At 49.7% G+C, this 115,343-nt stretch carries 102 protein-coding genes, 15 tRNA genes, 6 rRNA genes and 4 pseudogenes (2 of these 127 running past the window's edge); 101 read left to right on the top strand and 26 right to left on the bottom strand.

Annotation, left to right across the window (positions count from 1 at the left end; genetic code table 11):
• From tsaD to LA360_RS14395, 31 genes and pseudogenes are all read left to right on the top strand, one after another.
• Positions 1-910: the 3' portion of a tRNA (adenosine(37)-N6)-threonylcarbamoyltransferase complex transferase subunit TsaD gene (tsaD, locus tag LA360_RS14540; protein ID WP_057571745.1), read on the top strand. 125 nt of this gene lie to the left of the window's left edge; the window shows 910 of its 1,035 coding nt (coding positions 126-1,035); the start codon falls outside the window, past its left edge; it ends in the stop codon at positions 908-910.
• 72 nt (positions 911-982) lie between these two features.
• On the top strand, positions 983-1,726 hold the full coding sequence (gene ispD / locus LA360_RS14535; protein ID WP_022202122.1) for a 2-C-methyl-D-erythritol 4-phosphate cytidylyltransferase: 744 nt from the start codon (positions 983-985) through the stop codon (positions 1,724-1,726).
• A 176-nt stretch (positions 1,727-1,902) separates the two neighbouring features.
• Positions 1,903-2,040: pseudogene (locus LA360_RS31395) on the top strand (Tm-1-like ATP-binding domain-containing protein); the annotation flags it as partial.
• Positions 2,041-2,195: 155 nt separating this feature from the next.
• A pseudogene (locus LA360_RS14530) lies at positions 2,196-2,806 on the top strand (class II aldolase/adducin family protein).
• Between the two features lie 22 nt (positions 2,807-2,828).
• Entirely contained in the window at positions 2,829-3,554 is a 726-nt protein-coding gene (locus LA360_RS14525; protein WP_112482115.1) for a GntR family transcriptional regulator, read from the top strand.
• Positions 3,555-3,673: 119 nt separating this feature from the next.
• A complete protein-coding gene (locus LA360_RS14520) occupies positions 3,674-4,951 on the top strand; it encodes a RuBisCO large subunit C-terminal-like domain-containing protein (protein ID WP_112482113.1) in 1,278 nt (425 codons plus the stop codon).
• Between the two features lie 60 nt (positions 4,952-5,011).
• Positions 5,012-5,242: a hypothetical protein gene (locus LA360_RS14515; RefSeq protein ID WP_022202124.1), complete on the top strand. Its 231-nt coding sequence runs from the start codon at positions 5,012-5,014 to the stop codon at positions 5,240-5,242.
• Between the two features lie 259 nt (positions 5,243-5,501).
• Positions 5,502-5,587 (top strand) — tRNA-Ser (locus LA360_RS14510).
• 64 nt (positions 5,588-5,651) lie between these two features.
• A tRNA-Ser gene (locus LA360_RS14505) sits at positions 5,652-5,740 on the top strand.
• Positions 5,741-5,927: 187 nt separating this feature from the next.
• A 16S ribosomal RNA gene (locus LA360_RS14500) occupies positions 5,928-7,459 on the top strand.
• Positions 7,460-7,522: 63 nt separating this feature from the next.
• Positions 7,523-7,640: ribosomal RNA gene (gene rrf, locus LA360_RS14495) — 5S ribosomal RNA — on the top strand.
• 98 nt (positions 7,641-7,738) lie between these two features.
• A tRNA-Ile gene (locus LA360_RS14490) sits at positions 7,739-7,812 on the top strand.
• Positions 7,813-8,331: 519 nt separating this feature from the next.
• Positions 8,332-11,221: ribosomal RNA gene (locus LA360_RS14485) — 23S ribosomal RNA — on the top strand.
• Together the 16S, 23S and 5S rRNA genes with 5 tRNA genes alongside form the textbook arrangement of a ribosomal RNA operon.
• 120 nt (positions 11,222-11,341) lie before the next feature.
• Positions 11,342-11,416, top strand: a tRNA-Pro gene (locus LA360_RS14480).
• Positions 11,417-11,443: 27 nt separating this feature from the next.
• Positions 11,444-11,515 (top strand) — tRNA-Gly (locus tag LA360_RS14475).
• 320 nt (positions 11,516-11,835) lie between these two features.
• Positions 11,836-12,609 carry a hypothetical protein gene (locus tag LA360_RS14470; RefSeq protein WP_022203001.1) on the top strand — a complete coding sequence of 258 codons (774 nt, stop codon included), beginning with the start codon at positions 11,836-11,838 and terminating at the stop codon, positions 12,607-12,609.
• 71 nt (positions 12,610-12,680) lie between these two features.
• The gene (locus LA360_RS14465; protein WP_022203002.1) at positions 12,681-13,256 is read left to right on the top strand and encodes a TetR/AcrR family transcriptional regulator; all 576 of its coding nucleotides are present in this window, start codon (positions 12,681-12,683) and stop codon (positions 13,254-13,256) included.
• Positions 13,257-13,337: 81 nt separating this feature from the next.
• On the top strand, positions 13,338-13,679 hold the full coding sequence (locus tag LA360_RS14460; RefSeq protein WP_002586581.1) for a DUF1330 domain-containing protein: 342 nt from the start codon (positions 13,338-13,340) through the stop codon (positions 13,677-13,679).
• Positions 13,676-14,536, top strand: coding sequence for an MBL fold metallo-hydrolase (locus LA360_RS14455; protein WP_022203003.1), 861 nt, complete (start codon positions 13,676-13,678; stop codon positions 14,534-14,536). The genes LA360_RS14460 and LA360_RS14455 overlap by 4 nt, the downstream gene beginning before the upstream one ends.
• Positions 14,537-14,912: 376 nt before the next feature.
• Positions 14,913-16,444 (top strand): 16S ribosomal RNA (locus LA360_RS14450).
• Between the two features lie 65 nt (positions 16,445-16,509).
• Positions 16,510-16,627: ribosomal RNA gene (gene rrf, locus LA360_RS14445) — 5S ribosomal RNA — on the top strand.
• A 6-nt stretch (positions 16,628-16,633) separates the two neighbouring features.
• Positions 16,634-16,706 (top strand) — tRNA-Ala (locus LA360_RS14440).
• A gap of 269 nt (positions 16,707-16,975) precedes the next feature.
• Positions 16,976-19,865 (top strand): 23S ribosomal RNA (locus LA360_RS14435).
• Positions 19,866-20,016: 151 nt separating this feature from the next.
• Positions 20,017-20,089 (top strand) — tRNA-Asn (locus tag LA360_RS14430).
• A gap of 37 nt (positions 20,090-20,126) precedes the next feature.
• Positions 20,127-20,198 (top strand) — tRNA-Glu (locus LA360_RS14425).
• 19 nt (positions 20,199-20,217) lie between these two features.
• Positions 20,218-20,290: transfer RNA gene (locus LA360_RS14420), tRNA-Thr, on the top strand.
• 42 nt (positions 20,291-20,332) lie between these two features.
• A tRNA-Ile gene (locus LA360_RS14415) sits at positions 20,333-20,406 on the top strand.
• Between the two features lie 45 nt (positions 20,407-20,451).
• Positions 20,452-20,525: transfer RNA gene (locus LA360_RS14410), tRNA-Asp, on the top strand.
• 36 nt (positions 20,526-20,561) lie between these two features.
• Positions 20,562-20,634: transfer RNA gene (locus LA360_RS14405), tRNA-Val, on the top strand.
• A gap of 41 nt (positions 20,635-20,675) precedes the next feature.
• Positions 20,676-20,759 (top strand) — tRNA-Leu (locus LA360_RS14400).
• 12 nt (positions 20,760-20,771) lie between these two features.
• Positions 20,772-20,851, top strand: a tRNA-Leu gene (locus LA360_RS14395).
• Positions 20,852-20,999: 148 nt separating this feature from the next.
• Here the strand turns inward: LA360_RS14395 and LA360_RS14390 are convergent.
• From LA360_RS14390 to LA360_RS14380, 3 genes are all read right to left on the bottom strand, one after another.
• Positions 21,000-21,341, bottom strand: coding sequence for a sporulation initiation factor Spo0A C-terminal domain-containing protein (locus tag LA360_RS14390; RefSeq protein ID WP_022203509.1), 342 nt, complete (start codon positions 21,339-21,341; stop codon positions 21,000-21,002).
• A gap of 368 nt (positions 21,342-21,709) precedes the next feature.
• On the bottom strand, positions 21,710-22,591 hold the full coding sequence (locus LA360_RS14385; RefSeq protein ID WP_022203510.1) for an aldose 1-epimerase family protein: 882 nt from the start codon (positions 22,589-22,591) through the stop codon (positions 21,710-21,712).
• Positions 22,592-22,594: 3 nt separating this feature from the next.
• A complete protein-coding gene (locus tag LA360_RS14380) occupies positions 22,595-23,665 on the bottom strand; it encodes a LacI family DNA-binding transcriptional regulator (protein WP_022203511.1) in 1,071 nt (356 codons plus the stop codon).
• Positions 23,666-24,102: 437 nt separating this feature from the next.
• Here LA360_RS14380 and LA360_RS14375 point away from each other — a divergent pair, with 437 nt between their 5' ends.
• The 27 genes from LA360_RS14375 to LA360_RS14245 all read left to right on the top strand — a co-directional run bounded on the left by LA360_RS14375 (position 24,103) and on the right by LA360_RS14245 (position 51,376).
• Complete coding sequence (locus tag LA360_RS14375) at positions 24,103-25,266, top strand: ABC transporter substrate-binding protein (RefSeq protein WP_022203512.1); 1,164 nt, start codon at positions 24,103-24,105, stop codon at positions 25,264-25,266.
• 20 nt (positions 25,267-25,286) lie between these two features.
• Positions 25,287-26,120 carry an ABC transporter permease gene (locus LA360_RS14370; RefSeq protein WP_002587496.1) on the top strand — a complete coding sequence of 278 codons (834 nt, stop codon included), beginning with the start codon at positions 25,287-25,289 and terminating at the stop codon, positions 26,118-26,120.
• Positions 26,121-26,135: 15 nt separating this feature from the next.
• Positions 26,136-26,921: an ABC transporter permease gene (locus LA360_RS14365; RefSeq protein ID WP_002587497.1), complete on the top strand. Its 786-nt coding sequence runs from the start codon at positions 26,136-26,138 to the stop codon at positions 26,919-26,921.
• Positions 26,909-27,670, top strand: coding sequence for an ABC transporter ATP-binding protein (locus tag LA360_RS14360; RefSeq protein ID WP_002587498.1), 762 nt, complete (start codon positions 26,909-26,911; stop codon positions 27,668-27,670). The genes LA360_RS14365 and LA360_RS14360 overlap by 13 nt, the downstream gene beginning before the upstream one ends.
• 73 nt (positions 27,671-27,743) lie before the next feature.
• Positions 27,744-28,502 carry an ABC transporter ATP-binding protein gene (locus tag LA360_RS14355; RefSeq protein WP_057571994.1) on the top strand — a complete coding sequence of 253 codons (759 nt, stop codon included), beginning with the start codon at positions 27,744-27,746 and terminating at the stop codon, positions 28,500-28,502.
• A 4-nt stretch (positions 28,503-28,506) separates the two neighbouring features.
• On the top strand, positions 28,507-29,304 hold the full coding sequence (locus LA360_RS14350) for an SDR family NAD(P)-dependent oxidoreductase (protein ID WP_057571995.1): 798 nt from the start codon (positions 28,507-28,509) through the stop codon (positions 29,302-29,304).
• Positions 29,305-29,308: 4 nt separating this feature from the next.
• Complete coding sequence (locus tag LA360_RS14345) at positions 29,309-30,325, top strand: zinc-dependent alcohol dehydrogenase (RefSeq protein WP_022203516.1); 1,017 nt, start codon at positions 29,309-29,311, stop codon at positions 30,323-30,325.
• Positions 30,326-30,338: 13 nt separating this feature from the next.
• Positions 30,339-31,193, top strand: a complete 855-nt coding sequence (locus LA360_RS14340; protein ID WP_022203517.1) for a class II fructose-bisphosphate aldolase — start codon at positions 30,339-30,341, stop codon at positions 31,191-31,193.
• Positions 31,194-31,233: 40 nt separating this feature from the next.
• On the top strand, positions 31,234-32,151 hold the full coding sequence (locus tag LA360_RS14335) for a class II fructose-bisphosphate aldolase (protein WP_022203518.1): 918 nt from the start codon (positions 31,234-31,236) through the stop codon (positions 32,149-32,151).
• A gap of 24 nt (positions 32,152-32,175) precedes the next feature.
• Positions 32,176-33,369: a diphosphate--fructose-6-phosphate 1-phosphotransferase gene (locus LA360_RS14330; RefSeq protein WP_022203519.1), complete on the top strand. Its 1,194-nt coding sequence runs from the start codon at positions 32,176-32,178 to the stop codon at positions 33,367-33,369.
• A complete protein-coding gene (locus LA360_RS14325) occupies positions 33,366-34,205 on the top strand; it encodes a triose-phosphate isomerase family protein (protein WP_022203520.1) in 840 nt (279 codons plus the stop codon). The genes LA360_RS14330 and LA360_RS14325 overlap by 4 nt, the downstream gene beginning before the upstream one ends.
• 52 nt (positions 34,206-34,257) lie before the next feature.
• The gene (locus LA360_RS14320) at positions 34,258-35,760 is read left to right on the top strand and encodes a lactate racemase domain-containing protein (RefSeq protein ID WP_022203521.1); all 1,503 of its coding nucleotides are present in this window, start codon (positions 34,258-34,260) and stop codon (positions 35,758-35,760) included.
• Between the two features lie 163 nt (positions 35,761-35,923).
• Positions 35,924-37,000, top strand: a complete 1,077-nt coding sequence (locus LA360_RS14315; protein WP_022203522.1) for an ABC transporter permease — start codon at positions 35,924-35,926, stop codon at positions 36,998-37,000.
• Positions 37,000-37,782: an ABC transporter ATP-binding protein gene (locus tag LA360_RS14310; RefSeq protein WP_112482111.1), complete on the top strand. Its 783-nt coding sequence runs from the start codon at positions 37,000-37,002 to the stop codon at positions 37,780-37,782. The genes LA360_RS14315 and LA360_RS14310 overlap by 1 nt, the downstream gene beginning before the upstream one ends.
• 85 nt (positions 37,783-37,867) lie before the next feature.
• Positions 37,868-39,106, top strand: a complete 1,239-nt coding sequence (locus LA360_RS14305) for an ABC transporter substrate-binding protein (protein ID WP_003526484.1) — start codon at positions 37,868-37,870, stop codon at positions 39,104-39,106.
• Positions 39,107-39,537: 431 nt separating this feature from the next.
• Entirely contained in the window at positions 39,538-41,238 is a 1,701-nt protein-coding gene (locus LA360_RS14300; RefSeq protein WP_022203525.1) for an ABC transporter substrate-binding protein, read from the top strand.
• A gap of 39 nt (positions 41,239-41,277) precedes the next feature.
• A complete protein-coding gene (locus LA360_RS14295; protein ID WP_022203526.1) occupies positions 41,278-42,258 on the top strand; it encodes an ABC transporter permease in 981 nt (326 codons plus the stop codon).
• A complete protein-coding gene (locus LA360_RS14290) occupies positions 42,255-43,091 on the top strand; it encodes an ABC transporter permease (protein WP_112482109.1) in 837 nt (278 codons plus the stop codon). The genes LA360_RS14295 and LA360_RS14290 overlap by 4 nt, the downstream gene beginning before the upstream one ends.
• Positions 43,092-43,138: 47 nt before the next feature.
• A complete protein-coding gene (locus LA360_RS14285) occupies positions 43,139-44,071 on the top strand; it encodes an ATP-binding cassette domain-containing protein (RefSeq protein WP_002594846.1) in 933 nt (310 codons plus the stop codon).
• Positions 44,068-44,694, top strand: coding sequence for an ABC transporter ATP-binding protein (locus tag LA360_RS14280; RefSeq protein WP_002587514.1), 627 nt, complete (start codon positions 44,068-44,070; stop codon positions 44,692-44,694). Before LA360_RS14285 ends, LA360_RS14280 begins: the two co-directional genes overlap by 4 nt.
• 16 nt (positions 44,695-44,710) lie before the next feature.
• Positions 44,711-45,454, top strand: a complete 744-nt coding sequence (gene larB, locus LA360_RS14275; RefSeq protein ID WP_022203529.1) for a nickel pincer cofactor biosynthesis protein LarB — start codon at positions 44,711-44,713, stop codon at positions 45,452-45,454.
• 1 nt (position 45,455) lies between these two features.
• Positions 45,456-46,778, top strand: coding sequence for a nickel pincer cofactor biosynthesis protein LarC (gene larC / locus LA360_RS14270; protein WP_112482107.1), 1,323 nt, complete (start codon positions 45,456-45,458; stop codon positions 46,776-46,778).
• A 33-nt stretch (positions 46,779-46,811) separates the two neighbouring features.
• Entirely contained in the window at positions 46,812-47,672 is an 861-nt protein-coding gene (gene larE, locus LA360_RS14265; protein WP_057572006.1) for an ATP-dependent sacrificial sulfur transferase LarE, read from the top strand.
• Between the two features lie 403 nt (positions 47,673-48,075).
• A complete protein-coding gene (locus LA360_RS14260) occupies positions 48,076-49,134 on the top strand; it encodes an inorganic phosphate transporter (RefSeq protein ID WP_002587518.1) in 1,059 nt (352 codons plus the stop codon).
• 17 nt (positions 49,135-49,151) lie between these two features.
• A complete protein-coding gene (locus LA360_RS14255; protein ID WP_002587519.1) occupies positions 49,152-49,775 on the top strand; it encodes a DUF47 domain-containing protein in 624 nt (207 codons plus the stop codon).
• A gap of 219 nt (positions 49,776-49,994) precedes the next feature.
• On the top strand, positions 49,995-50,810 hold the full coding sequence (locus tag LA360_RS14250; protein ID WP_057572007.1) for an NPCBM/NEW2 domain-containing protein: 816 nt from the start codon (positions 49,995-49,997) through the stop codon (positions 50,808-50,810).
• Positions 50,811-51,130: 320 nt separating this feature from the next.
• Positions 51,131-51,376 carry a helix-turn-helix domain-containing protein gene (locus tag LA360_RS14245; protein ID WP_002587521.1) on the top strand — a complete coding sequence of 82 codons (246 nt, stop codon included), beginning with the start codon at positions 51,131-51,133 and terminating at the stop codon, positions 51,374-51,376.
• A 230-nt stretch (positions 51,377-51,606) separates the two neighbouring features.
• Here the strand turns inward: LA360_RS14245 and LA360_RS14240 are convergent, their stop codons facing one another.
• Entirely contained in the window at positions 51,607-52,005 is a 399-nt protein-coding gene (locus LA360_RS14240) for a hypothetical protein (RefSeq protein ID WP_022203533.1), read from the bottom strand.
• Between the two features lie 155 nt (positions 52,006-52,160).
• Here LA360_RS14240 and LA360_RS14235 point away from each other — a divergent pair, with 155 nt between their 5' ends.
• Positions 52,161-52,394 carry a helix-turn-helix domain-containing protein gene (locus tag LA360_RS14235; RefSeq protein ID WP_112482105.1) on the top strand — a complete coding sequence of 78 codons (234 nt, stop codon included), beginning with the start codon at positions 52,161-52,163 and terminating at the stop codon, positions 52,392-52,394.
• A gap of 511 nt (positions 52,395-52,905) precedes the next feature.
• Here LA360_RS14235 and LA360_RS14230 read toward each other — a convergent pair.
• On the bottom strand, positions 52,906-53,820 hold the full coding sequence (locus tag LA360_RS14230) for a helix-turn-helix transcriptional regulator (RefSeq protein ID WP_057572008.1): 915 nt from the start codon (positions 53,818-53,820) through the stop codon (positions 52,906-52,908).
• Between the two features lie 367 nt (positions 53,821-54,187).
• Between LA360_RS14230 and LA360_RS14225 the strand changes: the two genes are divergently transcribed.
• From LA360_RS14225 to LA360_RS14190, 9 genes are all read left to right on the top strand, one after another.
• Complete coding sequence (locus LA360_RS14225) at positions 54,188-55,231, top strand: TRAP transporter substrate-binding protein (protein WP_112482103.1); 1,044 nt, start codon at positions 54,188-54,190, stop codon at positions 55,229-55,231.
• A 45-nt stretch (positions 55,232-55,276) separates the two neighbouring features.
• Positions 55,277-55,753, top strand: a complete 477-nt coding sequence (locus LA360_RS14220; protein WP_002587526.1) for a TRAP transporter small permease — start codon at positions 55,277-55,279, stop codon at positions 55,751-55,753.
• A 2-nt stretch (positions 55,754-55,755) separates the two neighbouring features.
• Positions 55,756-57,072: a TRAP transporter large permease gene (locus LA360_RS14215; protein WP_057572010.1), complete on the top strand. Its 1,317-nt coding sequence runs from the start codon at positions 55,756-55,758 to the stop codon at positions 57,070-57,072.
• 54 nt (positions 57,073-57,126) lie between these two features.
• On the top strand, positions 57,127-57,522 hold the full coding sequence (locus LA360_RS14210; RefSeq protein WP_022203538.1) for an alpha-glucosidase domain-containing protein: 396 nt from the start codon (positions 57,127-57,129) through the stop codon (positions 57,520-57,522).
• Complete coding sequence (locus LA360_RS29730) at positions 57,519-57,863, top strand: TIM-barrel domain-containing protein (protein WP_278335977.1); 345 nt, start codon at positions 57,519-57,521, stop codon at positions 57,861-57,863. The genes LA360_RS14210 and LA360_RS29730 overlap by 4 nt, the downstream gene beginning before the upstream one ends.
• A complete protein-coding gene (locus LA360_RS29725) occupies positions 57,860-58,231 on the top strand; it encodes a TIM-barrel domain-containing protein (RefSeq protein ID WP_263870232.1) in 372 nt (123 codons plus the stop codon). Before LA360_RS29730 ends, LA360_RS29725 begins: the two co-directional genes overlap by 4 nt.
• Positions 58,221-58,667: a DUF5110 domain-containing protein gene (locus tag LA360_RS14200; RefSeq protein WP_225537544.1), complete on the top strand. Its 447-nt coding sequence runs from the start codon at positions 58,221-58,223 to the stop codon at positions 58,665-58,667. Before LA360_RS29725 ends, LA360_RS14200 begins: the two co-directional genes overlap by 11 nt.
• 59 nt (positions 58,668-58,726) lie before the next feature.
• Positions 58,727-61,237 carry a glycoside hydrolase family 31 protein gene (locus tag LA360_RS14195; RefSeq protein WP_112482101.1) on the top strand — a complete coding sequence of 837 codons (2,511 nt, stop codon included), beginning with the start codon at positions 58,727-58,729 and terminating at the stop codon, positions 61,235-61,237.
• A gap of 418 nt (positions 61,238-61,655) precedes the next feature.
• The gene (locus tag LA360_RS14190) at positions 61,656-61,817 is read left to right on the top strand and encodes a hypothetical protein (protein ID WP_166431290.1); all 162 of its coding nucleotides are present in this window, start codon (positions 61,656-61,658) and stop codon (positions 61,815-61,817) included.
• Positions 61,818-62,226: 409 nt separating this feature from the next.
• Here LA360_RS14190 and LA360_RS14185 read toward each other — a convergent pair.
• Positions 62,227-62,300, bottom strand: a tRNA-Pro gene (locus LA360_RS14185).
• Between the two features lie 78 nt (positions 62,301-62,378).
• Between LA360_RS14185 and LA360_RS14180 the strand changes: the two genes are divergently transcribed.
• The 8 genes from LA360_RS14180 to LA360_RS14145 all read left to right on the top strand — a co-directional run bounded on the left by LA360_RS14180 (position 62,379) and on the right by LA360_RS14145 (position 72,990).
• Positions 62,379-63,179, top strand: coding sequence for an HAD hydrolase family protein (locus LA360_RS14180; protein ID WP_057572013.1), 801 nt, complete (start codon positions 62,379-62,381; stop codon positions 63,177-63,179).
• Between the two features lie 103 nt (positions 63,180-63,282).
• Complete coding sequence (lpdA, locus tag LA360_RS14175) at positions 63,283-64,707, top strand: dihydrolipoyl dehydrogenase (protein ID WP_057572014.1); 1,425 nt, start codon at positions 63,283-63,285, stop codon at positions 64,705-64,707.
• 41 nt (positions 64,708-64,748) lie between these two features.
• Positions 64,749-66,578 carry an aminopeptidase P family protein gene (locus tag LA360_RS14170; RefSeq protein ID WP_112482099.1) on the top strand — a complete coding sequence of 610 codons (1,830 nt, stop codon included), beginning with the start codon at positions 64,749-64,751 and terminating at the stop codon, positions 66,576-66,578.
• Positions 66,579-67,024: 446 nt separating this feature from the next.
• Positions 67,025-68,824 carry a 23S rRNA (uracil(1939)-C(5))-methyltransferase RlmD gene (rlmD, locus tag LA360_RS14165; RefSeq protein WP_112482097.1) on the top strand — a complete coding sequence of 600 codons (1,800 nt, stop codon included), beginning with the start codon at positions 67,025-67,027 and terminating at the stop codon, positions 68,822-68,824.
• A gap of 10 nt (positions 68,825-68,834) precedes the next feature.
• On the top strand, positions 68,835-69,080 hold the full coding sequence (locus LA360_RS14160; protein ID WP_112482258.1) for a DUF6061 family protein: 246 nt from the start codon (positions 68,835-68,837) through the stop codon (positions 69,078-69,080).
• A gap of 160 nt (positions 69,081-69,240) precedes the next feature.
• Entirely contained in the window at positions 69,241-69,498 is a 258-nt protein-coding gene (locus tag LA360_RS14155; protein WP_112482096.1) for a helix-turn-helix domain-containing protein, read from the top strand.
• Complete coding sequence (locus tag LA360_RS14150; RefSeq protein ID WP_112482094.1) at positions 69,491-71,512, top strand: type I restriction-modification system subunit M; 2,022 nt, start codon at positions 69,491-69,493, stop codon at positions 71,510-71,512. Before LA360_RS14155 ends, LA360_RS14150 begins: the two co-directional genes overlap by 8 nt.
• The gene (locus tag LA360_RS14145; protein ID WP_112482092.1) at positions 71,506-72,990 is read left to right on the top strand and encodes a restriction endonuclease subunit S domain-containing protein; all 1,485 of its coding nucleotides are present in this window, start codon (positions 71,506-71,508) and stop codon (positions 72,988-72,990) included. The genes LA360_RS14150 and LA360_RS14145 overlap by 7 nt, the downstream gene beginning before the upstream one ends.
• Positions 72,991-73,068: 78 nt before the next feature.
• Here the strand turns inward: LA360_RS14145 and LA360_RS14140 are convergent, their stop codons facing one another.
• The 4 genes from LA360_RS14140 to tnpA form a co-directional block, all read right to left on the bottom strand.
• Positions 73,069-73,614: an SLOG family protein gene (locus LA360_RS14140; protein WP_225537543.1), complete on the bottom strand. Its 546-nt coding sequence runs from the start codon at positions 73,612-73,614 to the stop codon at positions 73,069-73,071.
• Positions 73,615-73,799: 185 nt separating this feature from the next.
• The gene (gene tnpC, locus LA360_RS14135; RefSeq protein WP_112482090.1) at positions 73,800-75,335 is read right to left on the bottom strand and encodes an IS66 family transposase; all 1,536 of its coding nucleotides are present in this window, start codon (positions 75,333-75,335) and stop codon (positions 73,800-73,802) included.
• Between the two features lie 64 nt (positions 75,336-75,399).
• Positions 75,400-75,753, bottom strand: a complete 354-nt coding sequence (tnpB, locus tag LA360_RS14130) for an IS66 family insertion sequence element accessory protein TnpB (RefSeq protein ID WP_166433513.1) — start codon at positions 75,751-75,753, stop codon at positions 75,400-75,402.
• A gap of 14 nt (positions 75,754-75,767) precedes the next feature.
• On the bottom strand, positions 75,768-76,163 hold the full coding sequence (tnpA, locus tag LA360_RS14125; RefSeq protein WP_057571583.1) for an IS66 family insertion sequence element accessory protein TnpA: 396 nt from the start codon (positions 76,161-76,163) through the stop codon (positions 75,768-75,770).
• Between the two features lie 30 nt (positions 76,164-76,193).
• Between tnpA and LA360_RS14120 the strand changes: the two genes are divergently transcribed.
• Entirely contained in the window at positions 76,194-76,472 is a 279-nt protein-coding gene (locus LA360_RS14120) for a helix-turn-helix domain-containing protein (protein ID WP_318653991.1), read from the top strand.
• Positions 76,473-76,866: 394 nt separating this feature from the next.
• Here the strand turns inward: LA360_RS14120 and LA360_RS14115 are convergent, their stop codons facing one another.
• Together LA360_RS14115 and LA360_RS14110 are read right to left on the bottom strand one after the other, a co-directional pair.
• The gene (locus LA360_RS14115; protein WP_112482088.1) at positions 76,867-77,778 is read right to left on the bottom strand and encodes a recombination protein NinG; all 912 of its coding nucleotides are present in this window, start codon (positions 77,776-77,778) and stop codon (positions 76,867-76,869) included.
• Between the two features lie 31 nt (positions 77,779-77,809).
• Positions 77,810-78,661, bottom strand: a complete 852-nt coding sequence (locus LA360_RS14110) for a sigma-70 family RNA polymerase sigma factor (RefSeq protein WP_112482086.1) — start codon at positions 78,659-78,661, stop codon at positions 77,810-77,812.
• Positions 78,662-78,878: 217 nt separating this feature from the next.
• Between LA360_RS14110 and LA360_RS14105 the strand changes: the two genes are divergently transcribed.
• From LA360_RS14105 to LA360_RS14065, 9 genes are all read left to right on the top strand, one after another.
• Entirely contained in the window at positions 78,879-79,499 is a 621-nt protein-coding gene (locus LA360_RS14105) for a CHC2 zinc finger domain-containing protein (protein ID WP_112482085.1), read from the top strand.
• Positions 79,477-80,856 (top strand): DNA primase family protein, encoded by a 1,380-nt coding sequence (locus LA360_RS14100; protein WP_112482083.1) that lies wholly within the window; start codon positions 79,477-79,479, stop codon positions 80,854-80,856. The genes LA360_RS14105 and LA360_RS14100 overlap by 23 nt, the downstream gene beginning before the upstream one ends.
• 444 nt (positions 80,857-81,300) lie before the next feature.
• Positions 81,301-81,468, top strand: coding sequence for an LLM class flavin-dependent oxidoreductase (locus LA360_RS14095; protein ID WP_330411277.1), 168 nt, complete (start codon positions 81,301-81,303; stop codon positions 81,466-81,468).
• The gene (gene mobV, locus LA360_RS14090) at positions 81,465-82,445 is read left to right on the top strand and encodes a MobV family relaxase (protein ID WP_112482081.1); all 981 of its coding nucleotides are present in this window, start codon (positions 81,465-81,467) and stop codon (positions 82,443-82,445) included. Before LA360_RS14095 ends, mobV begins: the two co-directional genes overlap by 4 nt.
• Positions 82,435-82,611, top strand: a complete 177-nt coding sequence (locus tag LA360_RS14085; protein WP_166433705.1) for a hypothetical protein — start codon at positions 82,435-82,437, stop codon at positions 82,609-82,611. Before mobV ends, LA360_RS14085 begins: the two co-directional genes overlap by 11 nt.
• A 104-nt stretch (positions 82,612-82,715) precedes the next feature.
• Positions 82,716-84,395: a recombinase family protein gene (locus tag LA360_RS14080; RefSeq protein ID WP_112482079.1), complete on the top strand. Its 1,680-nt coding sequence runs from the start codon at positions 82,716-82,718 to the stop codon at positions 84,393-84,395.
• A gap of 319 nt (positions 84,396-84,714) precedes the next feature.
• Positions 84,715-86,745 carry an ATP-binding protein gene (locus tag LA360_RS14075; protein ID WP_112482077.1) on the top strand — a complete coding sequence of 677 codons (2,031 nt, stop codon included), beginning with the start codon at positions 84,715-84,717 and terminating at the stop codon, positions 86,743-86,745.
• Between the two features lie 269 nt (positions 86,746-87,014).
• Entirely contained in the window at positions 87,015-88,220 is a 1,206-nt protein-coding gene (locus LA360_RS14070; protein WP_173876956.1) for an IS256 family transposase, read from the top strand.
• A gap of 45 nt (positions 88,221-88,265) precedes the next feature.
• Positions 88,266-88,478, top strand: a complete 213-nt coding sequence (locus LA360_RS14065; RefSeq protein WP_002583243.1) for a hypothetical protein — start codon at positions 88,266-88,268, stop codon at positions 88,476-88,478.
• On the opposite strand, the gene LA360_RS14060 is transcribed toward LA360_RS14065, so the two are convergent.
• The 4 genes from LA360_RS14060 to LA360_RS14045 all read right to left on the bottom strand — a co-directional run bounded on the left by LA360_RS14060 (position 88,475) and on the right by LA360_RS14045 (position 91,731).
• Positions 88,475-88,750, bottom strand: coding sequence for a hypothetical protein (locus LA360_RS14060; RefSeq protein WP_002583244.1), 276 nt, complete (start codon positions 88,748-88,750; stop codon positions 88,475-88,477). The genes LA360_RS14065 and LA360_RS14060 overlap by 4 nt on opposite strands.
• Before the next feature lie 239 nt (positions 88,751-88,989).
• Positions 88,990-90,396, bottom strand: a complete 1,407-nt coding sequence (locus tag LA360_RS14055; RefSeq protein WP_225537770.1) for an IS1380 family transposase — start codon at positions 90,394-90,396, stop codon at positions 88,990-88,992.
• A 361-nt stretch (positions 90,397-90,757) separates the two neighbouring features.
• A complete protein-coding gene (locus LA360_RS14050) occupies positions 90,758-91,405 on the bottom strand; it encodes a GDSL-type esterase/lipase family protein (RefSeq protein WP_057573227.1) in 648 nt (215 codons plus the stop codon).
• Between the two features lie 131 nt (positions 91,406-91,536).
• Complete coding sequence (locus LA360_RS14045; protein ID WP_242858029.1) at positions 91,537-91,731, bottom strand: beta/alpha barrel domain-containing protein; 195 nt, start codon at positions 91,729-91,731, stop codon at positions 91,537-91,539.
• Between the two features lie 904 nt (positions 91,732-92,635).
• Here LA360_RS14045 and LA360_RS14040 point away from each other — a divergent pair.
• The 3 genes from LA360_RS14040 (at position 92,636) to LA360_RS14030 (ending at position 95,932) form a co-directional block, all read left to right on the top strand.
• Entirely contained in the window at positions 92,636-93,943 is a 1,308-nt protein-coding gene (locus tag LA360_RS14040) for an ABC transporter substrate-binding protein (RefSeq protein ID WP_112482076.1), read from the top strand.
• A gap of 140 nt (positions 93,944-94,083) precedes the next feature.
• Positions 94,084-95,034, top strand: coding sequence for a carbohydrate ABC transporter permease (locus LA360_RS14035; protein ID WP_002584883.1), 951 nt, complete (start codon positions 94,084-94,086; stop codon positions 95,032-95,034).
• Between the two features lie 13 nt (positions 95,035-95,047).
• Complete coding sequence (locus tag LA360_RS14030; RefSeq protein ID WP_112482075.1) at positions 95,048-95,932, top strand: carbohydrate ABC transporter permease; 885 nt, start codon at positions 95,048-95,050, stop codon at positions 95,930-95,932.
• A 538-nt stretch (positions 95,933-96,470) separates the two neighbouring features.
• Here the strand turns inward: LA360_RS14030 and LA360_RS14025 are convergent.
• From LA360_RS14025 to LA360_RS32140, 4 genes and pseudogenes are all read right to left on the bottom strand, one after another.
• Positions 96,471-97,646 (bottom strand): IS91 family transposase, encoded by a 1,176-nt coding sequence (locus LA360_RS14025; RefSeq protein ID WP_027641388.1) that lies wholly within the window; start codon positions 97,644-97,646, stop codon positions 96,471-96,473.
• Complete coding sequence (locus LA360_RS14020; protein ID WP_027641389.1) at positions 97,643-98,491, bottom strand: tyrosine-type recombinase/integrase; 849 nt, start codon at positions 98,489-98,491, stop codon at positions 97,643-97,645. Before LA360_RS14020 ends, LA360_RS14025 begins: the two co-directional genes overlap by 4 nt.
• Before the next feature lie 938 nt (positions 98,492-99,429).
• The gene (locus LA360_RS31385) at positions 99,430-99,516 is read right to left on the bottom strand and encodes a desulfoferrodoxin family protein (protein ID WP_334291917.1); all 87 of its coding nucleotides are present in this window, start codon (positions 99,514-99,516) and stop codon (positions 99,430-99,432) included.
• A gap of 265 nt (positions 99,517-99,781) precedes the next feature.
• Positions 99,782-99,883, bottom strand: a pseudogene (locus tag LA360_RS32140) (transposase); the annotation flags it as partial.
• Positions 99,884-99,955: 72 nt separating this feature from the next.
• Between LA360_RS32140 and LA360_RS14010 the strand changes: the two are divergent.
• From LA360_RS14010 to LA360_RS13995, 4 genes and pseudogenes are all read left to right on the top strand, one after another.
• Entirely contained in the window at positions 99,956-100,369 is a 414-nt protein-coding gene (locus LA360_RS14010; RefSeq protein ID WP_225537542.1) for a transposase, read from the top strand.
• On the top strand, positions 100,275-100,577 hold the full coding sequence (locus LA360_RS31375) for an IS3 family transposase (RefSeq protein WP_225537541.1): 303 nt from the start codon (positions 100,275-100,277) through the stop codon (positions 100,575-100,577). Before LA360_RS14010 ends, LA360_RS31375 begins: the two co-directional genes overlap by 95 nt.
• Positions 100,553-101,107, top strand: a pseudogene (locus LA360_RS14000) (IS3 family transposase); the annotation flags it as partial. The gene LA360_RS31375 and the pseudogene LA360_RS14000, both read left to right, overlap by 25 nt.
• Positions 101,108-101,153: 46 nt before the next feature.
• The gene (locus tag LA360_RS13995) at positions 101,154-101,393 is read left to right on the top strand and encodes an IS66 family transposase (RefSeq protein WP_112482074.1); all 240 of its coding nucleotides are present in this window, start codon (positions 101,154-101,156) and stop codon (positions 101,391-101,393) included.
• 538 nt (positions 101,394-101,931) lie between these two features.
• Here LA360_RS13995 and LA360_RS13990 read toward each other — a convergent pair.
• From LA360_RS13990 to LA360_RS13970, 5 genes are all read right to left on the bottom strand, one after another.
• Positions 101,932-102,129 (bottom strand): helix-turn-helix domain-containing protein, encoded by a 198-nt coding sequence (locus tag LA360_RS13990; protein ID WP_225537540.1) that lies wholly within the window; start codon positions 102,127-102,129, stop codon positions 101,932-101,934.
• Positions 102,130-102,133: 4 nt separating this feature from the next.
• Entirely contained in the window at positions 102,134-102,325 is a 192-nt protein-coding gene (locus LA360_RS31370) for a helix-turn-helix domain-containing protein (protein WP_242997694.1), read from the bottom strand.
• A 318-nt stretch (positions 102,326-102,643) separates the two neighbouring features.
• Complete coding sequence (locus LA360_RS13980; RefSeq protein WP_112482073.1) at positions 102,644-104,182, bottom strand: FGGY-family carbohydrate kinase; 1,539 nt, start codon at positions 104,180-104,182, stop codon at positions 102,644-102,646.
• A gap of 48 nt (positions 104,183-104,230) precedes the next feature.
• Positions 104,231-105,784 (bottom strand): Na+/H+ antiporter NhaC family protein, encoded by a 1,554-nt coding sequence (locus LA360_RS13975; RefSeq protein ID WP_112482072.1) that lies wholly within the window; start codon positions 105,782-105,784, stop codon positions 104,231-104,233.
• Between the two features lie 15 nt (positions 105,785-105,799).
• Entirely contained in the window at positions 105,800-107,344 is a 1,545-nt protein-coding gene (locus tag LA360_RS13970; RefSeq protein ID WP_089775830.1) for an amidohydrolase, read from the bottom strand.
• Positions 107,345-107,667: 323 nt separating this feature from the next.
• Between LA360_RS13970 and LA360_RS13965 the strand changes: the two genes are divergently transcribed.
• The 3 genes from LA360_RS13965 to LA360_RS13955 all read left to right on the top strand — a co-directional run bounded on the left by LA360_RS13965 (position 107,668) and on the right by LA360_RS13955 (position 110,167).
• Positions 107,668-108,489: a Cof-type HAD-IIB family hydrolase gene (locus LA360_RS13965; protein ID WP_089775832.1), complete on the top strand. Its 822-nt coding sequence runs from the start codon at positions 107,668-107,670 to the stop codon at positions 108,487-108,489.
• A 258-nt stretch (positions 108,490-108,747) separates the two neighbouring features.
• Entirely contained in the window at positions 108,748-109,542 is a 795-nt protein-coding gene (gene frlD / locus LA360_RS13960) for a fructoselysine 6-kinase (protein ID WP_089775834.1), read from the top strand.
• Between the two features lie 4 nt (positions 109,543-109,546).
• Positions 109,547-110,167: an SGNH/GDSL hydrolase family protein gene (locus tag LA360_RS13955; RefSeq protein WP_089775836.1), complete on the top strand. Its 621-nt coding sequence runs from the start codon at positions 109,547-109,549 to the stop codon at positions 110,165-110,167.
• Positions 110,168-110,273: 106 nt separating this feature from the next.
• Here LA360_RS13955 and LA360_RS13950 read toward each other — a convergent pair whose 3' ends face one another.
• Positions 110,274-110,927 carry a transposase gene (locus LA360_RS13950; RefSeq protein ID WP_318653990.1) on the bottom strand — a complete coding sequence of 218 codons (654 nt, stop codon included), beginning with the start codon at positions 110,925-110,927 and terminating at the stop codon, positions 110,274-110,276.
• A 381-nt stretch (positions 110,928-111,308) separates the two neighbouring features.
• Between LA360_RS13950 and frlC the strand changes: the two genes are divergently transcribed.
• From frlC to LA360_RS13925, 5 genes are all read left to right on the top strand, one after another.
• Positions 111,309-112,169, top strand: a complete 861-nt coding sequence (frlC, locus tag LA360_RS13945; RefSeq protein ID WP_225537539.1) for a fructoselysine 3-epimerase — start codon at positions 111,309-111,311, stop codon at positions 112,167-112,169.
• A gap of 40 nt (positions 112,170-112,209) precedes the next feature.
• Positions 112,210-113,058 (top strand): amidohydrolase family protein, encoded by an 849-nt coding sequence (locus tag LA360_RS13940; RefSeq protein WP_089775839.1) that lies wholly within the window; start codon positions 112,210-112,212, stop codon positions 113,056-113,058.
• 13 nt (positions 113,059-113,071) lie between these two features.
• Positions 113,072-113,500 carry a secondary thiamine-phosphate synthase enzyme YjbQ gene (locus LA360_RS13935; RefSeq protein ID WP_065548478.1) on the top strand — a complete coding sequence of 143 codons (429 nt, stop codon included), beginning with the start codon at positions 113,072-113,074 and terminating at the stop codon, positions 113,498-113,500.
• 91 nt (positions 113,501-113,591) lie between these two features.
• Positions 113,592-114,950 (top strand): amino acid permease, encoded by a 1,359-nt coding sequence (locus tag LA360_RS13930; protein ID WP_112482071.1) that lies wholly within the window; start codon positions 113,592-113,594, stop codon positions 114,948-114,950.
• A 117-nt stretch (positions 114,951-115,067) separates the two neighbouring features.
• Positions 115,068-115,343: the 5' portion of a GntR family transcriptional regulator gene (locus tag LA360_RS13925; RefSeq protein WP_065548476.1), read on the top strand. The gene runs 447 nt beyond the window's last position; only the first 276 of its 723 coding nucleotides appear in the window; the start codon lies at positions 115,068-115,070; its stop codon lies off the right edge, out of view.

Genomic DNA, 115,343 nt, shown 5'->3' with positions numbered 1-115,343 from the left:
CACCCATACGGTTTATGGGGGCGTGGTTCCGGAGATTGCGTCCCGGGAGCATATAAAGGCGGTCAATTATGTGATTGAGAGAGCCCTGGCAGAAGCACAGGTGGCTCTTGAGGATATCACGGCAATCGGTGTGACCTACGGACCCGGTCTGGTAGGCGCTCTTTTGGTGGGGGTGGCAGAGGCAAAGGCCATTGCTTATGCGGCAGGGAAGCCTCTTATTGGAGTACATCATATAGAAGGGCATGTTTCCGCCAATTTTATTGAGAACCAGGATTTGGAACCGCCCTTTGTGTGCCTGATTGTGTCGGGAGGCCATACGCATTTGGTGATTGTAAAGGACTACGGGGAATTTGAGATTATCGGCAGAACCAGGGACGATGCGGCCGGAGAGGCATTTGACAAGGTGGCAAGGTCTGTGGGCCTGGGATATCCCGGCGGGCCTAAGATTGATAAGACTGCAAAGGAGGGGAATCCCCACGCCATCCAGTTCCCCAGGGGCAGGGTGGAGGGGGCTCCCTATGATTTCAGTTTCAGCGGGCTGAAGTCAGCTGTGCTGAACCACATTAACCACGCCCGCATGACAGGGGAAGAAATCCATGTACCTGACCTGGTGGCCTCATTCCAGAATTCCGTGGTGGAGTCTCTGGTAAGCCGCGCCATACTGGCAGCCCATGAATTTGGATATAAGAAGCTGGCCATAGCCGGCGGCGTTGCCTCCAACTCTGCGCTGAGAAAGGCTGTGGCAGAGGCCTGTGAGAAGGATGGGCTTCAGTTCTATTATCCGTCTCCTATTTTCTGCACGGACAATGCAGCCATGATCGGGACGGCTGCCTACTATGAGTATTTAAAGGGGAATATATCCGGATGGGATTTGAATGCCATTCCCAATTTGAAGCTGGGTGAACGCTAAAGGGCGTACAGATGGCGGGGATGAATGAGCAAACGCGCTCCGGTCCGGGAAGGACTGGGGAGGAGGTCTGCAATGGAAAAGAAATATTGTACGGCTGTGGTCCTGGCAGCAGGGAAAGGCAGCCGCATGGGCGGGAAAACGGCAAAGCAGTACATGGAAATCGGCGGTAAGCCGCTGGTAGCCTATGCGCTGGAGGTGTTTGAAGCATCTCCTGTGATAGATGAAATCATACTCATGACAGATGCAGGACATATGGAATATGTGAGGACAGAGATCGTGGAGGCGTATGGACTGAAGAAGGTGAGCGCCATAGGAGCTGGGGGCGGCGAGAGGTACGAGAGCGTATGGAAGGCGCTCTGCACCCTGATGGACCGGGAAGAAGAGGAGAGGGAATCCGCGGGCAGGGACAGACAGGATGGATACGTGTTTATCCATGACGGGGCCCGCCCCTTTGTTACCGGCGAAATCATTGAGCGGGCATACAGGGCTGTGTGCAGTTATAATGCCTGCGTGGTGGGTATGCCTGTCAAGGATACCATCAAGCTGGTGAACCAGGAGGGGATGATTGAGTCCAGCCCGGACCGCAGCATGGTGTGGCAGGCACAGACGCCTCAGGTATTTTCCGTGCCCCTGATTGTGGAGGCGTTTGCCCGCCAGATGAAGGCGGACTGCACCGGCATAACCGATGACGCCATGGTGGTGGAGGCGCAGATGGGGGTGAAGGCGCATATGGTAATGGGTAGTTATGCCAATATTAAGATTACGACGCCTGAGGACCTTTTTATGGCTGAAGTGCTAAGAAATTCCGTTGTGTAGCTGTGAATATCCGGTTTAGGGGATACAGGATGAAATATAGTCTTGTATCTCCTTTTTATATCATACCGATTTAAATGCATTTTCATGCAGTCTATATACAATTCACAAATAAATCCAATAAATTATATACAAAAATAAAACGATAAATAAGAATATACTATTTAATATTGACAAGCAAATTTAGGAATCCCAATGTGGAAAACATTACAATACCGGGAAACTTGGATACAAAGGATTGGGGCATTAAAGCCGCCCACTATATGGTGGATGAGCTTAAAGAGCGTGGTGCGATAGGTGATGAAATACAATATTAAGGCAGGGAGGCGTTCTGGAAAATGTCAGAAGATGTTAAAAAAATTGCAGAGGAACTTGTCATAGCCTGCAAAAGAGCATATACTAGTATAACTCGATTTAAATAAGCTTACAATTTAAGCATTGGTAGTAATCTGATTTCTTGGCTTACGTGTCCGTGCTTTGGGCGCACGTTTCCCTTGGTTTTCAGGATAATAATGTAAACTTATTAAAATCGAGTTATACTAGAGGTATACAAACTGGAAGCGGCGGCAATGTGAGTGCCAGAGTGCCTGGGAGAGATTTGATGATTGTGAAGGCAAGTGGCAGTCTTTTATCGACAGTACGCCGGAAGGTTTTGTAATCACGGATTTCGATGGAAATCTAGTAGAAGGGGAAGGAAAACCTACAAGAGAGGCTTTACTTCACGGCTTGCTATATAGAATTTGTCCCAAGGTGAATGCTGTTGTACATACACACTCACCGTATTCGATTGCATGGGCGTCCACGGGAAAGGCATTAAAGAGAACTACATGGCACGCCCGGCTCAAGATGAGCGCGGATTTACCAACGTTAGATGTCCCGGCGGCGATGGTAAAGAAAGAGTATTTCCCAATGGTGGAAGAAATATATAGAGAGAACTCAGATTTGCCCGGATTTTTACTTGTGGATCATGGCTTAGTGGCAGTCGGAAAAGATGCAATTAATGCAGAGCATACAGCAGAATTAATTGAAGAAACCGCGCAAGTGGCGATTTTAAAAGTGACCGTTTCGAAGCTTGGCTTGTAAATATTACTTAGGTGAGAGCTATATGAAATCTAATATGCGTATTACAATGAATGATCTGGACAGGGGAATGCTTCAACATAACAAGCTTCCGGACTTGGCCTTGGACAAGCTGATGGAATGGATTATGAGCGGTAAGCTGTCAATGGGAGACAAGCTGAATACCGAGGAATTGGCGTCTCAGCTGGGAGTAAGCAGGATGCCGATTCGGGAAGCTTTGGCCAATCTTGAAAAGAAAGGGCTTGCTGAGTCTGTTCCATATGCAGGGACAAGGCTTGTGACATTGACAAAGGATGATGTACGGCAGATATACATAGCGAGAACGGCATTGGAGCCGGTAGCCGCAAAGTATGCCTGTGAGAAGATTACAGATAAAGACATCCAGAACCTGAAAGAGATTCACGCAGAATATATTCGTATTGTCAGGCAGGATGAGCTTGATGCAATTGATGTGTATCAGCAGAATAGATTATATCATTTTTCAATCTATAAAATCAGCCAGCTGGACAGAATCTGTGCGATGATAGAATCGCTGTGGGATAATCTATCATTCTTTAAGTTGATCTACGGTCAGAAACTCTTGGAAAGCCGGGAATCCAGGGAAAGGATGATTGAGGAGCATCAGAGTTATTTGGATGCTTTGAAACATCGGGACAGCGAGCGAATCAGTCATTTATTAGCTCAGAATCTGAAGAAGAGAACGGAGAATATTCCTTATTCTTTGGATGTGTATTTTCATGAGAACGCGTAAATCGTGATATAAGTATATAGCAGAAACAGAGAGTGATAACAGAGCCTAGGTATCGAAACAGGATGCCTGGCTCTTTTGCTTTACCAGGCATATGGACGTTGTGGATTAAAGGAGAAAAGATGGATTCTTTACTTTATACATTATCGGAGACAGTGCACAAACAAAATTATGTAATAGCAACTTATTATACAAGGTTGCCGAGGGAAGTGGACATCCTGAAGAAGGCGGCAACCCTGGCAGTGGGGCAGACCATTGGAACATGGATTCCGATTCCTGGAATTACGGAGGAGATTCGCGAAAAGTATATGGGGAAGGTGGTGAACGTATTTGATGTGCCCTCACTGGAGTTGGCTACTCAGATTACCGAAGACCAGAGAGAATATCTGATTCAGATTGCCTATCCTTCTGTGAATTTTGGCACAGACCAGCCACTGCTGATTACGGCCCTTTTAGGTAATGATGCATCCACCTCAGCCCAGGCAAAACTTTTGGATATTGAGTTTTCCGAGGAGTTTGCCCGTAAATTCAGGGGACCACAGTATGGGATTAAAGGAATACAGAATTTTGCCGGAATAAATGACCGGCCGATTTTGCTGAATATGATAAAACCGTGTACAGGACTGACCCCAAAAGAAGGGGCAAGGATATTTTATGAGACTGCACTTGGCGGTGCGGACTTTATTAAAGATGATGAGCTATTCGGAAATCCTGTTTACAGCAAGCCGGAAGAACGCGTAAGAGCATATAGAGAAGCGGCCGAGGCAGCCTATGAAAAGACAGGGGAACGGGTGAAATATTTTGTTAACATAACCAGTGGTGCGGGTGAAATCATTGACAATGTAAAACGTGCAGAGGAAGCCGGTGCGGATGGACTTATGATTAATTTTGCGGCTATGGGATACAGTGTGCTTAAGTATGTGGCAGAGCATACGGCTCTCCCCATACTGGGCCATTCGGCGGGCACAGGAATGTGTTTTGAAGGAACCATGAATGGAATGGCATCGCCCCTTGCTGTAGGAAAGCTTGCGCGTCTTGCCGGAGCTGATATTGTAATGATTAATACACCTTATGGGGGGTATCCGCTTCTTCATCAAAAGTATATGCAGACAGTGGCCCAACTCACGCTTCCTTTCTATGATATTAAGACCTCCATGCCGTCCATAGGAGGGGGAGTTCATCCTGGGATGGTGGAAAAATATATCAGAGAAGTGGGAAAAGATGTGGTCCTGGCGGCGGGGGGAGCGGTTCAGGGGCATCCTTGTGGTGCGGCGGCAGGGGCTCGGGCTATGCGCCAGGCTATCGACATTGTGATGAGTGGACAAGCATTTGAAAAGGCGGCAGCGGAAAAGGATGAGTTACGTGTTGCTTTAACGCAATGGAATTACATAAAATCATAATTGGATATTATATATTTTATCCTCAGATGTTATACTATGTCCGAAAAAGGAGGTATCAATATGGTACGTGAAATTATGCTGTATACATCCAATGACTTAAGGGATTTTATGCATCTGGCATGTGCATCTCCTCTAGATATTGGAGTACATACAATGGATAATCAGATTGCTGATGGAAAATCCGTGTTAGGACTGATGGCTATAGATTATAAAAAACCAGTCAAGGTGGTTTCGGAGGATAGAAAATTTCTGAAACAGTTAGATCGTTGGGTTGTGGATAAGGATATATAGAAGTATTCCAGGAATTGATATGTCCAAATAAATGGTAATGCAGGCTGGGACTTCCTGATTTATGAAATCTCAGCCCGCGAAAAAAATGCTGCGGAAAAAAGTCAAAAAAAGTGTTGACATCTGTCGAATCACATGATAAACTAATCGAGTTGTCGCTGAAAACGCCAACGAAACACAAAATTCAGAAATAAGAATTTTGAAAAAATAAAAAAATACTTGACAAAACGTCGAAACTTCTGTAAAATGGAAAAGCGCGTTCGGAGAGGTATCGAAGTGGTCATAACGAGGCGGTCTTGAAAACCGTTTGTCCGCAAGGGCGCGTGGGTTCGAATCCCACCCTCTCCGCTGCAGACGAGTTTTAATGATTTGCCTGCGAATATAAATTGAATATGAATCAAGATTCAACCAAGCAGAAGTACCCAAGAGGTTGAAGGGGCTCCCCTGGAAAGGGAGTAGGTCGTTAGTAGCGGCGCGAGGGTTCAAATCCCTCCTTCTGCGGTCGGAAGCATTGCTTCCATCGTACCTTTAAAATTGAAGACTGAATAATACACAAACCCTGAAAATTCTAAAAACAAAAGGTCTGGTTTAGGCCTTTGAATTTGAGAAAATTCAGAACAAAACCAAGTAATGAAGGTTAAAGATAACTAGCCAAGCTAAGTAGTCTGAAAACCTTGAATCAACTTTTGAACATGAGAGTTTGATCCTGGCTCAGGATGAACGCTGGCGGCGTGCCTAACACATGCAAGTCGAACGAAGCAATTAAGATGAAGTTTTCGGATGGAATCTTGATTGACTGAGTGGCGGACGGGTGAGTAACGCGTGGATAACCTGCCTCACACTGGGGGATAACAGTTAGAAATGACTGCTAATACCGCATAAGCGCACAGTGCCGCATGGCAGTGTGTGAAAAACTCCGGTGGTGTGAGATGGATCCGCGTCTGATTAGCCAGTTGGCGGGGTAACGGCCCACCAAAGCGACGATCAGTAGCCGACCTGAGAGGGTGACCGGCCACATTGGGACTGAGACACGGCCCAAACTCCTACGGGAGGCAGCAGTGGGGAATATTGCACAATGGGCGAAAGCCTGATGCAGCGACGCCGCGTGAGTGAAGAAGTATTTCGGTATGTAAAGCTCTATCAGCAGGGAAGAAAATGACGGTACCTGACTAAGAAGCCCCGGCTAACTACGTGCCAGCAGCCGCGGTAATACGTAGGGGGCAAGCGTTATCCGGATTTACTGGGTGTAAAGGGAGCGTAGACGGCGAAGCAAGTCTGAAGTGAAAACCCAGGGCTCAACCCTGGGACTGCTTTGGAAACTGTTTTGCTAGAGTGTCGGAGAGGTAAGTGGAATTCCTAGTGTAGCGGTGAAATGCGTAGATATTAGGAGGAACACCAGTGGCGAAGGCGGCTTACTGGACGATAACTGACGTTGAGGCTCGAAAGCGTGGGGAGCAAACAGGATTAGATACCCTGGTAGTCCACGCCGTAAACGATGAATGCTAGGTGTTGGGGGGCAAAGCCCTTCGGTGCCGCCGCAAACGCAGTAAGCATTCCACCTGGGGAGTACGTTCGCAAGAATGAAACTCAAAGGAATTGACGGGGACCCGCACAAGCGGTGGAGCATGTGGTTTAATTCGAAGCAACGCGAAGAACCTTACCAAGTCTTGACATCCCCCTGACGGGCCGGTAACGCGGCCTTTCCTTCGGGACAGGGGAGACAGGTGGTGCATGGTTGTCGTCAGCTCGTGTCGTGAGATGTTGGGTTAAGTCCCGCAACGAGCGCAACCCTTATCCTTAGTAGCCAGCAGGTAGAGCCGGGCACTCTAGGGAGACTGCCAGGGATAACCTGGAGGAAGGTGGGGATGACGTCAAATCATCATGCCCCTTATGATTTGGGCTACACACGTGCTACAATGGCGTAAACAAAGGGAAGCGAGACAGTGATGTGGAGCAAATCCCAAAAATAACGTCCCAGTTCGGACTGTAGTCTGCAACCCGACTACACGAAGCTGGAATCGCTAGTAATCGCGAATCAGAATGTCGCGGTGAATACGTTCCCGGGTCTTGTACACACCGCCCGTCACACCATGGGAGTCAGCAACGCCCGAAGTCAGTGACCCAACCGAAAGGAGGGAGCTGCCGAAGGCGGGGCAGGTAACTGGGGTGAAGTCGTAACAAGGTAGCCGTATCGGAAGGTGCGGCTGGATCACCTCCTTTCTAAGGAAGAAGAAGTAGGGGTTTATGTATTATTGAGTCCTTGATTCAAGGTGCTTAAAATTTTCCGGTGGCGATGCGCTTAGGGGAAACACCCGTACCCATCCCGAACACGATGGTTAAGACCTAAGCGGCCGATGGTACTATGCTGGAGACGGCATGGGAGAGCAGGTGGCTGCCGGATTTTAAAAGAAGTTTTGCAGTGAACAGTGGCTTCGCTATCACTGAGAACATATACAGCAAGGTAATGATGTGACAGCTTGGCTTTTGCAGAATTAACCGGGGCTTATAGCTCAGCCGGTTAGAGCGCACGCCTGATAAGCGTGAGGTCGGTGGTTCGAGTCCACTTAAGCCCATGTAGTAAACTGAATAAGAGATTGCCTTATAAGGGTAGCCCTGTATGATTATCATATCGTTCTTCTGGAAGAATGGCTGTTGCAAAGACAGAAGGGTCAGGAGTTCGAATCTCTCCATCTCCATTTGCTGAAGTGACTGTGAGGAAGAAGGCTGGTCCTGAAACCTTGAAAGTGACGGAAGCATGCCATACGTGTCACGTATGCACCTCAAGAACTTCGTTCTTTCGGTCGCGTGCAGGCACGCTGCAAAACCGAATATTCAGACTTGTTTATGGAAGCAAGCTTCCAACACAAGTCCAAACATTCGATTCTGCATACGTACCTTGAAAACCGCATATTGAATAAAAATGAATTGAATATTCAAAATCAGAATATCAAGACATCCGAGGCCATACAAGAGATTGTATGGAAGAAACAAACTTGTAAATGCGAAAGCGTTTATAAACAAACCTAGAACCAAAGCGTCCAACGCTATGGACGTGAGAGGAACCGCGGCAACCCGCCGCGGGGAATCATTTTGGTTAAGCTATAAAGAGCGCAGGGTGGATGCCTTGGCACTAAGAGCCGATGAAAGACGTGATAAGCTGCGAAAAGCTTCGGGGAGGAGCAAATATCCTTTGATCCGGAGATATCTGAATGGGGAAACCCGGCTGAGCAAACCTCAGTCACTGCATGGTGAATCCATAGCCATGCAGGGGGAACCCGGTGAACTGAAACATCTAAGTAGCCGGAGGAAGAGAAAGAAACATCGATTCCCAAAGTAGCGGCGAGCGAAATGGGAAGAGCCCAAACCAGCGTGCGTGCATGCTGGGGTTAAGGACTGCGTACGTGAACCGAATTGTTAGTGGAACTGTCTGGGAAGTCAGGCCGGAGAGGGTGAAAGCCCCGTACACGAAAGCAATAGGAAGCAGCAGGATCCAGAGTACCACGAGACACGAGAAACCTTGTGGGAAGTAGGAGGGACCACCCTCCAAGGCTAAATACTCCTTAGTGACCGATAGCGCATAGTACTGTGAAGGAAAGGTGAAAAGGACCCCGGGAGGGGAGTGAAAAAGAACCTGAAACCCTGTGTTTACAAGCTGTGGAAGCACGTTAAGGTGCGACCGCGTACTTTTTGTAGAACGGTCCGGCGAGTTGCCGGTACTGGCAAGGTTAAGAGCTTAAGGCTCGGAGCCGAAGGGAAACCAAGTCTCAAATGGGCGTCAAGTCAGTACAGGCAGACCCGAAACCGGGTGACCTATCCATGTCCAGGTTGAAGCGGAAGTAAAATTCCGTGGAGGACCGGATCCACATCCGTTGAAAAGGGTGGGAATGAGGTGTGGATAGGGGAGAAATTCCAATCGAACCCGGAGATAGCTGGTTCTCCTCGAAATAGCTTTAGGGCTAGCCTCATATTAGTTTAGCGGAGGTAGAGCACTGAATTCCTAAGGGGGCGTCAAAGCTTACCAAGGGATATCAAACTCCGAATGCCGCGTAAATGATGTATGGGAGTCAGACTGCACGAGATAAGTTGGGCAGTCAAAAGGGAAAGAGCCCAGACCTACAGCTAAGGTCCCAAAGTGTGTGTTAAGTGGAAAAGGATGTGGGATTTCAAAGACAACTAGGATGTTGGCTCAGAAGCAGCCACACATTCAAAGAGTGCGTAATAGCTCACTAGTCGAGAGGTCCTGCGCCGAAAATGTCCGGGGCTGAAACACAACACCGAAGCTTAGGAATGTCGTAAGACATTGGTAGAGGAGCATTCTCAGGACGGAGAAGCGGTACCGGTAAGGAGCCGTGGAGTGCTGAGAAGAGAGAATGCCGGAATGAGTAGCGAGATGGAGGTGGGAATCCTCCAGGCCGAATATCCAAGGTTTCCAGAGTAAAGCTGATCTGCTCTGGGTAAGTCGGGGCCTAAGGCGAGGCTGAGAGGCGTAGCCGATGGACAACAGGTTGAAATTCCTGTACCGTGTATCATCAGAACTGTGGGGACACAGAAGGACAGCACATCCCGGGAATGGGAATACCGGGGCAAGCGTGGTAGGAGTACGGCTGGAAAAACCGCCGTGCAATCCGAATACGTGACGCGGAGCGAACAAAAGTAGCGAAGTGTGTGATTCCGGCTGTCAAGAAAAGCCGCTATCGTGTGATACATGCCCGTACCGTAAACCGACACAGGTAGATGAGGAGAGAATCCTAAGGCCGGCGGGAGAAGCATTGTTAAGGAACTCGGCAAAATGACCCCGTAACTTCGGGAGAAGGGGTGCCGCAGAGATGTGGCCGCAGAGAATAGGCTCAAGCAACTGTTTAGCAAAAACACAGGTCTATGCAAAACCGTAAGGTGAGGTATATGGGCTGACGCCTGCCCGGTGCTGGAAGGTTAAGAGGAGAGGTCAGCGCAAGCGAAGCTTTGAATTTAAGCCCCAGTAAACGGCGGCCGTAACTATAACGGTCCTAAGGTAGCGAAATTCCTTGTCGGGTAAGTTCCGACCCGCACGAAAGGCGTAATGATTTGAGCGCTGTCTCAACAATGCACCCGGTGAAATTGAAATACCAGTGAAGATGCTGGTTACCTGCGCCAGGACGGAAAGACCCCATGGAGCTTTACTCCAGTTTGATACTGGGATTCGGTATTGCATGTACAGGATAGGTGGGAGGCTGAGAAGCATGGACGCCAGTCTGTGTGGAGCCAATGTTGGGATACCACCCTTGCGATATTGGGTTTCTAACCTGCGCCCGTGAGCCGGGCGGGGGACAATGTCAGGCGGGGAGTTTGACTGGGGCGGTCGCCTCCGAAAGGGTATCGGAGGCGCTCAAAGGTTCCCTCAGGATGGTTGGAAACCATCCAGAGAGTGCAAAGGCATAAGGGAGCTTGACTGCGAGACCGACGGGTCGGGCAGGTACGAAAGTAGGACTTAGTGATCCGGTGGTATGAAAGTGGGATTGCCATCGCTCAACGGATAAAAGCTACCCTGGGGATAACAGGCTTATCACTCCCAAGAGTTCACATCGACGGAGTGGTTTGGCACCTCGATGTCGGCTCATCGCATCCTGGGGCTGTAGCAGGTCCCAAGGGTTGGGCTGTTCGCCCATTAAAGCGGTACGCGAGCTGGGTTCAGAACGTCGTGAGACAGTTCGGTCCCTATCCGGCGCGGGCGCAGGATATCTGAGAGGAGCTGTCCTTAGTACGAGAGGACCGGGATGGACAGACCGCTGGTGTATCTGTTGGCCTACCAAGGCCATGGCAGGGTAGCCAAGTCTGGACGGGATAAACGCTGAAGGCATCTAAGCGTGAAGCCCCCCTCAAGATGAGATATCCCATCGCGAAAGCGAGTAAGACCCCTTGAAGACGACGAGGTAGATAGGTTAGAGGTGGAAGTGCAGTAATGTACGTAGCTGACTAATACTAATCGGTCGAGGGCTTATCCAAAAAGGTTAAGGGAAAAAGTTGGTTTGTGAAGCAATCGGAATTCAATATGCGGTTTTGAGGGTACGTAAAAGTACTTGAAATTTTATATCATCTGTGATATATTTATGTACACGGTGATGACGGGGTGTGGCTCAGCTTGGCTAGAGCGCCTGGTTTGGGACCAGGAGGTCGCAGGTTCGAATCCTGTCACCCCGACTTTAAAAATAAAATAATAACATTTACGCGCGAGTGGCTCAGGGGTGGAGCACCACCTTGCCAAGGTGGGGGCCGCGGGTTCGAATCCCGTCTCGCGCTTTTTTGTTGTTTAACCGGAGCTTTGTATTTATTTTTTTACAAGGTGCTCCGGTTTTTTTGTTTTTGTATTTACCATCTTAAAGTATGATTTTAGTTCATTCTAGTATAACTCGATTTAAATAAGCTTACAATTTAAGCATTGGTAGTAATCTGATTTCTTGGCTTACGTGTCCGTGCTTTGGGCGCACGTTTCCCTTGGTTTTCAGGATAATAATGTAAACTTATTAAAATCGAGTTATACTAGGTTCTTGTCCCTGGAAAAGAGAAGTATATTGGAAGTATAAGACTAAGGGAGGGAAGCTGATATGAGAGTAACTGAAATGAGAGTAACTGAAATGAGAGTAACTAATAAGAGAGCAGCTGATAGGAAAAGGTGCTGGAAGATGGTAATTGCGGTGTTATTTGCCACTGCGGCTGTGAGCATGAGTGCGTTGGCAGGCCAGTGGAGGCAGGATGATACCGGCTGGTGGTACCAGAATGAGAATGGCACGTATTTAAAAAGCGAATGGTCCTGGATAGATGGAAAATGTTACTATTTTAATGAGGACGGTTACTGCCTCCAGAGCGTTCAGACACCGGATGGATACAGCGTTGACGCACAGGGGGCATGGATTGAGGGCGGCGTGGTACAGACTCAGGAACAGATTCGGGTGCAGGAACAGAGCCAGGACAGCAGCGCAATAAAGCAGATTGACAATGTGGTTGTCACTGTTCCCGGTGGGTTTGTATTTCATTCCTCTGATGAGAGGGGAATCTATATGACCAGTGTGGACGGCAGCAGCCTTATCTGTATCATGTCGGAATCACTGGCGGACTTTGGAGGATATGCAGAACTGGTATATACATACCAGGAAAGAGTACTGGATACAGCTGTGGAAGCGGAGTTGGGGGCACCCCAGTCCAAGAAAGCCAGTCATCTTGCCAGCGGCTCTTGGTACTGTTATCACTATATGGATGCATCTTCCCTGGGCATACCGGGATTTTTGAAGGTTTATGCCAGAATCAGTGGAGGCAGAGTGCAGATGGTCATATTCGGCGGCGTTATTTCGCCCCTGGATACGGATGGAATAATGAACAGCTTGGCCTTTTTGTGACAGGCGGTCTTGACAGAAGGAAGAGATTACTGTATAATGCAAGTGTAAACTTGCTTTTGCGGGAGGGTGATATGGACCAGACAGGACAGAATATTATAGATGCAGCTATGGAATTGGTAGTGGAGAGAGGATATACAGCTACCACTACAAAGGATATTGCCAAACGTGCCGGAGTGAACGAGTGTACCATCTTTAGAAAATTTAAGGGAAAGAAGGAAATTGTGCTTCAGGCCATGGAACAGAAAAGATGGCATCCGGATTTGGAACCGGAAGACTTTAAGAATGAGACGGGGAATCTGACAGAGGATCTATGCCAATTTGCCCGCATTTACATGAAAAAGGTCACGCCGGAGTTTGTCAAGCTCTCTCTGGGACTGCGTACGCCGGAGCTGGCGGAAGATACAAGGGAAGGAATCTTAGCCATTCCTCTGGTCTTTAAAACCGGTGTTATGGAATATCTCAGAAAAATGTATGATAAGGGAAAGCTTATATCGGATGATTACGAGAACATGGCGATGATGTTTTTATCCTTAAATTTTGGATTTGTATTTTTTAAGGCCTCCTTTGGCGGCGGTTTGACTGAGATGGAGGCAGATGAGTATATTGTAAAAATGGTAGATGCATTTATCCATGGAGTGGCCAAGTAAACATAAAAATATATGGTACCATGCGGTGCCATTTATTTTTATCAGATATGCAAGTGTTCACTTGCAAAGAAGGGAGAAAAAGTGAGCTGCTACTTTATTATTTCTGTATCCCTGGAGCCAGGAAAAGACCGGGCAGATTATGACGATTACATAAAACTGGTCAGGCCTATAGTGGAGAAACACGGAGGGAGGTATGTGGTGAGAAGCGAAGGGATTGAATATATGGGGAAAGACTGGCGTCCGGACCGCTTTATTATGATATGGTTTCCGGACAGGGAGAGCATAGACCGGTGTTTTTCTTCAGAGGAATACAGAAGGATCATGAGTAAAAGGGAAAATACAGTGGATAGCCAGGCTGTCATTATCACGGCCGGTGAAATGTATGGGGATGACAGGGATAAAAGAGAGGGGAAAATGGGATGAAAATATATGACAGAGTTCATCAGCTGCTCATTCAGTTTAATGTTACACCTGAAATCGCGAGGTATGTATATGTGTATATTATAATGGGAAAGGAGGGCTGTTACCTGGTAGATACGGGAGTAAAAGGATGTGATAAAAAAATTGGGGAATATATACATAAATTTGGAAAAAACAGAGAAAATATAAATGCTGTACTGTTGACCCATTCCCATCCGGATCATATTGGAGCCCTAAAATCCATAAAGGAAAGGTATTCCTGCTGCGTATATGCCAGCAGGGGGGAGAGGGATTGGATTGAAGATATAGACCTGCAATATGAGAAGCGGCCCATACCTGGCTTTTATGGTCTGGTGGATGGTTCTGTTCCGGTGGACAATATCCTGTCAGACGGGGACCTGCTGTATCTGGAACCCGGAATTACCATTCAGGTAATAGGAGCACCCGGTCATTCCAGGGAATCACTGTGCTTTTATTACAGGGAGGAGAAAATCCTTTTTACCGGAGATGCCATTCCGGATCCGTCGGATGCTCTGATTTATGAAAACTCTCATGCCAGCGAAGCAACATTAAGGCGTCTGGAAGGACTGGAGGAGGTTGACCTGTATTGTCCTGCGTGGGATAAGGTCTACGACAGAAGGACAGGAATGCACATGATTCATGGCGGGCGTTCAAGAATCTCTAAAATCAGGGAGTGTACAGAGGCGTACAGGGGGCGAATGCAGAAAGAAAGTCCTCAAAAGCTATTTGAATCCATATGCGAGGAAAGCAGTATGGCTGAATATAAGAAGAATCCCATGTTTATGCGTTCTGTCATATCGGATTTAAGCCGGTTAAACCAGGAAAATCATAGGGATTGAGAGGGCCTGGATATGGAAAAACGCAAAAAATGAAAAAAGTTGAGAATATCTGTTGACATTTGCTGAAGCATCTGGTAAGATATCTCTTGCGCTGCGGTGAGTACCAAAAGCGCAAGAGAGTAAGAAAGAAAAAAATGAAAAAAGTTGTTGACAAACACAAGCGACTGTGATAGGATATAAAAGTTGCTGCTGAACAAGACGACAACAAAGAACCTTGATAATTGAAGATTAGACAGTATGTAAAACCCTGAAAATTCTAAAAACAAAAGGTCTGGTTTAGACCTTAGGATTTGAGAAAATTCAGAACAAAACCAAGTAATGAAGGTTAAAGATAACTAGCCAAGCTAAGTAGTCTGAAAACCTGGAATCAACTTTTGAACATGAGAGTTTGATCCTGGCTCAGGATGAACGCTGGCGGCGTGCCTAACACATGCAAGTCGAACGAAGCAATTAAGATGAAGTTTTCGGATGGAATCTTGATTGACTGAGTGGCGGACGGGTGAGTAACGCGTGGATAACCTGCCTCACACTGGGGGATAACAGTTAGAAATGACTGCTAATACCGCATAAGCGCACAGTGCCGCATGGCAGTGTGTGAAAAACTCCGGTGGTGTGAGATGGATCCGCGTCTGATTAGCCAGTTGGCGGGGTAACGGCCCACCAAAGCGACGATCAGTAGCCGACCTGAGAGGGTGACCGGCCACATTGGGACTGAGACACGGCCCAAACTCCTACGGGAGGCAGCAGTGGGGAATATTGCACAATGGGCGAAAGCCTGATGCAGCGACGCCGCGTGAGTGAAGAAGTATTTCGGTATGTAAAGCTCTATCAGCAGGGAAGAAAATGACGGTACCTGACTAAGAAGCCCCGGCTAACTACGTGCCAGCAGCCGCGGTAATACGTAGGGGGCAAGCGTTATCCGGATTTACTGGGTGTAAAGGGAGCGTAGACGGCGAAGCAAGTCTGAAGTGAAAACCCAGGGCTCAACCCTGGGACTGCTTTGGAAACTGTTTTGCTAGAGTGTCGGAGAGGTAAGTGGAATTCCTAGTGTAGCGGTGAAATGCGTAGATATTAGGAGGAACACCAGTGGCGAAGGCGGCTTACTGGACGATAACTGACGTTGAGGCTCGAAAGCGTGGGGAGCAAACAGGATTAGATACCCTGGTAGTCCACGCCGTAAACGATGAATGCTAGGTGTTGGGGGGCAAAGCCCTTCGGTGCCGCCGCAAACGCAGTAAGCATTCCACCTGGGGAGTACGTTCGCAAGAATGAAACTCAAAGGAATTGACGGGGACCCGCACAAGCGGTGGAGCATGTGGTTTAATTCGAAGCAACGCGAAGAACCTTACCAAGTCTTGACATCCCCCTGACGGGCCGGTAACGCGGCCTTTCCTTCGGGACAGGGGAGACAGGTGGTGCATGGTTGTCGTCAGCTCGTGTCGTGAGATGTTGGGTTAAGTCCCGCAACGAGCGCAACCCTTATCCTTAGTAGCCAGCAGGTAGAGCCGGGCACTCTAGGGAGACTGCCAGGGATAACCTGGAGGAAGGTGGGGATGACGTCAAATCATCATGCCCCTTATGATTTGGGCTACACACGTGCTACAATGGCGTAAACAAAGGGAAGCGAGACAGTGATGTGGAGCAAATCCCAAAAATAACGTCCCAGTTCGGACTGTAGTCTGCAACCCGACTACACGAAGCTGGAATCGCTAGTAATCGCGAATCAGAATGTCGCGGTGAATACGTTCCCGGGTCTTGTACACACCGCCCGTCACACCATGGGAGTCAGCAACGCCCGAAGTCAGTGACCCAACCGAAAGGAGGGAGCTGCCGAAGGCGGGGCAGGTAACTGGGGTGAAGTCGTAACAAGGTAGCCGTATCGGAAGGTGCGGCTGGATCACCTCCTTTCTAAGGAAGAAGAAGTAAGGGTTTTAGATACTGTCTAGTGTTCAATGAAAAGGACACAAAGAAATTCTGGTGCCGATGCGCTTAGGGGAAACACCCGTACCCATCCCGAACACGATGGTTAAGACTTAAGCGGCCGATGGTACTATGCTGGAGACGGCATGGGAGAGCAGGTGGGTGCCAGATTTCCATGGGGGTGTAGCTCAGTTGGGAGAGCACCTGCCTTGCAAGCAGGGGGTCAAGAGTTCGAATCTCTCCATCTCCATTTGCTGAAGTGACTGTGAGGAAGAAGGCTAAACCGGAAACCTCGGAAGTGACGGAAGCATGCCATACGTACCTTGAAAACCGCATATTGAATAAAAATGAATTGAATATTCAAAATCAGAATATCAAGACATCCGAGGCCATACAAGAGATTGTATGGAAGAAACAAACTTGTAAATGCGAAAGCGTTTATAAACAAACCTAGAACCAAAGCGTCCAACGCTATGGACGTGAGAGGAACCGCAGCAACCCGCCGCGGGGAATCATTTTGGTTAAGCTATAAAGAGCGCAGGGTGGATGCCTTGGCACTAAGAGCCGATGAAAGACGTGATAAGCTGCGAAAAGCTTCGGGGAGGAGCAAATATCCTTTGATCCGGAGATATCTGAATGGGGAAACCCGGCTGAGCAAACCTCAGTCACTGCATGGTGAATCCATAGCCATGCAGGGGGAACCCGGTGAACTGAAACATCTAAGTAGCCGGAGGAAGAGAAAGAAACATCGATTCCCAAAGTAGCGGCGAGCGAAATGGGAAGAGCCCAAACCAGCGTGCGTGCATGCTGGGGTTAAGGACTGCGTACGTGAACCGAATTGTTAGTGGAACTGTCTGGGAAGTCAGGCCGGAGAGGGTGAAAGCCCCGTACACGAAAGCAATAGGAAGCAGCAGGATCCAGAGTACCACGAGACACGAGAAACCTTGTGGGAAGTAGGAGGGACCACCCTCCAAGGCTAAATACTCCTTAGTGACCGATAGCGCATAGTACTGTGAAGGAAAGGTGAAAAGGACCCCGGGAGGGGAGTGAAAAAGAACCTGAAACCCTGTGTTTACAAGCTGTGGAAGCACGTTAAGGTGCGACCGCGTACTTTTTGTAGAACGGTCCGGCGAGTTGCCGGTACTGGCAAGGTTAAGAGCTTAAGGCTCGGAGCCGAAGGGAAACCAAGTCTCAAATGGGCGTCAAGTCAGTACAGGCAGACCCGAAACCGGGTGACCTATCCATGTCCAGGTTGAAGCGGAAGTAAAATTCCGTGGAGGACCGGATCCACATCCGTTGAAAAGGGTGGGAATGAGGTGTGGATAGGGGAGAAATTCCAATCGAACCCGGAGATAGCTGGTTCTCCTCGAAATAGCTTTAGGGCTAGCCTCATATTAGTTTAGCGGAGGTAGAGCACTGAATTCCTAAGGGGGCGTCAAAGCTTACCAAGGGATATCAAACTCCGAATGCCGCGTAAATGATGTATGGGAGTCAGACTGCACGAGATAAGTTGGGCAGTCAAAAGGGAAAGAGCCCAGACCTACAGCTAAGGTCCCAAAGTGTGTGTTAAGTGGAAAAGGATGTGGGATTTCAAAGACAACTAGGATGTTGGCTCAGAAGCAGCCACACATTCAAAGAGTGCGTAATAGCTCACTAGTCGAGAGGTCCTGCGCCGAAAATGTCCGGGGCTGAAACACAACACCGAAGCTTAGGAATGTCGTAAGACATTGGTAGAGGAGCATTCTCAGGACGGAGAAGCGGTACCGGTAAGGAGCCGTGGAGTGCTGAGAAGAGAGAATGCCGGAATGAGTAGCGAGATGGAGGTGGGAATCCTCCAGGCCGAATATCCAAGGTTTCCAGAGTAAAGCTGATCTGCTCTGGGTAAGTCGGGGCCTAAGGCGAGGCTGAGAGGCGTAGCCGATGGACAACAGGTTGAAATTCCTGTACCGTGTATCATCAGAACTGTGGGGACACAGAAGGACAGCACATCCCGGGAATGGGAATACCGGGGCAAGCGTGGTAGGAGTACGGCTGGAAAAACCGCCGTGCAATCCGAATACGTGACGCGGAGCGAACAAAAGTAGCGAAGTGTGTGATTCCGGCTGTCAAGAAAAGCCGCTATCGTGTGATACATGCCCGTACCGTAAACCGACACAGGTAGATGAGGAGAGAATCCTAAGGCCGGCGGGAGAAGCATTGTTAAGGAACTCGGCAAAATGACCCCGTAACTTCGGGAGAAGGGGTGCCGCAGAGATGTGGCCGCAGAGAATAGGCTCAAGCAACTGTTTAGCAAAAACACAGGTCTATGCAAAACCGTAAGGTGAGGTATATGGGCTGACGCCTGCCCGGTGCTGGAAGGTTAAGAGGAGAGGTCAGCGCAAGCGAAGCTTTGAATTTAAGCCCCAGTAAACGGCGGCCGTAACTATAACGGTCCTAAGGTAGCGAAATTCCTTGTCGGGTAAGTTCCGACCCGCACGAAAGGCGTAATGATTTGAGCGCTGTCTCAACAATGCACCCGGTGAAATTGAAATACCAGTGAAGATGCTGGTTACCTGCGCCAGGACGGAAAGACCCCATGGAGCTTTACTCCAGTTTGATACTGGGATTCGGTATTGCATGTACAGGATAGGTGGGAGGCTGAGAAGCATGGACGCCAGTCTGTGTGGAGCCAATGTTGGGATACCACCCTTGCGATATTGGGTTTCTAACCTGCGCCCGTGAGCCGGGCGGGGGACAATGTCAGGCGGGGAGTTTGACTGGGGCGGTCGCCTCCGAAAGGGTATCGGAGGCGCTCAAAGGTTCCCTCAGGATGGTTGGAAACCATCCAGAGAGTGCAAAGGCATAAGGGAGCTTGACTGCGAGACCGACGGGTCGGGCAGGTACGAAAGTAGGACTTAGTGATCCGGTGGTATGAAAGTGGGATTGCCATCGCTCAACGGATAAAAGCTACCCTGGGGATAACAGGCTTATCACTCCCAAGAGTTCACATCGACGGAGTGGTTTGGCACCTCGATGTCGGCTCATCGCATCCTGGGGCTGTAGCAGGTCCCAAGGGTTGGGCTGTTCGCCCATTAAAGCGGTACGCGAGCTGGGTTCAGAACGTCGTGAGACAGTTCGGTCCCTATCCGGCGCGGGCGCAGGATATCTGAGAGGAGCTGTCCTTAGTACGAGAGGACCGGGATGGACAGACCGCTGGTGTATCTGTTGGCCTACCAAGGCCATGGCAGGGTAGCCAAGTCTGGACGGGATAAACGCTGAAGGCATCTAAGCGTGAAGCCCCCCTCAAGATGAGATATCCCATCGCGAAAGCGAGTAAGACCCCTTGAAGACGACGAGGTAGATAGGTTAGAGGTGGAAGTGCAGTAATGTACGTAGCTGACTAATACTAATCGGTCGAGGGCTTATCCAAAAAGGTTAAGGGAAAAAGTTGGTTTGTGAAGCAATCGGAATTCAATATGCGGTTTTGAGGGTACGTAAAATGTTATAATTGTGCTTGAAATTTTGGCAAAGTTATTGTATAATGATTTGGTCATCGCAAAGTACAATAAGCGTATCATTATTCCTCGATAGCTCAGTCGGTAGAGCACGCGGCTGTTAACCGCGCTGTCGTAGGTTCAAGTCCTACTCGGGGAGTTTTAGTGGAAGTCCATGGCGACCACTACCTTATTCAGGCCCCATGGTCAAGCGGTTAAGACATCGCCCTTTCACGGCGGTAACACGAGTTCGAATCTCGTTGGGGTCATTTGACCAGTTTATGATATGCCGATGTGGCTCAATTGGCAGAGCAGCTGATTTGTAATCAGCAGGTTATCGGTTCGAGTCCGATCATCGGCTTTTACTGTACAACAGTAAACAATGTTAGAGATTATATAGTTCGGACCTTTAGCTCAGTTGGTTAGAGCAACCGGCTCATAACCGGTCGGTCCTGGGTTCGAGTCCCCGAAGGTCCACTCTTCCTAACTAAAGCAGAATGAGAACTATATCATCTAAATAATGGCCCGGTGGCTCAGCTGGTTAGAGCGCCGCCCTGTCACGGCGGAGGTCGACGGTTCGAACCCGTTCCGGGTCGTTTGCATTTTATAATGCGATACAACATATGCAATTTGGGGTCTTAGCTCAGCTGGGAGAGCATCTGCCTTACAAGCAGAGGGTCACAGGTTCGAGCCCTGTAGGCCCCATTTGTTTTATATCTGCATATGGCTGTGTCATGTAGCAATCTGCGGGTGTGGTGGAATAGGCAGACACAAGGGACTTAAAATCCCTCGGTAGCGATACCGTGCCGGTTCAAGTCCGGCCACCCGCATTTTTTATATTTGCGGCTGTGGTGGAATTGGCAGACACGATGGGTTTAGGTCCCATTGGGAAACCGTGCAGGTTCGAGTCCTGTTAGCCGCATACGTAAGAGTCCTGTATCTGCAGGGCTTTTTTTGTTTCCAATAAAAACACCATAGATGGGAAGCTGCCGGTAATGGTATATGAGCGCAGCAAACAGACCCGATGGTTACCGGGCCTGTATTCTCTTCTCCCTTATGATTTTGTAAAATCAGTCGTAATAGTGTTCTACAACATAATGCGAGAGCGCATCTATGAAGGCGCCGTTTCGGGGCTTCTGTTCCAACTCGAAGCCGAAGACCTGATTCAGAAGCTGCCGGTCTCCATGCAGCCATATGGTGCTGATAATGGTGCGTATATTGCGCTCCACACAGCCAATGGACGTATGATATTCCGCGGATATTTCCACGTAGAGTCCTTTGGAGATGTAGATAAGCAGCTCCGGATTGGCAATAGCGCGGATGACACCATATACTGTGTAGCGGAACCCCACGTAGGAGTTGTTGACTCCGAGGCGCCGGAGCAGGTTGCAGGTTTCTCTTTCGTATTTCATGATGATTCCTCCCGATATCGTTTGACTCCTGTAAAGTTAAACCGGGGATGGGGGGTTTATCAAGTTGGACAGGACGACAAAAAACGATAAATTATGTCGCTAAATGTCGAAGGATTGGCCGGGGAAATTCGCGTGTAAAATAGTAGGGGATAAAGGGAGGTATTGGATATAACTGAGTATAGCAAAAGTAAAGGGTTAAATCTATCTCTTCTGGCAGAGGCGGATCCGCGCGTATGACGGCATACGCGGGTACTGTGTCAAAAATAAGTTGAGACCGGAAGAAACTTAAGGTTAAAAAACGGCTCTGCATTCAGGAAAATAGAATGCGGGGCCGGTTTCATATTATCACTATTTTATTGCTCAGAAAATCATTCCAGTATTCGTATGGTCATGACATAGCTGCAGCTGTCCCCAGGACAGAGACGCTGTATGTGATGCCTATGTGAGAGCTGGTCGTCCTCATTCTCATAGATGCCGGAGCCGTTCCAGGGCTCTACGCAGAGGTAAGGGGCCGGTTCCGGGCACAAGGTCCAGAAGGCAACGGTTTCAAAGCCGGGGAATCCCGCCTCCACGCCGCGTCCGGTGGATGGATTGAGGATGGATACGGCCCGGGAATTCAGCCTGTCAAAGAATACAGCATCATGTTTAAACATTTCCCGGCTCAGGGACAGGATGCTGCCCTTTAGCGTGGTACCTGTCTTGGAGGGGGCAAAGTGGAGCTGGTCCAAATCATAGGGTATGCTGACAGTGTTTTCCTCCTTTTCAAATACCAGCTGGTAATCTTCAAAGGCATAGCCCTCCTCCATGGGACAGTTAAATCCCGGATGTGCGCCAATGGCGTACCACATGTCGCGCTGGTCCCTGTTTTCCACCTGGTATTTCATGAACAGCATGCCGTCCTTCAGCTCATATGCCAGGGAGAGGCGGAAGGCGTAGGGATATGCTTTGTGTGTGTCCGGCGTGTCACCCATGGAGAACACTGCCTTTGATGAGGTCTCCTGTGACACGTCAAAGTCCCTTTCACGGCAGAAGCCGTGTTTTTCGATGGCGTATATGCGGTCCTCCAGTATGGTCCTGTCATTCCGGCAGTTGCCCACCACGGGAAACAGGAGAGGGGAACACTTTTTCCAGTATTTTGGGTCGCGCTGCCAGATGTATTCACGGCCGGAAGCGTCCCTCAGGGAAATAAGCTGGGCGCCTGTGGAGTCAATGACAGCAGTTATCCTGGAATCCTTAATTGTAATCAGCATGGTTTATTCCTCTTTTCTTGATATTGTTTGTTCGTGTTCTGCGGCGGACGTTTTTTCGGAGCAGGGGGCGCAGCTTTCCCGGTTTGCCAGATAGAAGGGAAGGTTTATTTTGATGGGAAGCTTGTGGCCTTCCTCAATCCGGTCAATGAGGATTTTGGCTGTCATCTGTCCCATTTCTTCCACCGGTATGTGGATGGTGGTGAGCATGGGGGAGAGATACTGGGCCGTGTCTATGTCGTCGATGCTGATGACGGAAAGGTCGTCCGGAATCGCCAGACCGGCTTCCTTGATGGCCCTCATAGCGCCTATGGCCGTGTTGTCATTGCAGCAGAACACGGCGGACACATCCGTTTTGCGGGACAGAAGCTCCTTGGCCCCTTTATATCCTCCCTCGGAGGACAGGGGGACGTTGACGATATAGGATTTAGCCGGACGCAGATTGTGGGCGCTTAGGGCAGCGCAGTAGCCGGTGTACCTGTCCTCAAACTGTGTTTCCCCTATGAAGCCGATTCTTGTATGTCCCAGGCCGATGAGAGTATTCATGGCAGCCAGGCTGGCCTGATACCCGTCGCAGATTACCTGGTCGTACTTGGCCTCTAACAGGTTGAGACCTGTGTAGGCCACGCAGTTAAAATATTTCTTTAAAAAGCTTAGTGTCTGTTTGTCACACCGGCCCAGAACCACTACGCCGTCCACATGGTTATCCGTTATGAGACGGAATGTATTGGGGTGGTGTATGTCGATGGCGGTAAAGGAGTATTTTAATACGTAGTTGTGCTTGAAGGCTTCCTTTTCAATACTGCGGGCCAGCGTGGAGAAAAAAAGGTCTGAGTTGGAATCTTCGGCCCTGGCGTAAAGGCAGGCAATGGAGCGGGTGGGAGCGTCAACGGCTTTAGCCGCCCCTGTTTTCAGGCTGCGGGCCGTGGCGTTTGGGGTATAGCCGGTGCGCCGGACAATCTCCCAGATGCGGTCCTGGACCTCCTTGCTGGCAACATTGGTGCTGTTTTTGTTTATGACCCGGGAGACAGTGGAGATGGATACCCCTGCTTCCCGGGCGATTTCTTTTAATGTCATGTCTAGCCTCCTCTTCTGGGGCATTTCAAGCAAATGACTCATTTATTTGCTTTAAGTATACAAAAAATGAATATGGATTACTATAAAATAATACACAAACGTTTGCGTAAAAAATATCGGAGAAAATGGAGGGAAAGGGGGGATAATCAAAGTATATCAATGGTTTTTCAAGGGAGTTTGGTACGCAAACGTTTGGTTTGAATTGCCTTGCCTTGAAATGGTCATATTGCTATAATGACTTTGCAAGTTGGGTAATAAATAGTCAAAAATAAATAATGTATCGTGAATACATAATGTTTGAATGGTTTAAATGTTAACTATTTAACAGAAAGAAAGAAAAAAATATACAACTTTTATAAAGGGTAAAGGCGGCTGTTTATTACGCAAAACATGTAGCAAAAATGAGAGAACCATTTGGGGACAGGAGGTCAAACGTTATGAGAAAATCATTAGTAAAGACATTGGCAGTCACGATGGCAGCAGTTATGTGTGCCGGACTGGTATCAGGCTGCGGGGCAGGTTCGGATTCCAAGAAGGCGGATACACAGGCTCAGGCATCGGGAGCAGGTGACGGCAAAACAGCGGACAAGAGCTATGAGCTTACGGTGTCTGGCATTGGAGGCAGCCTTAATTATCTTCCTATCTACATAGCGGAGCAGGAAGGATGGTATAAGGAAAAGGGACTGGATATTGAGGAAGTGCTGTTCACCAACGGCCCGGTGCAGATGGAATCCCTTTCATCTGACGGATGGGATATCGGCTGTACCGGCGTGGGCGGCGTGTTCGCAGGTGTTCTGGGATACGATGCGCTGGTCCTTGGATCCGGCAATACGGATGACGGAACACAGTATGTATTTGCCAGGAATGATTCGGATATCGTGAAAGCCGGCCAGGGACATAACAACCTGAGTGATGAAATTTACGGGGACGCGGACAGCTGGAAGGGAAAATCCATCCTGTGCAACACGGGAAGCGTTACCCAGTATGTGCTGATTAAGGTACTGGAAGGCTTTGGACTTACGGTTGACGACGTGAACTTCATCGCCATGGACCCGGCAACGGCTTACAGCGCATTTCTGGCCGGCGAAGGCGACGTGTGCGTACTGACAGGATCTGGCGGCACCTTCAAGATGCTGGCCGAATCCGATAAGTATACGCCTGTGGCCAGCGGTCCCATGGCTGACTCCGGTCTGATGTGCAGCTTTGTGGCAAATAAGAACAGCTACGCGGATCCGGATAAATACGAGGCCATGAAGGTATTCATGGAGGTGTACTTTAAGACCATGGACTGGATGAAGGAGAACAAGGAAAAGGCCATTGACTACTGTGTGGACATGAATGATGAGAACGGAAGCTCCATGGACAGGGAGACAACCGCAAAATATCTGGAGGCCGATACATATTACACCCTTTATGAGGCATGCGGCATGCTGAATGACAAGGAAGAGGGTTCCGACAATACGGTTCTGGACCAGAGACTTCTGGACGTACTTGATTTCTTCATCAGCGTGGGCAACTACAAGGAAGGCGACCAGGAGAGATTCGTGGGACATACGGATGGAAAGCTGTTAAATGAGGTACTGACCGAAACCGCAAATTAAAAAGGAGTTGAGATACCGATATGGCAACTGGAAATGAGAAATTAGAGGCTGGCCTTTTGGAGTGGAAAAAGCAGAAATCAAAGGAAGGCCTGAATTACGCCCTGTTAAGCGCGGCAGGCATCATTACGCTGCTGGCCGTGTGGCAGCTGGTAGTAAGTGTGGGTCTTGTCAATGAAAGGATGCTTCCCGCGCCCACTCAGATTTTTGAGACCCTGATGTATAAGTTTGCGAATAAGGCCCCGGACGGCAACGTCCTTTGGGTGAATATACTGGCCAGTCTCCAGGTTGCCTTATCCGGTTTCCTGGCGGCCATCATCATCGGCGTTCCCCTGGGACTGGTCATGGGCTGGTGGACCTATGCGGACCGTTTTATCCGCCCCATCTTTGAACTGGTGAGGCCGGTTCCCCCCATTGCCTGGATACCCCTGGTAGTGGTGTGGATGGGAATTGGCCTGAAGGCAAAGGCGCTCATCATCTTTTTTACCGCCTTTGTGCCCTGTGTCATCAATTCCTACACAGGCATAAAGCTGACCAGCAAGACGCTGATCAATGTGTCCAGGACCTTTGGGGCCTCCAATGCGGAGATATTCTGGAAAGTGGGGGTACCTTCCTCCCTTCCCATGGTATTTGCCGGAATCCGCGTGGCATTGGGAAATTCCTGGTCCACCCTGGTGGCGGCGGAGATGCTGGCAGCCAGCGCCGGACTGGGATACATGATTCAGATTGGCCGTACCGTGGCCCGTCCGGATATTGTAATCGTGGGTATGGTGGTGATTGGCGCCATCGGAGCCATTCTTTCAGGATTTTTGTCCAGGGCAGAAAAATATTTCCTGCGCTGGAAGGTAAACAGGTAGGAGGGAGTAAGGAATATGGATGTAGCAAGCAAACAGCAGAAAACATTGAGAAACGTCCTGTACTACGGCCTGCCTGTATTGGCAATCCTGATGATTGCCGTGGGCTGGGTCTTGTTCTCGGACAGCCGCCCGGAGCTGATGCCTGCTCCGGCTGACGTATGGGCGCGTTTTGTGAAAACATTTACCAAACCCATTGCAAAGACCTCCCTGGCAGGACACGCATGGGCCAGCTTAAGGCGTGTACTCATGGCACTGCTTATCGCGTGGGCCTTTGGTATTTCCTTTGGCATTCTCATTGGATGGAATAAGAAATGCAAGGCATTTTTTGGCAGCATATTTGAGGTCATCCGCCCCATTCCGCCCATTGCCTGGATTCCCATTGTAATCATGTGGTTCGGCATCGGTGAATTTCCAAAGGTACTGCTGGTGTTTATCGGAACCTTTGTGCCGTTAGTCATCAACACCTCCACGGGAATTGAGATGGTGGATAAAATTAATTTGGATGTAGGCCATGTATTTGGCGGAAATAACAGGCAGATACTGACGGATATCGTTATCCCCACTGCCCTGCCCTCCATCTTTGCGGGAATCCGCACCTCGGTCAGCTCAGGCTGGACAACGGTACTGGCGGCCGAGATGCTAGGCGCCCGGAAAGGACTGGGAGCACTGGTGACCAGAGGCTGGCAGGGAAGCGATATGGCCCTGGTACTTGTCTCTGTCATAACCATTGCAATTATTGGCGCCCTTTTGTCACTGGGGCTTCAAAAACTTGAGAAGGTGGTGTGCCCGTGGAACAACTAAACAAACGAATGGAAATAAATGGGATATCCAAGACGTTTTTCAGCGACAAGGGATATTTTACAGCCATAAAAGATGTGAGCTTTGATGTGAACGACGGCGAATTTCTGGTAATCCTGGGGCCGGGGCGCTGCGGCAAGACCGTTCTGCTCAATATCATCGCGGGGCTGGAGCAGCAGACCGGGGGAACGGTTGTGTACAACGGCAGAGAGTGGAAGGGCGTAAACCCGGAAATCAGCATGGTGTTCCAGAAGCTGGCCCTGATGCCCTTTAAGACGGTTATGGAAAATGTGGAGCTGGGCCTTAAATTCCGCGGAATGTCCAAGGGACAGCGCAGGGAGCTTGCACAGCATTACATAGAGCTGGTGGGCCTTAAGGGATTTGAGAAATCCTATCCCACCCAGCTGTCAGGCGGCATGAAGCAGAGGGTGGGAATCGCCAGGGCGTATGCGGCGGACCCCAAGCTGTTAATCATGGACGAGCCCTTTGGACAGTTGGATGCCCAGACCCGGTACCAGATGCAGGAGGAAATCTTAAGAATCTGGGAAAAGGAAAAGCGTACCGTCATATTCGTCACCAACAATATAGAGGAAGCCTGCTATCTGGGAGACAGAATTATCCTTCTCAGCGACTGCCCGGCCACTGTAAAGGAGGTATATCCCATCAGTATACCGAGGCCAAGGGATATGGTAAGCGAGGAATTCCTGAAGCTGCGTACGGTTATTTCCGACAACACTGATTTAGCAATTTAATGGTAACAGTTCAGACGGCGGGTAAACCGGGAAAGAGGATGGGCCGTCTGAACGGTTGGATAGGAGGACAAGAATGCCTGAGAGAGAGGATACCCGGCCCATAAAAGTCGAGGTCAGGAATCTTACAAAGCGATTCGGCGACCTGCTGGTGCTGGATAATATGTCATTTAACATCCGCAAAGGCGAGTTCGTGTGTGTAGTGGGGCCTACAGGCTGCGGAAAGACCACGTTTTTAAACTGCCTTACCAGGATTCATATGCCCAGTGAGGGCGACCTGTATATAGACGGAGTCCCTGCGGACCCACGCAAGCATAACATTTCCTTTGTGTTTCAGGAGCCAAGCGCCCTTCCGTGGCTGACCGTGGAGGATAACCTGGCCTATGGACTTAAGATTAAGAGAATCCCCAAGGCTGAAATCGACCGCAGGGTGGCTCAGATACTGGACCTGATGGGACTTTGGGAGTTCAGGAAGGCGTATCCGGGTGAGCTGTCCGTATCAGCGGAGCAGAGAATCATCATCGGACGTTCCTTTGCCATGCAGCCGGACCTGCTGCTGATGGATGAGCCCTATGGACAGATGGATGTGAAGATGCGATTTTATCTGGAGGATGAGGTCATACGCCTGTGGAAGGAGCTGGGGAGCACGGTGGTATTCATCACCCACAATATAGAGGAAGCCGTGTATCTGGCGGAGCGCGTGCTGATTCTCAGCAACAAACCGGCTAAAATAAAGGAGGAGGTACGGATTGACCTGCCAAGACCCAGGAATATCACATCCTCACGGTTTATTGAGTACCGAAACTATATAACAGACAAGATTAAATGGTGGTAGAGATATGGAATCAGGACGGTTAAATGGAAAGACAGCCATCGTGACAGGCGGAGCCAGAGGAATCGGGTTTGGAATTGCTTCCAGATATGCGGATGAAGGAGCCAGGGTGGTCATAGCAGACGTGCTGGAGGAAGAGGGCAGAAAGGCTGCCATGGACATCGGCCCCACGGCAGAGTTTTATCAGATTAATCTGCGGGACAGAGGGCAGATATTCGCCATGGCGGATTATGTACATGAAACATACGGGCATATTGATATACTGGTAAACTGTGCGGGCGTGGCCCGTCCCTGTCCCACCCTTAAGCTGGCGGAGGAAGTGCTGGACGAGGTAATCGACATCAACATGAAGGCTCCGCTGTTCTGCTGCCAGGCAGTGGGAGCTTATATGAGACGGGACGGGGGAGGGAGCATTGTCAATATCTCCTCCGGAAACACCAGGATGATTAATGTGGGCCGGGTGCCCTACGGCATCACAAAGGGAGCTGTGAATCTGCTGACAGAGCAGCTGGGAGCAGAGTGGGCCCTGTATAACATCAAGGTAAATGCCATTGCTCCGGGCTGGATTCGGACGGAGATGGTGGAAAAGCCCCTTAAATCAGGAATACTGGATGAGGAGGCCATATTGTCCGTGTCGCCCGTCGGACGTTTCGGAAAGACAGAGGAAATTGCCAGTCTGGCCAGTTTCCTTGCCTGTAAAGAATCGGACTACATTGTGGGCCAGGTGATATTTGCCGACGGAGGCTGGTCCCTGGGCATCATGCCCCATGCACTTGACTATATCAGAGAGAATGAGGAGGATTGAAAACATGCAGGTATTATGTCTGCCGGAGCCAGGAAACCTGGTGATAAAGGATTTGCCCATGCCGGAGCTGAAAGAAGGACAGGCAATCATAAAAATGGAAATGTGCGGTATCTGCGGTTCGGACGTGACTGCTTACAGGGGGGTGAACCCCACCATGCGCTATCCCATTAACGGGCTGGGCCATGAGGGCGTGGGAGTCATTCAGGAAATCGGGGAGAATGACAAAGGGTTAAAGCCGGGCGACCGGGTGGCCCTGGAACCCTATGTGCCCTGTAATAAGTGCCATATGTGCGCGGCGGGGCGCTTCAATAACTGCGCGGACCTGCATGTGTGCGGCGTACATAAGGACGGCATGATGTCCGAGTATTTCCTTCATCCGGTGCAGCTTTTATATAAGCTTCCCGATGAATTGACCTTTACCCATGCAGCCCTGGTGGAACCCTTAACCATCGGCCTTCACGGGGCCGCCAGGGCCAGGGTATCAAAGGGGGAGCACTGCGCCGTGTTCGGAGCCGGCATCATCGGCCTTATGGCTGCATTTGCCTGCATCAATTACGGCGCGACCCCCATACTGGTGGATGTGCTGCAAAAGCGTCTGGATTACGCAAAGGAGCTGGGGGTACCATGCACCTTTAATTCCGGGGATGGAAATGTGGAGGAGTATCTGCGGGAGGTGACAGGCGGCAAGCTGCCTGAGGCCATGATTGATTGTACAGGAGCTCCGGTCATTCTGGAGAACATGCATAATTACGTGTGCCATGGAGGAAGGACTGCCCTGGTGGGATGGCCTCATGACCCGGTGCGGATTAACACGGTACGCCTGATGCAGAAGGAAATTGACGTGTGCCCGTCCAGGAATTCCAACGGAAAGTTTCCGGAGGCAATCAGTCTGGTAAACGAGGGCAGGGTACCCACGGACGCAATTATAACAAAAATGATTGAACTGGACCAGGTGGAGGATACCATAAAGGACATGATTCAGTCCCCGTCCGATTATCTGAAAGTCATCGTGAACATCTGAGAAGGAGAATAGCATGCTGACAACCACTTATGAAATGCTTCAGAATGCCTATAAAGGACATTATGCGGTTCCCGCTATCAATACCCAGGGAGGAACCTATGACATCATACGGGCCGTGTGCATGGCCGCGGAGGAGCTTCGCTCCCCGGTCATATTGGCCCACTATGTGAATACAGGGGCTTATTCAGGCCATGACTGGTTTTATGAGACGGCAAAATGGATGGCCGCCAAGGTATCTGTGCCGGTTGCAATCCATCTGGACCATGGAGACAGCTTTGAGCGCTGTATGGAGATGCTGAAGCTGGGATTTACCTCTATTATGTTTGACGGTTCCGCCCTGCCAGTGGAGGAAAATGCAGCTGCCACAGAGGCGGTGGCCAGGGTGTGCAGGTCCTTTGGCGTGCCCCTGGAGGCGGAAATCGGAGAGCTGTGCCGTCTGGATGACAAGGGAAATAAGATGGGTGCATCCAACATCGCGGACCCGGATGTGGTGAGACAGTATCTTAAGCTCTGCCATCCCGATTCACTGGCCATCGGCATCGGTAATGCCCACGGGTTTTACAACGGGCCTGTGGATATCCGGGCGGAGGTGCTGGAGGAGTGCAGGAAATTTACGGATATCCCCTTTGTTCTTCACGGATGCACGGGTATGGATGAGGAACTGGTGAAGCGTTCCATTGACAGCGGAGTGGCCAAGATTAATTTTGGTACCCAGGTGCGCTGCCAGTATGTGAACTATCTGAAAGAGGGGCTGGCTGAGGGTAAGGACCAGGGCCACGCCTGGAAATTATCACAGTATGCGGAACTGCGGCTGCGCGAAGACATTAAAGATATTATCCGGCTGGCAGGATCCCAGGAAAGGGCGTGACCCTGTCCAGTGATAAAACGCCGGAAAAGGAAGGTAAAATATGACATTGATTCCTTTAAGACCTCTCATGGAGGCTTCTGTTAAACATGGATTTGCCCAGGGCGCTTTCAACGTCAACGCGGTGGCCCAGGCAAAGGCCGCCATCGGGGTCCATGAGATGTTCCGCTCCGCTGCCATATTGCAGGGAGCTGACCTGGCAAACGGCTTCATGGGGGGAAGATGCGACTTTATGAACGCAACCCTGGAGGATAAGAAAAAGGGCGCCAAAAATATTGCCAGGGCCGTAAAGAAATATGGGGAGGACAGCCCTATCCCCATTGTCCTTCATCTGGACCACGGGCGGGATTTTGATTCCTGCGCGGCTGCCATTGCAGGGGGATACACCTCTGTGATGATTGACGGGTCGTCCCTTGCCTTTGATGAAAATGTGGAGCTGACCCGGGAAGTGGTGAAATACGCACATGCAAGAGGCGTCAGCGTGGAAGGGGAGCTGGGAGTGCTGGCCGGAGTGGAGGACCATGTGTTTTCAGAGGGTTCCACTTATACCAATCCCCTGAAGGCGGTTGAATTTTTCCGCAAGACCGGTGTGGACGCACTGGCCATATCCTATGGAATCATGCACGGGGCCTCCAAGGGAAAGGATGTAAAGCTGCGCAAGGAGATTGCGGTGGCCATAAGGGAGTTCCTGAACCACGAGGGGATTTTCGGGGCCCTGGTATCCCATGGATCGTCCACGGTTCCGGAATATATTGTGAATGAAATTAACGGGCTGGGAGGTACGCTGACCGGCGCCATACCGGATGAGGATACGCCAGCCATAACAGACTGTATTGAGCGGGGCGTGAAGGAAGTGGTGGGCACCCTCATCGTACAGTTTGGCTCCTACGGCAAAGCGCCTCTGGTGGAACAGGTTTCCCTGGAGGAGATGGCTGAGCGCTATAAGAAAATGCAGATATAATAAATGAGAAAGGTGGTAAAGGCAATGTCGGCAAATGTTCTGGTGGTCCATGGAGGCGGCCCCACGGCTGTTATCAATGCTTCCCTGTACGGCGTGGTGGAGGAAGCCAAGAAATCCGGCAGCATAGGGAAGGTGTACGGGGCAATTGGCGGAAGCGGAGGAATCCTGAAGGAGAATTTTCTGGATTTGATGCAGGTTCCGGAGGAGAAGCTGAGCCTTTTGCTTCAGACGCCGGCCACCGCAATCGGCTCCTCCCGGTATGCCCTGGAACAGGAGGACTATGATGCCATGGCGGGAATCTTCAGGAAGCATGGGATCCGGTATGTGCTCCTGAACGGCGGAAACGGGACCATGGACACCTGCGGCCGTATCTTTGAGGCATGCAGGGGAGAGGACATCTATGTGGTGGGAATTCCCAAGACCATTGACAACGACATTGCCATAACAGACCATACACCGGGATATGGAAGCGCGGCCAGGTTTATCGCCGCTTCCACGGCAGAGGTGGGCGCGGATGTCAGGGCCCTGCCCATCCATGTGTGCGTCATGGAAGCCATGGGCCGCAACGCCGGATGGATAACGGCTGCATCCGCCCTGGCCAGGAAGAAGCCGGGGGATGCGCCCCATCTGATTTATCTGCCGGAGCGTCCCTTCCATGAGGAGGAATTCCTGGAGGATGTGAAACGCCTTTACGAAGAAAAGGGAGGCGTGGTGGTGGTTGCCAGCGAGGGGCTTAAGAATGAAAAAGGGGAACCCATTGTGCCACCTGTTTTTAAGGCGGGGAGAGCCGCCTATTATGGGGATGTCAGCGCTTATCTGGCGAATTTGGTCATACAGAAGCTGGGAATTAAGGCCAGGAGCGAGAAGCCCGGCCTTTGCGGAAGGGCGTCCATAGCCTGGCAGTCTCCTGTGGACCGGGAAGAGGCAGTTCTGGCCGGCAGGGAAGCGCTGCGTACAGCCATGGCCGGCGGGAGCGGCGTCATGATTGGACTTATACGGGATGAAAATGAGGATGGCGGGTATCATGTCCATACCTCAGCCATACCCATCAAAGAGGTGATGCTCCATGAGCGGGTTTTGCCGGATGAATACATAAATGACAGGGGCAATGATGTAACCGGCGCGTTTCTGGAATGGTGCAGGCCGCTGATTGGACCCGAACTGAGGGATTTTGTGGATTTTAAAGAAGAGTATGAAAAGATGGGAGTGGGAAAATGAAACACATATTTCTGAACCTGAAACGGTTCGATATACCCAGGGAGTACGGAGGGGTCAACGGTGTGGCGCCCATGGAGGAATGGGGGAGCTACATTGTGCAGAATACCCAGGAAAAGCTGAAGGCGTACGGCGCAGAAGATGTGGAGTTCGTCATGTATTTCCCGGAAGCCCATTTGATTCCGGCGGTAAAAGCCCTGTGTGAGGACAGCCCGGTTAAGATTGGCTGCCAGGGAGTGTACAGGGACGATACGGCTGAAAACGGCAATTTCGGCGCATTTACCACCAACCGCACTGCCAACGCAGCTAAAGCAATGGGATGCAGTTCCGTTATCATCGGCCACTGCGAGGAGCGAAAGGATAAGGCCGGAATTCTAAAGGAGGCCGGAGTCACGGATGAAGGCGCAGTGGGAAGGCTGCTGAATCAGGAAATCAAGGCGGCAATCCAGGCCGGCCTTACCGTGATCTACTGTATCGGGGAAACGGCCGGGGAGCAGGAACAATGGCAGGAAGTGCTGAAATCGCAGCTGGAGACAGGGCTTAAGGATGTGGATAAGGAGAAGGTGGTCATTGCCTATGAACCCATATGGGCCATCGGACCAGGCAAGACACCGCCGGATGAAGCATATATCACGAAGATTGGTTCCTATATTAAGGAAATGACCGGAGGAATGGATGTGGTCTATGGAGGCGGCCTTAAAACGGACAACGCCAGGATGCTGGCTTCGGTTCCGGTCATGGACGGCGGCCTGATTGCCCTCACCAGGTTCCAGGGAGAAATTGGATTCTATCCGGAGGAATATCTGGAGATCGTGCGCACCTATCTGGAACAGGACTGAAGCGTTTGGAACACAATTGAAAATCACAGGAAAATCACAGGAGGATTATCATATGAAGTTATCATTTGAATATGGCGCGGGGCTTATGGCGGCAGAGCTTCCGGACAACACCGATGTGTTCATACCCGGCGAGACTGTGGCAGACCCGCCCTGTATCCCGGAGGACCGGCTGGTGGAAAAGACCCTGGAATCCATACGCAATCCCATGGGAATGGAGCCGCTGTCCAGGCTGGCCCATAAGGGATCCAAGGTGACCATTATTTTCCCGGATAGGGTAAAAGGAGGGGAACAGCCCACTTCCCACAGGAAAATATCTATTAAATTGATACTGAAGGAGCTGTACGACGCGGGAGTGGAGAAGAAGGACATCCTTTTAATCTGTTCCAACGGACTTCACCGTAAGAACACGGAGGCGGAAATCTACAACATTCTTGGGGATGAGCTGTTCCACGAGTTCTGGCACTCACACCAGATTATCAACCATGACAGCGAGGATTATGAGCATCTGGTGGACCTGGGCACCACGGACCGCGGCGACCCGGTGCTCATGAACAAATATGTGTATGACAGCGACGTGGCAATCCTCATCGGGCACACCCAGGGCAATCCCTACGGCGGCTACTCCGGGGGATATAAGCACTGCGCCACAGGCATCACCCATTGGCGTTCCATTGCCTCCCACCATGTGCCTGAGGTCATGCACCGGAAGGATTTTACTCCGGTCAGCGGAAAGTCGCTTATGAGGACGAAATTTGATGAGATTGGCCAGTATATGGAAAAGTGCATGGGAAAGAAGTTTTTCTGCTGCGACGCCGTGCTGGACACCAAGTCCCGCCAGATAGAGATTAACAGCGGATATGCCAAAGTCATGCAGCCCCATTCCTGGATTACGGCGGATAAGAGGACCTATGTGCCGTGGGCCGAAAAGAAGTATGATGTGATGATATTCGGTATGCCCCAGTTCTTCCACTACGGCGAGGGCATGGGCACCAATCCCATTATGCTGATGCAGGCCATCTCGGCCCAGGTCATCCGGCATAAGCGCATTATGAGCGATAACTGTGTGATTATCTGTTCCTCCCTGTGCAGCGGTTATTTCCACGATGAGCTGTGGCCTTACACCAGGGAAATGTATGATATGTTCCAGCATGATTTTATGAACACCCTGCCGGACATGAACCGGTACGGCGAATACTTTGCAACCAATGAGGAATATATCAGAAAATACCGTTACTGCAATGCGTTCCACCCATTTCACGGCTTCTCCATGATTAGCTGCGGCCATATAGCGGAAATGAATACCTCCGCCATCTATCTGTGCGGCGCCCAGGAACCGGGCTATGCCAGAGGGATGGGCCTTAAAACCAGGGCCACCATTGAGGAAGCACTGGCTGACGCAAAGAAAAAGTTTGTTGGACAAAATCCCAATATCCTGGCCCTTCCCCAGACCTTTAAGCTGGGCGCGGTCCATCTGATGATGAAGGATGAGGCGTATGAAGGCAAGGGGCAGGAGGACTGCGGGTGCGCGTGCCATATGCATGGGCAGATGGTATAAACGTTACAGGAAAACCGAATAAAGAGGCATTGTTATAGAATTAAGCTATAAACACGGCTTCCATCTTAGTTATTTTAAATTGTACAGTCCGTTCAATTTCGATTAGAATAGAAGCGCGATATTTGAATACTTTAGTATCCATCACATGCAGAGGAGAAGGACTATGTCAACTAATATGGAGGAAAAGCCTGTCCCTGACAGCGGACAGATAAACCCGCTGGGACATCTGACGAGACAGCAGCTAAAAGAACTGGAGCAAAAGGAAAAAACACGCGGGCAGAAAATCCTGGATTTTGTTATTATGGTGCTTCCGGTTATCTGCGGTTTCATCGCTATTATCGAGTACTGGGAGGTTCCCAACGGAAGTCCCAACAGCCATCCCTACACCTATGTATGGGTAGTGGCAGCCTTTATGACCGCATACGCTCTCTATGCCCTTGAAGCCGGGATTAAAAACCGGAGGGGGGATAAACGGACAGTGGAGGACCTGCGCTACCGCGCGCCTTTGGTCTCTGCTTTTTTTCTCCTGCTTACCGTTTATGATTACCTGACCCTGAAAACAGGCATCCTGTCCCAGCCCTTTGTTCCGTGTATGAACAGCATATTGAACATTGCATGGGAGGACCGGGCTTATCTGCTTGAATGTACGCTTCACACTCTGCGCCTGCTGTTTTTGGGATATTTTATCGGTATTGTCCTGGGACTGGTTACGGGAATTACCTGCGGTTACTCCGAAAAGGCCCGGTACTGGATAAATCCCATTATCAAATTTCTGGGGCCCATCCCCACCGCAACATGGATTCCCATTATCATGGTTGTGGCAGCCTCCCTGTTCAGGGGTGCCGTGTTTATCATCGCTCTTGGCTCATGGTTTGCAGTTACCGTGGCATCCATGTCCGGCATCCAAAATGTGGACAAGGATTTCTTCGAGGCCGCAAGGACCCTGGGGGCAAGTGAGCGGCAGCTTGTATTCCGGGTGGCGATCCCTCATGCAATGCCCTCTATTTTACAGGGCTGCACCCAAGCCATGAGTTCCTCCTGTGTTGCAATCATGATTGCGGAGATGATGGGGGTAAAAGCAGGACTTGGCTGGTACATGAATTGGGCTAAATCCTGGGCGGCCTATGACAAAATGTTTGCTGCGCTGTTTGTCATCTGCTTTATTTTCACTATTGTGACAAAGGTGCTGGATTTGATTAAACGCCGCGTCCTCAGATGGCAGAACGGAGTAGTGAAATAATGGCAGAAAATACAATTATCCTTCGGTTAGACAATGTATCAAAAAGTTTCGCAAAGGTGGAGCACGATGAGGTTACCCATGCGTTAAACGAAGTGAATCTTTCCATGAAAAGCGGTGAATTTATCAGTCTCGTGGGGCCGTCTGGATGCGGGAAATCCACCATACTCCGCCTTGTGGCCGGACTGATTCCCCCGACCACCGGCCATCTGACCGTAAATGGGACACAGATTACAGGGCCGTCGCCGGAGCGGGGAATGATGTTTCAGAAACCAACCCTTTTTCCATGGCTGACAGTGGAAAAAAATATTTCCTTCAGCTTAAAGCTGCAGGGAAAATTGAAGGGGAATGAGAAGAAGGTAGAGAGGATGCTTAAAATCATAGGCCTTGAATCCTTCCGGAACGACTACCCGGGCCAGCTTTCCGGCGGTATGGCACAGCGCGTTTCGCTGGTGCGCTCTCTGATTAACGAGCCGGATATACTGCTGTTAGACGAGCCTCTGGGAGCGCTTGACGCATTTACACGCATGAATATGCAGGATGAAATCCTAAAGGTGTGGCAGGAGAAAAAGCAGCTTGCGATCATGGTTACTCATGATGTGGATGAAGCCATTTACATGGGAACCAGGGTGATTGTCATGGACGCGCACCCGGGGAGGGTTGTCTCTGATATTAGGATAGACCAGGCATACCCCAGAGAGCGCTCATCACAGACCTTTGTGGCCTGCCGGAATGAAATCCTCAATCGCCTGCACTTTGGCGGAAGAAACAGCGGTCAGCGGTAAAACGGACAGACCCCTGTAAAGTGAAAAGCGCAGACTCTATGGTCTGTGTATATAAATAACCATTAAAAGCAAAAAGGAGAACAGTATGATGAAAAAAACAAATGCGAAACGCGTTCTGGCAGCAGCGCTTGCGGGAATGATGGCCTTATCCCTGAGCGCCTGCGGGGAACAGGGGGGAGGCTCACCCACGGAGAGCGCGTCCACAGCGGCTGTATCGGCGGAGACGAAAGCGGAGGCAGAGTCAGCGGCAGAGTCACAGGATTCCGGGAAAAACGGCGAGGAGGCAACCGGAGACGCCGGCCGCCCGGAGGCTGTGTCCCAGGAGGATTGGGAGGCTATGCAGAAGGAGCCTGCCTTTGGAACAACATTAAATTATCTGTTTAACGGGGGAGCCTGCGTGTCTGCGGTATACCTTGCCGAGGCGCTGGGCTATTATGAGGATTACGGTATTAACGCGGAATACATTGAAGGCGAGTCTGTTGTTATCACGGTTGGTACAGGGAAGTGCCTGTGGGGAACAGACCATATCGCAACCATGCTTGTGCCGGTGACAAACGGCGTGGATATGACCTTCGTAGCCGGAGCCCACATGGGCTGCAAATCCATCTACGTATTCAACGACAGCGAAATCAAGACAGCTGAGGATTTAAAGGGAAAGACCATTGCCATCCATGACGGCATCGGAAACTCCGACCAGAACATTATCTACCGTATGCTGGACGGGGAGGGGATAGACCCTACCTCTGAGGTGGAGTATCTTGATATCGCAGACAGCGCGGCCAGCGTTGCTGCCATGGAGAGCGGCGAGATTGACGCTTCCATTTTCTCGGATTATTTTGTAATCGCCAACTACAGAGATAAGATGCGCAAGGTATGCTCCATTACCCCCAGCGATGAGTTCGAGGGAGAGGTGTGCTGTGTAACCGCCATGAACAATGATTTTCTTGCCAAGAACCCGGTTCATGCAAAATACATAGTTATGGCGATTAAACGTGCAGGGCAATTTGCCCGTCTCCACTCTGAGGATGCCGTGCAGTTAATGTTTGACACCAATAAGATGACAGGCGAGTTTGAAAATCAGCTTGAGTTCTGGGATTCCCTGGATTTCGGCCTGTCTGACGCAATCACAGAGGAAGCGCTTGGCAATATTGCAGCCGATTACATCCGCCTTGGAGTTATCCAGAAGAAGGAAATGACAGCCGACGATGTCATGAAGCTTGCATGGACAAACGCGTGCCCGGATGCGGAGGTCCCGGGACTGACCGTGGGAGACCCGAAAGACGTGGATGGACGTACCGTAGAGGTTCAGCAGAAGGGTGAATAAATAAGAGACAGATAAGAAAGGTGCATAGTTACACTAAAAAGTTCCCAGGGAGGTGTTGGCTCCCTGGGAACTTTTCCCCTTTGTGGGGATGGTTCAGGCTGACTGTTTAATATATGGGCAAACGTTTGGCAAGAAAAGCGTTGACCTTTTGCGGACTTTTGCGTATAATTTTCCTAACGGTTGACAGAAGTCAACATTCAGAATGAACCAAGTAAATTCGATGAAGTAAGATTAAATCATCTAAGAAGTAAGGGATACCAGGAAGGTAGGATGTATTCTCAAGGAATACGCTTATTCTGGTATTTTTTTATGCTTTTTGCGACGGGAAATGGATTGGATTTATGGAATCAGGGCTTGAATCAGGGATTATAGATATAAGCGTATGAAGTCCGGGCACATGGGAAGGGCATAAAAAGGAAATGGAGAGGGAAATGAGACGAGGAATGAGAAATGGAATGAAATATGCCGTGGCAGCTATGCTGGCCGTGTCCATGGTTGTGACGGGCTGCGCGGGCAGCAGCGTTAAGGACAGCGGGACATCTGCGGCCGCGGACAGTACTGGAAACAGTGCGGGAGACAGTACCGGAAACAGCGGGGAAAATAGCGCCCGGGAGAAGGCAGGCAATGGGACAAGGGACGATGTGGTGGTTGTTATGGGGCCAACCTCAGAGCCGGAGGCCGGATTTGATCCTGCCTACGGATGGGGGGCAGGCGAACATGTCCATGAGCCGCTGATTCAGAGTACGCTGACCGTGACCACAGCCGGCCTGAAAATAGGATATGACCTGGCAACCGATATGGAGGTGAGCCAGGACGGCCTTACCTGGACCGTGAATATACGGGATGATGTTAAGTTTACAGACGGAGAGAAGCTGACTGCCAGGGATGTGGCATTTACATACAACACACTCCGGGACACCAGCTCTGTCAATGATTTTACCATGTTAGAGAGTGCAGAGGCGCCGGATGATTCCACCGTGGTATTTCACATGAACCGGCCCTATTCCATCTGGCCCTATACCATGGCAATCGTGGGAATCGTACCGGAACATGCCTACGGGGCGGATTACGGGTCACATCCCATTGGTTCCGGCAGATATATCATGAAACAGTGGGATAAGGGACAGCAGGTCATATTTGAGGCGAACCCGGATTATTACGGGACAGAGCCGAAAATGAAGAAGGTGACCATACTTTTCATGGAAGAGGACGCGGCTTACGCGGCTGTTATGTCCGGTCAGGTGGACCTGGCCTATACGGCCGCGTCCTATTCGGACCAGACGCTTCCCGGATATGAGCTCCTTTCCTTTGAGACAGTGGATAACCGGGGCTTCAACCTTCCGGCTGTAAAGGCCGGCACCGTATCTGACGGCAAAACCGTTGTTGGAAATAATTTTACGTCGGATGTACAGGTGAGAAGAGCTGTGAATATTGCGATTGACAGGGATGAAATGATTGAACATGTGCTGAACGGTTACGGAAGTCCGGCATACAGCGTGTGTGATAAGATGCCCTGGTACAATGAGTCTGCAAAGACAGAGTATGACCCGGAAAAGGCAGCAGAGCTTCTGGAGGAAGCCGGATGGAAGGCAGGTTCAGACGGAATAAGGGAAAAGGATGGCGTCAGGGCCGGATTTACACTGATGTACCCGGCCAGCGATTCTGTACGCCAGGCCCTGGCGGCGGATACTGCCAACCAGCTTAAGGAAGTGGGAATTGATGTAAAGATAGAGGGCGTTGGCTGGGATGACGCCTATGACCGCGCCCAGACAGAGCCGCTTATGTGGGGCTGGGGCGCCCATACGCCTATGGAGCTCTACAATATTTACCATACTATGAAGGATACCGGCCTGGCGGAGTATTCTCCCTATGCCAATGACAGCGTGGACCGGTACATGGACGAGGCCCTGGCCAGCGGGAATTTGGAGGATTCTTACGAGCTGTGGAAGAAGGCCCAGTGGGACGGGACCGAGGGAGTGACCCAGGACGGGGATATACCGTGGATTTGGCTGGTTAATATAGACCATCTGTACTGGTCCGGGGACGGACTTAAGGTGGCGGAGCAGAAAATCCATCCCCATGGCCACGGATGGTCCATTGTGAATAATGTGGACCAGTGGAGCTGGGAATAAAAGAAGACATAGTTGTATGTATGCAGGAAGGATAAAATCATGAGTTGGAAACAGGCGGGTGTTAGTTTCATACGGATGGCGGTCCTGCTGGTGCTGGTGAGTATGGCGGCGTTTTTCCTGGTGTCGGTCTCTCCGCTGGACCCCCTTACCACCAATGTGGGGCAGGCGGCCCTTGGCAGCATGAGCAGCGAGCAGATTGCCAGGCTCCAGGAATACTGGGGAGTCAACACGCCGCCTGTAACCCGTTATCTGGCCTGGGCCGGTGATTTCCTTAAGGGGGATATGGGTATCTCCCTTTTGTACCGCAGGCCTGTGGCCCAGGTAATCGGGGAGAAGCTGGCCAATTCCCTTTGGATTATGGCGGCGGCATGGATTTTGTCCGGATTCATTGGGTTCCTTATGGGAATCATAGCCGGGGCAAAAAAGGGAAAGGCAGCGGACCGTATTATTTCTTCCTATGCCCTGGCAACTGCCAGTACGCCGGCCTTTTGGGTGGCCCTGGTACTGTTGGTGGTATTCGCGGTCTGGCTTAAGCTGCTCCCCATAGGACTTTCCGTTCCAATCGGGGTGGAGGCGTGGGCTGTGACCATGAAGGACCGCCTGATTCATGGCATACTGCCTGGGGCTGCATTGTCCATTACAGGCATCTCCAACATTGCCCTCCACACAAGGGAGAAGATGGCAGAGGTCATGGAAAGTGATTATGTACTGTTTGCCAGGGCCAGGGGGGAGTCGGAATGGTCCATTATCCGCAGGCATGGAATCCGCAACATCCTTCTTCCTGCCATGACGCTCCAGTTTGCCTCTGTCAGCGAGATATTCGGAGGCTCCGTGCTGGTGGAGCAGGTATTTTCCTATCCGGGCCTGGGACAGGCTGCTGTGACGGCCGGACTGGGCGGGGATGTGCCGCTTTTGATGGGAATTACAATCATCAGCGCGGCCATTGTATTTTTAGGGAACTTTACCGCCAACCTCTTGTATGGAACGGTGGATCCCAGAATCAGGAGGAGCAGGGGATGAACGCACAAAGACACAGATGGAACCGCCGCAAGGCCATGGCGGTGCTGCTGGCGGTATCGGTCATCCTGCTGGCGGCCATTGCCATTGCCGGCCAGGTGTTAAAGGAGCGGGCACTGGCCACGGATTTCACCAGAAAGAATCTGCCGCCCAGCCTGGCCTATCCCTTTGGAACGGACTGGATGGGACGGGATATGTTCATCCGCAGCCTTACAGGCTTATCCATCAGCATACGCATCGGGTTTTTGACAGCATGCTTCAGCGCGGTGGCGGCCTTCATCATGGGAACCATGGCCGCCTGTCTGGGCAGGGTCACGGACGCTGTCATAGGGGGAATCATTGATCTGGTCATGGGAATACCCCATATCCTGCTGCTGATTCTCATTTCCTTTGCAGTGGGAAAGGGATTCTGGGGTGTACTGATTGGCATTTCACTGACCCACTGGACATCCCTGGCCAGGCTTCTGCGGGGGGAGGTCATGCAGCTTCGTGAGAGCCAGTATATACAGGTTGCCAAGAAGCTGGGAAAGGGAAGGCTTTATATTGCCCTCAAACATATGACGCCTCATCTTCTGCCCCAGCTGTTTGTGGGCATGGTTCTGCTGTTTCCCCATGCAATCCTTCATGAGGCCAGCATAACCTTCCTGGGCTTCGGACTGCCGCCGGAGCAGCCCGCAGTGGGCGTTATCCTGTCTGAGAGCATGAAATACCTGGTCATGGGAAAATGGTGGCTGGCCCTGTTTCCGGGGCTGTTGCTGGTATTTGTGGTGGTCCTGTTCCATTTTATCGGGGATACGCTGAGCCGTCTGCTGGACCCGGCCCAGGCCCATCTGTAGAATCTCTGCCTGCACTGTTGCAGGGGTTTGTTCTGTAGGAGGTTGTCATGGAAGAAAAACAAGTCATATTGTCGGTGGAACACCTGATGATTTCATTTTCCCAGTATGTGGGGGGATGGCGCCAGAGGGAACTTCCCGTGATTCGGGACCTGAACATAAAGGTACGGGAACATGAGGTGGTGGCCGTAGCCGGTTCCAGCGGTTCGGGAAAGAGCCTTCTTGCCCATGCGGTCATGGGACTTCTGCCGCAGAATGCCGCCTGTCAGGGGACGGTTTTCTTTGAGGGGGAAATTCTGAACCAGAAGCGGAAGGAACAGCTCCGGGGAAGCCGGATGGTACTGGTACCCCAGAGCGTGTCCTATCTGGATCCGCTGATGAAGGTGGGGGAGCAGGTACGAAGGGGACAAAAGGATAAGGAGAGTGTGAAGCGCTGCCGTGAGTCTCTGGGGCGCTACGGGCTGGGAGAGGATACGGAGGGACTGTATCCTTTTGAACTGTCCGGGGGAATGACCAGAAGGGTTCTGATTTCAACCGCAGTGATGGAGCATCCCAGACTAGTCATTGCAGACGAACCCACTCCGGGGCTTCATATCAGAGCGGCCAGGCGTGTGCTCAACCATTTCCGGGAGATAGCGGACGAGGGGGCAGGGGTTCTTCTCATCACCCATGATTTGGAGCTGGCTCTGGAGGTGGCTGACAGAATCGTGGTATTTTATGCGGGTACCAATGTGGAGGAAGCCCTGGCAGCGGATTTTGAGGATGAACAGAGGCTTCGTCATCCCTATACCAGAGCTCTTTTCCGGGCCATGCCCCGACACGGGTTTAAGGCAGCGTCCGGAACCCAGCCCTATGCGGCGGATATGCCCGCGGGATGTCCCTATGGGCCCCGCTGCCCGGATATGGACGAGGGCTGTCTTCAGGAAATTTCCTATCGCAGTTTTCGCGGCGGCATGGTAAAATGCAGGAAGGCGGGAGTATGAGACTGGAAGCAATGAATATTTCGTTTCAATACGACAATGGGAACCGGAAAATACTGAACAATGTCAGCATGAGTCTGGAGAGCGGGGAACGTGTGGGGCTGAAGGCTCCCAGCGGTTTTGGAAAGACTACTTTTTGCAAGATACTGGCTGGTTATGAGAAGCCAGACCATGGGACTGTGGCTTTAGACGGAAAAAGTATTTCTTCCTGGGGCGGTTACAATCCGGTGCAGATGATATGGCAGCATCCGGAACTGTCGGTAAATCCCCGTCTTAAGATGCGGGAGGTGCTGAGGGAAGGGGATGCTGTGGAGGAACGGGTGGTCCGCGGCCTGGGAATCGAACCGGACTGGCTGAACCGGTATCCGGGAGAGCTGTCCGGAGGGGAGCTGCAGCGGTTCTGTATAGCCAGGGCCCTGGGTAAGCGCACCCGGTTCATTCTGGCAGATGAGATAAGCGCCATGCTGGACCTTATCACCCAGAGCCAAATCTGGGGATTCCTTTTGGAGGAAGTGAAGACGCGGGAGCTGGGTCTGCTGGTGGTCAGCCATTCAGAGGAGCTGCTGGAACGTGTTTGCGGCAGGGTGGCTGATTTGAGAACGGATAGCTTAACCGTATGGATTTGAGAGAGGAGAACGAAAGATGGATGTCAGGGAATTACTGGAACAGGTAAAGTCCGGCAGTGTTGAGATAGAGGATGCGCAGATGCGGCTTAAGAACCTGCCATATGAGGATTTGGGATATGCCAAGCTGGACCATCACAGGAAGCTGCGCTCCGGTTTTGGGGAAACCGTATTCTGCCAGGGAAAACCGGATGCGTATTTGCTGGAAATTTATAAGAAATTTTATGAGAGAGACGGGGAGGTCCTGGGAACCAGGGCTTCTGAGAGCCAGGCTGAGCTGGTGAGAACAGCGGTGCCGGAGGTGGTGTATGATCCCATATCACGGATACTCAAGGTGGAGAAGCCGGGTAAAGAGCGCAGGGGGTGTGTGGCAGTGTGCACGGGAGGCACGGCGGACATACCGGTGGCCGAGGAAGCAGCCCAGACCGCTGAATATTTCGGATGCAGGGCAGACCGGATATTTGATGTGGGAGTTGCCGGAATCCACAGGCTTCTGGCCCAGAGGGAACGCCTGGACAAGGCTAACTGCATTGTGGCGGTGGCCGGAATGGAAGGCGCCCTGGGCACGGTGATAGCAGGCCTGGTGGAATGCCCTGTGGTGGCAGTCCCCACCTCTGTGGGATACGGCGCCAGCTTCCATGGGTTATCGGCTCTTCTTACAATGCTTAATTCCTGTGCCAACGGGATATCGGTGGTTAATATTGACAATGGATACGGGGCCGGCTACCTGGCGGCCCAAATAAACAGAATGGCGGTGAGATAAAATGGGAAAGATTTTATATCTGGAGTGTAATTCGGGTATCAGCGGGGACATGACGGTAGGAGCCCTGCTTGACCTGGGAGCGGACAGGCAGGTGCTGGAGAATGCGCTGGAGAGTCTGGGAGTGGATGGATACCATCTGCATTTTGGCCGGAAGGTGGTGTGCGGTCTGGATGTCTTTGATTTTGATGTGCATTTGGAGGCGGATGGGCATGGACACAGCCACGAGCATACGCATCGGCAGGAAGATGCGTATGAGCGCGTAGACAGCTGTGGGCATTCAGAGGTACATGAGCATTGTCATGGGCATAAGCACGAGCACAGCCATGAGCATGAGGACGGCCATTCCCACTCCCATACTCACCGGAACCTCCACGACATTTATCATATCATAGACCATCTGGATTCCAATGAAAGGGTGAAGGAAATGGCCCGGACCATGTTCCGCATTGTGGCGGAGGCGGAATCCAAGGCCCATGGGCTTCCTGTTGAGCAGGTTCATTTTCATGAAGTGGGAGCCATTGATTCCATTGTGGACATTATCAGCGTGGCAGTCTGTATGGACAATCTGGGCGTGGAGGATGTGGTGGTTTCCGCATTGTCTGAAGGCCACGGCCATGTCCGCTGCCAGCACGGTGTACTGCCGGTTCCTGTACCGGCTACGGCTAATATTGCTTCCTCCTATGGACTTAAGCTGCATTTTACAGACAATGACGGGGAAATGGTTACGCCTACCGGGGCAGCCATTGCCGCCGCGCTGCGGACAAAGGACCGGCTTCCGGCTTCCTGCCGTCTGCTTAAGATAGGAATGGGGGCGGGGAACAAGGTCTTTAAACAGGCGAATGTGCTCCGGGCCATGCTGCTGGAGAATTCACAGGATGAGGACCGTACCATGTGGGTGTTGGAGACGAACCTGGATGACTGTACAGGGGAAATGCTGGGCCTTACCATGGAGATGCTCCTTGATGCCGGGGCCGCGGATGTGTGGTATACCCCTATTCACATGAAGAAAAACCGTCCTGCCTATATGATGTCCGTGCTTTGCCGTGAGTCATCCATAGAGGCCATGGAGGAAATCATACTGACCCAGACCACCACCATCGGAATCCGCCGTTATCCAACGGAGAGGACTGTTCTTGAGCGGAGTGAAATCCAGGTGGAAACCAGTTACGGGCCGGCGGATGTGAAGGTGTGCGCTTACAAAGGCAGAAAGTTCTTCTATCCTGAATATGAAAGCATCCGGCGTATCTGTATGGAACAGGGCGCGGATTTTCAGACCGCGTATCATCAGGTACGTAGGAAGGCAGAGGAAAGCCGGCAGGATTAATGGATACAGATAATGTCAGATTAGGAGATTTGTATGAATACGGTAAATAACAGCTACAGTGATGAAAGGCCATCTCTGTATCATATGAAAAAGTGTCTGGAGGCCAGGATGGAGCAGCTGGCCAAAGAGGATATATGCCTTGCGTTTTCCGGCGGAGTGGATTCAAGCCTGCTTTTAAAGACAGCAGCAGACGCAGCCGCCCATACGGGAAGAAACGTATACGCCGTGACGTTTGACAGCCGCCTGCATCCTTCCTGCGACCTGGAGATAGCCAGGCGCGTGGCAGGGGAGCTGGGGGGAATCCATGAAGTCATTACCGTGGACGAGCTGGAGCAGGAGGCAATCAAAAATAACCCGGTAAACCGCTGCTATCTGTGTAAGCGCCATCTGTTTTCCAAGCTGGCAGAACTGGCACAGGCCAGGGGAATCCGGTATATTCTGGACGGCACCAATGAGGACGATATGCATGTATACCGCCCCGGAATCCAGGCGCTTAAGGAGCTGGGAATCATTAGTCCCCTGGCAGAGCTGCGCATAACCAAGGCCCAGGTAAAGGCCCTGGCATCAGAGTACGGAATATCGGTGGCATCCCGCCCGTCCACTCCCTGTATGGCTACCCGCCTGCCTTACGGCGCTGTCCTGGATTATGAGGTGCTGGGAAGAATCGGAGCGGGAGAAGCTTATGTCAGAACCATGGTTCCTGGCAATGTACGTCTCAGGCTTCACGGAGATATCGCGCGCCTGGAACTGGACCCGGAAGCCTTTGATGTATTTATGAAATGCCGGAAGGAAATCGTCAGCCGTCTCAAGGAAATGGGGTTTGTATATATAACCCTGGATGCAGAAGGATTCCGTTCCGGAAGCATGGATGTGGGGCTGACCGGACTGAGCTGACCGGCTCAGGAGGGATGGACTGGGAAAATCGGACCGGACCTGTCTGTCTTGTGAGGAACAGACTGGAAAAGGCGGCCCGCAGCTCCAAGAATAAACAGGAAACCCGGATGAGAGATAAAACATTATCAATAATTGGAGTATATTTTCTCTGAAAATATATTTAAAGAAACTGCAAACATTTTTGCACGGTCTGCATTGCCTGCATTATCTATATATGGATAATGGAGGCATTTTCCATTTTACCCCATAGCATTTCTGTTATCCAAAGACGAATATTTTCCTCTGTTTCTTAACGAAATTGAACTTTACTACCATAAAAAACCGTGCTAGAATTAAAATCATGGGTTTGTAAAGTTTACGTAAAGATAAAGTAAATAATTAAGAGAGTAGGTAAAAAAGAATTATGGACATGTCGTTTTCCTTTTTCCTGCGGCAGCTGGTGACAAATCCGGCATTGTTGATAACAGTTCTTCTGACCCTTGGGGTCATCTGTGTCAATGGTATCACGGATGCGCCAAATGCCATTGCCACATGCGTGTCAACCAGGTCCCTGGATGTGAATCTGGCCATTGCAATGGCGGCAGTATGCAACTGCGCAGGGGTGGTTGTGATGACCATGGTGAATTCCACGGTTGCCATGACCATTACCAATATGGTCAATTTTGGGGAAGATACTTCGATTGCTCTGGTTGCCCTGTGTGCCGCGCTTTTTTCCATTGTGGTATGGTCATCCTTTGCTGTTTCCATTGGATGTCCTACCAGTGAGAGCCATGCGCTGATAGCGGGCCTTACCGGAGCTGCCGTGGCTATCCGCGGAGGATTTTCTGCCATTAACTCGGCAGAGTGGATAAAGGTGGTTTATGGTCTGATTTTTTCCGTTGTATTGGGATTTTTAAGCGGCTACCTTTCCTGCAAGCTGGTGGCCTGGACCTGCCGGGATATGGACCGCCGGAAAACCACCGGATTCTTCCGGTATGCCCAGATTGGCGGAGCCGCCGCCATGGCATTCATGCATGGTGCCCAGGACGGACAGAAATTCATGGGAGTCATGCTGCTGGGTATCTGTATGGTGAACGGGTCCAGCAATACCCAGGGAGTACGGTTTCCACTGTGGATGCTTTTGCTGGGATCGGCCGCCATGGCCCTGGGAACTTCCATTGGAGGAAAGAAAATCATCAAATCCGTGGGTATGGATATGGTAAGGCTGGAGAAATACCAGGGCTTTTCCGCGGATATGGCGGGAGCTGCCTGTCTTCTCGGATTTTCCATTTTCGGTATTCCTGTCAGTACCACACATACTAAAACCACAGCCATCATGGGCGTGGGAGCGGTGAAACGTCTGTCGGCCATTAACTTCAGCGTGGTTAAGGATATGGTGATGACCTGGGTCATGACATTCCCTGGCTGCGGTATCATTGGATTCCTGATGGCGAAGCTGTTTATGATGTTGTTCCATGGATAAGCAAAGGAGAAGATAAGATGTCTAAGAAAAGTGATAGTTATTATTTTCAGAATTTCATTGAGTGCGTTGAGTGCGGGTGCCAGGCAGCTAAAATGCTGGAGGGCAATCTGAACCATTTTGATACAGGGCTTTTACAGGACAAGCTGGACGAGCTGCACCGGATTGAACATGACGCGGATAAGAAAAAGCATGAGATGATGGCGGTGTTAGTCAAGGCATTTATCACCCCTATTGAGCGGGAGGATATCATTCTTTTGAGCCAGAGTATTGACGAGGTGACGGACAAGATTGAGGATGTGCTGATTCGTATTTACATAAACAATGTTCAGCAAATCCGCCCCGAGGCCCTTGCCTTCATAAAAGTCATCATCCGCTGCTGTGAGGCGCTTAAGGAGGTCATGGAGGAATTTGCGGACTTCAGAAAATCCAAGACCCTTCACGGTCTGATTATCGAGATTAACGCTCTGGAGGAGGAAGGCGACAGTCTGTTCATTGATTCCATGCGCAGTCTCCACGCCGAGGTGACGGACCCTATTGAAATCATTGCCTGGAGGGAGATTTACGTATACCTGGAGAAATGCTGCGATGCCTGCGAGCATGTGGCGGATGTGGTGGAAAGCGTGATTATGAAGAATACCTGATGTCCGGCTGCAGCCGCAAACGCCTGGGAGATAGGACCGGCAGGCCACATGGTGTTAACGGACAGGCTTAAATCCTGGAAGAATTTAATCTTTACAGTTTAATTACAGTTTGTACACACAGTTGCATAAAAATAAAGAATGAATTATAATGTAACAAGTGCAGGATGAATAGTATCTGTCTGTATAAGGCAGCTAAGGGAGAATGAAAGGAGATTCAGAATGAAGAGACGTTTGGCGGTTATATTGGCAGCAGTGGCTCTGAGTGTGGTTATGTCGGTTCCGGCCTATGCAGGTACATGGAAATATGTGAATGATCAGTGGAAGTATCAGAGAGGCGCCAATAAGTTTGCCTACAAGGAATGGATTCAGGATAACGGCAACTGGTACTATATGGATAACAACGGCGTCATGACCACGGGATGGCAGCAGATTGACGGCCAGTGGTATTACATGGACCAGGCAGGTGTCATGCAGAGGGGATGGTTTAAGGATAACGACAAATGGTACTTCCTGCTTCCCAACGGAGCCATGGCCACGAATACAGTGATTGACGGACGCCAGATTGGCGCGGACGGCATATGGATTGCAGCGGAGAGTGAGGTGGAACCGGCCAATATTACAGACCTGTCCACACCATATCTGGTGCAGAATCTGTTGGACGGCCTTTCTACTAAGGGATACAATATCATTACCTCCGGCAAAACATCCACCGGCGAGCGCTGGAATAATGCCATCCGTCTGAAAGGCAAAGGAAGCTATGTGAAGTATGCTGCCAACGGACAGTACCGGCTCTTATCCGGCGTTATAGCTCCATCTTCCCAGTTCAGCAGCGGAATCATGGCTAAAGTAACCGTATATGGTGACAATGATACCGTACTCTATACGTCACAGGATATTCATTACAATGAAAAGCTGATTCACTTTGGCGTGGATGTGACCGGACAGAATGCGATTCGCGTTGAGGTTTCTCTGGTTACGGATAATGAGTGGGATGATCCCATTATACTGATGGATGGTCTGTCACTGTATAAGTAGGCAGAGGCGGATGTCCGGGAAACGGAAAAACCAAACATAATGAATAGATTAGAAAACAGGCTGAGGACCGCGCCTTTTGGCGCGGGGGGACTCAGCCTGTTATTTTTTTCATGGGAGTACTCTGCTTCTCATTTTCAATCTTTACCTCCATCCCGGGAAGCGGTGCGCGGCCTTCAGGGCAGCCGCTGGTGCTTCCGCTTTGAGATTCTGATCCCGGAAGCTCTCCATTGGACTGATACTGGTCCCATTATATCATAAATTTTGAATAAGATTAATGGCAAAAAGGACTAAAATCAGTCCGGATATTCAGGGGTGGCAGAATGGACATAATTAAGAATGATGAGAGTGCTAATATAGGGGCGAATATCCGCAGAATCCGGAAGGAAAAGGGGATTGGACAGACAGAACTGATTCAGAAGATTGACCTGGCAGAGTGGGATTTTGAGGTGAATCTCACCAGGGAGGCCCTGGTAAAAATTGAGCGGGGCATCCAGCATATCAAGGTGTCCCAGCTAAAGGCCATCAAGGTTATTTTGGAAACGACCTATGATGAGCTGTTAAAGTAGACGGCGGTATGGAGTTAGGCCATACTATCCCGCTGTAGAAATTCCTGAGAATACAGACGCCGCCATATGGTACGGACAGCCGCCTCTTTTTCTGTAGCCTGTCCACTGTCATGAGGTGAACCGGGAACGCTGCCGGATGGCTGGATATGAAGGTTATCAGCATCCTGTGCAGTGCTTTGGGGCGGATATGGAGCGGATGCTTCCCGGGCACAGGATGAGCGGGAAGCATTTCATGATACAATCCTGCAGCAGTCATAGGTCAGGGCCAGAACCGAATCACCGGCGTCTGAATCCAGGAATATATGTACGGCCATCATGAGTGCCATGTACATACCCTTACAGTTCTCCGTAATGTCCAGACCGCCGCTGTTGCGAAAGAGGACGTCGATGGTCCCGTTGTCCCGCTCAATCTGCAGCAGGGAAGAGGTCATCTGGGCATATTCTTTGAAGATGGGGAGAAGTGTATGGTCAAACCATACATTGTACCGCTCGTATTGGGCCAGCTGTGCGGTTTCACGGATGTTTCTGACCGCCTCCCTGGCCATCTCCAGTTCCTTATCCGACATGCAATCCAGTAATCCGTAGATATCTTTGGCGTTGCCGGTGTCTGTAAAGTCATATTGTTCCATAGGGTCACCTCATTGAATTTTTTAATAGTGGACTGGTTTTGGTCCCATTATATCATAAAATCTCCATAATATGAAGAGTGAAATGGACTGGAATGGGTTCAAAAATGGGGACATGAAATGAGGGTTTATGGAATCATGCGTACAGGGGAATGGTAATGGATGTGATAAAAGATGATAAAGGAACCAATATTGGCACCAACATACGTAGAATCAGGCTGAAGTCTAAAATCAGCCAGACGGATCTGGTCCGTATCCTGCAGATGATGGGGGTAGACATTACGAGGGAGGCATTGGTGAAGATTGAGAAAGGGACGCAGCATGTAAAGGTCTCTCAGCTGAAAGCCATCAAAACAGCGCTGGGAACGTCCTATGAAGAACTGCTGGAATAATGAGTGAGGAGGACCGTACACTGAACGCGTGGTATACGTCCCTCTAAGGGTTTCGGTATTATGGGATGGTAAATTATGGAATGGGTTAAGCTGTGATAAAGTACGCAGAGGTCAAAGGACATCCACATGACATCAACAGGGAATTAACAAGATATCCACAAAGTTATCCACATTATCCACCGAAAACACTGGATATTTCATGAGAATAGTCTGAAAATAACTGATTTGTTACTGTGTATAACTGAAATGTAGGACAGGATGATTAGGATAAGATACGATGGTCTTTCTGTTTATGCCAGAGGGAATATGGCAGGGGATTGTGCGGCAGAAGTATTGTGAAGCAAAAGATTTTTTGCAAAAGTAATGTATCTGTTAGAAAAATTTATAGTGGTACTAAGGACTCTCATGATGTAATGTCATGGGAGTCTTTTTGTACAATGACAGGAGTTGTCCATAATGGATGTTATAGCTACAGACTGCCGCCGAAGGGACTGAAGGAATTGGTTCTAACCTATGAATTATAAGTATTAAGGCTCCTTTTTTCAATGGAATTAAGCTGCGTGCGATACTGGGTGGGAGTCATTCCGTATAGATTTCTAAAGGACTTCAGGAAACTGTTATAGCTGGCAAAGCCGCTGTTTGTACAGGCATCCAGTACGCTGTGTCCGGCGGCAATATCACGGCGGAAGTGCTGCATTCGCAGGTTGTTGATATATCCGTGAATGCTCTCCATAGTGTATTCCTTGAAAGCTCTGGAGAGATGCTCCCGGCTGATGAAGATATTTTCAGCGAGAGACGCCACCGTAAGGGTGGACTCGGTGTAATGCTTCTGGATGTATTCAACAGCCCGGGAAATCAGCGCGCTGGTTAAGCTGGGGGATTTGGTATGCTGCTCCTCCACGAGTTGGTTGATAAAAAGCTGGAGTTCCATCAGCTCACAGTTTAACACCGTTTTCTGATAAGCTTTTTTGATCCAGGGAATCTGGGCCATGCGCTCCAAATGCCCCCGCAGGTCCAAGGCGGATACAGCGTCCGCGCTCAAAATAACGATATTCTTCTGCCAATCCGGATTGATTAATCCGGATGCGTGAATGGCATAATCCCAGATTTCCGCGCCAATCTGGACAACCAGTCGGTTAGATACGATGTCTGTAACCGTATAACGTCCGGAGTGATAAATTTCCGCGGGAAAAAAGACCATCTCTCCAGGATGGAGGGTGTAAAGGCTCCCCTGAAAGGCGTAGAGCACGTTGCTTCCGGAGATCGGCAGAACGATTTCGTGGTACGGGTGTGAGTGGACCACAGACTGCTTGTTGTTCTGGTTTGTGTACCAGGTTACAACCACTCCATAGTCCTCAAGACCGATGCGGGCCATCTCCTGTGTCAGAATGGAATCAGTGCAGTGTGTAATCTTCTGAACAATCATGTAGTTTCCCCCTTCTTTGCTTAAATCAAAAAACCATCTTCTTCTTTTTCCAAAAGTATATTCTTTAATATCACATTTTGCAAGTTTTTAATCACAAAAGAATGGGACTTTTATGATATAAAACTGATAAAATTTGCTTATATAAACAAAAAATATATCAATTATTGATGAAATTCATAATATTTTAATCGTATATTTGTGCAAAAATGCCTTAATTTTTGAAACGGAGACCGGCAATGAAAAACAATAGCATGCAATTTAAAGCGCGGATGATATTCCATAGCTGCATAAAAAGCAACAGTTGACAGCCGCAAAGCAGGCGTTGGCTGATTGATAAATGAAACCATTTTAAAGGAGGAAGTAAGTTATGAGATTACGTAATTGCGCAATGATGGCATTGGCCGTAGCAGGAGCAATGATGCTGACGGCATGTGGAGGCGGATCAGGCACTGCTGCTTCGCAGGCGGCAGGAGGAAACGGCGGGGCATCGGCTTCTGAGCAGACCTTTAATCTGAAGCTGAGCCATGGACTGGCTGAGGATCATGCGGTGCACATCCAGATGACTGCATGGGCTGAGGCAGTGAAGGAGAAGTCCAACGGAACAATCAACATTCAGATCCTTCCCAATGGTCAATTGGGATCTGAAGCGGACAATGTTTCTTCCATTCAGGCAGGTGCGCTGGATATGGCAAAGGTTTCCGCGTCAACCCTTGGTAATTTCAACGAGGCATGGAACGCTCTGTCTGTTCCGTATGTATTCAACGATAAGGATCATTACTATAAGGTTATGGATGGCGAGATAGCCGGGGAACTCTACAACATTACCGAGGGCGACGGCTTTATTGGACTGACCTGGCTGGATTCCGGTTCCCGTTCCTTCTATACCGCCAACACACCCATTCGAGTACCGGCTGATTTAAAGGGATTGAAAATCCGCACCATGGACAGCCAGATAGCCATCGACATGATGAACGCGCTGGGCGGCTCCGCAACGGTCATGAGCTACTCTGAGATTTATACTGGCCTGCAGCAGGGAGTAATCGACGGCGCTGAGAATAACATCACCGCTCTCCGCGATCACAGCGATGTTACAAAATACTACTGCTATGATGAGCATACCCGTATTCCTGACGTCATTGTAATCTCCACCAAGGTTTGGAATCAGATGAGCGACAGCCAGAAGAACATCATGAAGGAGACTGCGGCGGCCGCAACAGACGAGTACAAGACCCGCTGGGCGGATTTTGAGAACGAGGTTAAGACTGGGGCGGAAGGAAACGGCATTACCTTTGTAGAGGATGTGGACACCGCGGCATTCCAGGAGGCATGCCAGTCTATTTATGACGGCTTAAAGACCAGCAACGCGGAGGTATATGCAATCGTTGAGAAGATTCAGGCTGCCGGCAGGTAGGAACCGGCCGGATGCTGTTGCTTACTTCATGAAGGAGATGAGATTTTGAAAAAGTTTAATGATTTTCTGGATACCGTAATGCGCTTTATCATGGCCGCTGCCATGTTTGCTCTTCTGGCAGGCGGTACATGGCAGATTTTTACCCGCTGGATTTTGAAAAATCCGTCTACATTTACGGATGAATTTCTCCGCTACGTGCTGATCTGGGCATCCATGCTTGGTTCTGCCTACTGCTTTTACAAGGATGAGCATCTGGCGCTGGATTTGGTAAAGGATCGTGTGAAAGGATCGGTGCGCTCTGTCCTTATGATTTTCATTGAGGCGGCGATTCTGTTCTTTGTGTGCTATGTTTTTATTTACGGCGGAATGCAGCTTGCAGGCAATGCAACCAACAAGTCCTCCGTGATGCGTATCCCGTTTAGGCTGCTGTACGCATGCCTTCCGATCTCAGGCATTTTCATTGTGATTGCCCGTGTAATCAAGTATATACAGCTTTTTACTGACAGCAAAGGAGGGAAATAAGCATGGTTGTTCAGGCTGCGTTAATGCTGTTTGGTTCATTTTTTGTTATGCTGTTTGCAGGCGTTCCGATTTCGGCGGGAATTGGTATCGCTTCCATTATTACTGCAATCATGAGCGGTATGGACGGGAATATCTTCGCGTTGACAGCGGCACAGAGATGCTTCTCCGGCTGCGATTCCTTCTCCCTTCTGGCTCTGCCGTTCTTTTCATTGGGCGGCAACGTTATGAACAAGGGAGGGATTGCAAAGCGGCTGGTCCGTCTTGCAAGACTGCTGGTAGGATGGGTACCCGGATATCTGGCAGCTACAAATGTACTGGCGAATATGTTTTTCGGCGCCGTATCCGGTTCTTCCGTAGCGGCAACCTCCGCGATGGGTTCCATCATGAGCCCGCTGGAGCTGGACGAGGGATATGATCCCAATTATTCCGCGGCTGTAAACATCTGTTCGGCGCCGACAGGAATCCTGATACCGCCGTCTGGTCCGTTAATTCTGTATTCCATCACCGCAGGCGGCGTTTCCGTGGCAGCCTTGTTCATGGGCGGCTATCTGACCGGAGCTCTGCTTGGCATTGCAGTCGCGGGGCTGGCAATCTTTTTGGCGGTGAGGAAGGGCTACAAGGCATCCGCTGTGAAGGAGGAGGATCCGGCATGGAAGATCGTGCTGGAGGCAGTTCCGTCCCTGTTGGCTGTTATTATCGTAATGGGCGGCATTTTGACCGGTATTTTCACGGCAACGGAGGCAGGCGTGGTCATGTGCCTGTACTGCACGCTGCTGGCAATCATCTACCGTGAGATGAGTATAAAAACCTTTTATGACCTGCTTGCAGACACGATGAAGAGTTCCGCGACAATTCTGTTTCTGATTGCGGCATCCTCAATCATGTCCTACGTGATGTCCTATTCTGGTATTCCGGCGGCTATCAGCGAGGGGCTGATGAGTGTTTCCAATAATCGGTATATGATTATTTTAATCATGAATGTGTTCCTGCTGGTGATGGGTATGTTTCTGGATTTGACTCCGGCCGTGCTGATCTTCACTCCAATCTTCCTTACAATCGCCACCAGCGTTGGAATGAGTCCGGTGCATTTCGGACTTATGCTGATTATGAACCTTGGTATCGGCTCCGTAACACCACCGGTAGGTTCCTGCCTGTTCGTGGGCTGCGGTGTCGGCCGCGTAAAGATTGAGGGGGTTACTAAATATATTGCTCCGATTTTTACGGCAATGGTAATCTCCCTGTTCCTGGTAAGCTTTATCCCTGCTATCCCGCTGCTTGTGCCGTATCTGTGCGGTCTTGTGCCAAGCATGTGGTGGTAATAATGGTAAAAAGCGGAAAAAACCCATCGATAACCCTAAGAATGGAGACAGAGTATGGATATTTGCACACAATTTTCAGGAATTGAAAGGACAGACAGCGCATGGCTGGTACATACAAACTGCGCCGATATCAAGATTATATTCGTTACCGATGAGATTGTGAGGGTCCGTACCTCATTTGACAAGGAATTTACGGAGGAATCCTATGTTTTGATGATAACGGCATGGGAGGACCGCCTGGACCCGCTGTTTGAGGGGGAGAGAACTCGTGTGGAGCCGGTAATCCCCGGGGTGGAAGAAACAGATAATGAGATTACCTTCGATACCGGAAAAATCCGCCTTGTACTTATGAAGGATCCCATTGGATTTGAGCTGTATGACACGGAAGGAACCCTGCTTTACAGTGATCTGCACGGAAATCCCGTTCGCTGGACTCCAACCGCCGCGTGACCCATTATTCCTTTATGGAGGAGGAAGGCTTTCCGATTGACGGCTTCCATCTTTCCTCCGGATATACCAGCGTTGGAAACAAGCGCTGCGTGTTCACATGGAATACGACCCGCTTTAAGGATCCATCTGCATATTTCCATGCAATGCAGGACAAGGGGGCGGAGAATGTTCCCGATATCAAGCCTGGGATTCTCCTGTGCCACCCGTGGTTTGAGGAGTTCAAAAGCCAGGATGTGTTTGTGAAGGACAGCAAGAATCCGGAGCAGTACGCGGTGGGAAGCTGGTGGGGCGGTCCCGGGGCGTTCTGGGATTTTACAAAGCCTGCGGCTCGTGAGGCATGAAAAAATATGTGACCGGAAGCCTGGTTGCTGTGGGAACCAACTCAATCTGGAATGACAACTGTGAGTATGACAGCCTGCTGGATAAGGATGTTATTGCGGACTTTGACGGCAAAGGCGGTACCATTGCCCAACTGAAGCCAATCATGAGCACGCTGATGTGCAAGCTGAGCAACGATGCGGTGAAGGAGCATGACGCGGATATGCGGCCCTATTCCGTATGCCGAAGCGGAAGCAGCGGCATCCAGCGTTATGCGCAGACCTGGTGCGGCGACAACTATACCAGTTGGAAGAGCTTAAAGTACAACATTCCGGCCATCACCGGAATGGGTCTCTCCGGGCAGCCGAATGAAGGCAGCTATGGCGGATAATCAACTGATGAACATGGAACGCGACTGTGTGGAGGAACTCCGTCTGATTATTGCCTCGGCAAGGGAAGGCTCTCAATTTGTGCTGTACGATGATGACGGAAGAACCAACGATTTTGAAAAAGGAATTTTCCGCAAAACCACTGTCAGCGTCAGCGGGACCGATGTGGTGAAGGTTGATTTTACCGCTGAGGGTGACTACCGGGATACAGTAAAGAGCGTTACAGTAGAAATCATCCGCAAGGACAGGAGCCCATTCTGGGCAGCTCTTGGCGGGCAACGGCTGGAGCACTACTTAAACCGCAGGAAGTTTGAAGCGGCGGACAGCGGCTGGTATTACAGCCAGACGAAGAAGGCCGTTCTGGTAAAATATGCAAATCCGAAGAAGGATGCTCAGTTGGTTGTATCCTTTGAAGATTTTGATTTGATTGGGATGTAACTATCGACGCAGCCGTCTGAGTTCGGGCGGCTGCAGTTTTATGATTATGGAGGAACGCGATGCTTTTACGTGAACTGAAATCAATAGAAAAGACTGGTTCCGGCTATATTCTGCACGGGGATGCGGCAGATGTATTGCTGATTTTTATGACGGATGACGTGATTCGGGTACGGGTGAGCTTCCGGCGGGATTTTAAGGAAGAATCCTATACGCTGGTGACTACCGCCTGGGAGGATCGGATGGACGAACTTTTAAAGGACGAGCGCACACGCATCGAGCCCCTGGATATTCCCTGCGAGGAGAAGAACGGAAAGCTTGTATTTACAACAGGCACCTGCGTCCTGGAAATCAGCAAAACCCCCTTTTTCCTGACGTTAAAGACCCTGGACGGGGCTGTCGTTTATCAGGATCTGAAGGAGAGGGCGTTTGAGGAGGATCATCTGGGACGGTTGGCCCACTATTCCAAAATGGATCCGGTTAACGACCACTTTTACGGCTTTGGCGAAAAGACGGGCTGTCTGGACAAGAAAGGGAGAAGACTCAGGATGTCACCCAAGGACGCGATTGGCCACGATCCGGAGTTTGGGGATCCCATGTACAAGCATATACCGTTTTATATCCGGATCAACGAGAAAACAGCCTATGCCATCGGCTTGTTTTATCATAATTCCTACGACAGCGTATTTGATATGGGGCAGGAGGTTTCCGGCTATTGGGATCGGTATTGCTATTATCAGACGGATGGGGGAGATATTGACCTGTTCCTGCTCAAGGGTCCTGAGCTTTCGGCGGTTTTAGACCGCTATACGATGCTGACGGGGCGCTGCGCGCTGCCCACCAAACAGTCTCTGGGGTATTGTGCCTCGACTATGTATTACGCAGAACTGGAGGACAACTGTGATCAGGAAATCTATCGGGTAATCGATAAGCATGAGAAGGAGGGCATCCTGATCGATAACTTTTGGCTGGCATCCGGCTATTCCAGCGGCGAGGAGGACAACCTCCGCTATATCTTTAACTGGAATTACAGGAGATTTCCAAATCCTGAGGATTTCTTTGAGCGTATGAATGCCAGAGGAATCAATGTGATTCCCAATCTGAAACCGGGTATTCTGAAAAATCATCCTTATATGAACCTGTTTGAGGAGAACGGCGTGTTTATTAAAAACCCGGGCGGTGACGGGGATTATTATGGAAGATGGTGGGGCGGAGAAGGCAGGTTTTTAGACTTCACGAACCCGAAGGCCCGTGAAACCTGGAAGATGCTTTTGGAAGACCGGATTCTGAGAATGGGAACAAAGACCGTATGGAATGACAATTGTGAGATGGACGGCGTGGAGGATCGGGACGCATACTGTGATTTTGAAGGCGCCGGAGGGACAATGGCGGAGCTCAAGATTCTGCATTCCAATTTGATGGCATTTCTTGGAAAGCAGGCGATTGCCCACGTTTATCCGGGAGAGCGGCCCTACATAATCAACCGTGCGGGATATGCAGGCATCCAGAGATACGCGCAGGTATGGGGAGGAGATAACCTGACAGACTGGCGTACAGTGAAGTTCAACATCGCCACGATCGTGGGCATGGGACTTTCCGGCTGTGCCAACATGGGCTGTGACATTGGCGGGTTCGCGGGATCTGTGCCGGAGGCGGAGCTTTTGCTTCGTTGGATTCAAAACGGTATTTTCCAGCCGCGCTTCTGCTTAAATTCGGCAAATAACGACAACACGGTGACACAGCCCTGGATGTATGAGGAGAATCGGGAATATGTGAAGGCGGCTTACGCCCAGCGATACCGGATGCTTCCGTATCTGTACAGCCTGATGTATGAGGCAAACCAGAACGGCATGCCGGCTATGCGCCCGCTGTTTTTAGAGTTCCCGGAAGATAAGAAGTGTTACAGCGATAATAATTTCATCTTTATGTTCGGAAAGAGCGTGCTGGTTGCCAATGTGGTGGAGCCGGAGGCAAGGACAAGAACTATCTATCTGCCGTCAGGATGCAGATGGTTCGACATGAATGACAACCTGAAGGAGTATTCGGGCGGTCAGACTATCGAGCTTCCGGTAAATCTGGGCAGCATTCCCATGTTCCTCAGGGGAAGTGCGGTTTATGTGACCAGCGAGGATGTTAAGCATATTATGTCGGACAGGATGCGTCATGCGGATTTCCTGATCAGCGCGGATACGGACACCAGCTTTGTATTCTATGACGATGACGGACACACGGAGGACTATAAGAAGGGTGTTTACGCGAAAACCGCAGTTAATGTAACTGCCGGTAATCAGACGATAATTCACTTTGATACCAGGGGAACCTACGAATGCCCATTGGAGCGAGTTACAATCCGGCTTGTCAGCAAGCAAAAAGGTGCATTCTGGGTAACGGTTGACGGCGAGCGCATCCCGCGTTATCTTGTAAGGGACGGCTGGGAGGAAGCCGGAACCGGATGGTATTACAATCTTTCCGACAGAACCATCTGGGTGAAGTATGAGATACCGGAGAAAAAATCGTATGATGTCATTGTTTCAACGGAGAAATTCGACCTGATTGGAATGGTTGAGGAATAAAGAAAAGTGAAAGGTAACATTATGAATATTTATATGGGAAGCCAGTCCTGATGGGTCAGGTAGCACTAAGGACAAGAGAATTGATCCGAAAAATATGCCAGGCAAATGATGTGCCTTATCACCATCAGTGACCTATCTGACACATATTCCAAAGGCCTTCCATGGTGCTGTTCGTGTTTATATGTCCGCAACGTTAGTTCGTCTGATAAGATGGAGCCAGATGATGCGGAGGTATTATCCGATGTTCTTTCTGATGGGAGTTATTTGTGTGCCGCTATACCGCAGAATTTGAAGAAAAAAAGTGTCCGAGAGCCCCAAAAATGTCGGACCCTATATATTTAACAGACATAAAATTAAAGATACAAGAGTAGCCCCCCACCCCACGGCCGGTGAGTGTATACACGGTTCCTGATAAGTGATGATGAAAGCAGAAAACAATTTGGGCATATTGCATTACGCCCTGGAAAATGGTATTATTGACCTGTCATACGTACAAGAGAAAGTAAAAATGAACAAAGAAAAGAGTACCTGGCAAAGCGCGTATTTCTCCGATGACAAACGAAATCAGGAATTTGCTTAAACGAGTAAAGGACATTGGAGGTTCAATGGGGATATGAGTCAGAGTTTTTTTAAATGAGAACGGGAGAGTGCATGCGCCAATGATATCCTCCTGTTCAAAGAACAAATGTAGACAAGTAGGAAACAGTGAAAAGGGGATTTACGCATTCCGCAGGACGGTAAACTCTAAAAAGCGGTGTAAGGGGGTATCGGCTACAGCAGCACTTCTCGGACATACGGAAGATGTGAATGAACGGTATTATACATACGATATTAGCGGGATTGAGGAAAAGACTGAAATCATATCGCGTATTAATGCTGAAATGCCCAATCTGGGTAACAGGTAATCAATATATTGCAGAAAGGTAATCAAAAAAACAAAGGTTCCTGACACCGATAAGCATCAGGAACCTATGAATTAAAAGAAAAAATCGGAGTAACAGGATTTGAACCTGCGACCTCTCGGCCCCCAGCCGAGCGCGCTACCAAGCTACGCCATACTCCGTTCTCGAACCTCACTTATTATATCAGATAATTTTCATTTTGAAAAGACCTAATTTTAATTTATTCGGAGAATTTAAAAATGACACAGAAACCAAGTAAGAAAAAGCGGATTGTCAGCTTTGATTTAGATATGACACTGCTGGACCATAAGACATGGAAAATTCCGGACAGCGCTATGAAAGCCCTGGAGCTGCTGCGGAAAGACTCGGTCATTGTCATAGGAAGCGGCAGGAACATGGACCATGATATGAGTGTGGTATACCGGGATATGATTATGCCGGACGCAGTGATACACATGAACGGAACGCGGGTCGTGGCTGAGGGCAATGTCCTCTTTGAACATCTGATGGACAAGGGCCGGCTGAGGGCATTGCTGGAATATGGGGATACCCACGGAATTTCCCTGGGCGTCAGCCAGGAGGGAAAGGATTATTATATACACCCGGAGGGCGTAGTCCGCATGGACCGGCTTCGCTGGGGTGTTTCGGAACGCAATTTCATGGATGGATGGGAACTGATGGATATACCGGTGAGGACATTGGTGTACATAGGCGGTCCGGAAGGCGCCAGAGAGCTGGAGGACCATTTTCCTGAATTCAAATTTCCCATGTTCTCGGGGAACATGGGGGCGGATGTGGTGGAACGGGAGGCCTCCAAGGCAGAGGGACTGAAACGGCTGTGCCAGTACTATGACATAGGCCTGGAGCGGACAGTCGCCTTTGGAGACAGCATGAATGACTATGAGATTGTACGTGAGGCAGGCATCGGTGTTGCCATGGGAAATTCCGTGGAGGAGCTGAAGACCGTGGCGGATTATGTTACAGATGATATTGACCGGGACGGGATATGGAAGGCCTGCAGGCATTTGAGTTTGATTTAGGTTCGCCTTCTTTGAAGAAATGCTTGGAAGAAATTATTTAAAACATAATGTAATCAAGATAATTTAAAAGAATAATTTATTAAGAACATAAGGGAGAACGGGTATGGCAAGAGAATTTGACGTAGTGATTATAGGAGCCGGGCCAGGGGGCTATACGGCAGCGCTTAAAGCAGCGGAATTTGGCCTCAAGGTTGTGGTGATAGAGGCAAAGAAGATTGGAGGTACATGCGTAAACCGGGGATGCATTCCCACCAAGGCGCTGCTGCATGCCTCCGATATGTTTCATATGATGCAGAGCTGCGATGAATTTGGCGTGTCTACTGATTTCATTTCCTTTGATTTTGGGAAAATGCAGAAGTATAAGAAAAAAGCAGTGGTTAAATACCGGGATGGCATTCAATATGGCTTTGAAAAGCTGAATGTGGAAATTGTTTACGGAACAGCGGTGCTTCGCAGGGACAGGACCGTGGAGGTGGAGCTAAAGGAAGGCGGCCGGGAATTCTTCCGCGGAAACGCAGTCATCATAGCCACAGGCGCGGTGTCCTACATGAGCCGGATTCCCGGCGCGGACCTGGCAGGCGTATGGAACAGCGACAGGCTGCTGGCAGCGGAGAGCTGGAATTTTGACAGGCTGACAATCATGGGCGGAGGCGTTATCGCGGTGGAGTTTGCCACCATGTTCAACAACCTGTGTTCCCATGTGACCATTGTGGAGAAGCAGAAGCATCTGATGGCGCCCATGGATGATGTAATGTCTGCGGAGCTGGAAAAGGAGCTGCGCCAAAAGGGCATTGACGTGTACTGTGATGCCACGGTTACTGAGATACTGGAGGAAGAGGGCGGACTCAGCTGCGTCATCACTCCCAACGGGGAGGGAGAGCCCGTTAAAATGAGAGCAGGCCAGATACTCATGGCCATCGGGCGCCGGCCAAATGTGGAAAAGCTTTTGGGCAGGGACATTTCTCTTGAGATGGAAGGCGGGAAGATTGCCGTAAACAGCAATTTTGAGACAAGCGTGCGGGGAATCTACGCCATTGGTGACGTGTCCGCCAGAACACAGCTGGCCCACGTGGCAGCGGCCCAGGGCACATATGTGGTGGAGAGGATAGCCGGAAGACCCCACAGCATTAAGCTGGAGGTAGTGCCCAATGGCATGTATGTGTCCCTTCCAATCGTGCCAAACTGTATCTATACGGATCCGGAGATTGCCACCGTCGGCATCACGGAGGAAATTGCCAGGGAAAAAGGGCTGAAGGTGCGCTGCGGGCATTTCTCCATGAGAGAAAATGGAAAATCCATCATAACCGGCGGGGAAAATGGATTTATCCGTCTGGTATTTGAAGCGTATTCCAACACCATTGTGGGGGCGCAGATGATGTGTCCCAGGGCCACGGATATGATTGGAGAAATAGCCACGGCCATAGCCAACGGACTGAGCGCAGAGGAAATGTCCTTTGCCATGCGGGCGCAGCCTACTTACAATGAAGGCATTGGGGCGGCTATAGAGGATGCCATGAGGAAGAAATAGGTGCGGGGGAGACAGAAAGAAATGGAAGGAAGGATAATAGTATGATTGTGATTCAGAGCAGGCTGAACGCATTGCGGAAATTGATGAAAGAGCGGGGAATGGATGCGTATATGATACCCACGGCTGATTTCCATGAATCCGAATATGTGGGAGAGCATTTCAAATGCAGGGAATATATGACCGGATTTACCGGATCGGCAGGTACGGCCCTGGTTACAATGGACGAAGCATGCCTTTGGGTAGACGGACGCTACTATGTGCAGGCAGTTGCCCAGCTAAAGGATTCCACGATGACCATGATGAAAATGGGACAGGAGGGCGTTCCCTCCCTGGGAGCGTACCTGGACGACAAAATGCCTGAGGGCGGCTGCCTGGGATTTGACGGCAGGGTAGTAAATGCGGCCGAAGGGCTTGCCCTGGAGGAACTGTTAAAGGAGCGGGGCGCGCGTATTTCCTACGGGGAAGACCTGGCAGGCATGATTTGGGAAGAACGGCCTGAGCTGTCGGCGGAGCCTGCATGGGTTCTGGATGAGAGATATGCGGGAAAGAGCGCATTGGAAAAGATCGCGGATGTGAGGGCGGCTATGAAAAAGGCCCATGCATCGGTCCATGTGCTTACCTCCCTGGATGATATAGCATGGCTGTTAAATATCAGAGGCAACGACATCCTGTACAATCCGGTGGTGCTGTCGTACGCGCTGTTGACCATGGACCAACTGTACCTGTTTGTCAACAGCAGTGTGCTGGTGGGAAAAGCTTATCCGTATCTGGAGGATGCGGAGGACATAAGCGTGAGGGAGTATCTGGAACGGATGGGTGTCACGGTGATGCCTTATGACGGAGTATATGACATGGTGGAGGAGCTTAAGGGCGAAAAGGTCCTGCTGGAGAAATGCAGGGTCAACTATGCCGTTTACCGCTTGATTAACGGAGCCAATAAGGTAATCGACAGAATGAATCCCACTGCTTCCATGAAGGCGGTTAAAAATGATGTGGAGATAGAAAATGAAAAGCGGGCCCATATCAAGGACGGCGTGGCCATGACCAAGTTTATCTACTGGCTGAAGAAGAATATGGGGCGCATTCCCATGGATGAAATCAGTGTGTCGGATTATCTGGAGAAGCTGCGCATGGACCAGGAGGGGTGTATAGGCCTGAGCTTTGCAACCATATCCGCATATGGTGCACATGGAGCCATGTGCCATTATTCCGCCACACCGGAGAGCAATATCTCTCTGGAGCCCAGGGGACTGTACCTTATTGATTCCGGAGGTCAGTATTATGAAGGGACCACCGACATTACCAGGACCATTGCCATGGGGCCGGTGACAGATGAGGAAAAGGAACATTTTACTTTGGTGCTTATGAGTATGCTGCGCTTGGGAGACGTTAAGTTCCTCCATGGCTGCCGCGGACTCAGCCTAGATTATGCGGCCAGAGAGCCGCTGTGGAGACGGGGACTTAACTATGAACATGGCACCGGACACGGGGTGAGCTATCTGTCCAGCGTACATGAGCGCCCCAATGGCATCCGCTTCAAAATGGTCCCGGAGCGCCAGGATAATGCGGTGATGGAAGCGGGTATGATTACATCGGATGAACCTGGCGTGTATATTGAGGGAAGCCACGGAATCAGAACGGAGAATCTGGTTTTGTGTGTTGAGGACGAAAAGAATGAATATGGCCAGTTCCTGCGGTTTGAGTACCTGACGTATGTTCCTGTTGATTTGGAGGTAATTGACAGGGGGATTATGTCCGACCGGGATGTGGAACTGCTGAACCGGTACCATGAACAGGTGTATGAGAAGATTAGTCCATATTTGGATGAGGATGAGAGAGTGTGGCTGGCGGAGGTTACGAGAGCGGTTTGATGATGGCCGGATACGGAGAAAAGGGCCGGACAGACTGAAATAGATAATGGGTGTAAAATGGCTGGGTAATCCCGCGGCATTGCAGAATGCAGAGCAGTGCTGCGGGAGATGCCGGGCCTTTTTTGCGGGAAAGGGTGAGGTGTTTGGTGGTGGGATTTTTTGAGGGTTTGTGTGGGGGATGGGGGTAGTATCCGGCAGCATGAACACTTTTACGAGATAGGACCCTTATAATGGGGAGGGTAAAAGGTTATGTTGACTTGTTAGCTGACAGCAGGTATGTGATTTATTCAGTTTATATGGTTATACATTAGGGGAAATATATGGTAGAATGGCCATATGGATTTTGATTTTGAGGGAGGTTAGGTATTTTTGAATGAAGTTGAAGTGACTTGGAAATGGTTATAGGCGTAGAAAATTATGGACGAATATAGGAGATAGATAGAAAGATGGCTGAAAGGATGGAGAGAGGGATGGCTGGAAAAATAGCTGGAAAGACGGCTAAAAGAATGGATACAGGTTCGGGAAAAGAAAGCAGGAAAGCCGTAGATGGAGATAAAGACAGAGCAAAGGATAGTAAACATAAGGTGAGGGACGGAGAAGGTAAGACTGGTGTGGGTAAGAGCGGGAAACGGTTTGCAGAAGATGGGGATGCTTTGTCCAAACAGCGCAGTGGAGAAAAACGCAGGGATGGCAGTTTGCCAAGAGAGCGCAAAGGGACGGATGGATTGTCTGCACCAAAAAAACAAGATGGAAGGGGATTAAGTGCTGGATATCGGAGAGAGGATTCCAAAAGAGGCGGTTCATATGGGGGACGGGGAACCAGAAGGAGCAACAGTATCTGCCCGGTGCTGAATCTGTGCGGAGGCTGCCAGCTGCTGGATATGGAGTATGCTAAGCAGCTTGATTTCAAACAGAAGCAGGTAGAGGAACTGCTAAAAGGGCTCTGTCCTGTTAAGCCTATTATTGGTATGAAGGATCCATTTCATTACCGCAATAAGGTTCATGCTGTATTTGACAGAGATAAAAAAGGAAATATCATTTCCGGAATATATGAAGAAAATACACACCATGTAGTTCCTGTGGAGAAGTGCCTTATAGAGAACCAGAAGGCGGATGAAATCATCGGTACTATACGCGGAATGCTCAAATCTTTTAAAATTCGGACCTATGATGAGGATACGGGCTTTGGACTTCTCAGACATGTCTTAATCCGCAAGGGTTTTTCCACAGGGGAAATTATGGTAGTGCTGGTTACGGCATCTCCAGTGTTTCCGTCTAAGAATAACTTTGTTAAGGCTTTGCGGGAGAAACATCCGGAGATTACCACCATCGTCCAGAATATTAACGGAAGAGGGACAAGCATGGTTCTGGGTGATAAGGAGCATGTGTTATATGGCAAGGGATATATTGTGGACGAACTGTGCGGATGCCGGTTCCGTATATCGTCAAAGTCATTTTACCAGGTGAATTCCGTGCAGACAGAAATTCTTTATGAAAAGGCATTGTCACTGTCCGGTCTTACCGGGCGGGAACTGGTGGTGGATGCGTACTGCGGTATCGGAACCATTGGAATCATAGCAAGTAAGGCTGCCGGGAAGGTTATTGGAGTGGAACTGAATCAGGATGCGGTCAGGGATGCTGTTAATAATGCGAAGATGAATGGAATAGATAATATTCGTTTTTATTGTAATGACGCCGGCCGTTTTCTGGTGAATATGGCTGAACAGGGTGAGAAAGCAGATGTGGTTATCATGGATCCTCCCAGAAGCGGAAGTACGGAGGAGTTTATGGACGCCGTAGGAAAGCTGGGAGCCGGAAAGGTGGTGTATGTGTCGTGTAATCCGGAAACGCTGGCCAGGGATGTGAGGTATATGAAGAAGCTGGGGTATCGGGCGGTGGAGGCTTGGCCGGTGGATATGTTTCCGGGGACGGTGCATGTGGAGACAGTAGTACTTTTGTCCAAACTCAACACCAAGCAGCATATCGAGGTGGAGCTGAATCTGGACGAGTTGGATTTGACATCGGCGGAGAGCAAAGCTACCTATGAGGAAATCAAGACGTATGTACTGGAGCATACTGGCCTGAAAGTCAGCCACCTTTATATCGCCCAGGTCAAACAGAAGTATGGCATTATCGAGCGGGAAAACTATAATAAACCGAAGTCTGTGAATTCCAGACAGCCGAAATGCCCATCGGAGAAGGAAGCCGCCATTACAGAGGCGCTAAAGCATTTTGGAATGATTTGAGGTGACGAATTTGGAGCACTTGATTTCTTGTGAGTTCAATATCGACACTGCTTGTGTAGAGCTTAAATTTGCTGATAGCAGCATTATTTCTATTGACTGCACCGCAGTCGAAAACGAGATTTCAAGCAATATGTATCAGCGTTCTGAATTAGATTACTTGGTTTTCAATGATCCGGTTGCCTATGCTGACTTAATTCTCAATGGGACCCCGGAAGTTTACTTGAAAACCGTCACAGAGGATAAGCCTCTGGACTAACTAAAATCCGCCAGTACCGATAATCTTAAAGTTTCGGTGCTGGCGGATTTTGTTTTTTACCTCTATTTATGGCTGTTCCTTTTTTATGCACCTGTAAATAATTACAGCTGTACATATTTGCCGGTTGCGCTATAATTATATTACAGAGGAGGGCTATAGTATGAGCGAGCCTTTTGACTATGGACATTTTGATATCGTTTTGGCTGAGTATTTACAGGAGAAAAAAGTCAGCAAAAATCGTTTGGCTGAGGAAGCAAACCTACAACGGACACAACTGAACGCTTATTGTAAGAATGACATCAAGAGACCAGACCTCGATGTTTTAGCTCGTATTTGTTATGCTCTTAACTGTGATTTGGCGGACATAATCCGTTATGTACGCCCTTCCCATGAGAACGGAGGAAGCAGTAATGGCTGACACAAAGGTAATTGTCATTCCAGATGGTAAAATCTGCGACTATATTGACAGCAAGTTCAGAAACGATACTCCCGAAGAGTATGTTCGTCAGACAATAGAAAAACGTCTTGTGAACGAACACAAATATCTCACATCGCAGATCAAAATTGAGTTCACTCTTCAAGTCGGCTCAAGAAAACCTCGGGCAGACATTGTAATCTGGGACAAAGATGCTCCAGAGCAAACACAGGGCACAATTAAGATTATTATTGAGTGCAAAAAGGAAACCGTCGATGCCAGAAACGCCAAGGATGGAATAGCACAATTGCAGTCCTATATGTCTGTATGCCCGAACTGCGAATGGGGTATGTGGACAAATAGCATTCAAAAGTTTGTCTTCCGTAAATATACAGATGGTGCTGGGAATATTTGCTTTATGGAATACAACGATATTCCTTCTGCGGATGGCAATTTAGATGAGGTAAACAGACCTAGCCGGAAAAATCTGCGCAATGCTTCGGATGATAATCTGCTGTTTGTGTTCAAAACCTGTCATAATCACATTTATGTGAATGATGGTATGCAGAAACAACCTGCATTTTTTGAGTTGCTAAAAGTCATTTTTTGCAAGATCGAGGACGAGCGAAATATACCAAAGCCTCTGGAATTTTTTACAACGTCTGAGGAGCGTTCAAATCCGGATGGGCAACTGACTGTACAGAAACGCATTTCCCAAATCTTTCAGCGCGTAAAGAAGCGTCATGGTAAGATTTTTGACGCAAATGATGAGATCAAGCTGACGCCTCGCAGCTTAGCGTATATTGTCAGCGAATTGCAGCGGTACAGCCTGCTCAGCACGAATATTGACATCAAGGGAAAAGCATATGAAGAAATTGTAGGAGCCAATCTCCGCGGCGACAGGGGCGAGTTTTTTACGCCCAGAAATGTTATGAAGATGGTTGTGGAGATGATAAATCCTCGTATTGACGAGCGTGTCCTGGATAGCTCCTGTGGTACTGGCGGTTTTCTTGTACAGGCAATGACACATGTTATTGCCCAGCTTGAAGCAGAGTTTTCTGCCAGCATGGGAATTCCTAAAAAAGATTGGGATGGCGACACCGTAAAAGTATTTCAAGATCGGATTTCCGAGATGGCTTCGACCAGTTTCTTTGGTTTTGATATTAATCCTGATTTAGTCAAGGCAACCAAGATGAACATGGTCATGAACAATGATGGTAGCGGAAATATTCTGCAAACAAATTCCCTCCTGCCTCCGCACGAATGGACAGATGAGTTCAAGACACGGCTTGCGGAGGCACTACATATCAAGAAGTCAGAAATTCGCAACCATGAAAGTATCGCGTTCTTTGATGTAATTGTAACAAATCCCCCATTCGGCAGTAAAATTCCTATCAAGGACAAAAATATCCTTGAACAGTTTGAACTTGCCCACATTTGGGAAAACGACAAGAAAACCGGCACTTGGAGGATGACTGAGCGTTTGCAATCATCTGTCCCGCCTGAAATTCTATTCATTGAGAGATGCTCACAGTTTCTCGTTCCAGGTGGGCGCATGGGAATAGTTTTGCCGGATTCCATCCTTGGATCACCGGGATTGGGGTACATTCGTGAATGGCTGATTCAGAATCATAGGATTATTGCCAGCGTTGATCTCCATGTAGATACTTTTCAGCCTCATAACGGCACACAAACATCGGTTCTATTTCTTCAAAAGAAAACAGCAGCACAAAAGGGCAAAGAAGCGGCTACAGGACAAATGGCCGACTATAATATCTTTATGGCAATGGTTGAAAGGGTAGGACATGATAAGAGAGGCAATCCCATTTTCAAGCGTGATGTAGAAGGTAATGAAATCCTTGCCCCGGATACGGATAACATCATGGTTCTCGGTGAAACCGGGGAGGGTGATCGCACTGTCTCTCACGAGCGCAAGAGCAAGGTGCCTGACGATCAGACCACTGCCGTACCAGCAATCTTTGACGACTGGAAGCGAAGGGAGGGCATTGCATGGTAGCAGGTAACTTGGCCCACAAAATGAATACCGCGCCTGAAATAGAAGTTCATCTTCCGGAAAGCCCTATAAAGTGGTGTTCGGTCTCCCTCTCCGATATGATTTCCCGTGGGAAGCGGCTGGAGGCTAGCGTATTTGATGTGGAGGCAAAACAAGCGCGGGAGAGTGTTTATAAAGGGAAATATGGAACTGTTATTCTCTATGGTGATAGCGGCTTGATTGAAACTGCCTATTATCCTGGCTGGATGCAGCGGAGCCGGCTCAAGAGGATATGGTGTGATAAGCCATATGGAGAGGGGTTCTATCTTCCTTCACAGATGACCGATCTCTATCCTGTTCCAGAAAAACATATATCTCGGTTGGCAGATTGTAATATGGATGAACTCCGCTTAAAGGAAAACACTTTATTGCTGACGCGCAGCGGTACAATAGGCAACATCTCATATGTATCAAAAACCTTGGCCGGTTGTGTTTTTTCTGATGACGTAATTCGTGTTACCTTCAAAAAAGAATATGACTTGGGATACGTTTATACCTATCTCAAATCAAAGGTGGGCAGTTTAATTTTACAAACCAATGGCTATGGTTCAGTAATTACCCATGTTGAGCCGGACCACTTATCAGAAATCCCGGTTCCCGATGCTCCTGTGGGGTTGCGGCAGCGTATCCATAATTTGATTGCACGCTCCTATGCTTTGCGGGACGAGTCCAATGAAATGATTGATAAGGCTACAAGCCTGATGATAGCAGAACTTCACCTGCCAGCTATACATGAATTTCAAAAGGTAGCCGCCCCTGTGAGCACATTCGATATAAAACTAAGCAATATGAATCTGCGGCTTGATGCTTCCTACCATGTTCCGGCGGTAGATGCGATTATTGCCCACCTCAAAGAGAACGCCGCCGAAGTAACAACCGTAGGCGACAGCCGGATAAGTAGATCAGTCATTCTCCCAGGCAGGTTTAAGCGTGTTTATGTAGACGAAGGGCATGGCCGAGGCTTTATCGGCGGAAAGCAACTTGGGGAATTGGATCCTTCCAATAAAAAGTATTTATCGTTGGCCCATCATGGGGAGCGGATAGATGAGCAGTTGGAATTGCACGAAAACATGACATTAATTACAAGAAGTGGAACTATCGGAAAAACAGCTTTAGTACCTAAACACTGGGAACATTGGGTAGCAAGTGAGCACATCATTCGTGTAACCCCCGCCAATTCCCAAATAGCCGGATATCTGAATATTTTTCTTGCTTCCGATTATGGGCATCAACTAATTACTCGTTTCACATATGGCTCTGTGGTTGATGAGATTGATGATGATCATGTTCGGCAAATTCCTATCCCACTGTTGCGTAATCAAGAGATGCAGCAACAAATCAACTCCCTAGCACTTGAATCGAACGTCAGGAGATATGAGGCCTACAAGCTGGAGCAAGAAGCCCTTCGCATTATGAACGTGGAGGTTATTTTTGCCAAATAGATGTCAGCTTGTAAGACCCATTCGACTGACATATGACAGCTCCATGGACTTATGAAGGCAAAATCGATGAGCAGTTTTCTATTCGGTATCACTGGTATATTGCCGCTCCAGCCTTTCTGGAGTAGCTGGGTTGAGAATAGTAATCTTCCTCCCCAGCTTCCTGGCATACCTCACTGTCATAGCCGTCCCGCCCCGCCACTCGCCGTTGTAGACGGCCAGCAGATAGGCAGAATGCTCAACCAGATAGCGATTGCGTTTCAACATACATTCTTTATTGTACTTCCGGCTTACATACACAATTGAATCCGCCTGCTTCAAAATAGAATAATAAAGTTCCCGCGCCGAAGCCGACCACTGATCCGCCTGTCCCTCGTAGGGAAGGACACAGTGGAGCTTTAGCGCGGGATTTTCTTTTTTCAAGGCAAAAACGGCCAGCGCTGCCCAAGTGTCGGACCCCTCCGCCATGCCAGAAAGAAAGTCGGTATACCCAGCGCCCACCAGTGTGGCAATTTGTTCTGAGAGCATTCTTTTTAGAGTAACACATCTAGCATCTGTTTCATCATAGCCCCAGGGAAATTTCTTCGGGCGGTGGCCTGTGAACGCACAGCACCTTTCAATCATCATGATCTGCCTCCGATTTTTAATTTTAGTATGGGGGTTATATCCCCTTAATAAGGGAGATTATAACCCCCATACTAGTTGGTGTCAATCGGGGGTGAGTGTGTGATCGTCTTTGATAAATTGTAAGCGTCAAATAAGATGGTGGATAGAAAAATAACCACTAACCCTCTATACTAAAAGGGCAGTGGTTATCGGCAACGTTCCTGTACCATGGGATCCCATGGCAGATAGTCATCCAGATATTCCGGATTTTCGAGAAATCTACTCCCCGGCATATCTGCCAGGATATACTTGATGTATTTCATTGCATCCAGGCCGTTGGCTTTGGCTGTTTCTACCAGGGTGTAGATTCCCGCACTTGCGGCAGCACCCTTCGGACTTCCGGCAAACAGCCAGTTCTTCCGGCCGATCACAAAGGGGCGGATACAGTTCTCCGCAAGGGAATTGCTGATGGAGCAGTTTCCATCCCCAAGATAGTTGAAGAACTCCTGCCGGTTGTTCAGGGCATACTGGAAAGCGGTATGGAGCTTCGACTTTGGCAATTCCCCGGCAGAGCTTATCTCTGCCCACGACCAGAAAGCCTCGAGAAGCGGCTTCTCGCGGTCAAGTCGTTCTTTTTTCTTTTGTTCCGGGGGAAGGCCGTCCAGTTCCTTTTCTATCTCAAACAGTTTATTCAGACGAATGACTGCTTCCGCAGGTTTTGAGGCTTCCGGGCCATGGATGTCTTTTGGCAGCGCGTCCACAAAAGCGCGGCGCAGATGTGTGTAACACAGACATCTCGTAACCCCTTTCACCCCATTATACCCGGAATAAGCATCCGTATGGATATATCCGGTATAGCCTTTTAAAAATGTTTCCGGATATTTCCCACCCCTCCCCGGCTGGTACTCAAAATACCGGACCGGCCGTTTGCTGTCCCTGGTGCTGCAGTACACCCACATATAGGAATCCGAAGTGTTCTTCCTCCCTGGTTCCTTCAGCACCTGCACATGGGTCTCGTCGATATGCAGATATCCCTGCTTTAGAAGTTCCCGTCTGAGATGGGAGACCACATGGGAAAGCCAGTCCCGGCAGACGGCCAGGAGCCAGTTTGACATCGTTGCCCTGCTTAAAGACAGCCCCATGGCTTCCCATTCCTTTTCCTGACGGTATAAGGGGATGCCCAGTTCAAACTTCTGATGGACAAGCCATGCGATCGTGGAAGCAGATGCAAGGGAGTGCATGACCGGAGGATGGGGCACCGGGGATTTCTCCATATAAGGCGTCCCGTTTTTGCGGCATGCCCTGCATTCATAGGTTTCCCGGTAATGGTCAACCACTTTGAGGCTGGCAGGGATGAACTGTACCTCGGTACGCACAAACTCCTCACCAACTTTAACCATGGTACCTCCGCATCTCTCACAGATCTGTTCACTTTCATCGATCGTGTGGAGCACTTTGCTGCGGGGAATGTCTTTTATCAGTTTTTCCCGCTGGCCGGCACATTTCCTTTTACGCAGATATTTTTCGACCTCCACCAGATCCGGCTCATGGGCATCCGGCTCAGCACAGGATTCCATTTCATTAAAAAGAGACATCTGTCCCTCTATTTCAAGGGCAGACGTCTTCTCTGATTTTGTTCCATAAAGTTTACGGGTAAGGAAATCAACCTGCTCCCTAAGGAGCCGGACCTGCTGTTCCAGTTCTTTGATCTGCTTTTGGTACTCCTGCGCTGTATCCTGCATGGGCTGAAAACCTTCCTGTTCTGATAAATTCATTATACCATAAAACAGCAGGATTTTCCAGCATTTATAAGGAATTCCCGGGGTTTTCAGGCTTCGGGGGAACCCAGCTGCGGACCGCTTTTGGCTGCTCCGGGTTCAGGCCCTCCAGCAGCCAGCGGAGCTGCTGGTGGGAGATCTGTCTGGCTTCTTCGCCCGTCCGCGGCCATTGGAGGCGGCCGTTTTCGTAGCGCTTATAGAACAGGCAGAAGCCGTCCCCTTCATAATGGACTGCCTTGATCCGGTCCGCCCGTTTCCCGCAGAAAAGGAACAGGGAATTGCTGTAAGGGTCAAGCTGAAAGCTGTACTGGATGATATCCACCAGACCGTCCAGCTGTTTTCTCATATCTGTGTACCCGGTGCGCAGATAGATCTTTTCCACCCGGGAGAGGTCACCTAACATGATCTCACCGCTTTCAGAATGGTCTCCAGCAACTCGCGGGGCGTATCTTCAAAGAGGTCAACAGTCACCGTACCGGCACGGAGTACTGCTGCAGGAGCGGCACAGGGATCCTGCCTGCCGTGAAGGGATACCTCCGTAAATTCCGGAGCCGCATCCGGAATCAACGCAGTCTGCTCCATGACCGGCCTGCATCCATGACTCTTTCGGGGCAGTTCTTCAAGCGCCAGTTTCCGGATCTTTGCGATCCAGTAGTAATAGCTTTTTAGGGAGATATGATGTTGTTCGCACCATGCCTGGTTTGTTAGACCGGAGGCTCTGCATTGCCGGATCACGTCCAGCCAGTACTGAAGTTTTACCTGTTTATCCGGAGTTAAAGCGGAAATGTCCATTGGTATTCTCCTTTATCTGGATTTAGAGTTTTGGGAGGGAACTCTAAAAACTCTAACCCCAAGTTTACAAGAGAACGCCAAATATTTCACTACACGTTCTTATTTGACGCTTACGATAAATTGTGGGGTGTCATGAAGGAAAAGGGAGTCTCCACATATCTGCTGCGAGAGAAGTGCGGTATCGACAGTAAAACCATCCGTCGGCTACGGGCAAACGACAATATGGAGACAAAGACGCTAAATAAACTGTGCGCGGTACTTGATTGTCGCCTGGAGGATATTGCTGAATATCTTCCAGACGAGCAGTAACAGCTCTACGGTTCTATGTGTACAGAACCGTAGAGCTGTTAGTATTTTCGGGGCGAGGTGTTCAGACTGCGTTTTAGCAGTATTTGTACCCCAGGCTCCGAAAATGTAGGGGGAATCCAAGGGGGGATACTTCCTCTCTTGGCACACGACTTTCCCTCGGAAAGTCTAGTGTGTTATACCTTTGCTTCCGGCTGACGCCGGGAAGGGGCTGACTGCGGCATCTGCGACTTGGGCAGATGGGCAGCGGGCAGACACTTTTCGGCGGCAGTAGGACAGGCGGATTTTGTACGGACACGGACGAAATCGGGATTTGCTCACAGGGCAAAATCCGCCTGCCCGGAAAAGGAAGCAGAGGTATATAAGCTCCCGTCCCGCCGCAGCGACAGTTCCCTCTTTAGTCTGCTTCCCCTTTGGATTTCTCACGGCTTTTGTAGACGTTATACTGGTTCTTGCACCGTGGGCTGCAAAAAGCGGCGTTGGACCGGCTGCCCAGGAACACCTTCTGACAATGCTTGCACAGGCGCAGGGGCTGGTCATTGTCCACCAGCATGAAGCTGAACATCATCTGGATACCCAGCAGCAGGGAGTGAAAGTCCCAATAAATAGTGGGCTTATCCAGCAGCTCGATGTGGTAACTGGGGGCGATCCCGCCGAACGCAGCCATGGACTTGCGATACAGCCCCCGTGCGTCCTCGTCGATGGAATCATAGTCATTGTAGTACAAAATAGCAGTGGTCAGCGTAAAGGCCCAGTCCTTGAACTGCTGGGCAACCCAGTCATAGGGTTCCGCATATTCCCGCTGGAAGCTCATGTTCTTCGCCATCGGCTCGTCCATAAAGGTCATGGTCAGGGCAACCATCGTCCGGTCACCGGACACATTCCAGGAGGATTCAATGCCTTTTTTCACCAGGTCCAACTGGTCAAAGGGGTAAAACAGGGACAGATATTTTTCTGTTGCCATGGATTCTTCCTTGATGAAGTGGTTTTTCGGCAGGTACACCGCCTCATAGTCCATAAAGGACGGTGTGGTGGGCAGAGCGGTCATCAGCCCCAGCAGGCCGTACCGGGTGACAAATTCCATCACCGCCTTTTCCACTTCTGCTTCTGGCTTGCGTCCCATCATCAGCATCCCCACATTCAGCGCGTCCAGCACAATGTTCGGGACCTCTTTCAGCGGATTGTAGACATCCGGTTTTGCACTCTTGCCGGGGGTGATGTACCGTTTGCCATCTTCCGCTGTTTTCAGCTCATAATGATCGTACCGCACCCAATGGGAACGGGATTGTTCAAACAAATTTTTCATCATACACGCCCTTTCTCCTTAATCGTCCCAATTATCAGGGGCGGTTTTTCTTTTTTCTGCGTTTGGTCTTGTTCTCCCGCCGGATCACGGCATCCTTGCCCTGTTTCCTTGCAATTTTCGAGTATTCCTCCAAAAACAGTCGCTCCCGCAAGGTCAAACCGCTACCATGCTCCTGCTTGCCGCACAGATGGTCATACATCTGGCGCTGCAATTTCTTGTGTATGGTTTTCCGCAGCTTGCGAATGTTACGGTCAGACTGCCCACGAACAGCGGCAAGCCGGGTGGTGCTGTACAGCCGCAAAGAGAGAAAATAAAGGACTTCCTTGTGTTCCTCACTCAGTTCCTCCACCATGCGGGAAATAAAGGCGTCGGCGGTCAGATTCTGCATCTCATAGGGGCAGTCAAACAGGATGTCCAGAAAGTTCCCGGCCATCAGCTGCCGGTATGCGGGGTTGTTCATCCATCGGGGAATGAGCTTCGGTTCCGGCACCGCCTGATATTCCAGCGGCACATCACCACGAAGGTTTTCATGGTCCCGTTCCCGGCGTTCCCGGTTCTGATCCAGCTTGTCCCATTCTCCTACGACAACTCGGAAATCCTCCTCGGTGCGGGCTGCTTCCTCCAACCGCCGAACCGCTTCCGCCCGGATTTCCCGCTTTAGGCGCTTTTCGCTGACCGGGGCGGCTTCTTCTTCCTCGTTCTCCAGTTCCGCTTCATAGTCGATAGGATGCTCGTCCTGCTCCAGCTCATTTTCCAGTTCGGCCAGACGTTCTTCCACAAGCGCCTGTTCCAGCGTTTCCTCCGCCGCACCAGTGCCCGTCCCATCGTCCCATACGGTGAAGCCACCCTCGGTATCCAGAAGCTCGTCATCAGACAGATACGCCATGACCTCACCTCTTTCAAAAATATTTTGTGATTTTTCAAAAATGGTTCCGTTTTACACCCCGGATTTCTCCTATTAGTGAAAGGGTAATCTGAAAGCCGATTACTTTTTCTGGAACCATATAAACATTATACAGCGACTGCGCCGGAAGCGCAAGAAAGAGAGGCTCTATGGTAAAAAACGGCATCCAGGATTTTCTTTCGGAAGGGAGTGAGCAGTAATGACATGGTTTGAGCTGATAAAACAAGTTGTCCGTGTTCCAGAAGCAGCGGCCTATTATGGGCTGCAAATCAGCCGAAACGGCATGGCCTGTTGTCCCTTCCACGATGACCGGCACCCCAGCATGAAGCTGAACGAGAGGTACTTTTACTGTTTTGGCTGTGGGGCTACCGGCGACGTGATCGACCTTGTGGCAAAGTTGTTTGGCCTGAGCAGCTACGAGGCGGCTAAAAAGCTGGCTCATGACTTCGGGATTGACCCGGACAAGCCACCAGCGGCAATCGCCCTGCCCAGACCAAAACGTCCTCTGCTGAAAGCATACCGGCAGGAGGAAGTGCGCTGCCTGCGGGTGCTGTGTGATTATCTGCATCTTCTGGAACGCTGGAAGGTACAGCACGCACCTAAGAGACCGAAAGATAATCTGGATGATCGGTTTGTAGAAGCCTGCCAGATGCTGGACTGTGTGGAGTATCTGGCAGATTTGCTCATTGCCGCCGAGCTGGAACAGCGAGTGAAAATCGTAGAAATACTAAACAAGGATGGCCTGATCGCCGGTTTGGAGGAACGGTTAAAGAGATTGGAAAAGGAGGAAGTTACACATGAAGAAAAACAAGCAGCCTGACGGAATGCCCGTCTGGTTTGATGGAAAAAGCATCAACGAAGCCCTGTTTTGTGATGAGTTCTTGCAGACGCACAAGATCATCTTCACAAACGGGGCTTTTTTCACGCCAGAAGGCCGTGTGACCGATGAACTGCCCCTGCGGGGAGAGATTTTTGAGGAGCTGAAATGCTGTGCGGTCAGCAACATTCCCCGCAAAATCAGCAACATTGTGGAACTGATGAAACTGGCGGCGCTGGAGGAGGATTTTCCTCCGGAACCGGACCGGGTTCATCTTTCCAACGGGACACTCTTTCTGGACGGGACCTTTGTGGAGGGAAAGCCAAAAATTGTCCGCAACCGTTTCCCTGTGGCCTACAACTCCAATGCCCCGAAACCTGTTCTCTGGCTGAAATTTCTGGATGGCCTGCTCTACCCGGAGGACATCCCCACCTTGCAGGAATATATCGGCTACTGCCTGATTCCCAGTAATAAGGGACAGCGGATGATGGTGATTAAAGGCAACGGCGGCGAGGGCAAGTCACAGATAGGCGCTGTGTTGGGAGCTTTATTCGGCTCCAATATGAAGGACGGGAGCATTGGGAAAATATCGGAGAACCGGTTTGCCCGTGCGGATTTGGAGCATATCCTCCTGTGCGTGGATGACGATATGCGAATGGAAGCCTTGCGACAGACCAACTATGTAAAGTCCATCGTGACCGCCCAGGGCAAAATGGATTTGGAGCGCAAGGGCAAGCAGAGCTATCAGGGATGGATGTGCGCCCGGCTGCTGGCCTTCTCCAACGGAGATTTGCAGGCGCTGTTCGACCGGAGCGACGGATTTTACCGCCGCCAGCTGGTACTGACCACGAAAGAAAAACCGGCTGGCCGTGTGGATGATCCCGACCTTGCCGAGAAGATGAAAGCCGAGGTGGAGGGCATCCTGCTGTGGGCTTTTGAGGGGTTGCAGCGGCTGGTGGCCAATAACTTCAAGTTCACCGAGAGCCAGCGTACCAGAGAAAACCGGGAGGCCGTCAAACGAGATAACAACAATATCTTTGATTTTCTGGATTCAGACGGGTATATTCGCCGGAAAGCCGATATGTCGGCCAGCTCCAAAGAGTTGTACGAGGCATACCAGATTTACTGCACCGAAAACAACCTGTCCGCCCTGAAACCCCGCAGCTTCAGCGAAGCCCTGATTGCCTGCCAGAGCCGCTACAACCTAGAATACTGCAACAATGTGACCAATGCCGCCGGACGGCGAGTGCGCGGCTTTCTGGGTATCGAGGTGCTGGTGAGAAACAATATGTCGGTGTTTTCAGGCGATTCGATGCGTACGTACGTACCGGAAGATGTACCGGAGGAATGGCGGCGCTGATACTGTGTACGTACGTACGCTTTGATTGACCCTTGTTCCCCCTTTTATAGCGATTCAGCGGTTGTATATCAAAAATCACTGGCAAAATTGGGGGGGTAAATTAAGGCAAGTGAGAATCGGAAAGTATTTGACGGTTGGAAGAAATCATTTTGCGAAACCGTGCTTCTCGAACCAGCGAACTGGGTGCATGGAATTATGGGAAAATGCACGGTTTCGAGCCAAGTCACACGGAACGGGAAAGTCGGAAGGTGCAGGTAATGGACAGGACATCGCACCGGCAATTCTGAACAGATTTGGTAACAAGAGAATTTTTCACGATACGGCGAAGCGGCTATGCCTGAGGGCGTACCGGCTTCGCTTTTTTATCAAGTAAATTTAGGAGGATTTTTGATTATGACGGTACGCAGCGAGATTAAGGCGCAGATCGTCCGGGCGGGATACACCATGCAAGAGGTAGTTGACCTGCTCCATGAGGAATACGACTGGTCGGACAGTGTTTCCAACCTGTCGGCCAAGCTCCAGCGGGAATCTATTCGCTACAAGGAGGTCGTGGAGCTGGCCGACGTGCTGGGCTATGACCTGATCTGGCAGAAACGGAGTGACAGAGTATGAGCAAGCCGCAGTATGCCATTCTCCGCTTTGCCAAGTACAAAGGGCCAGAGATCAGGAACATTGAAGCCCACAACGAGCGAACCAAAGAGAAATACGCCAGCAACCCCGATGTGGACATCAGCAGGAGCAAGTACAATTTCCATCTGATCGAGCCGGAACAGAAATATCGTGCGGAGGCTGAGCGGCAGATCAAAGAAGCCGGTTGCCGTACCCGGTCAGACAGTGTTCGAGTCGTGGAAGCTCTGGTAGCTGCCACACCGGAGTTCTTTCAGGGAAAGAAAAAATCTGAGATCAGAGCCTATTTTCAAGAGGCGCTGACATTTATCCAGCAAAACCAAGCCCCTAAAACAATCATATCCGCCGTGGTGCATATGGACGAGAAAACGCCCCATATGCACCTTTCTTTTGTCCCGCTGACTGTGGATGGCAGGCTCAGCGCCAAGGAGATCGTGGGAAATAAGAAAAAGCTGACCCAGTGGCAGGACAAATTCTGGGAACACATGGTGCGAAAATATCCCGACCTGGAGCGTGGGGAAAGTGCCAGCCAGACTGGACGTGACCACATCCCGCCCAGAGTGTTCAAAGAGATGACCCGACTGACCAAGCAAAAAGCCAAGCTGGAGGAGCTGCTGTCCGGCATTGGAGCCTTTAACGCAAAAAGCAGAGCTGCCGAGATTGCAGCTCTGCTGGATAAGTATATCCCTGCGGTGGAGCAAATGCACAGCACCATGAAGAAGTATCAGGTGGCATTTACGGAAACCACCGTGGAGAACAAAAAGCTGAAACAGAAGAACACTCAACTGGAGCATTCCCTAGAGAAAGCAACCCAAGAAAGCACTTTGAAGCAGCTGGCCGATGCCAAGCTGCGGCGGGACTATGCTGACGCCGTTGCTGTGCTGGATCGCATTCCAAAAGAAGTGCTGGCGGAGTATATGCACAAACCGGACAGACGGAGGATAAATGCCTATGATAGATGAGTGGAACGGCTTCGCCGTTTTACTGGCAAATATGATTGAAAAATATGCCGGGGAGCTGGACTTAGATTCTTTGCCTGATCCGGTGTTCCCCGAGAATAAAATCTCAAACCACAACACAGGTAAAAATGTTTACAAAGAAAATATTGAAACGCCAAAAGCAGCATGATACAATAATCGTGAGATAAGTGTCCAAACATATTTTTCAAGGGAAGAAATGCTTCCCTTGGAAATACATAAGGAACTGTTGAGCAGTATAAGCGAGGAAGGACCATGGTAAAAGAAAAGATAAAAGTTTATACCTATACACGAGTGTCTACCGCCATGCAGATTGACGGCTACTCGCTGGATGCCCAGAAATCCCGCATGAAAGCCTTTGCAGAATTCAATGATTATGAGATTGCTCACGAATATGAGGATGCTGGAAAATCCGGTAAATCGATTGAAGGCCGTACGCAATTTAACCAGATGATGGAGGACATCAAAACCGGCAAGGACGGCGTTTCCTTTGTTCTGGTATTCAAGCTGTCCCGTTTTGGTAGAAATGCGGCGGATGTCCTTTCCACCTTACAGGTCATGCAGGATTTTGGCGTCAACCTGATTTGCGTGGAGGATGGCATTGATTCCTCTAAAGATGCGGGAAAGCTGATGATTTCCGTCCTATCGGCAGTGGCGGAAATTGAGCGTGAAAACATCCGTGTCCAAACCATGGAAGGTCGTATCCAAAAGGCCAGAGAGGGCAAGTGGAACGGCGGCTTTGCCCCCTACGGCTATAAACTGGTGGATGGCAAGCTGAAAATCAACGAGGAGGAAGCTCCGGCGATTCGCACCATCTATGAGCAGTATGTTACAACCGATTCCGGCGCAAATGGGATCGCAAAATATCTTGAAAATCACGGGATCAGCAAAGTCCAGCGGCAGAACGGGAAAAATCCTCTTTTTGATGCCCGTCTGATTCGCATGATTCTAAAAAATCCGGTTTACTGCGGCAAGATTGCTTATGGCAGACGAAAAACTGAAAAGGTGCATGGAACCAGAAATGAGTACCGTTTGGTGGAACAGGAAAACTTCTTGTTGGTGGATGGTCTGCATGAGGCCATTATCCCGGAAGATGTATGGCAGGCAGCACAGGTCAAGTTGGCTGCTCAAGCCAAACGGTATGAACACGTCAACAAAGGGAAAAACGAATGTACGCACCTGTTGTCCGGCATTGTAAAATGTCCCGTATGTGGTGTTGGAATGTACGGCAATAAGTGCGTAAAACGGAAAGCGGACGGCAGCAAATACAAGGATTTCTACTACTATGGCTGCAAACATCGCTCTATGACCCGTGGGCATAAATGCGATTACAAGAAGCAAATTCGGAAAGAGCTGCTGGACGATGCTGTGGCGGAGGTAATCTGCAAGCTGGTCAGCAATCCCAGATTTGCAGCGATGATGCAGGAAAAGATCAACATGAAAGTCGATACCACGGCGATTGAGCAGGAAATCAGCAACTATGAAAAGCAGCTTCGTCAGGCTTATTCCACCAAATCCAAGCTAATTGAAGAAACCGACTCTCTTGACCCAGACGACCGGCATTACCGCAGACGGAAATCTGACCTTGATGATCGGCTCTATGGGATGTATGATAAGATTGAAGAATTGGAATCCCTGCTGATTGCAGCCAGAGCCAAGAAACAGGCTATTGAAGCAGAAAAGCTGACCGGCGATAATATCTACAAGGTTTTGATTTACTTCGATCAGCTCTATGGAAAGATGAACGACAGAGAGAAACGGCAGCTGATTGAGGAACTGATCTCTGAAATTCAGATTTACCCGGAGCGTCAGCCCAATGGACAGTGGCTGAAATCCATCAAGTTTCGGCTGCCTATCATAGAGGAAGATATGAATATCAGTTTGGACAATGAACAGCAAGTTGAGACCGTCACGTTGCTCGTGCGGAAACCTTGATTCTAGGCGGGTTTGCGGGATTTTTAGCGGGAAATGGAGTTGTGTTTTTGTGGATGGTGAGATGGATAAGTTTCCCCGGAAGTGGGGACGGGGATAATGCCAGAGAGTTTGAAAATGAGGGTTTTGTCGGGCAAAAGATACAATCCGGCAAAACCCATACTATTTGGCAAAAGTGGATACTATCTGGCAAAAGATATACTCTGCGGCAAAACGATTATAAAGTCATTTGAAAGCACATTATCTATTTGATTTTAGATAGAAAAAGGAATATGAATGTGATATGATGAAAATAAGTCAGAATGAGAGGAGATAGAGCGTTATGATTATTCCTTTAAGTGTAAAAAATCAGAGTATTGAAACTTCTGGAATAACAAATGATTATAAGGAAGCTATCTGTGAATATATATGGAATGGATTTGAGGCACATGCGACAACAGTGAGTGTAAGATATAGTCCTAATGTTGCTTTTGGCATTGATGAGCTAATTATAAAAGATAATGGCGATGGAATTAATTATGATGATTTATCTGAAACATTTGGTGCATTTTTGGCTTCTAAGAAAAACTTGTTATCATTGAAAATGAAGGCAAAAGCCAATAAAGGTAAAGGGCGTTTTTCATTTACAGCATTTGCTAATAATGTAGAATGGTCTACTATTTATAAAGATGGAGCGAGTTACAAAGAATATAGTATACAGATGTCCAATAACAAAAAAGAAGTTGTTGATTGTACCGATCCTCAAATAGTTAAAAATGAAATATGTGGAACGAAAGTAAAATTTAATAATATTACATCATTGACTGTAGAGAACATGAGTTTTGAAGTGCTTGAGCCTTTCTTGTTGAAAGAGTTTGCGTGGTTTTTATACTTATTTAAAAATAAGAATGTTAGCATAGTAGTTAATGATAAAGAAATTGATTACAAAAAATATATAAATACTGATTTAAGTAGTAAATCTTTAGTTACGATAGAAGGTTATCGTTTTGAAATAAATTTGGTTGTTTGGCAAGAAGCTATAAAAGAAAAATTTTGCTGCTATTACTTCGATAGTGCAGATGCGCTAAAAGGTAGGGAAACAACAACTTTTAATCGGAATACTATTGATTTTAACCATAGTGTATTTGTAAAATCAGAATTTTTTGATGATAAGGAAGACGTTACAACGAATCAAGATGATGATCAAATAGGCCTATTTGATTCCCAAGAAGAAAAGAAGATATTAAAAGCATTACGAAGGTCTATTCAGAATTTTATAGAAAAAACGATAGGAGTGTATTTAACCGAAAAAGCAGATGCCGAAGTAGAGAAAATGTTAAATGTTAAAAAGACATTTCCTCAATTTACTGATGATATCTACGGGCAAATGCGAAAAAAAGATTTAAAAAAAGTTACGACTGAGATATATAAATTAGAACCGCAAATATTTTATAAATTAAAACCGGTTCAGGAGAAGTCACTACTAGCTTTTCTTAATTTATTGTTGAGTTCTGAAGAACGGGAAAATGTATTGGGGATAATTGAACAGTTGGTAGAACTATCTCCACAACAAAGACATGATTTTTCACAGATATTGAAAAAAACTTCTTTGGAAAATATTATTGAAACAATTAAATTCATTGAAGAACGTTATAAAGTGATAGAATTATTAAAAAGTATTGTATATGATTTAACACAGTTTGCAAATGAGCGTGACCATATACAAAAAATAGTGGAGAGACAGTTTTGGCTATTTGGAGAGCAATATAATTTGGCCAGTGCTGATCAAAGAATGCAAAAGGCATTGCAGCAATATACAAATATTTTGTATGGTGAGGAAAATATTAAGGCCTCATTAGAACCAGACATTGAGAATGAGCGTCGTATGGATATTTTTATGTGTAATACACGAACGGTTGAAAACACGTTTGAAACGGTACTAGACGAAAACATCGTAGTAGAACTAAAAGCACCTAAAGTACCATTGACGAAGAAAGTTTTGAGGCAGATAGAAGATTATATGGATTTTGTAAGAAGACAGCCACAATTTAATAGTGAATTTCGTAAATGGAAATTTATAGCTGTCTGCAAGGAAATTGATGAATACATTAAAAGTCAATACAAAGTATTCGAGGATAAAGGAAAAATTGGATTGGTATCCAAATCAGAAAAATATGAGGTGTATGCGTTTACTTGGGATGATATATTTAGAAACTTTGAGTTTAGGCATAAGCCAATGTTAGAAAGACTGAAATACGATAAAGAAATGGTAGCAGCAGAGTTACAAAAACAAGTGGGTGACACTGATGGAAGAGAAAAGGTTGATGCATTGACTGGTATTGCGACTGGTGCAGTAATACTGTGTAATACCTGAATCCGTGAAACTGGTTGTTTTATGATGCTAATCCCAAATCGGATTGGCTTATTCTTGATAAATAGTTCTTCAAAGACAGTATTTTAATGTATCTGGATTGATTTTGGTTCCAAATGACGGTTAGGAACACTAGAAATCCTTTCAAGAGAGTATGAAAGTTTTTCTGTAAATAGCTATTAAGCATTAGGTCTTCTATGATAAAATCTATTATCATAAGGAGGCCTATTATTATGGCAAGAAGAGAAAAACAGCCCGTACACAAAGTAGTCATGACGGAGGGGAAAAGGAACATCGTCCATCAGCTCCTGGAAGAGTATGACATCCAGACTGCGGAGGATATCCAGGAAGCCCTCAAAGACCTGCTGGGGAGCACCCTGAAGGAGATGATGGAAGCGGAGATGGATGAGCATCTCGGCTATGGGAGGTCAGAACGGTCGGATTCGGATGATTACCGCAATGGCTACAAGCCCAAGCGGATCAACAGCAGCTTCGGGAGCATGGACATCCAGGTGCCCCAGGACAGGAAGTCCACGTTTGAACCCCAGGTGGTAAGAAAGCGCCAGAAGGACATTTCCGGCATTGACCAGAAGATCATATCCATGTATGCAAAAGGCATGACAACCCGCCAAATCTCGGATACCTTGATGGACATTTATGGTTTTGAGGCTTCGGAAGGGTTCATCTCGGACGTGACGGACAAGATACTGCCGCAGATTGAAGACTGGCAGAACCGCCCGCTGGAGGAAGTCTATCCCGTGGTCTACATCGACGCAATCCATTATTCCGTGCGGGAGGACGGGGTAATCCGCAAGCTTGCCGCCTATGTCATCCTCGGCCTTACGCTGGAAGGTAAAAAGGAAGTCCTGAGCATACAGATCGGGGAGAATGAAAGCTCCAAGTACTGGCTCTGCGTTCTGAACGAGTTGAAGAACCGCGGTGTGAAGGATATCCTCATTCTCTGCTCGGACGGGCTCACGGGCATTAAGGAAGCCATAACGGCGGCATTCCCGAAGACGGAGCAGCAGCGCTGCATCGTACATATGGTACGGAACACGCTGAAATACGTCTCCGACAAGGACCGGAAAGCATTTGCCACGGACCTGAAAACCATCTACCATGCCGCAAACGAGGAAAAGGCGCTGGAGGCGCTGGAGAAGGTGACGGAAAAGTGGACGCCAAAGTACCCCAACTCAATGAAACGCTGGCATGACAACTGGGATGTGGTATCCCCCATCTTCAAGTTTTCCATGGAGGTCAGGAAGGTGATCTATACTACCAACGCGATCGAGAGCCTCAACTCTACCTACCGGAAGCTCAACCGCCAGCGGAGCGTGTTCCCGGGCAGCACGGCGCTCTTAAAGGCTCTGTACCTGGCCACGTTCGAGGCGACGAAGAAGTGGACCATGCCCATCCGCAACTGGGGGCAGGTCTATGGGGAACTGTCCATTATGTACGAAGGCAGACTGCCGGAATAAGAGCGCACAGGCATAGGTGTACACCTATCCGGAAAGGAGCTTTCCATGTATGGATTTTCAAAATACGATGCTCAGGACAGGTACGACAGCTATAATACTGTACAGGTGAAGTTAAAACTGAATATGAAGACAGATGCAGATATCCTGGCCTGGGTCAGACAGCACAAATATGGCAGGGACACTTCCGTCCAAGGGGCCATCAAGGCCCTGATACGGGAAGACATCGCCAGAGGCCAGGCCGATGGGACACAAGGTTAATCCCTCTGCATTTTACATTCGTTGGCTGTCTGCAGCTCTGACAGGGATTCCATGATAGACAGGTAATCGATCCCCTCCACAACAGTCCCTGTGCCAGGGTCAAACAGTTCATCGTCTGCGGTGGCTTTCGGGTCATAGGATTTCAGTTCACTGTCATACCAGCTATAGATATCACTGTATAAGTCGGCTGCATGATCCAGCAGGGACTGCAGTCCATTGATCTTTGCCCTGATATCTTCAGGTACAAAGGGATCGTCTGTTTTTAGCTTCATGGCACACCTCCTGATGTTTTCCTGTAAGAAGTGTACCATAATTTGATGGGATTTTCCAATACATCTTGACAGAATCCAAAAGCATCCGTATAGTAAAGGTAGGTGGTCACGACATCCACCTACCTTTCTCATTAACTTATCATAGAAGATCTCAATTTACAGACTTTTTTTCATACTCTCCCTTTCAAAAGGGCATGCTTTCCCCTTGGTTTCTCAAAGGCTACCTGGCAGGATGACATTTATGACCGGAAATCCGCAAATGCTGTATACACCTGCGCAAAAGCATACCGCCATGTATTACTTCGGCCAAGGCCTAACAACAACTGCCGGGCATGCTCTGTAACGTGACCTGCCATCATGATCATATTACCAATCACCGTGCGCAGCCTTCTGCGCCTGACTTTATGTTTTGTCTCTGTGCCCTTCCTGCCGATGCTTTCCTGTCCGATCATCCGCAGAATGTTATAGGCCAGGATTGCCAGTTCCAGTACCAGCTCATTGGTCTCAAATTTGCCGGATGGCAGCCGCTCCATATCCATATCGGTCTTGATCTCGCTATGGAACTGCTCACATTCGCCGTGGGCATGGCAGAGTCCTATGACTTCGCGGTCCGTCATTCCAAGGTTTGTCCACCAGGTATTGACTTCAATGTCGCCTTCCAGAAGGAACTGGCCATATTTATCAATGGTACGGTTTATGATCTCGTACCCGGCACGGACGGTGATGGTTTTTTCCGCATCATCCGCTGTTTTATAGGAAACCGGTTTCCAGTCGCTGCCGATATAGACGGTTTTCCCTTCACGGGGAGTTTCGATATCTTGGCTGTATTCCTGTGCCATCTGCAGCCAGTCCTCTTTGCTTTCCCTGCGGAGGTTGCGTTTTATGACGAAATAACAGCCCGCTTCCACCAGGATACCGATATTCTCTGCGGCATCGTTTCCTGAATCAAGGCGGATCAGGAGCGGTTCATCCGTAATCTCCCTGCACATACGGATGGTTTCCCGTAAAAACTCAGGGGTATGCTTCTGGCAATGCTGTTTTCCTTCCCGGAGTTCACAGTTGACCAGATAGCCCTCCGTTCCAATATATGCCATTATCGGCGAATAGCCGTCACATCCCTTATAAGTTCTGGAGACACCCTGCTTTTTGGTCTTGGAATTATCAAAGGGCGTGACATCAATATCCACAGGCACATAACCGTTCGGGAGTTTTCCCGGTACAATGCCATTATCCCTGAGCATCTTGATGTTTTCCGCAAGGATATAAGAACGCATGGATGAGCCAATGTCATCCATCCGCTGGCGCAGCGTCTCCTCAGAAGGGATGCTTCTGACAATGCCAAGTGCGTATTTGTAAAAATCCGGGTCGTCATCAAACTCATGGACGGACTCATAAGCAGGTTTCCCCATGGTGAGAAGTCCGATATAAGTGAGCAGGACATCCCCGTTCTTGATCTGGTGCTGTGAACGGTTTGGGGTGACATCCATACGGTTGCACCGCTTTACGAAGTCGCTTTTGCCGAGAATGGCACCGACAACTGCAAGGCCGCTGGCTGGGATGAGCCGCTCATTGGTAAACTCAATTTTTATCTTTTTCATGATGACTGCCTCCATAGTTTTCTTATGGAATATTGTATCAGAAAACATCACCAAATGGGTGATATTGTTAATATTTTTAAAAGTATCGACAGACCGCATAAACAAAGTGATTGCAGCATGAAATAATAATTAAACTCCACGGATTAAGGAATATAATAAAACAGAAATTCTATAACAAAAGATACAGTAATATGCTTATCGTGAAGTCTGTTAGATTTTTGCAAATCAGGAACACTTTCAGCTTTCATAGAGGAATGTAGTTGAAAACAGAGAATTGATTATTTTTGAAAGCAATCAATTCTCTGTTTTTAATTGCACCCTGTTTGTCAGCGTTGATGATAAGTTGTTGTGAATACTTCCTTATCAACGTAAAACTAATGGGTTCCGGCGTTTATCAAACACCTAAAGCCTAGATAAATAAGGAGCGTATAACCTTTGACAGCGCATTGGCGAGTTCCTGGTGCCCCTCTTTTGTCAGATGCATATAGTCATAGTGGTTCTGTTCCGTTACCACGGCATTGGCATCCAGATAATGGCATCCCATTAGGGAGGCGATTCCTTCAAATTCTTCGGCAAGACATTCTGATTTCTCAGCACAACCTATTCCCATGGTTTTTCCAACCGGAGTGGTCACATAGCGTTTGTCAATAGACTTGGGTGTGACCACCAGGATGTTGGGCTTTCCCATATGCCATGCATCAGAAATGGAAGCTGCTTTAGCAATCAGGCGCTTTAGGCCCAAGGCGATGCATGTGGCAGAGGCGCCAAAACGCTCTTTGGTATCGTTTGTCCCCAGCATGATGACCAACAGGTCTACCGGCTCGTGGCTCATGAGACAGGGATAGATATAGTCTAGGCCAGATAGTCCCTCGTGAATAGGATCAGGGAAACAGGTGGTCCGGCCAGACAGCCCCTCCTCTATAATCAGATAATCGTCTCCAAGCTGTTTCTGCAAAAGACAGGTCCAACGCTCCTGCTCATCATAGCGGCTGTCGTTTGAAGCGCGGTAACCGTGGGTGTTGGAATCTCCAAAGCATACAATATGTTTTTTTTTCATCAGCGTACCTCCTGGATTTAGAGACTTTTTGTATCTGCTTCGGCCTGCTTGATATCATGAGACAGGGCCATAAGATTCTACACCATCTGCGCCTTCTCCCATTTGCCCTAGTTAGCTGGGTTGTCTATCTTTTAATATAATTTAATCGTGGCGCCGTAGGTGCCGCCGAGCCCTGCACCAACGCCCGTGAGACGGCCTACGATAAAATATTCGTCTGGTCCGTTGAATATGAGAAAATCCTTTCCACCGGTCAGCTTAAAGCGCAGGATGTCCTGGGCCGGGGCGGAAGAACATTTAATGCCGGCCACTTTTTCATTCTCCAGCATACGCCTGAACAGACTCATGGAAAGGTGAAAGCCTGTGAGCTGTGGGATATTATAATGGAAAATGGAAGGTCAACTGCCTATGTGCTCTTGGTACGGTGCCGGAATACGCTTTCTTCGCCCATACAGTAATATACACATGGAACAGCACATCATACTTTGGTATAATATTTTTCCAACTTTTTAAATTCAATTGTCTCCGGTATCATGGCTGCATTATATCACCTGCCATCCGAAAAAACAATAAAAAGTAAAAATCTTTTAAGGTTCCTTTGTTTGCGTTTTTTCTTTCGAGTATAGATACCTGCCTTCGCAGAGAAAAGTTGTCTATACTGAAATACCTGATTAGTGGAAAGTGTGTTTTCCCAAGTATGAGGTGAGACGCAGATAAGTCTTTGCTGATAGAGTGTTCAATGTTTGTCCTAGACAGATAGTTTTTAAATCCATCCGGGATGACTTTTTGTCATCCCGGATTAAATGTTTAAATTTCATAATGAAAATCATGATTCCCATAACGATACAGAGATAAGATTGATCAGAAGTAAGTAATTTATAAAATTGGAATGAAATATAAGCTTAGGGGGGCAGAATTTACTTTTAAATTTCTTTGGAAAATAGAAAAAAATTTCTTTTTAAAAAGAAATATTGACAAAAAATATCTTTTATATATTATATAAATATATAACATATTTAGGATATTGCGAGGCTGACCTGATTGGAGTTTGTGCATGTTGTATAGAAAAACTTGGCTTGAATATATGGAGCAAAAATTTTGTAAAGAGAGAATATGTAAATTCAAGGATTGGCAAGGGGGAGAGATAGAAAGACGGTTCCAAAAGGCGGAGAATTTATGGTATTCCGAGTCTCGCGATTACCTGATATAAAATATTTTCAAGGAGGAGAAGTCATGAAAAAAAATTTAGCTCTTGGTTTAGCAACAGCATTAGCGGTTGGAGTACTGTCTGGTTGTAGTGGAGACAAAACGGCAGAGACTACTGTGACAGAGTCAGCTATGGAATCGACAGAAGAATCTAGCGCAGCAGTGACGGAGATTACATGGTGGGCATTCCCTACATTTGGTGTAGACACTGGTTATGAGCAGGAGGTGGTTGACGCATTTAACACCTCTCATTCCGACATAAAAGTTAAGGTTGAATACTTGGACTTTACATCCGGACCGGATAAACTGACAGCAGCCCTTACCTCAGACACTGCGCCCGATATCCTTTTTGATGCCCCAGGCCGTATCATTGAGTTTGGCGAGGCAGGATACCTGGTTTCCCTGGATGACATGCTGGGTGACCTTAAGAGCGACCTTACCAGCCAGTCACTTGTGGAAACCTGCGTGGGCGCGGACGGCACAGCCTGGATGTATCCGATTTCTTCCTCTCCATTCTATATGGGTCTAAATAAGGAAGCGCTGGAGAAGGCAGATGCGCTTCAGTACGTGAACCTGGAAGGCGACCGTACCTGGACAACGGAAAACTTTGTTAAGATGTGTGAAGCCCTTCGGGATGCAGCTCCCACTCAGGTTCCGGGTATTGTATACTGCGGCGGACAGGGCGGCGACCAGGGTACCCGTGCGTTGGTGAACAACTTATACGGTTCTTCCATCGTAGGTTCTGACGGAAAGTGGAACATTGACGCAAACGGCGTTAAGGCCCTTGCCCTTTTAAAGGAAATGTACGATAACAAGTCCATTGACGCTGGATTTGATATGGCAGCCGCCGATGAACTGCAGAAGTTCCAGCAGGAGACCTGCGCCATGACCTTCTGCTTTGGCACATCCGCAGAGATTACCTACGCGTCTGAAGATTATACCCAGCTCGCAGTGCCATTCCCATCCGAGGACGGCAAGCCTTCTCTGGAATACCTGGTAAACGGTTTTTGTGTATTTGACAATAAATCAGATGCCCGCGCAGCCGCGGCCAAAGAGTTTATTAAATTTATCTGTGATGATCCTGAATGGGGACCAAAGAGCGTGGTTAAGACCAATGCATTCCCGGTCCGCACCTCCTTTGGAGATTTATATCCCGGAGACGAGCACAAAGCTATGCTGGCTTCCTGGAGCCAGTACTATGGCCCATATTACAACACACGCGCCGGATTTGCCGCTATGCGTCCTCTGTGGTTCAACATGCTGCAGCAGGTATTTAACGGTACCGACCCACAGGCAGCAGCAGATGAGTTTAACGCATCTGCAAACAGCAACTAACTGAAATATACCATGGACTCCCTTCCTCTGCCGGGTGCGGGGGGAGGGAATCTGCTTTCAGAGCATGTTTGGATGGGATGTTTCTTGCATCTGTTCAGAACGGAGATTTTGAACCAATCTTTAGAGAGGAATGAAAGAATATGGAAAAAACAACTGTTTCCAAGCAAAAGGAAAGAAGGCCCGGGAAGGAAAAGGCGCCGGCGCGCAGTATGGTCCTTCAGCGCAGGGAGACCATGGTCTCATATCTGTTCCTGCTTCCGGCGTTGTGTTTCTTTGTGGGATTTGTCATTACTCCTATGACAATGGGGGTTATTACCAGCTTTACCAATGCCAGCTTTGCGGATCCCAAAGGAACGTTCGTGGGTTTAGAGAATTACATCCGTCTTTTTAAAGATAAGATATTCCTGAAATCGGCTGTCAACACCGTGATCATCGTGGCAGTCTCAGTTCCCGCCGTCACTGCATTCTCCCTATGGGTAGGATCCTCTATCTACAGAATGCGTTCCGGTATCCGTTCATTTTTCCGCTGCGTCTTTTACCTGCCGGTAGTCACTGGTTCGGTAGCGGTTGTTGTGGTCTGGAAGTGGATGTTTGACAAATATGACGGTCTTCTCAATTATGTGATCAGGAGCTTTGGGGGCCAGCCTCTACCCTGGACCGCCAGCGAATCCATGGCTTTGTGGTGTATCATCCTGATCCTGTTCACTACCTCCATTGGCCAGCCCATTGTCCTATATGTAGCTGCCCTGGGCAATGTGGACAGTTCCCTGGAGGAGGCTGCCAAAGTTGACGGCGCCAACAGCTTCCAGGTATTCTGGCGCATCAAGTGGCCATCCATCATGCCCACCACGCTGTATGTGGCTGTCATCACTACCATCAACAGCTTTCAGTGCTTTGCCCTGATTCAGCTGCTGACCTCCGGCGGGCCTAATTACAGCACCAGCACGGTTATGTACCTATTATATGAGATTGCGTTCAAGACAACCAAGGAATTTGGCTATGCCGATGCAATGGGTGTCATCCTGGCAATCGTGATCGCTCTGTTCAGTGCCCTGCAGTTTAAGGTCATGAACGGCGGAACAACAGAATAGGAGGACGGAACATATGACAGGCAAAAAGAAAATATTATCTCCTTACTATGTGGTCACGGTTATCATCCTTGCGTTCCTGGCTGTGTTTTTCCTCTTTCCCCTTTATTGGATCGTCACCGGATCTGTAAAGGAAAAGAGCGATATCATCATCAAGTCGGGTGAGATGGTCAAATGGATCCCCACCACTGTTTCCTGGGACAACTTTGCCAGGCTGTTTAAGAGCAAGACAGAGCTGTTTGGCATAGGCATGCCTATGGCGCTCCGGTGGCTGTTCAATAGCGTGTTTATCTCGGCAACAGCCATGATACTTACCTGTATTACCGCATCCCTGGCAGGCTATGTCCTGGCAAAGAAACGCTTCTGGGGCAAAAAACTGATATTCAGCCTTTTCGTGTGCGCCATGGCGCTTCCCAAACAGGTTATCCTTATTCCGTTGATGAAGGAAATGTCGGATCTGGGATTGATCCACTCTGTGTGGGGCTCCATGTTTGCAGTGATCTGTCCCGTGGTGGGCTGGCCCTTTGGCGTGTTCATGATGAAACAGTTTTCTGAGAATATTCCTGTTTCCCTGCTGGAAGCTGCCCGCATTGACGGCGCCGGTGAACTGACAACCTTTATAAATGTGGCGTTCCCCATTATCAGACCGGGATTCGGCGCCTTGGCAATCTTTACCTTTATCAATTCCTGGAATGAGTATCCTCTGCAGCTGGTCATGCTGACCCAGAATGAGTCCAAGACCATTGCCCTGGGTATTGCCAGCAAGCTGAGCGAGATGTCCAATGACTTTGGACTTATTATGGCAGGAGCTGCCTTGGCTTCTGTTCCTATCATTATTGTGTTCCTTTGCTTCCAGAAGTATTTCACCCAAGGGATTACTATGGGGGCGGTCAAGGGATAGATGTTCCTTGATAGATACAGAGAGGAGAGCATACATCAAGGATAATTTTGAGCTTTATTTCCATCTCAGTGATATCTGGTAAGGGTAACTATTTGCTGGTGATAAAAGTTACAAAAGAATATGGCCTTTTAAGTGCTGGTCTATTTTGATAGGGGCAGGGCCGAAAGAGGAGAAGGAAGCAGTGGCAGATATGGAAAAAGTCATGGTTGGGCAGTGTCCAGTATTTCTTGTGCAAGTTATGTGAGAATATGTTATATATAGAAACAAATCGTTAAGGAAAGAATCGAAGGTGGTGCAAACGAAAAAGCAGCTTTGATATTTCGATACCTGCCCTTTCGTTTGCATCAGTTTCGATTTTTCCTGGTTGAACAAAGGCGCGTCCGGGTAGCCGTTATATATGGACTTTCAATTTCCCCAGCCTTTTAGCGAAGTATACTGCATATGGATGCATGGCAGCCAGATTCGGCGTCCGGTGTCATGTTTATGGCATCAGAAATAAGCCTCCAAAGGAAGCTTAAAAAATATTCAGTTGCCTTTTTTAACATAGAAGATGCGGTTCTGGCATTGTACAAGGCTGCCCTGCCGGTAAAGGAATGATCCTTCCGCCGCAGGAAGAACACCTGCAGATATCCTTATTGTAAAGCAGCCGGATCATGGCAGGGGCATCCAGATCTTTCAGCCTTGCGATATACTTTCTACAGCCGAGGAGATTCCGGCACAAGGTGATCTTCTTATTCTTGTTCCGGGATGACAGCAGGCCATAGTGGCGTATCCGGACAAAACGCTTTGGCGGGACATGCATCAGAAATCTGCGGATAAACTCCTCACCGGAAACCGTAATCTCCTCCCACTGGCCCTGGTTTTTATAATCTTTTGCAGTAAATGTGACCATAGAATCCGTCATGCATTTGATACGATAATTGCTGATGGCAATCCGGTGTGTGTACCTTCCAAGGTACCTGATGACGGATTCCGCGCCATGGAACGGCTTCTTACAGTAGGGTATCCATTCTTTTTTGTAACAGGTATCCAATAATTCCTGTAAGGCATAATGGTTCCTGTAAGGCTCTGCCGTACCGTGGAATTCGAGTTTTCCATCTTTCCATAGCTGTTTCAGTTCAGCAAGATATTTTCCGCGGAACAGCCGGGAGACCACCCTGACCGGAAGGAAGAAGTCCTCCCCGCTGCCTTTCCAGTGATTTCCTGCATCCAGCCCGCCTCCCAGAACAATGGCATGGATATGGGGATGGAAGTTCATGGCGCTCCCCCAGGTATGCAGAATGCAGATATAGCCGATGTCAGCGCCAAGGTATTTCGGGTCAGCCGCAAGTTCACGCAGGGTATCGGACGCGGCATGGTAAAGCGCTGTATATAAAAGTTTCTGATTGCTGTAGATAACAGGGTTCAGATTTTCCGGCACAGTGAATACCATATGGAAGTATGGCGCGTCCAGCAGATCCTCCCTGCGCGCGTCAACCCATTTTTCTTTCGGGAATTCCTGACACATAGGGCAGCATCTGTCACGGCAGGAATTATAGTGGATGGAAATACAGCCGCAATCCTCACAGACGCTCACATTTACGCCAAAAGCACCGGTCTTGCAGTTCATGATGTGGTAAGCCGCCTTTCTCTGGGCAGGGGAAACATCATGGGAGGATGCATAGGAAGGATAAAAACGGTTAAAAACATCCTGGATTGTGCAGTCAGTGTTCATTCCTCACCGCCTTGCGGACCATCGAACGGGCTGCGGATGCCGAGGAGGGTCTTGTTGCTTACATGGAGGTAGACATCGGTAGAGCGGGGATCCACATGCCCGAGAAGGGACTGGATATATTTGATATCGGTCCCGCTTTCAAACAGGTGGCTGGCAAAACTGTGTCGGCACGCATGGGAAGAGACACGGCGGGTAATACCGGCAAGCCTGGCGCTTTTTTTAAAGAACTGGTTCACACTGGTTATATCCAGGTATCCACCAGTCCAGGAGCTTGGGAAAAGTATCCCCCTGGGCCGGCCGCATTTGTACCAATACTCGGTAAGAAGGTCAAGATTCTTCCGGGAGAGGATGGTATACCTGTCGATCCTGCCTTTGGTTTCACGGACATGGATGGTCATGTTGGTACGGGAAATGTCATCGTAATGGAGATGGACAGCCTCTGAGACGCGTAATCCGGAAGAGTACATCGTCGCAATGATAGCTTTATGCTTCAGGTTTTGGGTGGCCTCAATGATCGCGTTTATCTCATTACGGCTCAGGACGGCGGGAAGGTTCCGTTCCCTTTTCATGGCAGGAACTATGTCATCATCCCAAAGGATCCAGAGCACTTTTTTGTAGAAGAACTTAATTGCTGACCGATAGTGGTTGTGAGTTTCGGGAGACCTGCCTTCCAAACGTTTGGCAGAGAGGAAACTTTCCGCATCGTCAAGTGTAAGCTCAGAGGCGGTTTTCCCAATACAGCGGAGAAAGTAATTGACATTGGCACAGTACAAGTTTATTGTACTTTCCCGCAGGTTCCGTTTTTCCGCTTCATAGCGGATAGATTCAAAAATATCATCGTACATAATAAAACCTCCTGAAATAAGCAGCGTTGATCGTGGCAGCTGCCTGTCAGGAGGGGCATTGGCATCATAATTCCGCTTGCGGAAGACACCAAAAAATGCTATTGTAATCATAGGCAGTGGAGGTTTCCGTATTTGGTTGTTTTGTGTGGTAACTTAACAATACCGTATTGCGGAAGATTTTTCCACTGCTTTTTATTTAGAGGAACGTAAAAACTGCGCCACAGCCTTGGCAGGCCATCGCGTAGCGATTTTGTTCAATCGGAACTTTAGGAGATAAATAAATGCAGGATATGTTCAAAAAGAATGATGACATACTTAAAAAGCCATATTATATGATTGATTTTCTACCGCAAAGAGTTTCCGAAACTGCCAAAGGACATTTTTTGATACTACTTACTTAACAGTGAAAAACGTCATGAAATGAAAATAAAGGTGTTGGAAGAGACTAAACCAAAACAAGAAAATCGTGAAGGCTCTGAAGAACATTGTTCTATCTATGAAGGTATGTAAGTAGAAGATTTGTACTACCAGGAGCCAACAGTCATAGATGAGCACGCAGCGAGAGTAATTGGACCACAATTTGGAGCATATTTAAAAGCCGCCACTTTTAATGTTGGCTACAGGGTGTTCTGGGCAGGAAAGAGTAGCTCCTTCTATAGAACCCTCACAGATGGTTAATTCTCAGAAAATGGATGATATATATGATGTTCCATCATCTGAAAATGATATCACGACAGAGGAAGAATCTACAATAACAGGAAAAATCAGCGATATTAAGGATTTTATGTTTGTTGTTACTGATAAGGATGGAGTGGAGTATGCACTTAGTTTTGAAGGCGATAAGCCAGAGGGACTGTCTGCAGTTAAGGAAGGAGACACTGTAGTTCAGTGTCTACAGTCTAAGAAGGGAAGGCTTAAAGAAGTCTTCCCTCTTTCATTTACTGATTTCCCCGTTTGGTCTGTAGTACCCATTCAATATAGTGTTCCGTCAGCATGGGATGTTCCGCCGAACCGACAGTAACCAGAACCAGATTTCCTTGTATCAGGGATTCACCTTTTCAGAATACCATAGAAATGGGTGATATTCCAGCAATTCCGGTCACTTGGTAGAAAAAGTAAAGGTCATTTCCGCGGGGAAAGCATTCACATTCTGCTGCCCCAACAATCGAGGAAAATTCTACTTATGGCTCCATGGGGGAGCTCTTTCTATGTATGCAACTCTTTTTAACCCTGACCTTTGAAAGTTAAAAGTGTCGCACTCCGAGTGTCTGAGAGTGCTGGATTCAAAATATTGGAATAGAAGGTTACAGTATCTCCATTATAGGCATCAATCCTAGAAATGGCAATGATAGGTCTTTCCAGGTATCTGCGGATATATTTGATGGTGGTGTTAGTATATAAGTGTGGACAAGAAAAGTTGAACCACCTATACTATCAAGTGAAAGAGCAAAGGAGATGTTCAACATGGCGAAAAACCAAAAATCTTACATTCCGGAATTCAAACAGCAGATTGTGGATCTGTATAATGCCGGAGGAACCTCGTATCCCCAACTGGAACGTGAATATGGCGTAAATCGGAGTACACTCAGTAACTGGCTTAAGCAGCTTTCTCCCATCAAGGTATCGGAGGAGGAAACAGTTACCCTCAAGGAGTATAAGGCCCTCCAGAAAGAAATCCAGCGCCTTAAGATCGAGAATGAAATATTAAAAAAGCGACCGCCATATTCGCAAAAGAACAATAACCGAAATTGTGACTTTTATCCAGAACCATCTAAACCATTACATGGTATCCCAGCTTTGCAGTGCCCTGAAATTCCCAAGGAGTACCTATTACAAAGCTCTGGTTTGTGTACCCTCAAACCGGCAGAAGGAATATAAGGAATTCGGCAGGAAGGTGAAACAGGTTTATGATGATTCCAGGCAAAGATACGGCGCTGTCAAGATCTGCCGCACCCTCAATGACAACGGGACACCATATAGTGTAAAGCGTGTCCAAAGGCATATGGCCAAACAGGGGCTAAGGTCTGTCGTGGTAAAAAAAATAACCACCATGCAAACCACGGAGCCGTCCCAAATGATAAAGTAAATCTCCTGAAACGTGATTTTGAGGCAAAAACCATCCATCAGAAATGGTGTACTGATATTACCTACATCCATGTGCAGAAAGAGGGATGGACTTATCTGGCTTCCGTGATGGACTTGTGCAGCCGCAAGATTATCGGGTATGCCTATGGCATATCCATGACGGCGGAGCTGGCAGTTGAGGCGGTAAAGAGTGCCTGCCTGAATGTCAAAGATACACAGGGAATTATTCTTCACAGTGATCTGGGAAGCCAGTACACGAGCCAGACATTTGAAAGGTACCTGAGTCGCCATGGGATACTCCATTCATTCAGCCGTAAAGGGAGTCCCTATGATAATGCCCGCATAGAATCCGTCCATTCCGTAATGAAAAAGGAAGATATCTATCTCCACACATATCAGGATTTCAGAGAAGCCCGGAGGGCAATCTTTGAGTACATAGAGGGCTGGTATAACCGTAAGAGAATCCATAGTGCCATCGGCTATATGACACCACAGCAGAAGGAGGATGAAGAATTAAAAAAGGCAGAATAAACTTTCAACTTTTTGTGTCCAAAGTATTGACATAAGTCCAATTCTCATGACATACCTGGAGGACGGGAGGTGCAGCCTTTCCAACAACATGAGCGGGAATTCCATCCGTTCGGTAGTGGCGGGCCGGAAGAACTGGATCTTCTCCGACACGATGGATGGCGCTGAGGCAAGCATGGGAATTTATACTATCGCAGAGATGGCGAAGCTCCACGGTCTGGATCCGTATAAATATATGAAGTACATTCTGGAACAGCGGCCAACCTATAAGACCTCCTGGGGAGATTGAAAAAAACGCACCATGGTCGGACAGTGTTCAGAAAACATGCAGGTAACCATTTATTCAAATGTTAATGTATGGATTATTCCGGGGTTAACCACCTCGGGTTTTTTGTGTCTACACCCTTAAATTAAGCGCTTACCTTGAAACTGTCCCTTAGAAGGCTGTAGACGTCAGCCACACTGCTTAAGTTGTTATCTGCAATAATCTATCGAATCTGCTCATTGTTGCTGGCATAAAAAATACTCCTTTTTGATAAGAATTTTCATATCTTGATTCTTACCAAAAAAGAGGTATTTTTTTCCAAAGACACAAACTTTTTTACACTAACCCAAGATTTGAGAAAATCTTTCATCATACTCTTTGATTCGTTCTGCGATTTCCTGGTTTACCTGTTCTTGCTACGGCACAATTCTATGCTTCCACCTATAATACGCAGCTCTTGCGATTCCCAACTGTTTACACATCCAGTTAATACTCCAGTTGTTGTTAGCATAAAAGTATTCAATCGCAAGATACTTTGATTCATGACGTTGCTTTCCGAGCCTCACATCCCTTCGAATTCTTTCACTTTTTTTAACAGTTCAACCACCATATCTTTTTCCTCAAGTTGGCGTTTGAGGCGAAGATTCTCTCTCCGTAAACGTTCTAATTCATCAACTTCATCTTCGGTTTTGTGTCGACCACGTTTGTCTGTAAGACCATCTTCACCTGTAGCATCATATTTCTTTACCCAGGAATACAATTGACTATAAGAGGATAGATGTTTTGCGTCTTGCTTCTGCCATATAGACCTCCCGCTTCGGATTGTAATCCATTAGTTTTCTATAGGCATTATACAATGAAATCCACCTCCTGAGGATACTGTCACTTGATATATGATATTTTATACACAAATCAACTAACGAGCCGCTTCCATGAAGATACTCTTCAACAACCATCATTTTGAATTCTTTGGTATAAGAACGGTTTCCGGCCAACTTGTAAAAAGCAGATTCGCTGTCAACCCGATACAGAGCAACCCAACTTTCAAAGCATCCAGGATATCCCTTTTTCGATGTATATCCTAATCGGGCACCAATATCGCGAAAAGAAGAAACTCCGGACAAGTATTCCTTGACTATATTGATTTTTCTTCAGGTGAATACTTTCTTTCAACATAATCCCCCTTAAGTAGATTTTGGTTATTTGCCTTGTCTACTTAAGGGGAATCATATCATTGCCCATATGGGCAGGCCGCCTGTTCTTTGTCTGCTGATTTACTGTTTGGCCAGAGCGTGCATGAGCTCCGCCGTGGTCGGGTACAGCTTGTCGTACACTTCCTGGAAGGCCTTGTATTGCTCGTGGGCCTCGGGGTTGGGATGGAAGGTGCAGCCGGGCTTGATGAACTTGGTCAGAGCGGCAAAGTCCTCGAACTCGGGGTATTTCACGGCCGTGGCCGCCATCATGGCGTCGCCAAAGCTGGCTCCGATGGTGACTAAGGGCGTGTTGATTTCTTTGCCGGTCACGTCGGCCACGATCTGCATCCACTGGGGATTCTGCACGCCGCCGCCCACGGCGAAGATCTGGTCGATGTCCGCGTTGTCGTGGGCTTCCATGATGCGGATCTGCTGGTTCACCGAGTAGGCTACGGATTCCAGGGCGCTGCGGTAGAGATGGGCGCGGGTGTGGGCCAGGGTCAGGCCCAGCAGGCAGCCGCAAGCCAGAGGATCGTTGATGGGGGTGCGCTCACCGGCAAAGTAGGGCAGGGTGATCAGGCCGTCGCTGCCGGGGGCGATCTGGTCCACGCCCTCCATCATGGTCTGGTAGGCATCCGGCCCGCCGCTCTTCTCGGCGGCAACGGCATCCGGGAACAGGTTATCGCGGTACCACTTGGTCAGGGAGCCGGCGGCGTTGGTTCCGGCGGAGATATCGCACAGACCGGGAACGATGAACTCCTCCCGCCACAGGCGGTCGTCATCCACCAGCTCCTTAGTGCCCAGGATCATATAGATGGAGGAGCCGAACTGGATCATCATCTTGCCCGGGGCCACAACGCCGATGCTGATGGCCTCGGCGCCGGAGTCGTCGGTGCCGGTGCTCACCGGAGTGCCCTCCTTGAGGCCGGTCTCGGCCGCAGCCTTGGCGGTCACGGTGCCGGCGATATCGTTGGCCTCCTTGATGGCGGACAGCTGGTCAGGGCGGCAGATGGGTTTGCACAGCTCTGGATTGGGCGTGCCGTCGCTGTTGTACAGCGGGTTAAAGCTGGCCAGGCCCAGGAAACGGTCCACCACGTACTCGCCGGTGAGCTTGGCGGTGATGAAGGTGGAGGCGGTGATGAATTTGTGGGCCTTGGCGTAGACCTCCGGCTCATTGTTCTTGATCCAGAGAATTTTGGGCATGACGTCGGAGGAGCACAGGGGACGTCCGTACCACTTTTTGATCTGCTCCTCGCCGTAGAGCTCGGTCAGATCCGCCATCTCCTTGGTGGCGCGGGAATCGATGCCGTAGAGAATGGCCTTGCGCAGGGGACGGCACTCCTCGTCCACGGGCAGGCAGTCGGCTCCCAGGGCACTGGCGCCCACCGCCAGAATGTCCTCGGGGTTCACCCCGCTGTCTGCGATCAGCTTGTTGCTGATCCGGCAGAAGTCGCCCCACCAGTCCTCGTCGGCGTCGTGCTCATAGTGACCGGGTCTGGGGTTGGTCATGGCGTGCTCGGCGCTGGCCGTGGCGATGATGTTGCATTCCTGGTCGATGATGACGCCCTTGCTGGAGTTGGTGCCGGTATCGATGCCCATAAAATACTTTTTGTTGTTCATAGTAACCCTCCCAAATATTGAATTGTCAGTTGCAGTGGAAATGTGCCGTCACCCGCGCTGCCCGGATCTACCGGCTGTTTTCCTCCCGTAGTAGCTGTGGAGGAACTTGATGGCGATCACCAGGCAGGCGAAGGAGACAGACAGTGTCAGGACCACGTTGGAGCCGCTGAGGCCCGCCACAATGTAGCCCACGAAACAGCAGCCCGCCACGGTCAGGGCGTAGGGCAGCTGGGTGGTCACGTGTTCGATATGGTTGCATTCCGTCCCGGCGCTGGAAAGGATCGTGGTGTCCGAGATGGGGGAGCAGTTGTCGCCGAACACGCTGCCCGCCAGGGTGGCGGACAGGGATACGGTCAACAGCTGCTGGGCCAGAGCGTAAGCCACAGGCGCGATGATCGGAATTAGGATGCTGAAGGTACCCCAGGCCGTGCCTGTGGAGAAGCTCAAAAACGCTGCGATCACGAACACGATGGCCGGCAGCAGGAAGATGGGAAAGCTGGCCTTGGCCAGGCAGTCGCTGACAAATTCCGGCGTCTGCAGGATGTCGCGGCACACGGAGCCGATGGTCCAGGCCAGAAACAGGATACAGCAGGCCGGGATCATGGTCTTAAAGCCCTTGGTGACGCCGTTCATAAACTCCCTGAAGGTCATGAGCTTGCGGGGCACGAACATGACGAGGGCCACCGCCAGCGCGCCGAAGCCTCCCCAAACCAGGGATTTCGAGGTCTCGCAGCTGCCGAAGGCGTTGCCGAAGTTCATGTAGGACTTGCCGCCGGGCACGAAGAACCCGCCGGTGTGAAGCATGGCGGCGATGGAGAAGAAGATTAGGAACACAATGGGCAGAAGCATATCCACCACAGTGCCGCGGTCGGAGGATTCCGCCAACATCTCATTCTCCGATTTCACGGAGCCCAAGTACCCTCTGGCGGCCATGGCCTCCGCATCGACCATGGGACCGTAGTCCAGGCCGGTGAGGATGATGATAAAGATCATGGCGATGGACAGCAGGGCGTAGAGATTCAAAGGAATCGTGGAGATAAATACCTCAAATCCGTTTTGGTAGTATCCGGTGGCCTCCAGGTTGCTGCCCACGGCGGCGGCCCAGGATGAGATGGGCGCGATGATGCACACGGGCGCTGCGGTACAGTCGATGATGTAGGCCAGTTTGGCGCGCGATACCTTGTATTTGTCGGTCAGCGGTTTCATGACGGTTCCCACGGTCAGGCAGTTGAAATAGTCGTCGATGAAGATGACGATGCCCAACACCGCGGTGGCCAGCAGGGAGAGCTGCTTGGACTTGATCTTTGTCGAAGCCCATTTTCCGTAGGCCTTGGAGCCGCCAGCCATGGAGATCACGAACACCAGCCCTCCCAGCATGCAGACGAACAGGATGATATACAGGTCCGCACTGTTCACCATCAGGTCAAAGGCGGTGCCCACCGTGCCTGCGATGGGGTTTAAGCCCATGCCCATGGAGTAGATGAAGGTGCCGGCCATGATGCCGACGAGTAGCGACGATACAACTTCTTTCGATACAAGCGCTAAAGCGATTGCCAGTACGGGCGGTACCAGAGAGAGCCACCCAGCGTAATAAGGTTCCACAAGTCCAATTCTCCTTTATTTTGTCGGGTAAACCACGCGGCCGTCCACGATGGTCATAAATACTTTCATACCGCGGGCCTGGGCCGGATCAACCTTGAATAAGTCTCCGTCCAGCACGGTGATGTCCGCCAGCTTTCCGGCTTCCAGGGTGCCCAGATCCCTCTCGCAGCCCAGATTGTACTGGCCGCCGCTTGTCCAGGCCTTTAATAGCTCGGAGACCGTCAGGGTATTTTCTTTATTAAAGGGTTCGCCGCCCTCGGGGAACAGGCCGCCCACGGTGTGGTACACGGATTCCGGGATGTCGTCGTAGAGCAGGGGCAGGTCGGTGCCGCAGGAGATCACCACGCCGTTGTCCGCCATTTTCCGGCGGTTCCAGTAGTAACGGCCCCGGTCCATGCCGATCTTCTCCTCGATCATGGCGATCTTGCTGGCCCGGTCCGCGATGGACATGATCTGGGGATAGACCTCGGCCACGATGCCCAGCTGTCCCATGCGTTCTAAGTCCGCGGGATCGGAGCACTCCAGGTCGGTGATGGCCTGGCGGTTCTTCAGCTTCCCGTTCTCATCCCTCTGGCACTGTGCGAAAATGTCCACGGTTTTGCCGATCGCCCCGTCGCCCTGAGCGTGCAGGGAGAAGCGGAAGCCCTCCTGGTCCGCAGCCAGAGCGTCGCGCTTTAAGCCCTCCCAGTCGATGTCCTTGGCGCAGCAGGTGTCGGCGCAGAGGTAGGGCTTCTTCATCTCGCCCTCCAGCTGGCTGATGGAACCGTCGGTCATCTGATTGTAGCCGGAGAACCGGACAAAGCCGCCCTGGAATTTGTCGCGCATGGCCTTGCCGTACTCCAGGTTCATGGGAGCGCCCACGGGCTGGCTCATGAAGTGGACGCGGGCGGTCAGCGCCTGGTCCTTCTCCAGCTGGCCCAGCGCGTCGGTGAAGCCGTAGAAGTCGTCAAAACCCATCTCCTTCACCGAGGTGATACCCCGGGAGTTCATCATGGCCAGATAGTTTTTGAATTCCGGCACAGAGTAGCTGTGGTCGCTGAGCACGTATTTCAGCAGCTTCCAGTAGCTCTCGGACCAGTAGGTGTCGGGGGTGAAGCCGTAGACGGTCCTGGCCGCGCTGTTCATGTAGCAGGTCTCCCCTCCCTCCATAAACAGGATCACCGGGGTTTCGCCGAATTCCTGGTCCAGTTTTTCCTGGGTCAGGCTGTCAAAGCCCGGCTTTACGTTCCGGGCCAGCACGGTGTTACCGGGTTTTAAGGTGTTCTGATACGCTTTGGCTGCCGCCAGCACTTCCTCTACGGTGCCGCAGCCGCTAAAGTCAGCGCCTGCGATGGTCAGAAGATAGCCGGTAAAGAAGCAGTGCACGTCCGCAAAACCGGGACAGATCAGGCGGTCGCCCAGCTCGCGGATTTCGGTGTTATCACCGGCATACTCTGCGCCGTCCGAGGGGCCGACGGCCAAGATCCGGTTGCCGGCGATGGCCACGAAGCCGGGCTGCGGCTCTGAGCCGGTGCCGTCGAATACGGCGTTGGAGCGCAATAAAAGGTCTGCTTTCTGCATGTGAATTCCTCCTTTGATGAGATGGATAAGATAAAACATATTCCATACCAATTCTGTGCAAATCATAACACAGACCAGCTTCAAATTCAATAAAGAAAATCCTATTGGCGGAAGAATTGTAAAAAGAGCTGAAAATCACCATATATTTTATACAATATGCACAATAATGCCAGGCGAGTGGTTGAAAAATGGGAATGGTGGTTGACAAGAAACAGGGAACATAGTATGCTCAAAGTGGGCTAAAATATAATAAAACATATATAATTTTAGAATTCCCCGAAACTTCAGTGTGAGGGCATTGCAGAGATGAGGAGATTGTTGAAATGAAGCGGAAATTGATCGCAATGGATTTGGACGGCACGGCGGTGGACGCTGCGGGCAGGCTGGCGCCGGGCGTGAAGGAGGCGATTGCCGCCGCCAGGGCCCAGGGACATATGGTCGCCTTTGTGACCGGACGGGCGGACACGGATATGGCGCCCCTGGACTGTGAGTATGATTTTGTGGACTATCTTATATTAAATAACGGCGCCAAGCTGGTCTGCGGAAGGGACGGCCGGGTGCTGGACAACGAAGTGCTGAACCGGGATGAGGTGGAGCGGCTGATCCGCTTCTGCCAGGAGCATGATATCCAGGTGTATGTGATCTGCGGCCGGGAGTGCTATGCCAGCAAGTACGGAGACCGTCTGGCGCGCTACATGGATTCCATCGGTTGCCGGCCCGACTATTTTGACGATCTGTCCCAGGTGCCCACGGACCGGGTGGATGGCATGACCATTCTGGGCGATGCAATGTCTGTGCTCTCAGCCGTCCAGGAGCAGGGAGTCGCCCTGCGGGCCGTGCTCTCGGAGCCGGGCTGCGTGGATGTGATGAACCCGGGGATCAACAAGTGGAACGGCCTTGAGGCGTTGCTGCGCCTGATCCGGATGGAGCGGGAGGACGTGGTGGCCATAGGGGACTATGACAATGACCTGGAGATGATCCTGCAGTCAGGCATAGGCGTGGCGGTGGGCAATGCCAGGGAGTGCGTGAAAGCCGGGGCGGATTATGTGACGGTCCGGGATAATGAGGCCGGAGCGGCCGCGGATGCGATCAACGAGCTGGTGCTGGGCGCAGCCTCAGGGCTCTGCTTGAAGAACGGAATATAGGGTTGAAGTGAGGGATCACAGACGAAAAGCGGGTGAAGAATTGCCGCCTTCCGGCGTGATCTCTTTTGGTATAAAAATTACTGTACCATATTTATCTAAAAACGTATAGGTGAGAAAATATGAAAAATATATGTGCAAAATGCATATAAATAAAATTTGATTATGTCGATAATAATAAATTGACACAAGTAAGTGAATCTGCTATACTTCAAGTGGTATAAAAAACTGAGTAACATATATAAGATTAGGAGGAGAACGATGAAAGTTGCGGCAATAGGCGATAACTGTATTGACGTATACGAGCGGATCGGCAGGAAGTACCCCACCGGCAACGTTGTGGATACCGGCATCAATATTCAGAAGCTGGGAATACCGGTCTCCGTGATCAGCACCACCGGGTCCGATGAGAACGGCAAGTGGATGGTGGAGACGCTGACAAAGGAAGGCGTGGATTTGAGCCACTTTAAAGTGGGGGACGGGGCCACCGCCATCACATACATGGATATGGACGGCCTGGACCGAGTCCACGGCGACTACGTGGAGGGCGTGTTGGAGAACATCGTGTTTGACGATGAGGACATCCGCTTCGCCTCGGAGCACGATCTGGTACATACTGCGCTGTGGGGCAAGGCGGAGGACACACTGCCTAAGATCAAGGCGCTATCCGGGACGAAGATCAGTTTTGACTATGCGGACCGGCTGGACCACGAGCTGGTGGAGAAGACACTGCCTTACGTGGATTACGGCTTTTATTCCTACCACAAGGAGCGTGCTCCGTTTATCGAGGGCTATTTAAAGGACAAGGTGGACCGGGGCATGAAGATTGCGGTGGCCACCTTCGGCGACAAGGGCAGCCTGGCCTACGACGGCAAACGGTACTACGAGGGCGGTATCTATCCGGCCCAGCTGGTGAACACCGTGGGCGCCGGGGACAGCTTTATCGCCGGTTTCCTGTACGAGATTCTGATGGGCTCTGACATTGAGAAGTGCCTGGACACCGGAGCCAGAGTGGCGGCCAGGGTGGTCAGCACCTTTCATCCCTGGGAGGATTAATTATATGAAGAAACGGATTCTTTGCTACGGCGATTCCAACACCTGGGGTTACGTGCCGGTGACTGGGGAGCGCTATGACGAGGACGTGCGCTTTACCGGAGTTCTGGCCGGGGAATTGGGGCGGGATTACCGGGTGGTGGAGGAAGGCCTTGTGGGCCGCACAACCGTATTTTCCGACCGGATGGAGCCGGAGCGGTGCGGAATCGAGCACCTGCTGCCCTTCATCCTCTCACAGCTCCCGGTGGACTGGATGGTCATTATGCTGGGCACCAACGACACCAAGACCCATTTCCACGTGAACGCAAAGGAGATCGGGTACGGGATGGAGGAGCTGATCATAAAGGCGCAGCATATCCTGAGTATCCGCGGTTCCAAGGCAAAGATACTGCTGGTGGCCCCGGTGCCCATTCACCCTGAGGACGACCCCATGTTCGACCGGGAATCCGCAAAGAAGAGCGAGGAGCTGAGTCTGGTTTACAGGGAGCTGGCCCGCAGCTGGGACTGCCTGTTCCTGGACGCCGGCACCGTGACCAGAGAGGTCGGAGGAGACGGAATCCACCTGACTGCCAACGCGCACGTCGCCCTTGGAAGGGCGATTGCAGCAATATTAAAAGAGAATGAATAAAAGGGGGTAAAGTTTGAAACAAAGAAATAGTGGTTAGAAAAAAGTAAATTGTATGACAAACAAGCCATCTTACGGTGGCTTCAAAAAGAAAATATAGACACAACACCTAATTCATGGCAGGAACGATATCATCTTTAATGGTGTATCCACGCTGCTTTAGTAGATTAAGTGCCTGTGGAGTAGTCAATACTTTTGCTTTATTCACAGGACGTGATTCAAGAAAACCTTCTGCTGTATATGGTTTTAAATCTGAAAGCATGTGCCAGATAGCGGTCAGGAGCATACGGCAGATTGCGATAATGGCTTTCTTGTGACCACGGTGCGATTTAATACGCTTATAGCGGCCGGTTATTTCAGGATGTTTCTTAGAACGCAATAAACCATTTGCAACTTGTACCAGAATGGGTTTAATAAAATTACCAGCACGGGAAATTCGAGTTGATTTGATTCTTTTGTTGCTTTGGTCATTGCGCGGACAACATCCTGTCCATGAAACGAGGTGCTTAGCTGAGGGGAAAACAGACATGTCACCTCCGATTTCAGAAAGGATTTGAATGGCAGTCATTGGATTTTTATCAAATCCGGGAACTGTACGAATTAGATCAAGAGCGGCCTGGTATTTATCAGAGAGACGAAGGATTTCCCGTTCTATTTCTTCCGGATGCTTTTCTAATTCGTCGATATGATTGAGGCACTGACGAAGTTTAATGGCCTGTTCAGGAGAAATAGCTCCGTCAACAGCGGCTTGGATTTCTTCCATAGGTGTTTTACATCGACTGTCTACAAAAGGTGCCACATCAAAGCAAGAATCACAGAATTATTTGCCTTTTCCAAAACATTATGTGCGCGCAATACTTGCCGGTAGATTCCATACAGACTTCAGAACAGTTATACTTTGCAAGCCAATCACACAGTTCCTTCAATCCTTTGGAAAAGGAAGAGAAACGAGCTTGTTTGTAATCGGTTCTGCCGTTTGAATCGGTGATGCCAATGCAAGCGTAGATCCAGGTTTTGTGGACATCAAGTCCACAGCAGTTAAAACGAAAAATTTTGAAAGACAATAAAATAACCTCCTGAATTTTTCAGAAGGGGAATAGAATTGAAAAGCGAAAAGTAGTGACAGGGTTTCATAACCCCATCGGTGCCTTTCGCAGAAAGGTGGTTTATATTTATGAAACTTGGTATGTTTACATCCGGTTATCAGCGCAACCCGCTGGAGCACTGCTTTCAGGACGCCAAGCGTTTCGGCTACGATTTCATCGAACTCTGGGGCGGCAGACCGCACGCCTATGCGCCGGACTTAAAAGACGGTGAGCTGGACGATGTGAAGCGCCTGATCGACAAGTATGAGATGCCGGTGCTGGGCTACACGCCGGAACACAATGGCTATCCGTACAACTTCATGATCGGCAGCGAGCTGCAGAGAAGGGATGCGGTGGAATACTTAAAACTCAGCCTGGATATGGCTAAGGAGCTGGGATCCGACTACATGCTGATCTCTCCGGCCCACGCAGGCTATGAGGCCACCTACGAGGAAATCTGGACCCGCATGGTGGAAACCATCCGCGAGCTGGGCGACCACGCGGCCCAGGTGGGCGTGAAGCTGGTGGTGGAGACACTGACACCCTACGAGAGCAACGCGTTCAAGAGCGCCAACGACTTAATCGAGCTGTTTAAGCGCGTGGACAATCCCTACGTGGTGGGCATGTGCGATATCGTTCCTCCCTACGTACAGCACGAGAGCATCATGGCTTATCTGAGCAAGATGGGCGACAGGATGTACCACATGCACATCATCGACGGCGACCAGGGCACCGACAGCCACATCGTTCCGGGCGAGGGCTCCATTCCGCTGCCGGAGCTGTTCAAGGAGCTGAAGGAAGCGGGCTATGAGCGGACCGCAACCCTGGAGCTGGTGACCGGCTACATCAACGAGCCGCGCCTGTACGCTAGAAGAGCCATCGACAGAGCCAGAGAGTACATGAAAGAGGCGGGCTTTTAGTTTTGTATCATAACAGAACACCTTGGAAAGGAGACATACGATGTTTATTGATATTCATGTGCATCCGACCTTTTACGATCCCATCAACGGGGATGAAGCGGTGGAGGAGATGCGGCACAATGCCCTGGATATCCACAAAAACGGCACTGCGCCGCTGGAACACATTTTCAACCAGATGCGCTGCGCCGGACTTGACAGGCTCTGCCTGTTGCCTGAGGATTACACCTCGGAGCTGGGCAGGCCGGTGGTGACCAACGAGGAGGTAAAAACCCTCGTGGACCTGGCCCCGGATAAATTTATCGGCTTTGCCAGCGTGGACCCGTTCCAATCCGGAGCGGCGGAAAAGCTGGAGCACGCCTTCGGAGCTCTGGGCTTAAAGGGCTTAAAACTTCATCCGTCCAGACAGCATTTCTACCCCGGCGACGAGAGGCTGAGCGCTGTGTACGACGTCTGCGAGACCTACAAGAAACCGATTATTTTCCATAGCGGACTATCCTGGGAGCCCAACACGCTGACCAAATACTCCCGCCCCGTGGAGTTTGAGGAGCTGGCCGCCGTGCGGCCGAACCTGAAGATCTGCCTGGCCCATTTCGGCTGGCCCTGGGTGCAGGAGACGGCGATGCTGATGCTCAAGTACCCCAATGTGTACGCGGACACCGGTATCCTGTACTTTGACAACGCCTGGGAGTTTTACAAGCAGGTGTTCAACCATGACCTACCCGCCACCTGGATCGACCGCAGCCTGCGCCACCAGGTGATGTTCGGCAGCAACAACCCGCGGTTTGAGCAGATACGCATGGCTGACGCTATCGGCAAGCTGGGATTCAGAGAGAGCACCCTGGAACTGATCAAAGGCGAAAACGCCATCGAGTTCCTGGGCGGGCTGTAGGAGGTGATTCGCAGTGGTGATTTTAAAAGAGATTACAGTGCTGACAACCCAGTACAACCAGTGGATCCGCATCACGGATGAGATCGAGCGGGTGCTGGCGGAGAGCAAAATACAGGACGGCATCGTCAATGTGATCAGCCGCCACACCACCACAGGTGTCACGGTGAACGAATCGCTGGAATGCTTAGAGAGCGATATGTCGGAATTCCTTTCCCGGCTGGCGCATGAGGACTGGCCTTACGCCCACGCGCGGATGCTGCGTGACTACGGCTCTACAGCCGGAAACCCCACAGGCCATCTCAAATCCCTGATGACCGGCAACCACTGCCACCTGGTGGTGAGCGGCGGCCGGCTGGAGCGGGGCGGTGCCCAGGAAGTTTATTTCTGTGAATTCGACGGTCCGGCCAAGCGGACCTTGATGGTACAGATCATGGGCGAGTGATAACGCCCCAAGAAGTGAAACATACGCGCTGCAGCGCGATGCGATAGGGTTAAGGTTCCTATAAACCAAATACAAAAAAGGAGATATGAGTATGTCAAATCCAAAAACTCCGTCACAAAGTGCAAATGAACTGAAGAGAAAGCTGGGCCTGGGAGCGGTTATCGCGCTGGGTGTCGGCACCACCGTTGGCTCCGGTATCTTCTCCTCCCTGGGAGAGGTGGCAAACGCCGCCGGAAGCAGCCTGTTCCTGGTGCTGGCCTTCCTGATCGGAGGTCTGCTGCAGATTCCGGCAAACTTCTGCTATGCGGAGCTTGCCAGCGCCTTCCCCGAGGACGGCGGCCAGTACGTATATTTTAAAGAAGCGGGCTTCAGACCCCTAGCCTTCCTCTGCGGATGGATCAGCTTCTGGGCCACAGACCCGCCCAGCATTTCCATCATGGCTCTGGCTATCGCCAACTACCTGGCTTTCTTCATCCCGGTACACGGCATCATCCTGCGCCTGGTCGCTGTGGCCTTTGTGTTGATCTTTATGATGATGCACCTGCGCTCAGTGGAGGGCGGCGGCAAGTTCCAGACCATAATCACGGCGCTGAAGATCATTCCCTTCGTGCTGATCATCGGAATCGGTATCTTCTTCATCAAGGGAGAGCTGTTCCTGTCCTCAGCTCCGCTGGCAACCGTGACTGCAACAGGATTTACCGCGCTGATGGCCGGTATCTCCGCCACCACCTGGTCCTTCGACGGTATGGCCGCCGCCTGCTACATGTCCGGCGAGATCCGTGAGCCCAAGAAGAACCTGCCCAGAGGCCTGATTCTCACCGCATTCATCGTGCTGGGCCTGTACGTTGGCCTTACCCTGACCGCTTCCGGTCTGCTGAGCGTGGATGAGCTGGCCGCCTCCGAGGCACCAATCGCCCTGCTGGCTTCCAAGATCCCGGTGATCGGCAACTATGCCGGAACCATCGTGGCAATCATGGCGGTTATCGTGGTAGTAGGTTCCCTGTCCAGCTGTATCATGTTCCAGCCCAGAATCGAGTACGCAATGGCAAAGGACGGCCTGTTCTTCAAGTCCTTCGGCAAAGTGCATCCGAAATATGAGACCCCGTACTTCTCCATCCTGGTACAGTGCGCGGTAGCAATTACCCTGATTTTTGCCAGCTCTCTTTCCGACCTGCTGGGATACTTCACCCTGGTAGCGTTGATGAAGAACTTCCTGACCTTCGGCACCATCATCGTGCTGCGCAACAAGGCCCACTATCAGCCGGCATACCGTATGCCCGCCAGACCTCTGATGGTCGGCATCGCCATGGTAATCACCGGCACCCTGATCTGGTCCACCTTTATCTGGGCTCCGGTAGCCGGTATCGTATGCGCGCTGCTGGCAGTTGTGACCGGACTTCCGGTTTACTATTTCTGGGAGAGCCAGAACAAGAAGAACGCTGGAAAGTAACGCTTAATTAGCAGCAGTATGGTTGACACTTCGTGGCAGATGTTCTAAGATTGAGTTGTAGAAATACATTTAACGATAAAGTATTACAAAATTCGACTGTAAAAAGGAATGTCTGCCATGAATATAGAGCGTCAGAAGCCTCGGGACGAGGCAATTGAGAAAATCGAAAATTTTATCATTCACAACCATTTAAAACCGGGTGACAGGCTTCCTTCGGAGCGGAGCATGTGCGACATGTGGGACTTCAACCGTTCCACCTTGAGAAGCGCCATCAAACAGCTGATTCTTGAGGGGAAAATCTACAACAAAAACGGATCGGGCACCTATGTGTCCGGCGAGAAGCTGGTGCGAAACCTGCAGGATGCGGACGGTTTTTACCAGACCGTAAAGCGG

Origin of the sequence: Enterocloster clostridioformis (assembly GCF_020297485.1) — a bacterium.
GTDB lineage: Bacteria > Bacillota > Clostridia > Lachnospirales > Lachnospiraceae > Enterocloster > Enterocloster clostridioformis.
This window is presented reverse-complemented; position numbering and strand designations above follow the sequence as displayed.

Bases quoted from the DNA above. Each gene is read 5' to 3' on its own strand.
- tnpC (WP_112482090.1), bottom strand. From the start codon at position 75,335: ATGCAGGATACAGCGCAGGAGTACCAAAAGCAGATCAAAGAACTGGAA.
- LA360_RS14155 (WP_112482096.1), top strand. From the start codon at position 69,241: ATGAGCGAGCCTTTTGACTATGGACATTTTGATATCGTTTTGGCTGAG.
- LA360_RS14345 (WP_022203516.1), top strand. From the start codon at position 29,309: ATGCAGGTATTATGTCTGCCGGAGCCAGGAAACCTGGTGATAAAGGAT.
- LA360_RS31375 (WP_225537541.1), top strand. From the start codon at position 100,275: ATGGTATCCCAGCTTTGCAGTGCCCTGAAATTCCCAAGGAGTACCTAT.
- LA360_RS13955 (WP_089775836.1), top strand. From the start codon at position 109,547: ATGAAGAAACGGATTCTTTGCTACGGCGATTCCAACACCTGGGGTTAC.
- LA360_RS14390 (WP_022203509.1), bottom strand. From the start codon at position 21,341: ATGAAATACGAAAGAGAAACCTGCAACCTGCTCCGGCGCCTCGGAGTC.
- LA360_RS14355 (WP_057571994.1), top strand. From the start codon at position 27,744: ATGCCTGAGAGAGAGGATACCCGGCCCATAAAAGTCGAGGTCAGGAAT.
- LA360_RS14080 (WP_112482079.1), top strand. From the start codon at position 82,716: ATGGTAAAAGAAAAGATAAAAGTTTATACCTATACACGAGTGTCTACC.
- LA360_RS14285 (WP_002594846.1), top strand. From the start codon at position 43,139: ATGGAAGAAAAACAAGTCATATTGTCGGTGGAACACCTGATGATTTCA.
- LA360_RS13995 (WP_112482074.1), top strand. From the start codon at position 101,154: ATGACATACCTGGAGGACGGGAGGTGCAGCCTTTCCAACAACATGAGC.
- LA360_RS14335 (WP_022203518.1), top strand. From the start codon at position 31,234: ATGACATTGATTCCTTTAAGACCTCTCATGGAGGCTTCTGTTAAACAT.
- LA360_RS14065 (WP_002583243.1), top strand. From the start codon at position 88,266: ATGTATGGATTTTCAAAATACGATGCTCAGGACAGGTACGACAGCTAT.
- LA360_RS31370 (WP_242997694.1), bottom strand. From the start codon at position 102,325: ATGGTTGTTGAAGAGTATCTTCATGGAAGCGGCTCGTTAGTTGATTTG.
- LA360_RS14330 (WP_022203519.1), top strand. From the start codon at position 32,176: ATGTCGGCAAATGTTCTGGTGGTCCATGGAGGCGGCCCCACGGCTGTT.
- LA360_RS14310 (WP_112482111.1), top strand. From the start codon at position 37,000: ATGGCAGAAAATACAATTATCCTTCGGTTAGACAATGTATCAAAAAGT.
- LA360_RS14520 (WP_112482113.1), top strand. From the start codon at position 3,674: ATGGATTCTTTACTTTATACATTATCGGAGACAGTGCACAAACAAAAT.
- LA360_RS14195 (WP_112482101.1), top strand. From the start codon at position 58,727: ATGCTTTTACGTGAACTGAAATCAATAGAAAAGACTGGTTCCGGCTAT.
- LA360_RS14455 (WP_022203003.1), top strand. From the start codon at position 13,676: ATGAAAATATATGACAGAGTTCATCAGCTGCTCATTCAGTTTAATGTT.
- larC (WP_112482107.1), top strand. From the start codon at position 45,456: ATGGGAAAGATTTTATATCTGGAGTGTAATTCGGGTATCAGCGGGGAC.
- LA360_RS14280 (WP_002587514.1), top strand. From the start codon at position 44,068: ATGAGACTGGAAGCAATGAATATTTCGTTTCAATACGACAATGGGAAC.
- LA360_RS13950 (WP_318653990.1), bottom strand. From the start codon at position 110,927: ATGGAAGAAATCCAAGCCGCTGTTGACGGAGCTATTTCTCCTGAACAG.
- LA360_RS14095 (WP_330411277.1), top strand. From the start codon at position 81,301: ATGCAAGAGGTAGTTGACCTGCTCCATGAGGAATACGACTGGTCGGAC.
- LA360_RS14110 (WP_112482086.1), bottom strand. From the start codon at position 78,661: ATGGCGTATCTGTCTGATGACGAGCTTCTGGATACCGAGGGTGGCTTC.
- LA360_RS14305 (WP_003526484.1), top strand. From the start codon at position 37,868: ATGATGAAAAAAACAAATGCGAAACGCGTTCTGGCAGCAGCGCTTGCG.
- LA360_RS14045 (WP_242858029.1), bottom strand. From the start codon at position 91,731: ATGCTGGAGAATGAAAAAGTGGCCGGCATTAAATGTTCTTCCGCCCCG.
- LA360_RS14070 (WP_173876956.1), top strand. From the start codon at position 87,015: ATGACGGAGGGGAAAAGGAACATCGTCCATCAGCTCCTGGAAGAGTAT.
- LA360_RS14210 (WP_022203538.1), top strand. From the start codon at position 57,127: ATGGATATTTGCACACAATTTTCAGGAATTGAAAGGACAGACAGCGCA.
- LA360_RS14200 (WP_225537544.1), top strand. From the start codon at position 58,221: ATGGCGGATAATCAACTGATGAACATGGAACGCGACTGTGTGGAGGAA.
- LA360_RS14325 (WP_022203520.1), top strand. From the start codon at position 33,366: ATGAAACACATATTTCTGAACCTGAAACGGTTCGATATACCCAGGGAG.
- LA360_RS14040 (WP_112482076.1), top strand. From the start codon at position 92,636: ATGAAAAAAAATTTAGCTCTTGGTTTAGCAACAGCATTAGCGGTTGGA.
- LA360_RS14150 (WP_112482094.1), top strand. From the start codon at position 69,491: ATGGCTGACACAAAGGTAATTGTCATTCCAGATGGTAAAATCTGCGAC.
- LA360_RS14035 (WP_002584883.1), top strand. From the start codon at position 94,084: ATGGAAAAAACAACTGTTTCCAAGCAAAAGGAAAGAAGGCCCGGGAAG.
- LA360_RS14255 (WP_002587519.1), top strand. From the start codon at position 49,152: ATGTCTAAGAAAAGTGATAGTTATTATTTTCAGAATTTCATTGAGTGC.
- LA360_RS14260 (WP_002587518.1), top strand. From the start codon at position 48,076: ATGGACATGTCGTTTTCCTTTTTCCTGCGGCAGCTGGTGACAAATCCG.
- LA360_RS14380 (WP_022203511.1), bottom strand. From the start codon at position 23,665: ATGACATTAAAAGAAATCGCCCGGGAAGCAGGGGTATCCATCTCCACT.
- LA360_RS14225 (WP_112482103.1), top strand. From the start codon at position 54,188: ATGAGATTACGTAATTGCGCAATGATGGCATTGGCCGTAGCAGGAGCA.
- tnpA (WP_057571583.1), bottom strand. From the start codon at position 76,163: ATGGACATTTCCGCTTTAACTCCGGATAAACAGGTAAAACTTCAGTAC.
- LA360_RS14055 (WP_225537770.1), bottom strand. From the start codon at position 90,396: ATGTTTTCTGATACAATATTCCATAAGAAAACTATGGAGGCAGTCATC.
- larB (WP_022203529.1), top strand. From the start codon at position 44,711: ATGGATGTCAGGGAATTACTGGAACAGGTAAAGTCCGGCAGTGTTGAG.
- LA360_RS14215 (WP_057572010.1), top strand. From the start codon at position 55,756: ATGGTTGTTCAGGCTGCGTTAATGCTGTTTGGTTCATTTTTTGTTATG.
- LA360_RS14320 (WP_022203521.1), top strand. From the start codon at position 34,258: ATGAAGTTATCATTTGAATATGGCGCGGGGCTTATGGCGGCAGAGCTT.
- LA360_RS14245 (WP_002587521.1), top strand. From the start codon at position 51,131: ATGGACATAATTAAGAATGATGAGAGTGCTAATATAGGGGCGAATATC.
- LA360_RS14115 (WP_112482088.1), bottom strand. From the start codon at position 77,778: ATGATGAAAAATTTGTTTGAACAATCCCGTTCCCATTGGGTGCGGTAC.
- rlmD (WP_112482097.1), top strand. From the start codon at position 67,025: ATGGCTGAAAGGATGGAGAGAGGGATGGCTGGAAAAATAGCTGGAAAG.
- LA360_RS13980 (WP_112482073.1), bottom strand. From the start codon at position 104,182: ATGAACAACAAAAAGTATTTTATGGGCATCGATACCGGCACCAACTCC.
- LA360_RS14515 (WP_022202124.1), top strand. From the start codon at position 5,012: ATGGTACGTGAAATTATGCTGTATACATCCAATGACTTAAGGGATTTT.
- LA360_RS14025 (WP_027641388.1), bottom strand. From the start codon at position 97,646: ATGAACACTGACTGCACAATCCAGGATGTTTTTAACCGTTTTTATCCT.
- LA360_RS14140 (WP_225537543.1), bottom strand. From the start codon at position 73,614: ATGATGATTGAAAGGTGCTGTGCGTTCACAGGCCACCGCCCGAAGAAA.
- LA360_RS14375 (WP_022203512.1), top strand. From the start codon at position 24,103: ATGAGAAAATCATTAGTAAAGACATTGGCAGTCACGATGGCAGCAGTT.
- LA360_RS14525 (WP_112482115.1), top strand. From the start codon at position 2,829: ATGAAATCTAATATGCGTATTACAATGAATGATCTGGACAGGGGAATG.
- lpdA (WP_057572014.1), top strand. From the start codon at position 63,283: ATGGCAAGAGAATTTGACGTAGTGATTATAGGAGCCGGGCCAGGGGGC.
- LA360_RS14365 (WP_002587497.1), top strand. From the start codon at position 26,136: ATGGATGTAGCAAGCAAACAGCAGAAAACATTGAGAAACGTCCTGTAC.
- LA360_RS14020 (WP_027641389.1), bottom strand. From the start codon at position 98,491: ATGTACGATGATATTTTTGAATCTATCCGCTATGAAGCGGAAAAACGG.
- LA360_RS14350 (WP_057571995.1), top strand. From the start codon at position 28,507: ATGGAATCAGGACGGTTAAATGGAAAGACAGCCATCGTGACAGGCGGA.
- LA360_RS14105 (WP_112482085.1), top strand. From the start codon at position 78,879: ATGACATGGTTTGAGCTGATAAAACAAGTTGTCCGTGTTCCAGAAGCA.
- LA360_RS14370 (WP_002587496.1), top strand. From the start codon at position 25,287: ATGGCAACTGGAAATGAGAAATTAGAGGCTGGCCTTTTGGAGTGGAAA.
- LA360_RS14315 (WP_022203522.1), top strand. From the start codon at position 35,924: ATGTCAACTAATATGGAGGAAAAGCCTGTCCCTGACAGCGGACAGATA.
- LA360_RS14010 (WP_225537542.1), top strand. From the start codon at position 99,956: ATGGCGAAAAACCAAAAATCTTACATTCCGGAATTCAAACAGCAGATT.
- LA360_RS14100 (WP_112482083.1), top strand. From the start codon at position 79,477: ATGAAGAAAAACAAGCAGCCTGACGGAATGCCCGTCTGGTTTGATGGA.
- LA360_RS13930 (WP_112482071.1), top strand. From the start codon at position 113,592: ATGTCAAATCCAAAAACTCCGTCACAAAGTGCAAATGAACTGAAGAGA.
- LA360_RS14385 (WP_022203510.1), bottom strand. From the start codon at position 22,591: ATGCTGATTACAATTAAGGATTCCAGGATAACTGCTGTCATTGACTCC.
- ispD (WP_022202122.1), top strand. From the start codon at position 983: ATGGAAAAGAAATATTGTACGGCTGTGGTCCTGGCAGCAGGGAAAGGC.
- LA360_RS14295 (WP_022203526.1), top strand. From the start codon at position 41,278: ATGAGTTGGAAACAGGCGGGTGTTAGTTTCATACGGATGGCGGTCCTG.
- LA360_RS13965 (WP_089775832.1), top strand. From the start codon at position 107,668: ATGAAGCGGAAATTGATCGCAATGGATTTGGACGGCACGGCGGTGGAC.
- LA360_RS13970 (WP_089775830.1), bottom strand. From the start codon at position 107,344: ATGCAGAAAGCAGACCTTTTATTGCGCTCCAACGCCGTATTCGACGGC.
- LA360_RS14250 (WP_057572007.1), top strand. From the start codon at position 49,995: ATGAAGAGACGTTTGGCGGTTATATTGGCAGCAGTGGCTCTGAGTGTG.
- LA360_RS14050 (WP_057573227.1), bottom strand. From the start codon at position 91,405: ATGAAAAAAAAACATATTGTATGCTTTGGAGATTCCAACACCCACGGT.
- LA360_RS14075 (WP_112482077.1), top strand. From the start codon at position 84,715: ATGATTATTCCTTTAAGTGTAAAAAATCAGAGTATTGAAACTTCTGGA.
- LA360_RS14060 (WP_002583244.1), bottom strand. From the start codon at position 88,750: ATGAAGCTAAAAACAGACGATCCCTTTGTACCTGAAGATATCAGGGCA.
- LA360_RS14340 (WP_022203517.1), top strand. From the start codon at position 30,339: ATGCTGACAACCACTTATGAAATGCTTCAGAATGCCTATAAAGGACAT.
- LA360_RS14300 (WP_022203525.1), top strand. From the start codon at position 39,538: ATGAGACGAGGAATGAGAAATGGAATGAAATATGCCGTGGCAGCTATG.
- LA360_RS14180 (WP_057572013.1), top strand. From the start codon at position 62,379: ATGACACAGAAACCAAGTAAGAAAAAGCGGATTGTCAGCTTTGATTTA.
- LA360_RS13940 (WP_089775839.1), top strand. From the start codon at position 112,210: ATGTTTATTGATATTCATGTGCATCCGACCTTTTACGATCCCATCAAC.
- LA360_RS14030 (WP_112482075.1), top strand. From the start codon at position 95,048: ATGACAGGCAAAAAGAAAATATTATCTCCTTACTATGTGGTCACGGTT.
- LA360_RS14145 (WP_112482092.1), top strand. From the start codon at position 71,506: ATGGTAGCAGGTAACTTGGCCCACAAAATGAATACCGCGCCTGAAATA.
- LA360_RS14235 (WP_112482105.1), top strand. From the start codon at position 52,161: ATGGATGTGATAAAAGATGATAAAGGAACCAATATTGGCACCAACATA.
- larE (WP_057572006.1), top strand. From the start codon at position 46,812: ATGAATACGGTAAATAACAGCTACAGTGATGAAAGGCCATCTCTGTAT.
- LA360_RS14290 (WP_112482109.1), top strand. From the start codon at position 42,255: ATGAACGCACAAAGACACAGATGGAACCGCCGCAAGGCCATGGCGGTG.
- LA360_RS14190 (WP_166431290.1), top strand. From the start codon at position 61,656: ATGATGAAAGCAGAAAACAATTTGGGCATATTGCATTACGCCCTGGAA.
- LA360_RS29725 (WP_263870232.1), top strand. From the start codon at position 57,860: ATGAAAAAATATGTGACCGGAAGCCTGGTTGCTGTGGGAACCAACTCA.
- LA360_RS14470 (WP_022203001.1), top strand. From the start codon at position 11,836: ATGAGAGTAACTGAAATGAGAGTAACTAATAAGAGAGCAGCTGATAGG.
- mobV (WP_112482081.1), top strand. From the start codon at position 81,465: ATGAGCAAGCCGCAGTATGCCATTCTCCGCTTTGCCAAGTACAAAGGG.
- frlD (WP_089775834.1), top strand. From the start codon at position 108,748: ATGAAAGTTGCGGCAATAGGCGATAACTGTATTGACGTATACGAGCGG.
- LA360_RS14085 (WP_166433705.1), top strand. From the start codon at position 82,435: ATGATAGATGAGTGGAACGGCTTCGCCGTTTTACTGGCAAATATGATT.
- LA360_RS14230 (WP_057572008.1), bottom strand. From the start codon at position 53,820: ATGATTGTTCAGAAGATTACACACTGCACTGATTCCATTCTGACACAG.
- LA360_RS14170 (WP_112482099.1), top strand. From the start codon at position 64,749: ATGATTGTGATTCAGAGCAGGCTGAACGCATTGCGGAAATTGATGAAA.
- LA360_RS14465 (WP_022203002.1), top strand. From the start codon at position 12,681: ATGGACCAGACAGGACAGAATATTATAGATGCAGCTATGGAATTGGTA.
- LA360_RS14240 (WP_022203533.1), bottom strand. From the start codon at position 52,005: ATGGAACAATATGACTTTACAGACACCGGCAACGCCAAAGATATCTAC.